The 81,986-nt window shown below is 63.9% G+C and carries 66 protein-coding genes (1 of these 66 only partly in view); 33 read left to right on the plus strand and 33 right to left on the minus strand.

Annotation, left to right across the window (positions count from 1 at the left end):
* The first annotated feature begins 71 nt into the window (after nucleotides 1–71).
* The 13 genes from WFR25_RS05845 (at nucleotide 72) to WFR25_RS05905 (ending at nucleotide 13,146) form a co-directional block, all read left to right on the plus strand.
* On the plus strand, nucleotides 72–332 hold the full coding sequence (locus WFR25_RS05845; protein ID WP_336969449.1) for a hypothetical protein: 261 nt from the start codon (nucleotides 72–74) through the stop codon (nucleotides 330–332).
* Entirely contained in the window at nucleotides 329–769 is a 441-nt protein-coding gene (locus tag WFR25_RS05850) for a periplasmic heavy metal sensor (RefSeq protein WP_336969452.1), read from the plus strand. Before WFR25_RS05845 ends, WFR25_RS05850 begins: the two co-directional genes overlap by 4 nt.
* Nucleotides 766–1,347: an RNA polymerase sigma factor gene (locus tag WFR25_RS05855; RefSeq protein ID WP_336969454.1), complete on the plus strand. Its 582-nt coding sequence runs from the start codon at nucleotides 766–768 to the stop codon at nucleotides 1,345–1,347. Before WFR25_RS05850 ends, WFR25_RS05855 begins: the two co-directional genes overlap by 4 nt.
* A gap of 36 nt (nucleotides 1,348–1,383) precedes the next feature.
* Nucleotides 1,384–3,141, plus strand: a complete 1,758-nt coding sequence (locus WFR25_RS05860) for a copper resistance system multicopper oxidase (protein ID WP_336969457.1) — start codon at nucleotides 1,384–1,386, stop codon at nucleotides 3,139–3,141.
* On the plus strand, nucleotides 3,138–4,091 hold the full coding sequence (locus tag WFR25_RS05865; RefSeq protein WP_336969460.1) for a copper resistance protein B: 954 nt from the start codon (nucleotides 3,138–3,140) through the stop codon (nucleotides 4,089–4,091). The genes WFR25_RS05860 and WFR25_RS05865 overlap by 4 nt, the downstream gene beginning before the upstream one ends.
* 201 nt (nucleotides 4,092–4,292) lie before the next feature.
* A complete protein-coding gene (paoA, locus tag WFR25_RS05870; protein WP_336969462.1) occupies nucleotides 4,293–4,943 on the plus strand; it encodes an aldehyde dehydrogenase iron-sulfur subunit PaoA in 651 nt (216 codons plus the stop codon).
* Entirely contained in the window at nucleotides 4,940–5,896 is a 957-nt protein-coding gene (locus WFR25_RS05875) for an FAD binding domain-containing protein (protein WP_336969464.1), read from the plus strand. The genes paoA and WFR25_RS05875 overlap by 4 nt, the downstream gene beginning before the upstream one ends.
* Nucleotides 5,893–8,100, plus strand: coding sequence for an aldehyde oxidoreductase molybdenum-binding subunit PaoC (paoC, locus tag WFR25_RS05880; protein WP_336969466.1), 2,208 nt, complete (start codon nucleotides 5,893–5,895; stop codon nucleotides 8,098–8,100). Before WFR25_RS05875 ends, paoC begins: the two co-directional genes overlap by 4 nt.
* Before the next feature lie 73 nt (nucleotides 8,101–8,173).
* Complete coding sequence (locus WFR25_RS05885) at nucleotides 8,174–8,386, plus strand: DUF4169 family protein (protein WP_336969469.1); 213 nt, start codon at nucleotides 8,174–8,176, stop codon at nucleotides 8,384–8,386.
* Between the two features lie 391 nt (nucleotides 8,387–8,777).
* Entirely contained in the window at nucleotides 8,778–9,626 is an 849-nt protein-coding gene (locus WFR25_RS05890; protein WP_336974731.1) for a hypothetical protein, read from the plus strand.
* A 144-nt stretch (nucleotides 9,627–9,770) separates the two neighbouring features.
* Entirely contained in the window at nucleotides 9,771–10,988 is a 1,218-nt protein-coding gene (locus WFR25_RS05895; protein WP_336969472.1) for an argininosuccinate synthase, read from the plus strand.
* Between the two features lie 194 nt (nucleotides 10,989–11,182).
* Entirely contained in the window at nucleotides 11,183–11,806 is a 624-nt protein-coding gene (locus tag WFR25_RS05900) for a DUF1345 domain-containing protein (RefSeq protein WP_336969475.1), read from the plus strand.
* Nucleotides 11,807–11,850: 44 nt separating this feature from the next.
* Entirely contained in the window at nucleotides 11,851–13,146 is a 1,296-nt protein-coding gene (locus tag WFR25_RS05905) for a methyltransferase family protein (protein WP_336969478.1), read from the plus strand.
* 8 nt (nucleotides 13,147–13,154) lie between these two features.
* On the opposite strand, the gene WFR25_RS05910 is transcribed toward WFR25_RS05905, so the two are convergent.
* Both WFR25_RS05910 and WFR25_RS05915 read right to left on the minus strand, forming a co-directional pair.
* Nucleotides 13,155–14,528, minus strand: a complete 1,374-nt coding sequence (locus WFR25_RS05910) for a glutamate--cysteine ligase (RefSeq protein WP_336969481.1) — start codon at nucleotides 14,526–14,528, stop codon at nucleotides 13,155–13,157.
* 99 nt (nucleotides 14,529–14,627) lie between these two features.
* Nucleotides 14,628–15,386 (minus strand): 16S rRNA (uracil(1498)-N(3))-methyltransferase, encoded by a 759-nt coding sequence (locus WFR25_RS05915; RefSeq protein WP_336969483.1) that lies wholly within the window; start codon nucleotides 15,384–15,386, stop codon nucleotides 14,628–14,630.
* 100 nt (nucleotides 15,387–15,486) lie between these two features.
* Between WFR25_RS05915 and ubiA the strand changes: the two genes are divergently transcribed.
* Both ubiA and WFR25_RS05925 read left to right on the plus strand, forming a co-directional pair.
* The gene (ubiA, locus tag WFR25_RS05920) at nucleotides 15,487–16,389 is read left to right on the plus strand and encodes a 4-hydroxybenzoate octaprenyltransferase (protein WP_336969485.1); all 903 of its coding nucleotides are present in this window, start codon (nucleotides 15,487–15,489) and stop codon (nucleotides 16,387–16,389) included.
* The gene (locus WFR25_RS05925; RefSeq protein ID WP_336969488.1) at nucleotides 16,386–17,867 is read left to right on the plus strand and encodes a phospholipase D-like domain-containing protein; all 1,482 of its coding nucleotides are present in this window, start codon (nucleotides 16,386–16,388) and stop codon (nucleotides 17,865–17,867) included. Before ubiA ends, WFR25_RS05925 begins: the two co-directional genes overlap by 4 nt.
* A 9-nt stretch (nucleotides 17,868–17,876) precedes the next feature.
* Here WFR25_RS05925 and smc read toward each other — a convergent pair whose 3' ends face one another.
* The 4 genes from smc to WFR25_RS05945 all read right to left on the minus strand — a co-directional run bounded on the left by smc (nucleotide 17,877) and on the right by WFR25_RS05945 (nucleotide 23,496).
* Nucleotides 17,877–21,320: a chromosome segregation protein SMC gene (gene smc, locus WFR25_RS05930; protein ID WP_336969490.1), complete on the minus strand. Its 3,444-nt coding sequence runs from the start codon at nucleotides 21,318–21,320 to the stop codon at nucleotides 17,877–17,879.
* Between the two features lie 92 nt (nucleotides 21,321–21,412).
* Nucleotides 21,413–22,165, minus strand: a complete 753-nt coding sequence (locus tag WFR25_RS05935; RefSeq protein ID WP_336969493.1) for a DsbA family protein — start codon at nucleotides 22,163–22,165, stop codon at nucleotides 21,413–21,415.
* Between the two features lie 73 nt (nucleotides 22,166–22,238).
* On the minus strand, nucleotides 22,239–22,907 hold the full coding sequence (locus WFR25_RS05940) for a thioredoxin domain-containing protein (protein ID WP_336969496.1): 669 nt from the start codon (nucleotides 22,905–22,907) through the stop codon (nucleotides 22,239–22,241).
* 46 nt (nucleotides 22,908–22,953) lie between these two features.
* The gene (locus WFR25_RS05945; protein ID WP_336969498.1) at nucleotides 22,954–23,496 is read right to left on the minus strand and encodes a DUF721 domain-containing protein; all 543 of its coding nucleotides are present in this window, start codon (nucleotides 23,494–23,496) and stop codon (nucleotides 22,954–22,956) included.
* A gap of 26 nt (nucleotides 23,497–23,522) precedes the next feature.
* Here WFR25_RS05945 and WFR25_RS05950 point away from each other — a divergent pair, with 26 nt between their 5' ends.
* From WFR25_RS05950 to WFR25_RS05965, 4 genes are all read left to right on the plus strand, one after another.
* A complete protein-coding gene (locus WFR25_RS05950) occupies nucleotides 23,523–24,593 on the plus strand; it encodes an A/G-specific adenine glycosylase (protein WP_336969502.1) in 1,071 nt (356 codons plus the stop codon).
* 2 nt (nucleotides 24,594–24,595) lie between these two features.
* A complete protein-coding gene (gene nudC, locus WFR25_RS05955) occupies nucleotides 24,596–25,486 on the plus strand; it encodes an NAD(+) diphosphatase (RefSeq protein WP_336969503.1) in 891 nt (296 codons plus the stop codon).
* A 75-nt stretch (nucleotides 25,487–25,561) separates the two neighbouring features.
* Nucleotides 25,562–26,914 (plus strand): TldD/PmbA family protein, encoded by a 1,353-nt coding sequence (locus WFR25_RS05960; protein ID WP_336969505.1) that lies wholly within the window; start codon nucleotides 25,562–25,564, stop codon nucleotides 26,912–26,914.
* Between the two features lie 16 nt (nucleotides 26,915–26,930).
* Nucleotides 26,931–27,698 carry a 3'(2'),5'-bisphosphate nucleotidase CysQ gene (locus WFR25_RS05965; RefSeq protein ID WP_336974733.1) on the plus strand — a complete coding sequence of 256 codons (768 nt, stop codon included), beginning with the start codon at nucleotides 26,931–26,933 and terminating at the stop codon, nucleotides 27,696–27,698.
* 5 nt (nucleotides 27,699–27,703) lie between these two features.
* Here WFR25_RS05965 and WFR25_RS05970 read toward each other — a convergent pair whose 3' ends face one another.
* Entirely contained in the window at nucleotides 27,704–28,261 is a 558-nt protein-coding gene (locus WFR25_RS05970; protein WP_336969508.1) for a hypothetical protein, read from the minus strand.
* A 62-nt stretch (nucleotides 28,262–28,323) separates the two neighbouring features.
* Nucleotides 28,324–29,601 carry a phosphoribosylamine--glycine ligase gene (gene purD / locus WFR25_RS05975; protein WP_336969510.1) on the minus strand — a complete coding sequence of 426 codons (1,278 nt, stop codon included), beginning with the start codon at nucleotides 29,599–29,601 and terminating at the stop codon, nucleotides 28,324–28,326.
* Nucleotides 29,602–29,608: 7 nt separating this feature from the next.
* On the opposite strand from purD, the gene xseA reads away from it, so the two are divergent.
* The 3 genes from xseA to WFR25_RS05990 are packed head-to-tail and all read left to right on the plus strand — an operon-like array spanning nucleotide 29,609 to nucleotide 32,222.
* Entirely contained in the window at nucleotides 29,609–31,099 is a 1,491-nt protein-coding gene (gene xseA / locus WFR25_RS05980; protein WP_336969513.1) for an exodeoxyribonuclease VII large subunit, read from the plus strand.
* A gap of 41 nt (nucleotides 31,100–31,140) precedes the next feature.
* Nucleotides 31,141–31,359: a DUF2093 domain-containing protein gene (locus WFR25_RS05985; RefSeq protein ID WP_336969516.1), complete on the plus strand. Its 219-nt coding sequence runs from the start codon at nucleotides 31,141–31,143 to the stop codon at nucleotides 31,357–31,359.
* Nucleotides 31,356–32,222, plus strand: coding sequence for a M23 family metallopeptidase (locus tag WFR25_RS05990; protein WP_336969518.1), 867 nt, complete (start codon nucleotides 31,356–31,358; stop codon nucleotides 32,220–32,222). The genes WFR25_RS05985 and WFR25_RS05990 overlap by 4 nt, the downstream gene beginning before the upstream one ends.
* A 10-nt stretch (nucleotides 32,223–32,232) precedes the next feature.
* On the opposite strand, the gene WFR25_RS05995 is transcribed toward WFR25_RS05990, so the two are convergent.
* Nucleotides 32,233–32,781, minus strand: a complete 549-nt coding sequence (locus WFR25_RS05995) for a hypothetical protein (protein WP_336969521.1) — start codon at nucleotides 32,779–32,781, stop codon at nucleotides 32,233–32,235.
* Nucleotides 32,782–33,239: 458 nt separating this feature from the next.
* On the opposite strand from WFR25_RS05995, the gene WFR25_RS06000 reads away from it, so the two are divergent.
* The gene (locus WFR25_RS06000; protein ID WP_336969524.1) at nucleotides 33,240–36,140 is read left to right on the plus strand and encodes a TonB-dependent receptor domain-containing protein; all 2,901 of its coding nucleotides are present in this window, start codon (nucleotides 33,240–33,242) and stop codon (nucleotides 36,138–36,140) included.
* A gap of 75 nt (nucleotides 36,141–36,215) precedes the next feature.
* Here WFR25_RS06000 and clpB read toward each other — a convergent pair whose 3' ends face one another.
* Together clpB and WFR25_RS06010 are read right to left on the minus strand one after the other, a co-directional pair.
* Nucleotides 36,216–38,795 carry an ATP-dependent chaperone ClpB gene (gene clpB, locus WFR25_RS06005; protein WP_336969526.1) on the minus strand — a complete coding sequence of 860 codons (2,580 nt, stop codon included), beginning with the start codon at nucleotides 38,793–38,795 and terminating at the stop codon, nucleotides 36,216–36,218.
* A gap of 93 nt (nucleotides 38,796–38,888) precedes the next feature.
* Nucleotides 38,889–40,535, minus strand: coding sequence for a M28 family metallopeptidase (locus WFR25_RS06010; protein WP_336969529.1), 1,647 nt, complete (start codon nucleotides 40,533–40,535; stop codon nucleotides 38,889–38,891).
* A gap of 184 nt (nucleotides 40,536–40,719) precedes the next feature.
* Between WFR25_RS06010 and WFR25_RS06015 the strand changes: the two genes are divergently transcribed.
* Complete coding sequence (locus WFR25_RS06015; RefSeq protein WP_336969532.1) at nucleotides 40,720–43,569, plus strand: M16 family metallopeptidase; 2,850 nt, start codon at nucleotides 40,720–40,722, stop codon at nucleotides 43,567–43,569.
* Between the two features lie 69 nt (nucleotides 43,570–43,638).
* Nucleotides 43,639–43,941, plus strand: coding sequence for a hypothetical protein (locus tag WFR25_RS06020; RefSeq protein ID WP_336974735.1), 303 nt, complete (start codon nucleotides 43,639–43,641; stop codon nucleotides 43,939–43,941).
* Nucleotides 43,942–44,037: 96 nt separating this feature from the next.
* Here the strand turns inward: WFR25_RS06020 and pal are convergent, their stop codons facing one another.
* From pal to WFR25_RS06050, 6 genes are all read right to left on the minus strand, one after another.
* Nucleotides 44,038–44,547, minus strand: a complete 510-nt coding sequence (gene pal, locus WFR25_RS06025) for a peptidoglycan-associated lipoprotein Pal (protein ID WP_336969535.1) — start codon at nucleotides 44,545–44,547, stop codon at nucleotides 44,038–44,040.
* Between the two features lie 100 nt (nucleotides 44,548–44,647).
* Entirely contained in the window at nucleotides 44,648–45,982 is a 1,335-nt protein-coding gene (gene tolB, locus WFR25_RS06030; protein WP_336969538.1) for a Tol-Pal system beta propeller repeat protein TolB, read from the minus strand.
* Nucleotides 45,979–46,896, minus strand: a complete 918-nt coding sequence (locus WFR25_RS06035) for a cell envelope biogenesis protein TolA (RefSeq protein ID WP_336969540.1) — start codon at nucleotides 46,894–46,896, stop codon at nucleotides 45,979–45,981. The genes tolB and WFR25_RS06035 overlap by 4 nt, the downstream gene beginning before the upstream one ends.
* A 22-nt stretch (nucleotides 46,897–46,918) precedes the next feature.
* Entirely contained in the window at nucleotides 46,919–47,416 is a 498-nt protein-coding gene (gene tolR, locus WFR25_RS06040) for a protein TolR (protein WP_336969542.1), read from the minus strand.
* Nucleotides 47,417–47,483: 67 nt separating this feature from the next.
* The gene (gene tolQ, locus WFR25_RS06045) at nucleotides 47,484–48,185 is read right to left on the minus strand and encodes a protein TolQ (RefSeq protein ID WP_336969544.1); all 702 of its coding nucleotides are present in this window, start codon (nucleotides 48,183–48,185) and stop codon (nucleotides 47,484–47,486) included.
* Complete coding sequence (locus WFR25_RS06050) at nucleotides 48,182–48,679, minus strand: YbgC/FadM family acyl-CoA thioesterase (RefSeq protein ID WP_336969546.1); 498 nt, start codon at nucleotides 48,677–48,679, stop codon at nucleotides 48,182–48,184. Before WFR25_RS06050 ends, tolQ begins: the two co-directional genes overlap by 4 nt.
* A 252-nt stretch (nucleotides 48,680–48,931) precedes the next feature.
* On the opposite strand from WFR25_RS06050, the gene WFR25_RS06055 reads away from it, so the two are divergent.
* Nucleotides 48,932–49,810, plus strand: a complete 879-nt coding sequence (locus tag WFR25_RS06055; RefSeq protein WP_336974737.1) for a 3-hydroxybutyryl-CoA dehydrogenase — start codon at nucleotides 48,932–48,934, stop codon at nucleotides 49,808–49,810.
* A gap of 116 nt (nucleotides 49,811–49,926) precedes the next feature.
* Here the strand turns inward: WFR25_RS06055 and WFR25_RS06060 are convergent, their stop codons facing one another.
* Genes WFR25_RS06060 through WFR25_RS06070 form a run of 3 tightly spaced genes read right to left on the minus strand, consistent with a single transcriptional unit; the run spans nucleotide 49,927 to nucleotide 55,743 of the window.
* Nucleotides 49,927–53,415, minus strand: coding sequence for an error-prone DNA polymerase (locus tag WFR25_RS06060; RefSeq protein ID WP_336969548.1), 3,489 nt, complete (start codon nucleotides 53,413–53,415; stop codon nucleotides 49,927–49,929).
* Nucleotides 53,412–55,001, minus strand: coding sequence for a Y-family DNA polymerase (locus tag WFR25_RS06065; RefSeq protein WP_336969550.1), 1,590 nt, complete (start codon nucleotides 54,999–55,001; stop codon nucleotides 53,412–53,414). Before WFR25_RS06065 ends, WFR25_RS06060 begins: the two co-directional genes overlap by 4 nt.
* On the minus strand, nucleotides 54,907–55,743 hold the full coding sequence (locus tag WFR25_RS06070) for an ImuA family protein (RefSeq protein ID WP_336969552.1): 837 nt from the start codon (nucleotides 55,741–55,743) through the stop codon (nucleotides 54,907–54,909). Before WFR25_RS06070 ends, WFR25_RS06065 begins: the two co-directional genes overlap by 95 nt.
* A 267-nt stretch (nucleotides 55,744–56,010) precedes the next feature.
* Here WFR25_RS06070 and WFR25_RS06075 point away from each other — a divergent pair, with 267 nt between their 5' ends.
* Nucleotides 56,011–56,694 (plus strand): hypothetical protein, encoded by a 684-nt coding sequence (locus tag WFR25_RS06075; RefSeq protein ID WP_336969556.1) that lies wholly within the window; start codon nucleotides 56,011–56,013, stop codon nucleotides 56,692–56,694.
* A 110-nt stretch (nucleotides 56,695–56,804) separates the two neighbouring features.
* A complete protein-coding gene (locus WFR25_RS06080; protein ID WP_336969559.1) occupies nucleotides 56,805–57,242 on the plus strand; it encodes an acyl-CoA thioesterase in 438 nt (145 codons plus the stop codon).
* 47 nt (nucleotides 57,243–57,289) lie between these two features.
* Here the strand turns inward: WFR25_RS06080 and WFR25_RS06085 are convergent, their stop codons facing one another.
* Genes WFR25_RS06085 through WFR25_RS06100 form a run of 4 tightly spaced genes read right to left on the minus strand, consistent with a single transcriptional unit; the run spans nucleotide 57,290 to nucleotide 62,530 of the window.
* Nucleotides 57,290–58,777 (minus strand): AcvB/VirJ family lysyl-phosphatidylglycerol hydrolase, encoded by a 1,488-nt coding sequence (locus WFR25_RS06085; RefSeq protein ID WP_336969562.1) that lies wholly within the window; start codon nucleotides 58,775–58,777, stop codon nucleotides 57,290–57,292.
* A gap of 25 nt (nucleotides 58,778–58,802) precedes the next feature.
* Nucleotides 58,803–61,376, minus strand: a complete 2,574-nt coding sequence (mprF, locus tag WFR25_RS06090; RefSeq protein ID WP_336974740.1) for a bifunctional lysylphosphatidylglycerol flippase/synthetase MprF — start codon at nucleotides 61,374–61,376, stop codon at nucleotides 58,803–58,805.
* Nucleotides 61,377–61,390: 14 nt separating this feature from the next.
* On the minus strand, nucleotides 61,391–61,789 hold the full coding sequence (locus WFR25_RS06095) for a DUF2147 domain-containing protein (protein ID WP_336969564.1): 399 nt from the start codon (nucleotides 61,787–61,789) through the stop codon (nucleotides 61,391–61,393).
* A 3-nt stretch (nucleotides 61,790–61,792) separates the two neighbouring features.
* The gene (locus WFR25_RS06100; protein WP_336969567.1) at nucleotides 61,793–62,530 is read right to left on the minus strand and encodes an AcvB/VirJ family lysyl-phosphatidylglycerol hydrolase; all 738 of its coding nucleotides are present in this window, start codon (nucleotides 62,528–62,530) and stop codon (nucleotides 61,793–61,795) included.
* A gap of 287 nt (nucleotides 62,531–62,817) precedes the next feature.
* Here WFR25_RS06100 and WFR25_RS06105 point away from each other — a divergent pair, with 287 nt between their 5' ends.
* From WFR25_RS06105 to WFR25_RS06115, 3 genes are all read left to right on the plus strand, one after another.
* Complete coding sequence (locus tag WFR25_RS06105; protein WP_336969569.1) at nucleotides 62,818–65,892, plus strand: glycoside hydrolase family 2 protein; 3,075 nt, start codon at nucleotides 62,818–62,820, stop codon at nucleotides 65,890–65,892.
* Nucleotides 65,893–65,965: 73 nt separating this feature from the next.
* The gene (locus WFR25_RS06110; RefSeq protein WP_336969572.1) at nucleotides 65,966–66,823 is read left to right on the plus strand and encodes a class I SAM-dependent methyltransferase; all 858 of its coding nucleotides are present in this window, start codon (nucleotides 65,966–65,968) and stop codon (nucleotides 66,821–66,823) included.
* A gap of 80 nt (nucleotides 66,824–66,903) precedes the next feature.
* Complete coding sequence (locus tag WFR25_RS06115; protein WP_336969575.1) at nucleotides 66,904–67,179, plus strand: HU family DNA-binding protein; 276 nt, start codon at nucleotides 66,904–66,906, stop codon at nucleotides 67,177–67,179.
* Between the two features lie 51 nt (nucleotides 67,180–67,230).
* On the opposite strand, the gene tenA is transcribed toward WFR25_RS06115, so the two are convergent.
* Together tenA and WFR25_RS06125 are read right to left on the minus strand one after the other, a co-directional pair.
* Nucleotides 67,231–67,893 (minus strand): thiaminase II, encoded by a 663-nt coding sequence (tenA, locus tag WFR25_RS06120; protein ID WP_336969577.1) that lies wholly within the window; start codon nucleotides 67,891–67,893, stop codon nucleotides 67,231–67,233.
* Nucleotides 67,894–67,915: 22 nt separating this feature from the next.
* On the minus strand, nucleotides 67,916–70,108 hold the full coding sequence (locus WFR25_RS06125; protein WP_336969579.1) for a TonB-dependent receptor: 2,193 nt from the start codon (nucleotides 70,106–70,108) through the stop codon (nucleotides 67,916–67,918).
* A gap of 335 nt (nucleotides 70,109–70,443) precedes the next feature.
* Here WFR25_RS06125 and WFR25_RS06130 point away from each other — a divergent pair, with 335 nt between their 5' ends.
* Together WFR25_RS06130 and mobA are read left to right on the plus strand one after the other, a co-directional pair.
* Nucleotides 70,444–71,229, plus strand: a complete 786-nt coding sequence (locus tag WFR25_RS06130) for a DUF2189 domain-containing protein (RefSeq protein WP_336969582.1) — start codon at nucleotides 70,444–70,446, stop codon at nucleotides 71,227–71,229.
* 45 nt (nucleotides 71,230–71,274) lie between these two features.
* Nucleotides 71,275–71,829, plus strand: coding sequence for a molybdenum cofactor guanylyltransferase (mobA, locus tag WFR25_RS06135; RefSeq protein ID WP_336969584.1), 555 nt, complete (start codon nucleotides 71,275–71,277; stop codon nucleotides 71,827–71,829).
* A gap of 15 nt (nucleotides 71,830–71,844) precedes the next feature.
* Here mobA and cobA read toward each other — a convergent pair whose 3' ends face one another.
* The 7 genes from cobA to WFR25_RS06170 all read right to left on the minus strand — a co-directional run.
* Nucleotides 71,845–72,633 carry a uroporphyrinogen-III C-methyltransferase gene (cobA, locus tag WFR25_RS06140; protein WP_336969586.1) on the minus strand — a complete coding sequence of 263 codons (789 nt, stop codon included), beginning with the start codon at nucleotides 72,631–72,633 and terminating at the stop codon, nucleotides 71,845–71,847.
* Nucleotides 72,620–75,232 carry a molybdopterin-dependent oxidoreductase gene (locus WFR25_RS06145; protein WP_336969588.1) on the minus strand — a complete coding sequence of 871 codons (2,613 nt, stop codon included), beginning with the start codon at nucleotides 75,230–75,232 and terminating at the stop codon, nucleotides 72,620–72,622. Before WFR25_RS06145 ends, cobA begins: the two co-directional genes overlap by 14 nt.
* A complete protein-coding gene (gene nirD, locus WFR25_RS06150) occupies nucleotides 75,229–75,570 on the minus strand; it encodes a nitrite reductase small subunit NirD (RefSeq protein ID WP_336969590.1) in 342 nt (113 codons plus the stop codon). Before nirD ends, WFR25_RS06145 begins: the two co-directional genes overlap by 4 nt.
* The gene (gene nirB / locus WFR25_RS06155; protein WP_336969593.1) at nucleotides 75,570–78,098 is read right to left on the minus strand and encodes a nitrite reductase large subunit NirB; all 2,529 of its coding nucleotides are present in this window, start codon (nucleotides 78,096–78,098) and stop codon (nucleotides 75,570–75,572) included. The genes nirD and nirB overlap by 1 nt, the downstream gene beginning before the upstream one ends.
* A gap of 202 nt (nucleotides 78,099–78,300) precedes the next feature.
* A complete protein-coding gene (locus WFR25_RS06160; protein WP_336969595.1) occupies nucleotides 78,301–79,506 on the minus strand; it encodes an alginate export family protein in 1,206 nt (401 codons plus the stop codon).
* A gap of 83 nt (nucleotides 79,507–79,589) precedes the next feature.
* The gene (locus WFR25_RS06165; RefSeq protein WP_336969598.1) at nucleotides 79,590–80,834 is read right to left on the minus strand and encodes a nitrate/nitrite transporter; all 1,245 of its coding nucleotides are present in this window, start codon (nucleotides 80,832–80,834) and stop codon (nucleotides 79,590–79,592) included.
* 218 nt (nucleotides 80,835–81,052) lie between these two features.
* On the minus strand, nucleotides 81,053–81,986 hold the 3' portion of the coding sequence (locus WFR25_RS06170; protein WP_336969601.1) for an ABC transporter substrate-binding protein. The gene runs 281 nt beyond the window's last position; only the last 934 of its 1,215 coding nucleotides appear in the window; its start codon lies beyond the right edge, outside the window; the stop codon is at nucleotides 81,053–81,055.

Consider the following 81,986-nt stretch of genomic DNA (forward strand, 5'->3'; position numbering starts at 1 on the left):
GCGCGATGCCTTCTATGGTGAGGGGTTAGCCTATGCGACGCGTATCCCGTTCGGGTGATGGAGTGTGTGAAATGACCGATCTGGACCAGTGGCTCGACAGCGTGCGCGCGATGCCGACCGATCCGCGCCTTGCGGACATGGAGGATGGGGTGATGCGCGGGCTGGCCGCCCGGCGGGAACGGACGCTCGCGCGGCGCAGCCTGATGCTTGCCGGGGTGATGGCGATTGGCATTGGTTGGATCGGCAGCGTCATGCCTGCCAATCCGGCACAGGCCGCGCCGACGCTGATCGGCATGTCGGATTATGCCCCCTCTCGGTTGCTGGGTCAATGAAAGGCGTGCGGCGTTACGCCCTGGTTGCGCTGGTCGCCTTTGCGGCGGCGTTCGTGGCGGTGATGGTCGCGCGCACATGGTTTGCGCCTGCGCCACGGGTGGAGAGCGAGGTTCATGCGCTGCTGCATGAGCGGCTGACGCTCGACGCCGATCAGGAACGGCGCATTCATGCGCTGGAGATCGGGTTCGCGCAGCGCCGCGCGGCCATGGAGGAGGAGATGCGCGCCGACAATGCCCGGCTGGCGCAGGCTATTGCTGCCGAACATGGCTATGGGCCAAAGGTGAGTGAGGCCGTCGATCAGTCCCACACGGTCATGGGCCAGTTGCAGAAGGAGACGCTGAAGCACATTTTCGCGATGCGTGCTGTGCTGCGACCCGATCAGGCGAAGCAATTCGACGCGGCTGTCGTCAAGGCACTGACCGACCCCGGCCAGTGATCCAGCCGATCGCCGACCGCAGCGACCCGGAACTGGCCACGCTGGCGCTGGCCGGGCGGCAGGACGCCTATGCCGCGTTGATGCAGCGGCATCGCGACGGGGTCTATCGCCTCGCGCGCAGTCATATCGGCGACGCGACCGAGGCATTGGACATCACGCAGGAGGCGTTCATCGCCGCCTTTGCCGCGCTGGCCCGCTATGACGGCGCGCGGCCCTTTCGCCTGTGGATCGCCCGGATCGCGATCAACAAATGCCATGACTGGGCGCGGCGGCGCGCGGTGCGGCGTTTCTTTGCCTTTGCCCGGCCGATCGACGAGGCGGTGGCGGTGGCCGACCCGGGACCAACACCCGAAGATTCTGCCCGGTCGCAGGGCGAACTGGCCGGGATCAACGAAGCCATCGCCATGCTGCCTACTCCGCTCAAGGACGTTCTGTTGCTGCGCGCGATCGAGGGGTTGTGTCAGGCTGAGGCCGCGCAGGTGCTGGGTGTCAGTGAGAAGGCGGTCGAAACCCGCCTCTATCGCGCGCGGATAAAATTGGCCGATCTTTTGAGGGGGACGGATGAGGCGCGCGTATAGGAGGGAGCAACGTCTTCAACCCGAGTCTTCCTCTCCATGCCGTTTCCCTTTTCGTCCCGCCTTGACCGTCGCAGCCTGATCAAAGGAGCGGGGGGGCTTTTCGGCGGCCTTGCCCTGTCGCGCGCTTTCCCGGCCTGGGCGATGAGCGGAACGCCGGGGCTGGCGCCCGCGCCGGGCGTGCTGTCGGGCGGAGAGATCGCGCTCACCATCAGCGACTCTCACTTTAAGACCGGAGGACGATCCAGCCATGCGGTCATGGTCAACGGCACTTTGCCCGCGCCGCTGATCCGTTTGCGGGAAGGGCAGGATGTCCGTCTGTCCGTCACCAACAGGCTGAAGGAAGATACGTCGATCCACTGGCATGGCCTGATCGTCCCGTTCCAGATGGACGGTGTGCCCGGCGTCAGCTTTCCCGGTATCCGGCCCGGCGAAACCTTCACCTATGCCTTCCCCATCCGTCAGTCGGGCACCTATTGGTATCACAGCCATTCGGGGATGCAGGAGGCGGTGGGCCATTATGGCCCGATCGTGATCGACCCCGCCGGGCCCGATCCGATACAGAGCGACCGCGAGCATGTGATCGTGCTGTCGGACTGGAGTTCGGTGCATCCACATCTGTTGCTCAAGCGGCTCAAGCAGATGGGCGGCTATTATAATATGCAAAAGCAGACGCTGGGCGGGCTGCTTGCTGGACGTGATCAGAGCCTTAAGGACCGGATGGATTGGGGCGCGATGCGGATGGACCCCACCGATATTTCGGACGTCACCGGCTCCACTTACAGTTTTCTGGTCAATGGCCATGGCACGGCGGAGAACTGGACCGGACTGTTCGTGCCGGAGGAGAAGGTGCGGCTGCGGATCATCAACGCGTCGGCCATGACCAATTTCAACGTCTGCCTGCCCGGCCTGCCGATGACAGTGGTGCAGTGCGATGGGCAGGCTGTGCAGCCGGTCGAAACCGACGAGTTCCAGATCGGTATTGCCGAAACCTATGATGTGATCGTCCAGCCGACGCAGGCGAGCGCCTATGGCCTGATTGCTGAAGCGATCGACCGGTCCGGGCTGGTGCGCGCGACGCTGGCGCCGCGGATCGGGATGGCGGCGGCAATCTCCCCGCTGCGGGAACGCCCGTTGCTGGGCATGAAGGATATGGGGATGGACATGTCGGGCATGGACATGGGCCAGAACGGCGTGATCGACCTCAGCCAGCCCGCCAATGAATCCATGGCGGGCCATTCGATGAAGATGCGCGATGCCTCGGTTGCGCCGCAGGTGAAGATGGGACCGGGTGTCGCCACCCTGTCCCCCATGCCGGTCGACCGCACCGCCGACCGGCCCACGGGGCTGGAAAATGTCGATCATCGGGTGCTGACCTATGCCGACCTGCGATCGCGCGAGCCCAACAGCGACACAAGGACGCCGACCCGCACGATCGACATCCACCTGACCGCGAATATGGAACGCTATATGTGGTCCTTCGACGGGGTGAAGCTGTCCGATGGCGCCGAACCGATCGCCCTGCGCCATATGGAGCGGGTGCGGGTGAACCTGATCAATGATACGATGATGCCGCACCCCATCCACCTGCACGGCCATTTCTTTGAACTGGTGACGGGGGCGGGGGTGCATAACCCGCGCAAACATACGGTCAACGTGCTGCCGGGGGGGAAGGCCAGTTTCGACCTGACCGCCGATGCGCTGGGGGACTGGGCGTTCCATTGCCATATGCTGATGCACATGCATTCGGGGATGATGCGCGTCGTGACGGTGCGGCACATGGAGGATGAGGCATGAGGAGCCTTGTTTCCGCCGTCGCGCTGTTGATTTCCAGCGGCTCTGCGCCGGCCATGGCCCAGATGGACCATAGCCAGATGGATCATGGCGCGATGAACCATGACGCCACGCCGCAGGAAGCGGTGGATCATTCCGCCCATCAAAGGCAGGCCAATGTGCCCGCGATCAATCCCCACGCCGGTCATGGCCCATCCATGGCGGATGACGGACTTCCAAAAGGCGTAGCGCCTGCCGTGCCGACCGATCATGCCGCCGATGCCGTTTATAACCCTTCGGAAATGGCGCGCGCGCGGGCGGCCATGTTGAAGGAAAGTGGCGGCATGTCTTTCTCTCAACTGATGCTCGACCGGCTGGAATATCGCATCGGCAAGGGGAGCGATTCCTATCATTGGGAGGGAGAGGGCTGGATCGGCGGCGACATCAATCGCTTCGCCTTCAAGACCGAGGGCGAGGGGAATGTCGGCGGACGGTTGGAGAGTGCGGAAGTGCAGGCGCTCTATAGCCGGGCGATCGACCCCTGGTTCAACCTGGAGGCGGGCGTGCGGCAGGATTTCCGGCCCGGCCCGCAGCGCAGCTATGCTGTGGTCGGGATCGAGGGGCTGGCGCCCTATTGGTTCGAGGTGGGCGCGCAGGCCTTTCTGTCGGACAAGGGTGATGCCCATCTGCGGCTGGAGGGCAGCTATGACCAGCGCATCACCCAGCGCCTGATCCTTCAACCCGCCGCCGAAGTGAACATCGCCGCGCAGCATGTGCCGGAACACGGCATTGGTGCCGGTATTAGCGACATCGAACTGGGGCTAAGGTTGCGGTACGAGTTCGCCCGCGAGTTCGCGCCCTATGTCGGCGTCAACTGGGAGCGGAAGTTGGGCGGCACAGCCGACTATGCGCGCGCGGCTGGTGAACGGGCGTCCGCGACCAGCCTGGTCATGGGTGCGCGATTCTGGTTCTGATGAGGCGTAATCGGTAACTGCCTGGCGAGGGGACTTCCCTTCGCCGGTCCATTGCGAACAATATGTGAAACAGTCTTTCGCACTTGGGGAATGCGGTATCGCCTGCTAAACTCGGTTCTTCATCACATAGTGCGGATTTGCGGGATCGTTTCGCTGACTACTTCGTCTGGCATAGCGATGACTGGGAAAGGTCGAGGGCGCATGACATCGGACATAGTTTCGCGGCGAAGCCTGTTGCAAGGCGGGGCTGCGCTCGCGGCGGCGACGCCGCTGGTCCCGGCACTGGCGCAGGGCAATGAGGGCATGGCAAAAAAGGAGACTGGCGGCATGATGCCTGTGTCGATGACGGTCAACGGCAAGGATCTGCACCTCGATCTCGATCCGCGCACCACCTTGCTGGATGCGCTGCGTGAGCATCTGCGCCTGACCGGCACGAAAAAGGGCTGCGATCATGGCCAGTGCGGCGCCTGCACGGTCATCGTCGATGGGCGGCGGATCAACAGTTGCCTGACCCTCGCGGTGATGCATGATGGCGACAAGGTGACGACGATCGAGGGGCTGGGCAGTCCTGAGAAGCTGCATCCGATGCAGAAGGCTTTTGTCGTCCATGACGGCTATCAGTGCGGCTATTGCACGCCGGGGCAGATTTGCTCGGCGGTGGCGGTGCTGGACGAGATTGAGGCGGGCATCCCCAGTCATGTGACGCAGGATCTGGATAAGGTACGCTTTTCTGACGCGGAAGTGCGGGAACGGATGAGCGGCAATATCTGCCGTTGCGCCGCCTATCCCAATATCATCGCCGCCATTCGGGATGTAGCAGGGGAGGATGTTTCCGGGGAGAATCGGGCATGAAACCCTTTACCTACACACGCGCCACCAGCGTCGAGGAGGCAGCGAGTGCTGCCGCCAGCACGCAGGGCGCGCGCTTCATCGCGGGCGGCACCAACCTGCTCGACCTGATGAAGTTGCAAATCGAGACGCCGACGCATTTGATTGACGTCAACCATCTGGGCCTCGACACGATAGAGAAGACGGACGATGGCGGCCTGCGGATCGGCGCGCTGGTCCGCAATACCGATCTTGCCGCGCACAAGACGGTCCGCAGGGACTATGCGGTGCTGACCCGCGCGCTCCTGTCTGGGGCTTCGGGGCAGTTGCGCAACAAGGCGACGACCGCGGGCAACCTGCTTCAGCGCACCCGCTGCCCCTATTTCTACGACGTGCGCATGCCCTGCAACAAGCGCAAGGCGGGGAGCGGATGTGCGGCGATGAAGGGCTTCAACCGCAACATGGCGGTCATGGGCGTTAGCAACGCCTGCATCGCCACCCACCCCAGCGACATGGCGGTGGCGATGCGCCTGCTTGACGCCAATGTCGAAACGGTGAGCGCCAACGGCGCGCGGCGGGCCATCCCGATTGCCGACTTTCATCGCCTGCCGGGTGACACGCCGGAGATTGAAAGTGCGCTGGCGCCCGGTGAGCTGATCACCGCTGTCACCCTGCCCAAACCACTGGGCGGCACCCATGTCTATCGCAAGGTGCGCGATCGCGCCTCCTATGCCTTCGCGGTGGTTTCGGTCGCGGCGGTGTTGGGTAAGGATGGCGTGTCGCGCTTCGCCTTTGGCGGCCTCGCGCCCAAGCCCTGGCGCGTGGCGGCAGCGGACGGCGCAGCGGCGAGCGGGGCGAAGGCAGTGGCCGACGCGGCGCTCGCCGGAGCACGCACGACCGAGCATAATGCGTTCAAGATCGACCTGACGGCGCGCACGCTCGCCTCGATCTTTCGCCAGCAGGAGAAGGGCGCATGAAGTTCGATCAGCCCGCGACCGCCCTGAACCCGATCGATCGTGGTCGGGTCATCGGCATTCCCCACGACCGGATCGACGGCCCGGCCAAGGTGACGGGCAGCGCGCCCTACGCCTATGAGCGGCATGATGTCGCGCCCAATGCAGCCTACGGCTGTATCATCGGATCGGCGATCGCCAAGGGCCGGATCGCATCGATCGACACCCGCGCCGCGGAAGGCGCGCCGGGCGTGCTGGCGGTTGTCACTCATGCCAATGCGGGCAAGCTGGGCAAGGGCCAGATGAATACTGCGCACCTGTTGGGCGGTCCGGCGATCGAGCATTTCGACCAGGCGCTGGCGCTGGTGGTCGCCGATACGTTCGAGCGCGCCCGCGATGCGGCGTCGCTGGTGCGGATCGACTATGCGCCGGAAAAGGGGCGCTTCGATCTGGCGGTGGAAAAGGACAAGGCCGGGGTGTCCAAGGGCACGCCGGATACAAAGGCGGGCGATTTCGAAGGCGCCTTCGCCAAGGCAGCGGTGAAGATCGACCAGCGCTATACCACCCCCGATCAGAGCCACGCGATGCTGGAGCCACATGCGACGACCGCCGCGTGGCAGGGCGACAAACTGACGCTTTGGACCGCCAACCAGATGATCGCCTGGGGCGTGGGCGAAGTGGCGACGACGCTGGGTATCCCCAAGGAGAATGTCCGCCTCATTTCCCCCTATATCGGCGGTGGTTTCGGCGCGAAGCTGTTTCTGCGCGCAGACGCGCTGATGGCGGCGCTGGGTGCGAAGGCAGCGGGGCGGCCCGTCAAGGTCGCGCTGGCCCGGCACCAGATTCCCAATAATACGACGCATCGCCCCGCGACGATCCAGCGTATCCGCCTGGGTGCAGATCGCAATGGCGTGATCGACGCGATCGGGCATGAGGTGTGGTCGGGCGACCTGCCCGGCGGGGGCGCGGAAACGGCGGCGCAGCAGACACGTCTCCTCTATGGCGGCGCCAATCGGATGACCCGGCATCGGCTGGCGGTGCTGGATTTGCCCGAAGGCAATGCGATGCGCGCGCCGGGCGAGGCGGTGGGCCTGCTGGCGCTGGAAGTCGCGATGGATGAACTGGCGGAGGCTTGCAACGTCGATCCGGTCGAACTGCGTATTCGCAACGATGTGCAATATGATCCGGAGGCGGGGCCGCAGCGGCCCTTTTCCAGCCGCAAGTTCGTCGAATGTCTGCGGACTGGCGCGGAAAATTTCGGCTGGAGCAAGCGCAATCCGCGCCCCGGCCAGGTCCGCGACGGGCACTGGCTGGTCGGCATGGGCGTGGCGTCGGCCTTCCGCAACAATCTGACCATGGCATCAGGCGCGCGCGTCGGGATCGATAGTCGGGGCCATGTGACGGTGGAAACCGACATGACCGATATCGGGACTGGCAGCTACACGGTCATTGCGCAGACCGCGGCGGAGATGATGGGCGTCGCGCTGGACGCCGTGACCGTGCGGCTGGGCGATAGCAGCTTTCCGGCCTCGGCCGGGTCGGGTGGTCAGTGGGGCGCGAACAGCGCTACCGCGGGCGTCTACGCCGCTTGCATGACGTTGCGCGCGAAGATTGCCGAAGTCGCTGGGTTCCCCGCCGATCAGGCGGTGTTCGAAGATGGCTTTGTCCGGTTGGGCAACCAGTCCCGGCAACTGGGCCAGGTGGCGGGCCGCGCAGGTCTGTGGGTTGAGGACAAGATTGAGTTTGGCGATCTCGACGAACGCTATGCCCAGGCAACCTTTGGCGCGCATTTTGCCGAGGTTGGGGTGGATATCGACACGGGCGAAGTACGCGTGCGGCGGATGGGCGGCGCCTTTGCGGCGGGGCGCATTCTCAATCCCAAATCGGCGCGCAGTCAGGTGATCGGCGCGATGACGATGGGCGTTGGCGCGGCGCTGATGGAGGAACTGACCGTTGACGCGCGCTTTGGCTATTTCGTCAACCACGACATGGCCGAATATCATGTGCCGGTGCATGCCGACATTCCCGAACAATCAGTGATCTTCATCGACGAACTGGACGAAAAATCCTCACCGATGAAGGCCAAGGGCGTGGGCGAGTTGGGTATTTGCGGCGCGGGCGCTGCAGTAGCGAACGCCATCTATAATGCCTGTGGCATCCGCCTGCGCGACTATCCGCTGACGATCGACAAGCTGTTGCGCGCGGCGCCGGGGTCGGCAATCGCCTGACGGAAGGTGCGGGCGGGCCGCTTGGCCTGCCCGCGCGTCTGGCGCATAAGCCCATCTCCATCGGGAGAAGAACATGGGCGACGTCATCAATCTGCGACAAGCGCGCAAGCAGCGCGACAGGGCGTCGGCATCGCGCCTTGCAGAGACGAATCGCGCGAAGTTCGGACGAACGAAAGCGGAGCGGCTGGCGCTGCAGGCGGAAGCCGCGCGACAGGAAAAGCAGATTGAAGGTGCGCGACGAGACAATTCGGGTGGGAGGGAAGAAACGCCGACTGAAGATCGGTAGATTCCAGCTATTTGTATGAATATCCGTTCAGAATATGTGGCGTTTGTCGAGATATATGATGAACATATGTTCATATTTCATTCTATGAAGTCAATCTGACCGTCATTCCAAACAACTCATCGCTTCATCTGCAATCAGCATGGGCTTTATTGCCACTTGGGTGAGTTGTTTCCATACTATGACTAGAGATATTCGTTCAACTCGCCCCGCTAGGGCCGCGATTGCCGCTGTTCTGGCCTTCAGTGCAACCCCTTTGCTCGCCCAGGAGATAGCGCCTTCGCCGGTTGCGCCTGCGCCCATTGCTCCTGTGGCTGAACCCGCCGCTCCGCAAGTTGCTCCGGTAGTCGAAGCGGCGCCTCCCGCATCCGCTCCTGCGGCGAGTGCCCCGGTGATGGCGCCTGCCCAACCGGTCGTGCAGCCCACTGCGTCGGTTGAAGAGCGCAAGGCGGAAGCGATCGCGCAAGCCGAAACCGCCCGTGCCGAAGCAGCACCCGCGCCAGCGCAGCGGGTTCAAAAACGCCCCGCCGCCCGCGCGGCAGCACCGACGCCCACCCCGGCTGAAGCCGTTGCGGCAGCCCCTGCGCGCGCCGTTGCTCCTGCTCCGGTCGAAACCGCCCCGGCCGAGCCAACCCCGGTTGTGCCGGATATGGCAGTATCGACGCCTGCAGAGCCAGCTATCGTGACGCCACCCGCCACCAATGATCTTGCACAGGTGGATAGCAACAGCGATGCCCTGACCTGGGGCTTGGCCGGTGGCGCGCTGTTGCTGGTTGGCGCGGCTGGCACGCTGGCGATGCGCCGTCGTCGCAACCGGGCCGGGGAGTCTGCCTATCGCGTGGATGAGGGCGTCACCCTGCATACGTCAGAGGGTATCGTCACCGTGCCCGAAACCGCGCTGGTGCGGGAACCGGTAGAACCTGCCTTCCAGCCGATTGCCCCCGTCGCTACCCCAACGATGGCTGCCGCGACACGCACGCCGTTGGCCGTCGATGCACCGCACGACTCGCTGGACGCCATGGTCGATGCGCCGCCCAGTGCGGCCAATCCGTTCGTGACGCGCAGTAAACGCCTGCGTCGCGCCCAGTTTCTTCTGGCTCAGCAGGCGGATGGCACGGAACGCAAGGACAGGCAGGGTGCATCGGTCGCCCCGCAGGCAGCGCCGGTCGATCGGTCGCAGACCGTCTATCGTTTCGGCAAGGATGATGCCCGCCGCAGCGGTCTGATACCCCGGACTCGTTAAACGCAGGGCCAAAACAGTGATTGGAAGAGGGGCGGGATGTCTTATCCCGCCCCTCTTTTACGCGGCTTCCGGTTGCGCTTGAGGCCCGTGCCTGATACCGGCGCGCCGGTAATTGCGCGCACTTCAGGAAGGTCCCGTTTCGCCATGTCAGACACTGTCAATCGCATCGTTCTCGCCTTCTCCGGCGGTCTCGATACCAGCGTGATCCTGAAATGGCTTCAGCAGACATACCAGTGCGAAGTCGTGACCTTCACGGCCGATCTGGGACAAGGCGAGGAACTGGAACCCGCACGGGCCAAGGCGCGGCTGATGGGCGTCAAGGAAGAGCATATCTTCATCGACGACCTGCGCGAAGAATTCGTGAAGGACTATGTCTTCCCGATGATGCGCTCCAACGCGCTATATGAGGGGCTGTATCTCCTTGGCACCTCGATCGCGCGTCCGCTGATCGCCAAGCGCCAGATCGAGATTGCGAAAATGGTCGGTGCCGATGCCGTCAGCCATGGCGCGACCGGCAAGGGTAACGATCAGGTCCGGTTCGAGCTGGGCTATTATGCCCTCTCGCCCGACATCAAGGTGATTGCGCCGTGGCGCGAATGGGATCTGACCAGCCGTACCAAGCTAATCGAGTTCGCCGAACAGAATCAGATCCCGATCGCCAAGGACAAGCGCGGCGAAAGTCCCTTCTCGACCGATGCCAACATGCTCCACACTTCGTCCGAGGGTAAGGTGCTGGAGGATCCGTGGGAAGAAGTCCCCGATTATGTCTATTCGCGCACGGTCAACCCGGAGGACGCGCCCGACGCGCCCGAATTCATCACTGTGGATTTCGAGCGTGGCGACGGCGTTGCCATCAACGGCGTCGGCATGTCGCCCGCAACCCTGCTCGAAACCCTGAACGATTATGGCCGCAAGCATGGCATTGGTCGCCTCGATCTGGTCGAGAACCGCTTCGTCGGCATGAAGTCGCGCGGCATGTATGAGACGCCGGGCGGCACCATCTATCACCTCGCCCATCGTGGGATCGAGCAAGTGACGCTCGACCGGGGCGCGGCGCATCTGAAGGACGAGCTGGCCCCGCGCTATGCCGAACTGATCTATAACGGTTTCTGGTTCTCGCCCGAGCGCGAGATGTTGCAGGCTGCGATCGACCATAGCCAGGAGAAGGTGACGGGTACCGTTCGCCTGAAGCTGTACAAGGGCGGCGTCTATATCGTCGGCCGCAAGTCGCCTTACTCGCTCTACAGCGAGAAGGTCGTGACGTTCGAGGATGATGCCGGCGCCTATGACCAGCGGGATGCTGCGGGCTTCATCAAGCTCAATGCCCTGCGGCTTCGTTTGCTGGGACGGCGTGATCGTTGATCGGCTAAGTTTGCCGCAGGGTTAATGCGATTTTAGCCCTGCGGCGTCGATAGGTTCCCTATCGAAGTGGCGCGTGCAGGCGATACCAGATGCGGCTTTTCGGTGTGCGGCGGAGGTAGGGAAGTCGCGCACGGCGGCTCGTCGCCCGTTGATCGGGGCTTGTACTAACGGACGGATGCGCGCCTATTCGCGCCATGCCGTCCACTCCCATTTTTCCCTGGCGCTATGGCATGTTCCTGGTGTTGCTCGCGCTTGCCGCGCCGCTCGCGCTGTGGCTGCCCTGGCATGAGGCGATGATGGCGGGGTTCGACTTTGCCGCGGTCGCCTTCCTCATCGCCTGTGCGCCGCTGTTGCGGATCGATGTGGCCGCCATGCGCCGCAACGCGCAGCGCAACGATGCCAATCGTCATATGATGCTGTTGCTCACCGCCATCGTGTCATTGGTCATTCTGGTGGCGGTGGGCGTCGCCACCAGCCAGCGGCAGGCGCCAAGCCCGCTGGTTGTGGCGCTGGTCCTGATAACATTGGCGATCGCCTGGATTTTTTCCAACAGCGTCTATGCGATGCACTATGCCCATATTTTCTACCGGGCCGGGGCGGGGGGCGGCGATCGTCGGGGGCTGAATTTCCCGGACACGGCCGAGCCCGACTATTGGGATTTTGTCTATTTCGCCTTCACTCTGGGCATGACCTTCCAGACGTCGGACGTCGACGTCACCAGCAGGCAGGTGCGTAAAGTGGTGATTTTCCATTGCCTGGCGGGGTTCGTCTTCAACCTTGGCATATTGGCGTTCACCATCAACGTGCTGGGCTATTAACGGCTTCACGCCTTGCTTACCATTTTCAGGATAAGGTGCGGGCCATGACCCGTAACAGCGATCCCTGCCCGAAATCGGCCGTCAGCCATGGCGTCGGCTTTGCCGGCATAGCGGGCCTTGGCCTCTGGACGATGGTCGCGCGCCACTATGGCATGGATGGCGTCCATGCCGGGTTCGCCGCCGTGGTCGCCTGCGGCGTGCCGATGGTCCTCTGGTCGCTGTTGGTGGACAAGGTGCATCGCAATCCCTCGACCGGGATCGACTGGAGCGCGCCTGCGCGGCCTGTGCGCGCGATTCTCGACATCAGCCTCGTCAAGATTGCCGGGCTTTGGGCGACCTGGCTCGCCATCGCCATCTTCTATTGCCTCGCCCGCTGGTATTGGCAGGGCAATTATCGCCATTCCATGGACCTGTTCGCATGGGCCGCGCCGGGGCTGTTGCTGCTGTCCATACCCTATGTGATCTGGCTGGACCGGCGGCTGATCGACCCGAAGGACGCGAGCTATGCGTTCGGCCAGTGGGTGATCGGCGGCGCAGCGGGGCAGGCGGATCGGGTGCAGGTCGCCCACCATGCCCGCGCCTGGGCGGTGAAGGGCTTTTTCCTCGCTTTCATGGTGTCGATCGTGCCGGGCAATTTCGCCAGCGTCATCGATTGGTCCCTCAATCGCGCGATCGACAATCCGGTCGCGCTGGCCGGTTTTCTGATCGCGATCATGTTCATGATCGACGTGTGCATGGCGACGGTCGGCTATATGCTGACCTTCAAGCCACTGGATTCCCATATCCGCACCGCCAACCCCTTTCTGTCAGGATGGCTGGCAGCGCTGATCTGCTACCCGCCCTTCGTGCTGATGGGCGGCGGCGGACCGCTGGACTATCATGCGGGTGGGGCGGAATGGGATGTCTGGACCCAGGGGTCGACGGCGCTGCAATGGGTGCTGGGGGTGGTGCTGGTCGTACTAACAGCACTCTATGCCTGGGCGACGGTGGCTTTTGGACTGCGCTTTTCCAACCTCACCCATCGCGGTATCCTGACCCACGGTCCCTATCGCTGGACGCGGCACCCTGCCTATTTGTCGAAAAATCTCTTCTGGTGGTTTTCCGCGCTGCCATTCCTGACCGTCAGTCACAGCGTCACCGACATGGTCCGCAACTGCGCGATGCTGGCCGCGACCAACGCCGTCTATTATTGGCGCGCCCGGACCGAGGAGAAGCATCTGTCCACTGACCCGGATTATCGCGCCTATAGCGACTGGATGGAACGCAACGGCCCCATCCCGCGGCTGCTCGCGTGGATCATTGGCCGCCGACGCGAGGATGCGCCGCAACCGGCGGAATAGGGTCGCCCCTAGAAGCTTTCCTCGTCATAGACGCGCGACACATCGCTGTTCCACTCGCCATGATAGCGGTCCAGTAGCCGCTCGGCATGGGTCTTGCCTGACGCCACAACCTCGTCCAGATCCGCGAGATAGCCGGTTTCATTATCCCCGGCATCGTTGAGCCGCGCCCGTGCTGACAAGCCACTACGGGCGATGTCCAGCACTGGCCCGGCAATATCGCGCAAGGTCCGGCCATCGCCGATCGGCGCGTCGAGGCCCAGTTTCGGCACCGAATCGCGCAGTGTCTGGCGCGCATCCATCGACCAGTCCTTGACCAGATCCCACGCCGCATCGAGCGCGCCCTGATCGTAGAGCAGGCCGACCCACAAGGCAGGCAGCGCGCAAATGCGTCCCCACGGCCCACCATCGGCCCCGCGCATTTCCAGAAAGCTTTTTAGCCGCACTTCGGGGAAGGCGGTGGAGAGATGATCCTCCCAATCCTTTTCGGTCGGCTTTTCACCCGGCAGGACAGAGAGTTTGCCGTTCAGAAAGTCGCGGAAGGACAGGCCGGAGGCGTCGATATATTTGCCCTCTCGGAACACGAAATACATCGGCACGTCCAGCGCATAGTCGGCATAGCGTTCATAGCCAAAGCCATCCTCGAACACGAAGGGCAACATCCCCGTGCGCTGCGGGTCGGTGTCCGACCAGATATGGCTGCGATAGGAAAGGAAGCCGTTGGGCTTCCCTTCGGTAAAGGGCGAATTGGCGAACAGCGCCGTCGCCAGCGGTTGCAGCGCGAGGGAGGTGCGGAACTTCTGCACCATGTCCGCCTCGCTGCCATAGTCGAGGTTGGTCTGGATCGTGCAGGTCCGCAACATCATGTCGAGGCCCAGCGACCCCACACGCGGCATATGCCGCAACATGATGTCATAACGGCCCTTGGGCATGATCGGCAGGTCGGTGCGGGTCTTGTCGGGCCACATGCCCAGGCCCAGGAAACCCAGACCCAGCATGTCGCCGACATATTTGACCTGTTCCAGATGCCGTCCGGTTTCCGCGCAGGTCTGGTGCAGATTGTCGAGCGGTGCGCCCGACAGTTCCAGTTGACCGGCGGGTTCCAGGCTGATGGTGCCGTCGCTGCCGGACAGGGCGATGATATTCTCGCCCTCGAACACTGGCGTCCAGCCATAACGGGTCAGGCCGATCAGCAGCGTGTGGATGCCGCCCTTTTCCTCATAGGAAGGGGCGTGATGATCCTTGCGCGAATAGACGAATTTCTCGTGCTCGGTGCCGATGCGCCAACGCTCCTTGGGCTTTTCACCCTTGGCAAAGGCGGCGATCAACTGGTCGCGGCTCTCGATGACCGGATCGTTTCCGGCTGATTCGGTCCTAGTGCTCATGCCCCGGCCTTAGCGTGTCCCCTCTGCGCGTCCAACACCCGTGCGCGCGCTGCACATAAGGTCTCTCTATGACCGGTGCAATCGCATGGCGAAATGAAACTAAAGCTCGTCCTCATTCCAGTCACCGTTCAACCCCATCCAGATGGCCGTAGCAGCCAGCGCAGCCGTCTCCGCGCGCAGGATGCGCGGTCCCAGCGAAACGGGCACCGCGCAGGGATGAGCGCGGATCGCCTCGCGCTCGATCGGATCGAAACCACCCTCTGGCCCGATGACGAAAGCGGCTGGCCCGCGATGGCTCCCAAGCGCCTGTCCAATTGGCACGCCCCCTGTCTCGTCGGCGAAGAACAGGTGGCGGTCGGCGGGCCAGTTTCGCAGCAGGACGTCCAGCTTCACCATCTCCCCCAATTCGGGCAGCGCGGTGCGTCCGCATTGCTCGGCCGCTTCGACCAGATGCGTGTGCAGTCGATCGAGGTTCAGCTTGTCCACCACTGCGCGTCGGGTCAGCACGGGTTGCAGCTTGGCGACACCCAGTTCGCACGCTTTCTCCGCGATCAGGTCGATGCGTCCCTTGCGGATCGGGGCGCAGCACAGCCAGAAATCGGGCACCGTTTCGGGTGGCTTGGTCTGGCTCACGCAATCCAGCATAAGGTCGCGCTTGCGAATGTCGCGGGCGCGGGCGGCCCATTCGCCCGACCGTCCATCGAACAGCAGCACGATGTCGTCAGCCTTTACCCGCATCACGCTGATCAGATAATGGGCAGCATTGCCGTCTACCTGCACGGAGACACCTTCGCCCAGCGCTGTAGCGACATAGAGGCGCGGGGCGCTTTGTGGCGGCCAGGCGGGGATTGCGGTCATTTGCGTCTTTCGATTTTGTGGACGGCCCTCTAATGCCGGTCATGCCGGGAGAAGTCGAGATAACAGCGCCCCGATCAAGCACGGGACAAATGGAGACCGAGTGACAGACACCATCGTTCCCGACAGCGAAGCGCGCGGTCTGGTTGCGCGTCTGCCGCAGGGCGCGCGTAATCTGGCGCTGCTCGCGCGGTTTGACCGGCCGATCGGCTGGTGGCTGCTCTTCTGGCCCGGCGCATGGAGCGTCGCGCTTGCCGGGGGCGGAGTCGCGCGCTGGCCGCTGATCGCGTGGTTGTTGCTGGGCAGCATCGCGATGCGCGGCGCGGGCTGTGTCTTCAACGATATCGTTGATCGCGACCTGGACCGGCAAGTCGCGCGCACCGCCGTCCGCCCGCTCGCCAGCGGCGCGACATCGCTCAAGGTGGCGTGGGTCTGGTTGCTGGGGCTGTGCCTGTTGGGGCTTGTCGTCCTGTTCCAATTGCGGCCCTATGCGCAGGTGGTCGCGCTCTGTTCGCTGGGACTGGTCGCGGCCTATCCCTTCATGAAGCGGATCACCTGGTGGCCACAAATCTGGCTGGGCCTCGTCTTTTCCTGGGCGGCGCTGGTGGGTTGGAGCGAGGTTGCGGGCGCCTTGTCGCTGCCGGGCCTGCTCCTTTATGCCGGGTCGATCGTCTGGGTCGTGGGCTATGACACCATCTATGCGTTGCAGGATAGGGAGGATGACGCGCTGGTCGGGATCAAGTCCAGCGCGCTGGCCATGGGGCAGCATGTGCGCGGTGGCGTGACCTTTTGCTATGGGCTGGCGCTTGTCTTGTGGGCCGTCGCCATCTGGCAGGTCCGGCCTCAGCCTCTGGCTTTGCTCGCGCTCGCGCCGATGGGGGTGCATCTGTTGTGGCAGGTCGCGACGTTGAAGGAGGATGGCGCCGACCCCCTCATCAAGTTCCGGTCCAACCGCTTTGCTGGTTTGCTGATGTTCCTCGCCTGCCTCGTCGTCGGCAGCGCATGAGCAAAGCGCCGCAGCCCGGAAAAGACTGCTGGCGGATCGAGCATGCCAATGCCGCCAGCGTCATAGTCGATGCCGAGGACTATTTCCGTCACGCCCGCGCTGCGATGCTGAAGGCGCAAAAGCGGATCATGCTGATCGGCTGGGACTTTGACGCGCGCATCACCCTGCTGCGGCAGGATGAGGCCGATGATGGCGCGCCTATCATCATCGGTGATTTCATCAGTTGGCTGGTCGAACAGCGGCCCGACCTGCATATCTATCTGCTCCGCTGGGACATGGGTGCGATCAAATCGCTCTTTCGCGGAAGCACCATCGTCACCCTGCTCAAATGGATGCGGCATCCGCGCATCACCGTGAAGCTGGACGCGCATCATCCGCCCGCCGCCTCGCATCATCAGAAGATCGTGGTGATCGACGATTGTTTCGCTTTTTGTGGCGGCATCGACATGACCGGCGACCGGTGGGATACGCGCCACCACCGCGATGACGATCCCGCCCGCCGTCATCCCGACGGCTCCTACTATGGCCCATGGCATGATGCGACGACGGCGCTGAAAGGGCCGTTCGCTGCGGCGCTGGGCGACCACGCCCGTGCCCGCTGGAAGGGCGCTGGCGGCGGCGATCTGACGCCGATCAAGGGCATACAGGATTGTTGGCCGGACGATCTGGCCGTCCAGTTCCATGATGTCGATGTCGCCATCGCCCGCACCGCGCCGAAGATGGATGATCAGGCCGAAGTGACGGAGATCGAGCAGCTTTACTGCAACCAGATCGCCGCTGCGAAGCACAGCATCTATGCCGAAAGCCAGTATTTCGCCTCCCGCCGGATCGCAGAGGCCATGGCCCGGCGGCTGGACGAGCCGGATGGTCCGCAGATCGTCATCGTCAACCCGGAGCAGGCGGACGGCTGGCTGGAGCAGCAGGCGATGGATACCGCCCGCGCGCGGCTGGTGGAGGCGTTGCGCGCGCGCGATGTCCATGGGCGGCTGGCCCTTTATCACCCCTTCACGGCGCGCGGCGTGCCCATCTATGTCCACGCCAAAATCCTGATCGTGGACGATCGGATCGTGCGGGTCGGCTCCTCCAACATGAATAATCGCTCGATGCGGCTCGACACCGAATGCGATATGACGATCGACACGGCGTTGGCGGCCAATGCCGGTCAGGGGGACACGATCCGCGCAATCCGCGACGACCTGATCGCCGAACATCTCGACTTGCCGGTAGAGCGGGTGGCGAAGATACTGGCGGAGCGCGGGCTGGTCGCGGGGATAGAGGAACTGCGTGACAAGCCCGGCCGCACCCTGCGCGCCTATGTCACGCCCAATCTCAATGATGTGCAGGCATGGCTGGCCGATAATGAGATATTGGATCCCGAAGGGCCGGAGGAGATGTTCGAAGCGATCGAGAAGCGCGGTCTGTTTCGCCGCATGGGGCATTGGGTACGCCATCCACATCTGCACCGCCGCAAGCGCTGAGACGGCCCGCTACTCCGCCGCCAGCAGCGCTTCCGCTCCGCCCAGATCGACCGATACCAGCCGACTGACGCCACGCTCCACCATCGTCACGCCGAACAACCGGTGCATTCGCGCCATCGTCACGGCATTGTGGGTGACGATCAGGTAGCGGGTCGCGGTTTGCGCCACCATCGCGTCGAGCAGGTCGCAGAAGCGTTCGACATTGGCGTCGTCCAGCGGGGCATCCACCTCGTCCAGCACGCAGATCGGCGCAGGATTGGTAAGGAACAGGCCGAATATAAGCGCCACGGCGGTCAGCGCCTGCTCACCACCGGATAACAGGGTCAGCGCGGACAGCTTTTTGCCCGGTGGCTGGGCCATGATCTCCAGCCCCGCCTCCAGCGGATCGTCGCTGTCGATCAGTTCCAGATGCGCCTGTCCGCCATTGAAAAGGGTAGTGAAAAGACGGCGGAAATGCCCGTCCACCGCCCCGAACGCGGCGAGCAATCGCTGCCGCCCTTCGCGATTGAGGCTGCCGATGGAGCCGCGCAGCCGATGGATGGCCTGCGTCAATTCCTCGCTTTCGGCCCGGCTGGTCGCCTGCGTCTCCTCCAGATCGGCCAGCTCTTTTGCTGCGACCAGATTGACCGGCCCGATCCGCTCGCGGTCGGCGGACAGGCGATCATGCTCGCCCTGCTCGGTCTGGGCGAGGCGGATGTCGGCGCTGGCAAAGTCCAGCCGCTCGGGCAATAGCGGTGGGGGACATTCAAACCGCTCGCCCGACAGGCGGTTCATCTCCATCCGCCGCTCGTCGGCGGCCTCCGCCCGCGCCGCGGCCCCGGCCCGTGCCTCGCGCGCTTGCGCCAATGTTTCGGCTGCGGTCGCAGCGGTCTGCTCGGCTGTCCGCAGCATATTCTCGGCGTCGTTCTCCGCCTGCCGCGCGGCGTTGGCGGTTTGCGCCAGCGTGCTGCTTTGCGTCGTCAGGTCGGCGATGGCGCTCGCCAGCTTTTCGGGCTGCTCCCCGATGGCGGCGCGTTCTTTTGCGATGTCTTCGCCCCGGCTGGCCATACCAGCAATGCGCTTTGCCGCCTCGCCCGCGCGCCCGCGCCAGCCCTTCGCCTCGCTGTCGGTCGCCGCCAGCCGCTCGCGGTCGCCCGCCAGCGCACGCTCCGCCATTGCGCGTTCGGCCTGCAACTGCCCGACCCGCGCGCGGGCCTGATCGCTTTGCTGGGACAAGGCTGCCACCAGCGCGCGCGTTTCGCTACCATCGGGCATAGCGGTGCGGGTTGCCTGCGCCTTGTCATGGTCGGTCGATGCGGCCGTTTGATCGCGGCGTGCCTCCGCCAACCGTTCCTCGACCGCTTCGCGTCGCCCCGCCAACCGTTCCAGCGCGGTGGCAGATTCGTCCCCAGCGCGAATCGCGGCGCGAAGTTGCTGTTCGGCCTGCGCCAAGGCGGAGCGCCCGGCGGCCAGAGCCGTGGTAGCCGTGGCCTCGTCCCGTCCGGCGTCCTCCTGCACCGCCTGCGCAGCATCGACGGCCGTCGCCGCCGCCGGGCGAGCCGCTGCAATCGCCTCCAGGCGGTTGAGCCGGATCAGCCGTTCCGCGGCCGCGGCTCCGCCCTCCGTCGCGACATAACCATCCCAGCGCCGCAGGATACCATCCAGCGTCACAAGTCGCTGCCCGACTGCCAGTGGCGGACCCGCATCGACTTGCGCCACGGCGACCTGCGCCAACCGTCGCGCCAGTTCCGGCGGCGCGGTTACATGATCGGCCAGCGGCGTGCAGCCCTCCGGCACTTGCGGATCACCGGGCAGGGCCGCTGCGCCGCTCCAGCGCTGCTTGCCCTCCGTACCGATCGGCGCTTCCAGATCATCGCCGAGCGCAGCGGCCAAGGCCCGCTCATAGCCGGGCGCAGCCTTCAACTGGTCGAGTGCGCGGAGTTTACCCGTCCCGCCACTCTCGACCGCGCGGGTCAGTGCAGCCGCCTCGCTGTCCAGCGCCGCCAGCGTCGCCCGCGCCGATGCGAGTGTAGCCTGCGCCTCGCCGCGTATGCAGGCAGCATCGGCGCGCGTCGCTTCGGCTGTGCCAATCGCCAGTTCCGCCTCGGCACTCTGTTGGGTTGCTTGCCGTCGCGCCTGCGCCGCAGCATCGCGCCGGGTTTCCAGCGGAGCGGCATTGGGCAGGGTGGCCGCTTCGCCCTCCAGCCGCTTCACCGCCTGCTCTGCGCGTTCCAGCCGGGTGCGGGAGGCGGTCAGAGCCGCTTCCGCCACGCGCAGTTCGGCCTGCTCACCCGCCTGCTTCGCCATCGCCCTGGCCAAGTCTAGTTCGGCATCGCGCGCTTCGTTTTCTGCCATGGATAGCCGTTCGGCAAAGGCGGGCCGGGTCGCCTCGGTTTCGGCGATCCGGGTCTTCAGGCTGGCCGCCTCGCTCGTCAGCCGGGCGATCGCTTCGGCGGCGTCATGCGCCAGTGATCCTTCACGCGCGCGGTCTTCCTCCAGTCTGGCGGCCTGCGCGGTCAGGTCAACCAAGCGGCGCACTGCTGCGTCGCGCTCGGTACCCAGCGCGCTCAGTCGGTGATTGGCTTCGCTTGCGGCATCGCGCGTCGCCTGCGCCTGCGTCCGGCGCTCCGCCAGAGTCTGCACGGCGGCTTGCGCGTAAGCGGCGGCGGCCATTTGCGCTTCCTGTGCGGCTGCGACTGCGGTTTCCGCTGCCTTCGCTTCGGCCCGCGCGGCATCGGCACTCGCCGCAGCCTCGCGCCAGCGGGCAAAGATCACGCGCGCTTCGGCGACCCGTATCTCCTGCGACAGGCGGATATAGCGCTCCGCCGCCTTGGCCTGCCGCCGCAGCGCATTGGCGCGCACGTCCATGTCGGCCAGTATCTCGTCCAGCCGGGAAAGGTTCGTCTCGGCCGCGCGCAGCTTCTGTTCGGCATCCCGGCGCCGCACATGCAGGCCCGCGATGCCGGCGGCTTCCTCCAGCATCGCGCGCCGTTCCTGCGGGCGGGCGGCGATGACGGCGGCGATCTTCCCCTGACTGACCAGTGCCGGACTGTGCGCACCGGTCGCGGCGTCGGCGAAGACCAGCGCAATGTCCTTGGCGCGCACGTCGCGGCCATTGGCGCGATAGGCACTACCCGCGCCGCGCTCGATCCGGCGCATCACCTCCACTTCGCCATCGGCGCCGACATCGACGGCGGAGAAAAGTTCGCCCTGTTCCTGCATCGTCAGCAGCGACACTTCGGCAAAGTCGCGTTGCGGCCGGGTGGCGGTGCCGGCGAAGATCACATCCTCCATGCCGCCGCCGCGCATCGATTTGGCGCTGGCTTCGCCCATCACCCAGCGGATGGCTTCCAGCAGGTTGGACTTGCCGCAGCCATTGGGGCCGACGATGCCGGTCAGGCCCGGCTCGATCCGCAATTCGGTCGCGTCGACGAAGCTTTTGAAGCCGGAAAGCTTGAGGCGCTTTATCTGCATGGGATCGTGCGCGCCCGGAAGAGGCCCGCAAAACGCAGGATCGCCGCGTCAGCAGCGCAAGGAATCAGGCAGGAGTGGCCCCCCCGAGCCAATCAGATCCCCGCTTCCTTCAGCTTCGCCTTCACGATCGGCCAGGTCGTGGCATTGTCGACCAGCACGCCATTGATAAGGAAGCTGGGCGTACCGGTGATCTGATAATCGGCATTGGCCTTTTCCACGCCCTTGGCCAGTGTCTCGGCCGCCTTGGTGTCGCCCAGGCACTGTTTCGCCTGATCCTCCGCGATGCCGCGCTGCTTGGCATAATCGATCAGGCCAACTGCGGTCGCCAGACGGGTGAAGCGTTCGGCAGGCGGTGCGGCCATCGTCGCCTGATAGGCCTGATCGCCCATCGCCTGCGCCTTTTCAAACAGGCTGTTCTGATAGCCGAAAAACTGCTCGGACAACGGATAGAAAATATCCTTGCCGCCGCAGCGGGCCAGCAGCGCCGTCGCCATGTCCATCGGATCGCGGACATAGTTGCGGAACTCAAAGCTCATCTTGCCGCTGTTGACGATGTCGCGGATCTCGGGACTCGCGCTTTCGGAAAAATCGCGGCAGTGGCTGCATGTGTAGGAGCCATATTCGACGAGCCGTATTTTCGCCTGTGGATTGCCCATGACGAAATGACCATCGGGGGTCTGGTTGATCGTTTCGGCCCAGTTGGTACCCGCCGGGGCCGCGACCGCGGCGACCGGCTCGCCGGTGGGAGCGGCGGGCTTGTCACCCTCCTTGCCGCAGGCGGCGAGCGCGAGGGGAAGGGCGATAAGGGCCAGGGTGGTAAAGGCTGGAACAGGCTTCAGTTTCATGAGAATGATCTTGGCTCCGATGGATGTCAGGGCTTTTAGTTTACTTACGAGCGCCCGGCAATGCGGCGCAAGTCTACTTGGGGCCGCCCGGCAATGCGGCGCGGAGCGCGTCCCAGGTCGCACCATCGACCAGCTTGCCGTTGACGGTGAAGCCCGGTGTGCCCGTGATCTTCACCTGCTTCCAGGCTTCGTTGGTCATGGCGAGGATATGTTTCATCGCCGCCGGGTCACCGATGCACTGGTCCAGTTGCTGTGGAGTAAAACCGCGTTTGCCCATCAGCGTGTAGAGGCCGGTCTTCTGGCCGATGTCGCGCAGGGCCGGGATCTGTTCGGCAGGCTTGGTTCCCTGCGCGTCATACGCCTCGACCTGGGGCATCCAGCCATCCTGATTGGCGAACAGCGCTTCATGATTGCCAAAGAAGCGGGCCGTGCCGCCACAGCGCGCCAGCAGCGCGGCGGTCAGATCATATTTGTCGCGCACGGCGTTGCGCGCTTCCACGCTGACCTTGCCGCCCTTCACATAGTCGGCCTTCAACGGCGCGCTCGCCTCGCCCACGAAATGGGCGCAATGGCTGCACGTATAGCTCACATATTCGACTATTTTGGTCGGTGCGGCCGGATTGCCCATCCTGTGGCCGCCGATCGGGGAGAGGGCGACACGTGATGCCCAATCGATTGCGGGGGCCGCGACCAGCGCGACTGGTAGGGCAAGAAGAGCAAGGGGCAGAAGCAGCTTTTTCATGGGAGGTCGTCCGCTAGAGGCTTGGGCATGAACGGGGGCCGAATGATCAGCCGATCTTGGGCAGTCCGCTGGAATTGGCAAGCCCCTGCGCCAGCGATTCGAGCACCGCGCGCAATTCCGGGTCGCCAATGTCGCGCAGCGAATCGCCCAGTTCCACCGGCAGGGGTTTGAGGTTGCGGGGCGGGGGCCGCCGTTCGGGGCTGGTGGGTGTGATTTCGCCCTGTCGCATCGCCACTTTGGCGACCGCGGCATAGCCGAAGAAACGGTTCACCCGCTCGATAATGTCGGGCAGCATATGCTGGACCATCGGCGCATGGCCACTCATCACCGTCAGTTGCAGCGTGCCGCCCGCCTTTTTCCCGACAGGGAAGCGGATCGATTCGGGGCAGCTTATGTCGGAATAATTTTTCCCGACAATATCGGCCCAGCGTGTCACGATGCTTGACTGGACGAAGCCGAATTTGCGGAAGGCCGCCCGGCCAATTTCCGGCATAAGGTCGGCGATGGCGCGCGGTGCGCCGATACGCGGACGCTCTGCGGCGGCCCCCTTGCGGGTCGGCTTTTTCTTTGGGTCGGGGCGTTCCGTCATGCGTTGCTTAATGGCATAGCGCGGCCATGCCCGTCGAGACGCCCCGATCGAAAATAGCTGATCCGAACATAGCAGTAGATCTGCTCGCGCATTATGACGTCCATGCCCGAACGCTGCCTTGGCGCGCGCAACCGGGCGCGAATGCCACCGATCCCTATCGGGTCTGGCTGTCGGAGGTGATGCTGCAGCAAACGACGGTGGCCGCCGTCCGCCCCTATTTTGAGGCCTTCACGCAGCGCTGGCCATCGGTCGAGTCGCTCGCCGCCGCACCCGACGCCGATGTCATGGCCGCATGGGCAGGCCTTGGCTATTATGCGCGGGCGCGTAATCTGCTGGCCTGCGCTCGCGCAGTAGCGGGCGAGCATGGCGGTGTCTTTCCCGATACGGAGGAAGGATTGCGCGCCTTGCCGGGGGTCGGCGTCTATACCGCCGCCGCCGTTGCGGCGATCGCCTTTGGTCGTCGTGCGGTCGTGGTCGATGCTAATGTGGAACGGGTGGTCGCCCGGCTATTCGCGATTACGACGCCGATGCCAGCCGCGCGCACCGAAATTCGCGCCGCCACGGAGACGATCACGCCGGACGCGCGGGCAGGGGATTTCGCGCAGGCGATGATGGATCTGGGCGCGACCATCTGCACCGTGCGGGCGCCCGCCTGCGGCATATGTCCGCTGCGGCTCGATTGCGCGGCGGTCCGCACCGCCGATCCCGCCGCTTTTCCGGTGAAGGCGCCGAAAAAGGTCCGGCCCCATCGGCTGGGTCATGGCTGGTGGATGGAGCGCGACGGGAAATTGTGGCTGATCCGCCGCCCGGACAAGGGGCTGCTGGGCGGAATGCGCGCCTTGCCCTCGTCGGACTGGAGCGCCACGCCCGATGCCGCGCCGCCCCTGTCTGCCGACTGGAGAACCGTGGATCAGCCCATTTCCCACATCTTCACGCATTTCGCGCTGGCATTGACGGTCCATCATGCCCATCTGGATGGATCAGCCGATCCTGCGGGGGAAGGCGAATGGTGGCCGATCGACAGGCTGGGCGACGCGGGGCTTCCCACCCTGTTCCGCCGTGCAGCCGATGCCGTGATCGCCGACAGGAAAGGATGAGGATGCCGCATAGTCTGCCGGGCTTCGTGGGTGGGACGCTTGATCGTGCCGACCATGTCCGTACTAATCCGAACCTGCTGACCCAGGCCTTCGGCTATAGCAAGGCATGCCGATTGGTGCTGGAAGGACTGGAGCCGGTCGAGGCGAACGGCCTGCTTGCCACGCAGGCGCTGCCGCCCGGCGCGATGCTGGATGACCATGTGCTGCTGGGGGTCGATGGCGACCGGCCGATCTTCGTGACCCTCGCCACCGACGTGCCCCACGCCGGGGCGCATTCGCCTGCCGTCTGGGCGCTTGCGGGGCATTTGCCGCCCGACCAGCTCGCCCTCTACGGCACGGCGCGCAGCCTGATCGACTGGCATGCGCGTCATGGCTTTTGTTCGACTTGCGGATCGCCGACAACGCCCGCCAAGGGCGGCTGGCAGCGTAGTTGCGGCACTTGCAACGCAGAGCATTTTCCGCGTGTCGATCCCGTCACCATCATGCTGGCCGAGCATCAAGGGCGTATCCTGCTTGGCCGTCAGCCGCGTTTCCCGGCCGGTCGCTATTCCGCGTTGGCGGGCTTCGTCGAGCCGGGCGAGACGATCGAGGAAGCCGTCGCCCGCGAATTGTGGGAAGAGGCCGGGATTACCGTTCACTCGGTCCGCTATGTCATGAGCCAGCCCTGGCCCTTCCCTTCCTCGCTAATGATCGCTTGCATCGCGCAGACAGATGACGACGCGCTGACGCTGGACCAGACCGAGATTGAGGACGCCTTCTGGTGCGATGCGGCAGGGGTGCGCGCGGCGCTGGCCGGTGCGCCGGACGCGCCTTTCATTGCGCCGCCACCGATGGCGGTCGCCTATCATCTGCTGACCCACTGGCTGGAACGGATCGACGGAGTCAGCGAATGATGTGTGCATTGCACCCCCGATCTCCAGCGCGTAAGGCGCTGGGCCTTCCCACGCCCAAGGATATAATGACCCGCCATGCTCAGCCTTGAAGACGCACAGCAACGCGCCGAAGATTTGGTCGGCGCAGCGCGCAAGGCAGGCGCGGATGCGGCCGACGCCCTCTATGTCTGCAACGCCTCCACCAATGTGTCGGTGCGCCTTGGCCAGTTGGAGGATGTCGAACGGTCGGAAGGCGAGGAAATCGGCCTGCGCGTCTTCGTCGGCCAGCGCTCTGCGACTATTTCGGCGTCCGACATGAACCCGGTCACGCTGGCGACGCTGGTCGACCGCTGCGTGGCGATGGCGCGGGAGGCGCCCGAAGATCCCTATGCGGGCCTTGCGCCCGAAGACCGGCTGATGCGCAAACGCGCCAGCGGCCTGGGACTGGATCTGGCCGACGAAGAAGAGCCGGAGCCTGCGACCCTGCGCGAGCGGGCGATGATCGCGGAGGATGCGGCGCGCGGCGTGCCCGGCATCACCAACAGCGAAGGCGGCGGCGCGTCGAATGGGCGCAGTCAGATCGCGCTTGTCACCAGCCATGGTTTTGCGGGCAGCTATGCCGCGACCTCGCATTCTACCTATGCGAGCGTGCTCGCGGGCACCGGCTCGGACATGCAGCGTGACTATGCCAGCCATTCGGTGCGGCATCTGGAAGATCTGGACGACCCCGAGGCGATCGGCGTGCGTGCGGGCCAGCGCGCTGTCTCTCGGCTCAACCCGGTCAAGGTGCCCAGCGGGGTCATGCCGGTCGTGTTCGATCCGCGCGTAGGATCGGGGCTGGTCGGTCATCTCATCAGCGGTATCGTCGGCCCGGCCATCGCCCGCCGGTCGAGCTTCCTGCTCGACAGTCTGGGCGAGGCGTTGTTCGACGCCAGCGTCACCATCATCGACAATCCATTGCTGGTCCGTGGTCTGCGCTCCCGCCCATTCGATGGCGAAGGCCTGCCGACCGAGCGTCGCGCGCTTATCGAGATGGGTGTGCTGACGGGCTGGCTGATGGACAGCGCCTCGGCCCGCCAACTGGGTCTGGAGCCCACGGGCCATGCCAGTCGCGGGACCAGCGGTGCGCCCGGTGCGGGGATCACCAACGTCCATATGGAACCGGGCACGATCAGTCCGGGCGAGTTGATGGCCGATGTCAAGCACGGCCTCTACGTTACCGAACTGATCGGCATGGGCGTTAATACCGTTACCGGCGATTATAGTCGGGGGGCGTCCGGCTTCCTCATTGAAAATGGCGCGGTGGTGCAGGCGGTGTCGGAAATCACCATCGCCGGCTCACTCAAGGAGATGTTCCGCAATCTGGTGCCCGCAAGCGACCTTTCCTTCCGCTATGCGATGAATGTACCGACGCTGCGGATCGACGGGATGACCATTGCCGGGGCCTGATGCCCAACTGCGCGCGATGGTTGCCGCTGTCTCGGAGGCTGCGGACCATGCCCTGACGCTGTGGGCGGGGGGCGAGACGACCGTGCGGCGCTGGGAAAAGACCCCCGGCGAAATGGTGTGCGAGGCGGATCTGGAGGTGAATACGCTGCTGCGCGAGCGGTTGTCCGCCATCGATCCGGAGGCGGGCTGGCTGTCGGAAGAGACCGCTGACACCGTGCATCGCCTGGACCTGCCACGCGTCTGGGTGGTCGATCCGATCGACGGCACGCGCGATTATCTGCGCGGGCGGGCGGGTTGGGCGGTGTCGGTCGCGCTGGTTGAGGAGGGACGCGTGCGCCTGGCTGTGCTTGCCGCGCCTGCGCGTAACGAATTGTGGATCGCGCAGGCGGGGCAGGGTGCGACACGCAACGGTCGACCGCTCATCGCCAGCAGTCGCATGGCGCTGCCCGGCGCGCGCGTTCCGGCCGACCAGTTGCCTCGCGTCGACAGCGATCTGGTCGCTGTGGAAAAGCCCAACAGCATTGCGCTGCGCATGGCGATGGTTGCGGCGGATGACGCCGACCTGGTTGCCACCATCCGCTGGGGCAATGAGTGGGACATTGCGGCGGCGGCTCTGATCGCATGGGAGGCCGGTGCCCGCGTTACCGATGCGCTGGGCGCACCGCTGGCGTTCAACCGGCCAAAGCCCACCGCCTTTGGCATATTATGCTGCGCGCCCGGCATTCATGCCGCCGCCGTCGAACGGCTGGAAGGCCGCACGCGGGATTTGCTGAAGCGCGAATAGCCGGTTTACAGCTTGCCGTATTTGGCCTCGAACCCAGCGACATCGCCTGCGGCCAGATATTTGGCCTGATCTACCCACTGGTCGCGGACCGGGCGGCCCTTGAAAGAGCCAAGCTGCGCGTCGATCGTGGCGATATCCGTGTCGGTCCAGGCGGCGATCTGGGCGAAGCGAGTCACGCCCAGCGTGATGAGCTGGGTCTTCAGCTTTGGACCTACGCCCTTCAATCGGGCCAGGTCATCTTCGCTCGTCTCTGCCACGATGGCTGCGGGCGATGGCGCGACCGGCGCAGCTTCGACCGGAGCGACGGGCGGCGGCGGGGCAACCGCAACCGGGATCTGCTCCACCACTACAGGCTTTGGCGCCACAGGCTCTGGCGTAACCGGCTCAACGGCTATCGGCTCGGGCGCGATTGCTGCGGCGGGTAAGGGGCTGGTTTCGATCGTCTTTTCGACCTTGGCAGGTGCATTGTCCTTCGAACGTCCCGACAACAGGAAAATAAGTCCGATGAGGATCAGCAGCGCGATCAGCAGCCACAGCCCATAGTCCGCGAAAAATTCCTGCATCCGTCCCTCCATTGACTTGTTGCCGGTCAATCTAGGCGTGAATATCCGTCGATACTACCCCTTCAGCCGCGTTCGCGCGCGACTTCGCGCCAGCCAATGTCGCGACGGCAGAAGCCGGTGGGGAAATCGATCGTATCGACAGCCGTATAGGCAGCCGCCTGCGCTTCGCCGACGCTGGCCCCGGTCGCCGTGACATTAAGCACGCGTCCGCCGTTCGCCACGATCGCGCCGCCCGTATCGCTGGTCCCGGCATGAAAGACCTTGGCCCCCATCGCATCGGCGGCGGCAATGCCGTTGATCGCGCCGCCCTTTTCCGGCGTGCCGGGATAGCCGTTTGCCGCCATCACCACGGTCAGGGCGGTGCGATCCGCCAACGTGACCGGCCCTTCGTCCGCCAGCCGTCCCTCGGCCACGCTGAGCAGCAGTGCGGCGAGATCACCGTCGAAGCGCATCATCAGCACCTGGCATTCGGGATCGCCGAAACGGGCATTATATTCGATCAGCTTGGGGCCTTCATCAGTCAGCATCAGGCCCGCGTACAGCACCCCCGAATAGGGCATGCCCTCGGCCCGCATCGTGTCCACGGTCGGCTTGATGATCCGTTCGATCACATCGGCTTCCAGCGCCGCCGTCAGCACCCGTGCGGGACTATAGGCACCCATGCCGCCGGTATTGGGACCGGTATCGCCGTCGCCCACCCGCTTGTGATCCTGGGCCGAGCCGAACGGCAGAATGGCGGTGCCGTCGGTCAGGGCGAAGAAGCTCGCTTCCTCGCCGGTCATAAACTCCTCGATCACCACTTCCTCGCCCGCGGCGCCGAAGCTGCCGGAGAACATGGTGTCGAGCGCCGTTTCCGCTTCCTCGCGCGTTTCGGCGATAATGACGCCCTTGCCCGCCGCCAGCCCGTCGGCCTTGATAACCACGGGCAGCGCGAAATCATTCAGCGCGGCAACGGCGCCGTCCTTGCTTGTTACCCGTTCATAGGCGGCGGTGGGGATGTTCGCGCGCTTGCATAGATCCTTGGTGAAGCCCTTTGAGCCTTCCAGTTGCGCAGCCTTCTTGTTGGGGCCGAATACCGGCACGCCCATGGTGCGTAGATTGTCGGCAAGGCCATCGACCAGCGGCGCTTCCGGCCCAATGACGACCAGCCCGATCGAATGGCGGATGCAAAAGTCCAGTACGGTGCGGTGATCGGTCGGATCGAGGTCGACCAGTTCGGCATGCTGCGCTATGCCCGGATTGCCCGGCGCGGCATAAAGGGTGGAAAGCATCGGCGATTGCGCCAGTTTCCATGCCAACGCATGTTCACGGCCACCGCCGCCAAGCAGAAGGATATTCATTTCGGCCATGTCCCCGGAGTTTGACGCTGGTTACGACGTTTCGGGCCGCCTGTTAGCGGAGGATCGCGCGGGCGACAACGCGCCGCCGCTCAGTGTGAGCGAATTGTCTGGATTATTGAAGCGCACGGTCGAGGATCGGTTCGGCCATGTACGCCTGCGCGGCGAGATTTCGGGGTTCAAGCGCGCGGCCTCGGGCCACCTTTATCTCGCGCTGAAGGATGACAATGCCGTCATCGACGGGGTGATGTGGAAGGGCGGGGCCGGTCGGCTGGCCTTTTCGCCGCAGGATGGGGTGGAGGTGATCGCCACCGGCAAGCTCACCACCTATCCGGGCCGTTCCAAATATCAGATCGTGATCGAGCGGATGGAACTGGCGGGCGAGGGCGCGCTGATGGCACTCCTCGAAAAGCTCAAGGCGAAGCTGGCGGCCGAAGGGCTGTTTGCGCCGGATCGCAAGCGCCGCCTGCCTTTTTTGCCGCGTACCATCGGCGTCGTTACCTCGCCCACGGGCGCAGTGATTCGCGATATCCTTCATCGGCTGGCGGATCGCTGTCCAACCAATGTCCTGCTCTGGCCGGTGCTGGTGCAGGGCGAGGGGGCGGCGGCCCAGGTGGCGCGTGCGGTGCGGGGTTTTTCCGCGATGCCCGCCGAAGGCCCATTACCGCGCCCCGATCTTGTGATTGTTGCACGCGGTGGTGGCTCGATCGAGGATCTGTGGTCTTTCAACGAGGAGATCGTGGTCCGCGCCGTGGCGGAATGCAGCATTCCGACCATCTCCGCCGTAGGGCATGAAACCGATACGACGCTGTGCGACTATGCGGCGGACGTGCGCGCGCCTACCCCGACTGCCGCTGCGGAAATGGCGGTGCCGGTGCGCGCCGACCTGCTGGCGATGCTGGCCGAGCAGCGGCTGCGGATGGACCGCGCGGTCAGGCGCGGCGCGGGGCAAGCGCGCGAGCGGCTGGACATGCAGGCGCGGTTGATGCCGACCCCGGACATGCTGCTGGCGCCCCAGCGGCAAAAGGCGGACGATTTGTCCGACCGGTTGGGCCGGGGGCTGACTCATCGTGTGGCGGTGGCGCGGGCCGCTCTGGCCGACAAGGCTGGTGCATTGCGTCCGGCATTGCTGCGTCAGCATCTACAGCGCGCGGGCGAGCGGCTGGACCGGTTGCGGCCACGGCCAGATTATCTGACGCGGCGGCTGGATGAATCGAGTGTAGCGCTCGACCGGCTTTCGCGGTTGCTGGCCTCGCTCAATCCTGATCTGCCGTTAAAGCGTGGCTATGCGCTGGTCATGGCGGGCGATCGGGTCGTGCGTGACACAGGGGCCGCACGGGCGGCGGGCATAGTGACGTTGCGCTTTGCCGACGGCATGGTTGCGGCGCAGGTTGGTGAAAATCTTGAGAAAGCCGCCCCGGACAATATATCCGGTAAGGAGAAGCCAGCGCGCAAGCTACGCCCGTCGCCGGAAGGGCGGCAGGAAGACCTGTTTTCCTGACGCGCCACTTCGCCAGACCTATTTACCCGAAAGTTGTTCCGATGCTGATGTCCAACCGCGATCGCCCCGCCCGGCTCCACTATATGGCCTATAGTTTTCGCGTTCTCGCGCCCGGCGACCATGTTCTGTGCGCTGTCACTGGTCGGAAAATCCCGTTGGAAGATCTGCGCTACTGGAGCATTGCCCGGCAGGAACCCTATGCCAGCGCCGAAATCTCGACCGAGGCGCAGCTAAAGGCAGAGGGCGCACGGGCGCGATGAGGATTGGTCGCTGCCTGTTTGCCAGCCTGCCTTTTTTGGCGATGGGGCTGGTGCAGGTGGCTGCCCAGCCATCACTGGCTCTGCCTGCGGCCACGCCAACGACAGTATTTCGCTTCGATCGTCCGATCACACAAGGGGCGGCGGTGCTGGGCAAGGCGCCTGCGGGCACAATCGAGCTGCGGTTTGATGGTGCGCCCGTCGCGGTCGATGCCGACGGCCGTTTCCTGATCGCGTTCGACCGTGATGCGCCGCCCTCTGCAATACTGACCGCTCGCACTGCTGATGGCCGAGCTTTTGCCCAATCCCTCAGTGTTGCGCCCCGCGCCTGGCGGATCGAGCGCGTGAATGCCCCGTTACGCCCTACCAAGAATAGCGAGACGTTCATGGCGCTGCGCGCGCCGGAACGGGCGCAGATTGCCGCCGCGCGCACTGTCGCGTCCAATGCACAGGGGTGGCGGCAGACTTTCATCTGGCCCCGAACTGGCCGCATTTCCGGCCTGTTCGGGTCGCAGCGCATTTATCAGGGCGCCCCCGGTGCCTATCATGGCGGGGTGGATATAGCGGGCGCTACAGGCGAACCGGTGATCGCACCGGCTGATGGCGTGGTGATACTGGCGGCCGATCACCCCTTCACGCTGGAGGGGAATCTGCTGATGATCGACCATGGTCATGGCCTCAACAGCGCCTTCCTTCATTTGTCGCGCATTGACGTCAAGGCGGGCGATGTGGTGCGGCAGGGGCAGCGCATTGGTGCGATAGGCGCAACCGGCCGCGCAACGGGACCGCATCTACACTGGGGCATGAAATGGAACGATGCCCGCATCGACCCGCTGTTGCTGGCAGGGGTGATGCCGGGCGGTTGATCCCTGGATTTCAGCTGACCCGTTTCATGCGAACCGACGGCCAGCCGTTCACGCTGCCCATGAAGCTGCCCATGGCTGCGCGCTTGATCTTGATCGCCATGCCGGTTTTGGGTGAACGGGTGGGGATTGCTTCCGTCGTCTGCCACTCGGCGCCGTCATCCAACCGGAAAGACCATTTGCCATAGCCCAGGTTGCGCACGGCGCTCAGCTTTGCCTCGATCGTCGTGAATTCGGTCTGTGCACCCTCTGCCTGATCGCCATCATTGTCGCCAAGAAATGGGAGTTTTGGGAGGCTGAAGCCGAATAGCGAGCGACGGGTCTTCTTCAGTTCTTCCTTGTCCAGAACGACGACCTCGTCATTCTGCGAAGCGGTTTCCATGGCGCCGACCTGGCGATCGTAACAGGCGAGACGCGCGGCGGAATCAGTGATTGTCCGGCAGTCGAGCAGGCGAACGAAGATTTCCGGGCGTGGTTGGCTTGGGGGGGCGGCCAATGCATCATTCGCCAGTCCCAGCGTCATGATTAGGCCGATTATTGCGGTGAGTCCCGAATTGCGCATGGTTCCGCTCATTCCCTTTTCGTGCCGTGCCATCGTGCAGTGGCGCGTCCTGATTGTGACGCCAGCATCATGGCAGAATGAAGCAGCAGCATGCAACCAACCGTTCATGTGCCCCCAATTCTCACATCGCATGGCTGCAGGCCGACCAAAAGGAACACTGATGCATAAATGTCGGGAATATAATTATTTAACTGGCGGCGTTTGCGCAGTTTTGATGGCCATGTTGTAAAATTGCTACATCGCCGCCCAAAAGCAGCGCGCGGACTGAAGGCCTGCTTTACAGCCTGCGCGCACCCGCGCAACATGACCGCAGCCCGCGTGAGGAAATATGCTGTCGGGCACCTTGATCGTTCGTTCCTGAATTCAGGGAGGTAGCGGACGTAAAAGGGCTTCTTCACGCGCAAGCAATAGTCATGGCGGGCAATGCCCGTCGTTACTCCAGAGCAAGGGACTGGATAGTGAAGAATATTTCGAAGATCGCGCTTCTGCGCGCCGGCGTCGCACCGGTAATACTGGGCGCGGCGCTCATCTCTGCGTCGGCATTCGCGCAGGAAGCGCAGGGAGCTGCTGACGACGCCCAGAACGATGTCATCATCGTGACGGGGTCGCGTATCGCACGGCCCGATCTGGAACAGGCAAGCCCGGTTTCCGTCGTGGCGGCACAGGAATTTGCGCTTCGCGGCGCAACCAACGTCGAGAATGTGCTTAATAGCATGCCGCAGGTTACGGGTTCGACCAGCGGCGCGGACAACAATCCCGGTGGTGGCATCGCCACGGTCAACCTTCGTAACCTAGGTACGCAGCGTACGCTCGTCTTGGTCGATGGTCGTCGTTACGTTTCGTTTGATACGACTCAGGTCGTCGATCTCAACACCATTCCTTCGGCGCTGATTGAGCGAGTTGATGTGGTCACGGGTGGCCGTTCGGCAGTATATGGTTCGGATGCGATCGCCGGCGTGGTCAATTTCGTCCTGAAGCAGGATTTTGAGGGTATTGAGCTTAATTCGACTTATGGCCTGACCGACAAGGGCGATGGCCAATATTGGGACGTCAATGGCACGATCGGTGCGAACTTTGCTGACGGTCGCGGTAATATCGTCACCCATATCGGTTATTATGACCGCAAGTCGGTTTATGCTCAGGCACGTGGTTTTTCGCGTAACGCGTTGCAGGAAGATGTCGATGACGATGGCAATCCCTTCGTGTTCTTCGGCGGCTCTGGCTCGGTTCCGCAGGGGCGTGTTACGCTGCCGAACGGCAACGGAGTAGATTTCGCGCCTGACGGTACAATATCTCCTTATGATTCGACGACCGACGCCTATAATTATGCACCGGTCAATTTCTTGCAGGTCCCGCAGAAGCGCTTCATCATTTCGACTATGGCGCGTTACGAAATTTCGGATGCGTTTCAGCCCTATCTGCAGGGTCAGTTCATCAACAACCGCGTAACCGGGGAACTGGCGGCGACGCCGATTGGCAACTCCACGCCGCTGGGTACGGGTGCGGACGCGGGTTCGCTTGGCCCGCTGCGCCTGCACGTCAATTCGCCGTTTTTCGCACCGTCTACCCAGGCAACATTCCGCGCTCTGGATACGGATGGTGACGGTTACATTACGACCAACAATTATGGATTCCGTACGACCGGCATCGGTCCGCGTACCCAGCAGGATGAGCGTAACGCTTTCCGTGTCCTGCTCGGCATGAAGGGCGATATCGGTTCGGGCTGGAGCTATGACGGCTCCTACATGTATGCTCGTACGAAGAATACGCAGCGCCAGACCGGTAACGTCAATCTCGCCAATTTCCTGGGTTCGGTAACGACCGCCTTCCAGGATCCCACCACCGGTGCGTTGAGTGGCAATCCCATCCCCGGGGTAGCTGGTGGCGGTAATCTGGTTTGTGCCAATGGTGTTGCCTCATGCGTTCCCGCCAACTTGTTCGGTATTGGCAATCTCAGCCCAGAGGCTGTCAATTATCTGGGGCTGGGTGCGACCAACATAGAAGAATATACCACGCAGGTTGCCACTTTCGCTCTCACCAACTCCGAACTTTTCGACTTGGGCGCAGGTGGTGTCGGCGTGGCTCTGGGTGCGGAATGGCGTAAGGAAAGCGGCCGGACCGATCCCGACCAGAATCTGGCATCGGGCAACGTCGCGGGCTTCAACCCTGGCGCGCCGACGCAGGGCGAATATAGCGTCACCGAGTTTTTCGGCGAAGTGAACATTCCACTGCTGGCCGATCAGGCCTTCGCCAACCGTCTGGAATTGAACGGCGCGGCGCGTTATTCCAACTATTCCAATGCGGTCGGCAATGTCTTTACCTGGGCAGCAGGCGGCCTGTATGAGCCGATCAAGGGCGTTGGTTTCCGTGGCCAGTATCAGAAGGCCATTCGCGGTCCCAGCGTCAACGAACTCTTCCTTGGTCAGACAGTCAGCTTCGACGGCGCGGAGGATCCTTGCGCAACGGCGGCAGCAACAACAGGTGCTCTGGCACAGGCATGTCTTGCCGGTGGCGTGCCTCAGACAGCGTTGGGCAGCACCTCCCTTTCGGATCCTGCCCTCGTCAACCCCCCAACGACGGTCCTGGGTAATCCCGACCTGCGTGAGGAAAAGTCGACGACCTGGACCGTTGGCGGCGTGCTTACGCCGACCTTCCTGCCGGGCTTCTCGGCAACCGTCGATTATTATAATATCAAAATCGATGGTTACATCTCGCGTCTCGGACAGAGCAACCTGTTCCAGGCCTGCTATGTTCAGGGCCTTGATCAATATTGCGATTCCATCAGCCGCAATGCCGATGGACAGGTCGATAGGATCGTTGATACGAACCTGAATTCGGGCGGTCTCAAGACGAACGGCATTGATGTCGGCGTGAACTATTCGTTTCCGATCGGCGGCGATAATCGGATCGCTCTCGCCTTCAACGGTTCGCGTTTGCTCAAGTTCGACTTCACGCCGATCGTGGGTATTCCTATCGTGAACGAATGCGCGGGCCGCTTCGGTAACAGCTGTGGCCAGCCTACTCCGAAATGGAAGCACACCGCTCGTGCAACGTTCATCACGGGACCGGCCACTTTCTCCGCAGCCTGGCGCTACCTGGGTCCGGTCCGTGACGATAATGATGACCAGACGTTCTTCTTTGAACGGTCAAAGGCTCAGAGCTATGTTGATTTCGCATTCAGCTTCGATGCCAGCGAGAACTTCACGCTTACTGGCGGTATGAACAACGCATTCAACAAGAAGCCCCCGTTGTCGGCGTCCGCTCAGAACGGTGGTAACGGCGAACAGTCGAATACTTATCCGAATGTCTATGACGTTCTTGGTCGTGCTTTCTTCATGAGCGGCAAGTTGCGCTTCTGATTTAATTGCGATTGGAAACAAAAATGGGGGTGCTTCCATCAGGAAGCACCCCCATTTTTATACTGAATCGAGGGGTTAGCTCACACCCAGCACCAGCGCCCCGTCGCCATCCTCGACCTTCACCGTTGAACCATCGGGCACCTCTCCTCGCAGGATCAGGTCGGCCAGCGGGTCCTGCAAATAGCGTTGCACCGCGCGCTTCAACGGTCGTGCGCCATAGATCGGGTCATAGCCGACCCGCCCCAGCCAGGCCCGCGCGCCGTCCGTCAGGTCGAGTGTCACCTTGCGGTCCTTGAGCAGTTTTTGCACCCGGCCCACCTGAATATCCACGATCGGTCCCATATGTTCGGCAGCGAGGCGGTGGAACAGGATGATCTCGTCCAGGCGATTGAGGAATTCCGGACGGAAATGCGCCCGGACCATATCCATCACTTGCGGCTCCACATCCTCGACAGTCTGCCCGTCAGCCATGCCGGACAGATACTGGCTGCCCAGATTGGACGTCAGCACGATGATCGTGTTGGTGAAATCGACCGTGCGACCCTGCCCATCGGTCAGGCGGCCGTCGTCCAGCACCTGTAGCAGCACGTTGAACACATCGCTGTGCGCCTTTTCGACCTCATCGAACAGGATCACCTGATAGGGGCGGCGGCGGACGGCCTCGGTCAGCACGCCGCCTTCCTCATAACCGACATAGCCCGGAGGCGCGCCGATCAGCCGGGCGACCGAATGCTTCTCCATGAACTCGCTCATGTCGATCCGCACCATCGCGCTCTCATCGTCGAACAGAAAGCCCGCAAGCGCCTTGGTCAACTCGGTCTTGCCGACGCCGGTGGGGCCAAGAAACAGGAAGCTGCCCAGCGGCCGGTTCGGGTCCTGCAGTCCCGCCCGGCTGCGGCGCACGGCTTTGGACACGGCCCGGACCGCGTCGGTCTGGCCGATGACGCGCTTGCCCAGTTCCGCCTCCATGTTGAGCAGCTTTTCGCGCTCGCCCTCCAGCATCTTGTCGACGGGAATGCCGGTCCAGCGGCTGACGATGGCGGCGATATCCTCGCTCGTCACTTCTTCGCGCAGCATCGCGCCGGCGGTCGCGGTTTCGACCTCGGCCAGTTGCTTTTCCAGTTGCGGGATGGTGCCATAGGATAGTTCGCCCGCGCGGCCCAGGTCGCCCGCGCGCTGCGCTTGCTCAAGCTCCAGCCGGGCAGCGTCCAGCCGCTCCTTGATCTTCGCCTCGCCCGCGATCTTGTCCTTTTCCGCCTGCCAGCGGCCGGTCAGTTCAGCCGATTGCTGCTCGAAATTGGCAAGGTCGGCTTCCAGCGTGGCCAATCGATCGGCCGACGCCTTGTCGGTTTCCTTCTTCAGTGCCTCACGCTCGATCTTGAGCTGGATGATCCGCCGGTCGAGCGTTTCGATCTCTTCGGGCTTGCTCTCCACCTCCATGCGGAGGCGAGATGCAGCCTCGTCCATCAGGTCGATCGCCTTGTCCGGCAGGAAGCGGTCGGTGATGTAGCGGTGGGACAGCGTCGCGGAGGACACGATCGCGGTATCGGTGATCCGCACGCCATGGTGCAACTCATATTTTTCCTTGAGGCCGCGCAGGATGGAGATGGTATCCTCGACCGTCGGTTCGCCCACGAAGACGGGCTGGAACCGCCGCTGGAGTGCCGGGTCTTTCTCCACATATTTGCGATATTCGTCCAGCGTCGTCGCGCCGATGCAATGGAGTTCACCACGCGCCAAAGCGGGCTTCAGCAGATTGCCCGCATCCATCGCGCCTTCTGATTTGCCCGCGCCGATCAGCGTGTGCATCTCGTCGATGAACAGGACGATCTGGCCCTCGGCGCCCTTCACCTCGTCCAGTACGCCTTTCAGTCGTTCTTCAAATTCACCGCGATATTTGGCGCCCGCGATCAGGCTGCCCATGTCGAGCGCCATCAGCGTGCGGTCCTTGAGCGTATCGGGCACGTCGCCATTCGCGATCCGCAGCGCCAGTCCTTCGGCGATGGCGGTCTTGCCGACGCCGGGTTCACCGATCAGCACGGGATTATTCTTGGTCCGGCGCGCCAGAATCTGAATCGTGCGGCGTATTTCCTCATCGCGGCCGATGACCGGATCGAGTTTGCCCGCCTTGGCCGCTTCGGTGAGGTCGCGAGCGAATTTCTTGAGCGCGTCATAGCGGTCTTCCGCCCCGGCCGTGTCGGCGGTGCGCCCGCCGCGCAAGGCGGTGATGGCGGCATTCAGCCCCTCCGGTTTTACGCCCGCGCGCTCCAGCGCCTTGCCCGCTGCCGTGGTGGGGGAAAGGGCGAGCGCCAGCAACAGCCGCTCGACGGTGACGAAACTGTCGCCCACCTTCTGCGCTACCTGCTCGGCAGTATCGAGGACGCGCACTATGTCATTGTCCAGCCCCGGCGTTTGCTGCGCGCCGCTGCCGGAGACAGACGGAATCTTCGCCAGCGTCGCATCCACCTCACGCAGCGCGATGGTCGCATCGCCGCCTGCCGCCTTGATGAGACCCGACGCCATGCCCTGCTCGTCTTCCAGCAATGCTTTCAGCAGATGCTCCGGACTGATCCGCTGATGGCTCATCCGTATGGCAACGGTTTGCGCCGACTGGAGAAAGCCCTTGGCGCGGTCGGTGAATTTCTCGAGGTTCATACTATCCTCATGGGGTTTGACAGACCAGCAATGTGGTGTTGCTAAAAAGCAACACAAGAGGGCGACGCATTTTTATGCGTCACGCTTGAAGGATCAAGGCTGGGGCGCCTTGGACGCATTAGGTGCGAAGGAGTCTCCGAAAAAGTCTTTCGCGTACCAGAGGGGGGCGGTGGGGGCATCGGCGATTTCCCGCGCGATCAGATAATTGACCTGCGCGAATTTCGCGGCGGCCTTCCAGTGGAAAGGCAGGTCGATCTGATCCGAGGGCTGATGATAGTCCGTCTTTAGAAACTGCTCGAACGCGGCTTTCCCCGGTCCGGCAAAGCCCGTCATCAGGAATACGGAGGGCACGCCTTCCTGCACGAAGCGATAATGGTCGGAGCGGGTGAACAGTCCTTCGGCGGGCAGCGGGTCGGGCGACAGGGCGATCCCGGCGGACTTGGCGGCGCGTTCGACGATGGGGCCAAGTGTCGAATGTTCCGCGCCAAAAGCGACGAGATCCTGAAAGTCGTAGGTCAGGATCGGCATGTCGAGATTGACGACGCCCACCACCTTGCCACCAGCGGGGACGATCGGATGCCGCGCCAGATATTGCGCGCCCAGCAACCCTTTCTCTTCCGCCGTCACCGCAGCGAACAGGATCGAGCGTTTTGGCGCGGTCCCATTGTCCGCAAAGGCCTTGGCCACCGCCAGCATGGTCGCGATGCCCGACGCGTTGTCCATCGCGCCATTGTAGATCTTGTCCGCACCCTTTGCGTCCGGCTTGACGCCGATATGGTCGAGATGAGCCATCAGCAGCACATATTCATTGGCCAGCGCCGGGTCGGAACCGGGCAGGATGGCAACGACATTCTGGCTCTTTTGCGTAGTCACCGTGCTGGTGCGGGCAATCTTCACCAGCGGCTTGAGCGCAAAGCCCTTGATCCGTGCCCCCTTCTTTGCGGCGGCGGCACGGAGGGCGGCGACGCTCTTGCCCGATCCTGCGAACAGCGCATCGGCGGCGGCGCCGTTGACCATCGCCGATCCCCTTATGCCGGGCGCGCGGACGTAGGGCTGGCCGTCCGTATCGATCCAGGTGACACTGGGCGAGTCCGACATCTCCTTCGTCCGGTCCCAGGAGCGACGTTGCAACTGGGCAATCGTGGGTAGGGTGATGAGGCCGATCGCGCCATGCCTTTCTGCCACGATGGATTTTTCGGCGGCCAGATGTGCGCCGATCTCACTGGGCATTCCAACCGGCGATCCACTCAGCGCGACGACATATTTGCCCTTCACGTCCAGTCCGGCATAATCGTCAACGCCTTCCCTGGCGGACTCCAGGCCAAAGCCGACGAACACCGCCTGCGCCTCCAGCGCCTGATTGGGTTCGCGTCCGAACGGACCGATGATAGTGTCGCCGCCATTGGGAAAGGTCGCGCCACCGATCGTCAGGACCGGGGTCTTGCTCTTGTCGAGCGTGGAGAAGGACAGGGTCACAGGCTGAAACCAGCTATCCTGCACCGCCTGTTTGAGGCTCAGCGCTTCAAAGCGTGCCGCCACGAAGCGCGACGCGATGTCATACCCCCGGCTGCCCGCATCGCGGCCCTCCAGCAGATCGTCGGCCAGGAAGGTGATGTCAGCCTTCACCGCTTCGGGAGAAAAGGTCGGCGTGGTGCTTGGCTGTGAAGTTTTTGGCTGGGAGTGGGCGGTGCTGACGAACGCCAGCGTAGCCAGCGCTGCGCCGAGGAAACGGACGGACATGATCGGATAACTCCCTGCGATATCAGCCGCTCGGAAGGCAGCTTGTGATGCGCAAATCCTATCGCCGCATGATGGGCTGTCCAGTCCAAAGCGTATTGCGCCGCTAAAACGCCCCGCTATGCTGCGCCCTCTCGAACGGTATCCCCATGCCGTCTCTGTGACAGGCCCAGCTCAAGAGGTTTTCATGCGTTCTTCTCCTTCCGCGCACCGGCTGCTGTTGTCGCTCGCCGCCTCTTCGCTGGCGCTGGCCGCGCCCGTTGCTCACGCCGCGACCAAACCCGCGCCGATCTCTAGCCTCGTGTCCGCCGTCGATATTCCCTATCAGGAGTTCACGCTGAAAAACGGGCTGCGGGTTATCGTTCACACCGACCGCAAGGCGCCGGTGGTGGCGGTGTCGATCTGGTATCATGTGGGGTCGCGTTTCGAGCCTGCGGGCAAGACCGGCTTTGCCCATCTGTTCGAGCATCTGATGTTCTACGGTTCGGAAAATGCCGATGGTCCTTTCTTCGGGCGGCTGGAGGATATTGGCGCGACGGACTGGAACGGGACGACCTGGTTTGACCGCACCAATTATTTTGAGACGGTGCCGACCGGCGCGCTCGACCGGGCGCTGTTCCTGGAATCCGACCGCATGGGCCATCTGCTGGGCGCGGTGACGCAGACCAAGCTGGATGCCCAGCGCGGCGTCGTCCAGAATGAAAAGCGTATGGGCGAAAATGAGCCTTATGGTCTGGTCGAATATGCCCAGCTCGATGCGCTGATGCCGCAGGGGCATCCCTATCGCCACTCGACCATCGGTTCGATGGCCGACCTCAACGCCGCCAGCCTTGCTGACGTGCAGATGTGGTTCAAGACCCATTATGGCCCCAACAATGCCGTGCTGGTGCTGGCGGGCGACATCGATGTGCCGACAGCCAAGGCGAAGGTGGAGCGCTGGTTTGGGGCAATCCCGGCCGGTCCAGCCCCGGTCGATGTCGATGCCAGCGTCCCCAGCCTCGACAAGGATGTGGTCAAGGTGATGAAGGACAATGTCGCCACCGTCCGCCTCTATCGCAACTGGGTGGTGCCCGGCGTCAACGGCGCGGACCTGCCTGCGCTGGACCTGGCCATGTCGATCTTTGGCGGCCTGTCCTCCTCCCGTCTCGACACCGCGCTGGTGCGCAATGAGAAGGTGGCGGTGGGCGTCAAGGCCAGCATTCAGCCGTTCGAGAAACTGAGCCTCGCAGAGATCACCGTGGATGTGAAGCCCGGTGTCGATCCGGCGAGTGTCAGCCAGAGGCTCGACCAGTTGCTCGCCGATTATCTGGCCAAGGGGCCGACCGCCGACGAGGTGAAACGCGCGGCGACGCGGCAGGTGTCGGGCACGATTTCCGGGCTGGAGCAGGTGGGCGGCTTTTCCGGCAAGGCGGTGACGCTGGCCGAGGGCGCGGTCTATTCCAATGATCCGGGCAAATATAAGAAGGATCTGGCCACTTACGCCGCCGCCACGCCAAAGGCAGTGGGTGAGGCCGCGCGCAAATGGCTGGGCCGTCCCGTCTTCCGCCTGACGGTGGAACCGGGCGAGCGGTCGGCGGCGGATAATGCGCTGGCCGGGAACGCGACCCATCGCCCCGCCTTCTTCCGTGATCCCGCCGGGCCTGCGCCAGTTGCGGCAACCCCGCCCGCCCCAACGAAAATTGCGGAGCCGCCGATCGAGCCGGTGGCCGACTTGCAATTTCCCAAGGTCGAACATGCGACGTTGAAGAATGGCATCCCGGTTCTCTTCGCGCATCGCGATGCGGTGCCGACCGTTCGTGTTTCCGTGTCCTTCGACGCGGGCAATGCGGCGGATGACAAGGCGAAGCTGGGTACCGGCGCAATGATGACCGCGCTGCTGGACGAAGGGACCAAGACTCGCAACTCGCTCCAGATCGCCGAGGCGCAGGAGCGGCTGGGCGCGTCGATCGCGGCGGGCAGCAGCATGGACCGCACCACGGTGGGGCTGTTCGCGTTGAAACCCAATCTGGGCGCGTCGCTCGACCTGCTGGCCGACATCGTCCAGAACCCCGCCTTCGCGCCGACGGAGGTCGAACGGCTGCGCGGGCAGTTGCTTAGCCGCATCGCGTCGGAAAAGACCCAGCCGATGGCGACGGCGCAGCGTCTCCTGCCGCCGCTGCTCTATGGGCAGGCGCATCCCTATGGTGTGCCCTTCACCGGCTCCGGCGATGAAAAGGGCGTGAAGGCCGTTACCCGCGACGACCTTGTGGCGTTCCATGGTGCATGGGTCCGGCCCGACAATGCCACCATCTTCGCGGCGGGCGACACGACGTTGGCGCAGTTGCTGCCCGCGCTGGAAAAGCGCTTTGGTACGTGGCGTGCTCCCGCGACAGCCAAGGGCCAGAAGCTGTTCCGCATGGATCGCATGGCGCGGCCTGCGCGCATCGTGCTGGTGGACAAGCCGCAAAGTCCGCAGTCGATGATCCTGGCGGGCCTGTTGACCAGCAAGAGCGGCACGGACAATCCCGTCGACCTGATTACGGCCAACGAGGTGCTGGGCGGCAGTTCCACCTCGCGCCTCACCATGGACCTGCGGGAGACGAAGGGCTGGGCCTATTCGGCGGGGACCGCTCTGCCAGGGGTCAAGGAAACGGTGCCGCTGTTCGTCTATGCTCCGGTCCAGACCGACAAGACGGGTGAATCGATCATCGCCGCGCGCAAGGACATCAAGGAGTTTCTGACGACCAAGGGCGTGACCGCCGCCGAGCGGAACCAGACGATCAACAGCCAGATCCTCTCGCTGCCAGGCAGCTTTGAAACCTCATCCGATCTTCTGGCCGCGATGATGCGGAACACCATGCTTGGGCGACCCGATGATTATTATGCAAAATTGCCGGACATCTATCGGGCGATGACCCCGGCACAGCTTGACGCTGCGGCACGCGGGGCAATTAACCCCGACCGGCTGATCTGGGTGGTCATCGGCGACGCCAAACTGGTGAAACCCCAGCTTGACGCGATCGGCTTGCCGGTTGAGATGGGCTCCCTGGGCGAATGATGGCCCGCCAGATGGCGGGTATCCGGCTGGGAATGGATTTGCCGGAAATGGATTTGAAGGAGACGAATGATGGCAGCAGTTGACGGCGTCTATGATTGCACGACGAAGACGCCGATGGGCGACCAGGCAGGCGTGTTCACCGTTGTAAGCAATGGCGGCAGCTTCCACGGCAATATCGCGGGCGCCCTTGGCTCGATGGACGTCAAGGACGGCAAGGTCGACGGCAACAGCCTGACCTGGAAGATGGACATGACCATGCCGATGCCGATGACGCTGGAATGCGAGGCGGTGGTCGAGGGCGACGCGTTGACGGGCACGATCCAGTTGGGCGCGTTTGGCGCGTCCGCGATCACGGGCAAACGTCGCGCCTGACCGGCAGTTTCAAACAGCAAAAAAGCCCGCCAGTCATAGACTGGCGGGCCTTCTTTCTTGAGTAGCGACCCTCAAGGCTAGGGCTGTATTTAGCCCTTAATATTGCACCGTCACTGTAACCGCACGGCGGTTCTGTGCCCAGGCGGACTCGTCGGAGCCAAGCGCGGCGGGGCGTTCCTTGCCATAGCTGACGGTCGTGATGCGGCTGGAATCGATACCCAGCGACGCCAGATAATTTTTGGCCGAATTGGCCCGGCGTTCGCCCAGCGCAATATTATAATCGCGGGTGCCGCGTTCGTCGGCATGGCCCTCAATGGTCACGCGAACCTGCGGATTGGCCTGAAGCCAGGTTGCCTGGCTCTGCAGGATCGGCTGGTCCTGTGCGTCGACATCATATTTGTCGGTGGCAAAAAGGATGCGATCCGACATGACGGAGGCAACGAAATCTTCCTGACTGCCCTTGACCGGGCCGCTGGGTGTGGCCGGGCCGGTCGATCCGCTTTCGGTGCCGCCGGGTGCAGGCGGCAGTTCCTGCGGCGGCTTCTTCGAACAGGCGGCGAGTGCGATGACCGCAACGGCCATCAACAGGGGGCGGGATAATTTCATGGTTCTCTCCTTAATCATAAATTCTGCGCCCCCGCATAATGCGTTCAAGCTTCGCTAAGATCGTTACGCTGTCAAGACGGTTCGACCGGATCTCGCTGGTTTAAGGAAGCAATGGACCCCAGGCCGGGTCCGATCCGCTCAGCGGGGTCGGGATGCGGCGCTCGTTGACCCCCGTCAGGTCGACCTGCCACACTTGGCTCGCGCCATCGCGGCCGGGCGACGTGCGGAAAAATTGCAGCACGCGGCCATTGGGCGACCAGGTTGGCTGTTCGTCCTGCCAGCCATTGGTAAGGATGCGCTCATTGCCGCCGCCGGGCGTCATCACCGCGACCTTGAAATCACCGGAAATTTTGGTGAAGGCGATGAGGTCACCGCGAGGACTCCATTCGGGCGTCGCATAGCGACCGCCGCCGTGGCTGATCCGCTGCTGGTTCGATCCGTCGGCATTCATGACATAGAGTTGCTGCCCGCCCGACCGATCGCTTTCAAAGACGATCCGGCTCCCGTCCGGCGAATAGCTGCCGCCGACGTCGATACCCGGTGTGGTGGTGAGGCGCACGGGTGATCCGCCCTGCGCCGACACACGGTAAATGTCGGTATTGCCCGCCACCGCCATCGAAAACAGGATATTGCGCCCATCGGGCGACCAGCGCGGCGCGAAGGTCGGGTTGTTGCTTTCCGTCACCAGCCGTTGTTTTCCGCTGCCGATATTATAGACATAGATCCGCACGCGGTTGTTGAGGTAGCTCACATAGACGATTGAGCCATAGTCTGGCGAGAAGCGCGGGGTCAGCGCGATCGACTGACCGTTGGTGATGAAGCGGTGGTTGGCGCCATCCGAATCCATGATCGCAAGGCGCTTGGTCCGGTTCCCTTTCGGCCCGCTCTCAGCGATATAGGCGATGCGGCTGTCGAAGAAGGGGCTTTCGCCCGACAGGCGGGCATAGATGGCGTCGGCGCATTTATGCGCGGCCCGACGCCAGTCACGCGGCGCGACGACATAGCCCTGCCGCGTCAGTTCCTGCTTGAGCGCTACGTCATAGAGGTAACAGCCCACGGTAATGTCTGCCTCGCCGCCGGTGGTGCGGACGAAACCCTGCACCAGTGCCTGATAGGCACCCCATTTGTCATAGGAAGGGAAGGTGACTTCCGGGGTGGTCACGCCGGGCATTCCGCCGGGACCGGAGGGCGCGAACAGGCCGGAGCCTTTGAGGTCCGACGCGATCACCTCGGCGATTTTGCGGCCAAGGTCGCTCGCCGAACCGGCGGGGGTCGTCACCTCCTGCTGCGCTGGCATGGCCGGGACGGCGATCTTGAGACTGCTATCGATGTCGCCGGTGACGTCCACTGACAACTGCGCCAGCGCGGGCGTCGATAGGGCGAGCAGGGCGGCAACGGCCGTTGCCAGCGTTCCAAACATCCTCTTGAACGTCATCGTGTCAGCCTCGCGTCAAAGCGGAGTGGCCGGAGCCATTTCCATTGTTCATAATATTCGGGCGGCATGTTCTGGAACGGCGAAGCCAGCTTTACCGCCTGGATCGCACGTTCGGCGTGGATTTGCGCCTGTGGCCGGTTACTGGCGGTGACGCCGAGCTGGTCGATCACCTCGGGCGTGCCGATGACCCGGCCATTCTTGTCGAGGCGCACCTCCAGCAGCGTCACCAGCTTGTCGGCGTCAGCCCCCGAAGGTGGTCGCCAGTGCGGTTTCAACTGGCGGCGCAGTTCAGCATCCAGCGCCGATTTTTGCGCTGGTCCCAAAGTGGCAGCCGGGGTCGCTGCGGGGCGCGTGGCGGGGGCTTCTGACTCTATGCCCTTGAGGAAATCCTTGCCCAGCAGCGATCCGCGCGGACGATCGGTCTTGCCCGCGCCGGATGCCTTGGCGGGGGCGTCGGCCTTCGGCTTGGCCTTTGCGGGTTGCGCGGCAGGCTTGGGCTTGGCCGGTGCAGGCGCTGCCTTTGCCGGCTTGGGCCTGGGCTTTTCCGCTGCCTTTGGCGGTGTGGGCGGCTTTGGCCTGGCCTTGGGCACGTCCTTTTTGGGCGGCGCGGGCTTGGGCGGCGGCGGGGCGGGAACCGGTTCGGGTTCCGGCGCCGGGGCTGGTTCAGGCGCTGGAGCGGGTGCCGCGTCTTCCGTCGGGCCTTGTTCGGGCGCTTCGCTGGGCGGGGGCGGTGTCGTCGAAATTTCGGGCGCGGCGGACTTCAGGTCGACTTCATTGACCAGGCTGACGTCCATGGGCGGGCTGTTCAGTTTCAGCGGATTGGGCGTGGCCAGAAAACCGGCGGACAGCAGGCCGAACAGCAGGACATGTCCTGCCGTTGCGATACCAAGGCCGATTTTTTCAGTGTTTTCCATGCGGCGGTGGACCCTATGGCCCCTATTCTGAACCGGCGCTGACAGCCGCGCTGTCACTGCCCCGGCCGTCATTTGCCCCGCCATCTTCGCCACCGGTGCTGACCAGCGCGACCTTGTTCAGTCCCGCGCGATTCAGTTCGCCCATGACCCGCATCACCCGGCCATAATCCAGCCCCTTGTCGGCGCGCAGGAATATCTGCGGTGGTTCTTCCTTGCCTGCATTGGCGGACAGGATTTCGGCCAGCCGCGCGGGCAGGTCAGTGTCGCTGATCTCCGTCTCGTCGATGAAGATTCCGCCGTCGCGGTCGATCGACACCACGGTCGGCTTGGCGTCCTGATCCAGCCCCTTGGCGCGGGTTTCGGGCAGGTTGACCGGCACGCCCGTCACCAGCAGCGGCGCCGTCACCATGAAGATGATCAGCAACACCAGCATGACGTCGACCAGCGGCGTCACGTTGATGTCTGCCATCGGCGCGCGCCCGCGCCCCCGGCGGGAAGAGGGAGGACCGGACATCGACATTATCGCGCTCCTGTCTTTTCAACGATGTCCAAGGTCATCGCGCCTTTGAAGTCAGCGATGCCCAAGGTCATCGCTGAGCCTCAAGCTCGCGGCTCAACGTCGCGTAGAAGCCGTCGGCGAAGCGGGCCATCCGGGCTTCCATGCGGTTGATGCCGTGGCTGAAGCGGTTGTAGGCGATGACCGCCGGGATCGCCGCGAACAGGCCGATGGCGGTGGCGAACAGCGCCTCCGCAATGCCCGGCGCGACGACCGCCAGGCTGCTATTCTGCTCCGCCGCGATCGAGGTAAAGGCGCGCATGATGCCCCAGACGGTACCGAACAGGCCGACGAAGGGCGCGACCGAGCCGATGGTCGCCAAGATGTTCAACCGGTCGGACAGCCGATCCACCTCGCTCGCGATGGCGCTGGACATGGCGGTGGACAGGCGATCGCGCGTCCCTTCGCGGTCGACGACGCGACTGGCCGTGGAGCGACGCCATTCGGTGACACCTGCGGCCATCACCTTGGCGCTGGGCAGTTCCGCCTTGCCGCGGCTTTCGTAAAAGCGGTCGATATCCTCCGCCTTCCAGAAATCCTGCTCGAACGCATGGCTTTGCTTGCTGGCTTTCCGCAGGGAGACGCTGAAGGCGATGATGATCGCCCAGGTCCAGATGCTGGCGAGCAGCAGGCCGAGCATCACGCCCTTCACGACGATATCCGCCTGAAGGAACAGGGCCAGCGGGGAAAGGGTGGCGGCGTCGGTCATGGCGCCGGGAATGGAGAGGTTCATGAGTGGGTGTCTTCCCCTTGGACAAGACGGGTGAAAAGGTCGATCCAGGGCCGGGGTTGCCGTTTGGGGCGGCCCTGCGGCGTCAGATAGGCGGCGGTCACATCGGCTTCGGTCAATATCTCGTCCCCGCGCATGACTGTCTGATGAATGGAGCAGGTGGCAGCGCCCACGGCGGTCACGGTGCTCATGACCATCAACTCGTCATCCAGCCGGGCGGGACGGCGATAGGCGATGTGGAGGTCCGCTACCGCATAGACGCCCTCGCCCGCCTCCAGATTACCGCGCTGGTCGATGCCCGCAACCCGCAGCATGTCGGATCGGGCGCGTTCCATATAACGCAGATAATTGGCGTGATAGACGAGGCCCGACAGGTCGGTATCCTCGAAATACACGCGCAGCGGGAAGTAATGGATGGCCGCAATAAACTGCCCGGTCGCTGCCGTGGGTCGGTCCGCAGCGGACGATAGAGGCAGGGGCGGATCACTGGCGAGCATGGGGGCCGTCTTTAACCATGTAGAACCGGCGGCGCAAAGCCGGAAAATCATGGACAGGAACCATCTGCCGTCGATCGGGGGTCGGTTCGTCGGCGGCATGGGGTCTGGCGTCCGTCGAACGGGGCGGTTAGGGGCAGATCTTCGGAGCGTGTTTCGTTTAGACGAAATCGTTCTCGATTTTTGGATGCCGCGATTTCCGAGCCGTTGGGTGATCCGCCCAATGCGAAATCGCTCTTGGAAGGAGAGTGAATGATGGTCGAGATCAGGACGGTGGGCGTAATCGGTGCGGGGCAAATGGGTGCGGGGATCGCACAGGTGTCGGCGCAGGCGGGCTTTGACGTGATCCTGTCCGATATCGACTTGCCGCGCGCGGAAAAGGGACGCAGCGGCATCGCTCGCCAGTTGGTTAAGGCCGTGGAAAAGGGCAAGCTGGCGCAAGAAGACGCCGACGCAGCGATGGCGCGCATCCGGGCGGTGGGTGAGGTCGCCCCACTCGGAGAGGCGCAACTGGTGATCGAAGCAGCGACCGAGCGCGAGGAAATCAAGCGCGCGATCTTTGGCAATGTGGGACCATTGCTGGCCGCGGACGCGATCCTGGCGACCAATACCTCGTCCATCCCGATTACCCGGCTGGCGCAGGCGGCGCCCGATGCCGCGCGCTTCGTGGGGGTGCATTTCTTCAACCCTGTGCCGGTGATGGAGCTTATCGAGCTGATCCGGGGTCTGGGCACCGCGCCAGAGACGGTTGCGGCGGTCGAGGGCTATGCCACGGCGCTGGGCAAGCAGGTGGTCCATGCCTTCGATGCGCCGGGTTTTGTCGTCAACCGTATCCTCGTGCCGATGCTGAACGAGGCCTGTTTCGTGCTGGGGGAAGGGATTGCCACTGTCGAGGATATCGACAAGGGCGTGAAACTTGGCCTCAATCACCCGATGGGTCCGCTGACGCTCGCCGATTTCGTCGGTCTCGATACGTTGCTGGAGATTTGCAAGGTGCTGCAGGACACGACCGGCGATCCCAAATATCGCCCCGCGCCGCTGCTGACCAAATATGTGGAGGCCGGCTGGTATGGACGTAAATCGGGGCGGGGCTTTTACGACTATTCCGGGCCGGAGCCGGTGCCGAGCCGGTGATTTGATCGCTGGTCAGGAACTTGGAAGGGGCGTTGGCATCCAGCAGCGTCCCTTTAGAGTCTTTTGATTGCCGCATTCTGCGAGCCGCCGGCTGTTCCAGCCGACTTCAGAATGCTCTAATGAAAATCCCGCGATTTCGGTAGGATACGAACATTACGCGGATGACTGCTGCCAGCCGAGTGGGCGATTTGCGGCGTATCGGCTTGCGAAAGCCGCTGTAATTCCGCCGTCCGGTCGTGGACGCGGGTCGCCATCAGGTGGACGACGCCTTCCTTGCTGCGCTGGACCTCCCCCTCCACCACCATCAGGCGGGAGGCCATGACCGGGCGGCGTTGCATCTCGAACAATCGCGCCCAGAGCAGGATGTTGGTAATGCCGGTTTCATCCTCGATCGTGATGAAGATAGCATTGCCCTTGCCCGGCCGCTGGCGGACCAGCACGATCCCCGCCGTGCGGACCCGCGCGCCATTCTTGGCCGCCGCCGTATCGGCGCAACTCAGCACCCCTTCGGCTGCAAAGACCGCGCGCAGATAGTGCATGGGATGCCCTTTGAGCGAGAGGCGCGTCATCTGATAGTCGGCGGCGACATGTTCGCTTGTCGTCATGGCCGGGAGGGCCGCATCCGGTTCCTCACCCAGTTCGCGCGCGCGGCTGTCGCGTTGCCGGGCGGCGGCGAACAGCGGGAGTTCGTTCGATGGGGTGCGTCGCGCTTCCCATAGCGCCTGCCGCCGGTCCTGCCCCAGCGAGCGACAGGCATCGGCATCGGCGAGCAGGCGCAGCGCGCGGGCGGGCAGCGCGGCGCGGCGGGCCATATCCTCGATCGAGGCGAAGAGGCCGCTCCCGGCGCGGGCGGCGAGGATCTGATCGGCCCAGATTTCGCGAAAACCATCGATCTGGCGAAAGCCCAGCCGCAGGGCGAGCGCGCGACCCGCGCCTTCACCCTTCCGGGCGTCGCGGGTCCGCAGCAGCGGTTCGAGGGCGTTGTCCCAGCCGCTGGCGTTCACATCGACATCATGCACATGTACGCCATGCTCGCGCGCGTCGCGGACAAGCTGGGCGGGGGCATAGAAGCCCATCGGCTGGGAATTAAGCAGCGCGCAGGCGAAGATTGCGGGCTGATGACATTTGATCCAGGCGGATACATAGACGAGCCGCGCGAAGGACAAAGCGTGGCTTTCGGGAAAGCCATAGCTGCCAAATCCTTCAATCTGCTTGTAGCAGCGTTCGGCAAAGTCGCGCTCATAGCCGCGCCCGACCATGCCGTTCACCATCTTGTCGCGGAAATGATGGATGGTGCCGACATTGCGAAAGGTCGCCATCGCGCGGCGCAACTGGTTGGCTTCGATATTGCTGAATTCGGCGGCGGTGATCGCCAGCTTCATGGCCTGTTCCTGAAACAGGGGGACGCCATAGGTCTTGCCCAGCAATTGCTTCAGTTCGTCGGCACGGCCATGTTCGGGCGAGGGAGCGGGATACTGTGGCTTTTCCTCGCCACAGCGCCGCCGCAGATAGGGATGAACCATGTCGCCCTCGATCGGACCGGGCCGCACGATCGCCACCTGCACGGTCAGGTCGTAAAGGTTACGCGGTCGTAGCCGGGGCAGCATGTTGATCTGCGCGCGGCTTTCGACCTGGAAGACGCCGATACTGTCGCCCTTTTGCAGCATGGCATAGACGGCCGGATCTTCGGAATCCAGGTCGATGGTCAGGTCGTGATCGCCCAACCCCTGCGCCCGCATCAGGTCATAGGCCTTGCGGATGCAGGTCAACATGCCAAGCGCCAATATATCGACCTTCATCAGGCCGAGCGCGTCGATGTCATCCTTGTCCCACTCGATGAAATTGCGGTCGGCCATCGCCGCATTGTGGATCGGCACGGTTTCGTCGAGCCGGTTCTGCGTGAGGACGAAACCGCCGACATGCTGTGACAGGTGCCGGGGAAAAGGGGCAAGCAACAGTCGATCGACGATGCCCCGCAGGCGCGCGATTTCAGGATTGTCGAGGGCAAAGCCCGCATCGACGATTCGGGCATCGCCGACATCGCCCGAATAGCTGCCCCAGACCGTGCTGGACAGGCGGGTGGACACATCTTCGCTCAGGCCCATGGCCCGCGCCACTTCGCGCAGGGCGCTGCGCGAGCGGTAATGGATGACGGTGGCGGCGATCCCCGCGCGGTGGCGACCATAGCGGTCATAGACATATTGCATGACCTCCTCTCGCCGTTCATGTTCGAAATCCACGTCGATGTCGGGCGGTTCGTCACGTTCCTCCGACACGAAGCGGGAGAAGAGCAGGTTGTGCTGTGCCGGGTCGACCGAGGTGACGCCCAACAGGAAGCAGACCATCGAATTGGCGGCCGATCCGCGCCCCTGGCACAATATCCCCTTGCTGCGGGCAAAGGCGACGATGTCGTGCACGGTCAGGAAATAATAGGCATAGTTGCGACTGCGGATCAGGTCGAATTCTTCCCGCAGCAGCGCGCGGACGGCGGGGGGGATGCGCGGGCCATAGCGGGAATGGGCGGCGGTCCGGGTCAGTTCTTCCAACCAGTCCTGCGCGCTCCAGCCTTCGGGTACGGGTTCGTGCGGATATTCGTAGCGCAACTGGTCCAGCGTGAAGTGGACAAGGCCGAGTAACCGGCTGGTTTGCGCCAGCGCTTGTGGATAGCGGCGGAACAGGCGCGCCATCTCCTGCGGAGGCTTCAGATGCCGTTCGGCATTGGCCTCCAGCCGCCGTCCGGCCTCCTTGATCGTCGTGCCTTCGCGAATGCAACTGAGGATATCGTGGAGGGGGCGTTCTTCGGGCATGGCGTACAGCGCGTCGGTCGTGGCCAGCAACGGAACGCCCACATCCTGCGCCAGCCGATCGAGGCGCGCCAGTTCGCGTGCGTCCCGTCCATTGCGGGTGAGCGGCGCGCCCAGCCAGAGACGATCGGGCGCAAGGCGTTTCAGCCGCGCGAGCAGTTCGGGCAGGTCGGTCGGCGGTGCGGGGGGCACGAGGCTGAGATGCGCCTGCTGCACGGCTTCTTTCGAGGGGCGTTCGGCATAGTCATAATCGACGGGCTTGCGATGGGCGGTCTGTTCCGTCGCGGAGGAGGTGGGCATCACGATGAGCAGCAAATCGTCGAGATAGGCGGTCAGGTCTGCATAATGGAGGATGCAGTCGCCCTTGATGGATCGCAGATTGCCGACCGTCAGCAATTTGGTGAGTTCGCCCCAGCCTTTGCGCGTCGCGGGATAGGCGATGATGTCGGGCGTGCCATCCGCGAAGACGAGGCGCGCGCCGACGATAAGGCGCAGCGCGGGTTCGCAGGCGGCCTCTTCCTCTGGCGTCAACTCGGGCGATTTCCCGCAAGCCGTCTTGGCTTCGACCAGCAACGCGCGTTTGGCGTCGCCCGCACGCTTGCGAGCGACATGCGCCCGCACCACGCCCGCCACCGTGTTGCGGTCGGCGATGCCCAGACCCGTGAGGCCGAGGGTTATGGCGCGCGCAACCATATCCGAAGCGTGTGATGCGCCACGCAGGAAAGAAAAATTGGTGGCAGCGACCAGTTCGGCGAAGGGCGGTTCAGCGGAGGCCAGTTCGGTGGAGAGTTGGGCATTCATGCGAACAGGCCGTGGACGAACCAGCCGGGATGCGCGGCCTCCAGCCCATAGAGGCCGTGACGGAAGATCCAGAAGCGGCGGCCACGGGCATCCTCCACCCGATAATAGTCGCGGGTGCGATCATGGCCTTCAAGCGCGCCATTGGGCGCTTTCCACCATTCGGGTGCGATCCGTTCCGGCCCTTCGAAACGGGTGACTTCGTGCAGGGCGCGCCGCCAGCGGAAGCGGTGGGGCGGGCCATCGGGCACTTCGGCGACAACCTCGATCGGCTGGGGCGGGTCGAATAGATGGAGCGGGCGCATCGGCGGGTTTTCCGGGGCGGGGGCGGCTGGCTCCCAGGCGGCGGGCGCACGGCATTCAACGGCGGGGAGGGCAAGCTGGGCCTGTTCGGGGATATGGGTGTCGCGCGGGACGAGCCGCTGGATGCGGCGGCGACCGACGCGGACGCTGAGGCGGTCGATGAGCGCGGCCATATCCTCCCGAGCGCGCGCCTCGCCGCCTTCCAGCGCGAGCTGGCTGGGGGCGAGCGGTTCGACCCGTGGCACGGTCAGGCGCACCATGTCGAAGCCGAAGCCGGGGTCGATGGGGTCATTGAGGCTGTCGATACGCTCGCGGAAGAGGCGCATGAGCGCGGGCGCATCGCGCATCGGCTGGCCGGTTTCGACCCGTAGCGGGAAGGCGAGGCCGTCGCTGCGGAAGAACAGGGCTTCGAACCGGCGACCGCCCTGCGCGCGTTCGGTGAGTTGCTGCGCGGCTTCTTCCGTCAGGCTTTCCAATACGGCCAGCGCATAATCGGTGCTGCCGACCGGCTCGGCGAAGCGCCGTTCCAGACGGATGGCGGCGCGGGGGCGGCGCGGGGCCATCGGCCGGGTGGCAAGGCCCAGCAGGCGGTGGAGCGCATCGATCGCCTCCTCACCGAAGCGGGCGGCGAGCGTGGCGGCGGGGCGGGCGGCGATGTCGCCGACGGTCCGCAGGCCCGCGCGGCGCAGGGCAGTGGCGCTTTCGGGATCAAGGCGCAGCGCTTCGACGGGCAGGCGGCGGACGGCGCTGTCCTCGTCCGGCGCGGGGGCGGGATAGCGGGCGAGGGCGTGCGCGGCCTCCGCCGTGCTGCCGAAGGCCAGGCGAACACGCATCCCCCGCCGTTCCAGCCGGTCGGTCAGATCGTTGGCAAGAGCGCCCTCGCCATCCCAAAGATGGGTGCAGCCGGTGACGTCCAGCATCAGCCCCTGGGGAGAATCGAGGCTGGCGAGCGGGGTGTAGCGGGCGCAGCCATCGCATAATCGCTCCAGCCAGTCCTGATCGGCATGGTCGTCGGCGTCGAAGGCGCGCAGGGTCGGCTCGCGGGCGCGGGCGTCGGCCAGCGTCATGGCGGGGGTCAGGCCGATGGCGAGGGCGTCTTCGTCCAGGCAGGCAAGGCGCATCGCCCCGCGCACGCTCTCGACGATGACGGCGGGGCCATCGCCCATGCCTTCACCCGCCCCTTGCCAAAGGTCAGGCCGCGCGATCCGCAGCCGGTCGAGCGGCAGGAACGGGAACCACAGCGCCAGATAGCGCCGCCCCGTCCCCTCCAGTCTCTCTTCCATCATGCTCGCTTCCACGGTCATAGTCTCCAAAACTGCCGCGCCGGGCCTGCCATTCCACGCGCCAGTGCAGGCCGTCCGGTCCCGCCCGCCGTCGTAATAAAGTAAGGTCGAAGGCGCTGTGCCCCGGGGCGTCGCCGGGCAGCGGCGCGGAGGGGGCAGCGGCCACCTGCCAGCGGGTTTCCGCCGCACTGGGGACCGGATCGCCGCCGATCCGCGCCATCAGGGCGGTGACGCCCGATCCCTCCGCCGCCAGCACCAGTCGTCGCGTGGCGGTCAGGTCGATGAGCGGCTGGCGACCGCGCACTTCCACTATCACCGCTCCCAGCGCCGGACAGCGCAGGCCGTCGAGCGCGGCCTGAAGCAACGAGGCCGTGTCGGTCAGGACACCCAGTAACAGCCGCTCGGGGGCAATGCCGATCGCCGCGAGGCCGGGACCATAGGGCGCGCCGTCCATCCGCGCCGATCCCTCGCCACGCAGCCAGAGTAGCGGCCTGCCCCCTCTTTCCCCGCAATCTTCTCCCGCCGCTAGTTGCGCCAGCAGCAGCGCCATGCCCGTGCCCGCCCCGGCCTCCTGCCCGTCCGCAAACAGCTCGTGCAGCCGCCCGCGCGCCAGCCCGCCGCCCAGCGCCGCGTCCAGCCCCGGATGGCCGGTCGCGAATCGATCGGCCACTTGTTCTGGCGCTTTGCGGTCCAGTGCGGCTATGGTCCGTCGCAATGCGGCAAGGCTGTTTGACGACTCGCTCATCCATATGTTCCCTATATGTTCTATTTTGGCGCAAAGGACGGGTCTGTCAATGTCCGACGTTGCGGAGAGGCGGATCGCGCTCTAGGTCATGTTCCGCGATCTGGCTTTACTGGCCTGCCGGATTGGAGTCGTCATAGCTTCAAGTCGTCACAGGGGGGCGGCTTGCCACCTTTTTCCACCCACGAGTTGTCCTGCCCCTTGTTAGTCTCTGCCCTTTCCCGCTTTCACGATATGCGCCGCAGCCCACTTGGCCGGCGGGCTTTGTCGTTGCTGCTGGCGTTGGCCATCCATGTCCTGCTGATCCTGATGCTGCTGACGCTGGCACCCGAAATCATCCAGCCAAAGAAGGAACAGCGTAATCCGGTGAGCTTCACGCTGGCGCCCTCGCCGTCACCAAAACCGGCGGCGGCAGCGAAAAAAAACGTGAAAAAGCCGCAGGCCAGCGGCGGCGCGCCCAAGGTCGTCACGCGCGAAGCGCCGCAGAAGAAGGCGGAAGATCAGCCTACGCCCGACCTGCCCTTCATCCAGTTAAGCCGAGACGATCTGGCCTCCGGCGACATCGGCAAGATGGCCAAGCGCGGCGATGGCGGCAGCGGCGCGGGGCAGGGCAAGGACAGTGGCCTTGCCTATGGACCGGGTGAAGGGCCGGGTGGCGAACAATTGTTCAACGCCGACTGGTATCGGCGACCGACCAATGCGGAACTGGCTACCTATATGCCCGCCAATGCGCCGCGCTCCGGCTATGGTCTGGTTGCGTGCCAGACGGTCGAGCGCTTTCATGTCGAAAATTGCCGTGTGCTGGGTGAGCAGCCGCTGGGATCTGGCTTTGGCCGCGCGGTGCGGCTGGCCGCCTGGCAGTTTCTGGTCAGGCCACCCAGCGTAGGCGGACGTCCGCAGGTGGGGGCATGGGTCAGGATCAAGATCGATTATACGGAAGGCGTCGCCCAATGAAGGGTCCTGCATGTGTCAAAAAGGTCGCAGACCGGTCATTTTCGCCACGGCGATTTGCATAAGCTGTCCGCAGCGGTAAGAGGCGGTCAAACCGAAGGGAATTCGCGATAATGGCCAGACCGGACGCATGGCGCCTCAGCCCCGAAGCTTATGCCTTTGTCACTACTCTCGACACCCGCTTTGCGGACCTGGACACGATGGGGCATGTCAACAATGTCGCCATCTCCGCGATGTTCGAAACGGCGCGTATCCGCTTTCACCATCATATGGGGCGACACCCGCAGGAACAGGGTGTGCGCTGGATGGTTGCGGCGGTGTCGCTCAACTATGTGGCGGAATCGCACTTTCCCTACCCCTTCGATATTCACTGCGCGATCGGCCATATCGGCACGACCAGTTGGACCATCTCGTCCGCCGCCTTTCAAAAGGGCGAGTGCGTGGCGACCTGCGACACGACGGTCGTGACTCATGGTGCGGAGGGACGTCGCCAGATTGCGGAGACGCTGCGCGAGGCGATGCAGGCGAATTTCCTCAAACAGCCGGGTTGAGGGCAGGCGTCGCGCGAGCGATGCCGAATAGCCGCTCCCCGTGCGCCTCAGGTCGAAACGATGCTGGCCAAAAGGGCGGCGTTGCGATTGAAATGATGGCCACCGGGCACTACGACATGCCGGGCGATCCCATGAGGGATAAGCGGGCAGGCGCTGTCCTTTTCCTGGGCACCCTGCACGCACCGTATGGTCATGCCCCTCAACTGGACGACCGCCGGAATGGTGGGCAGTTGTTGGTCGGAGGACAGGCCGAGCCATGAGGACAGGTGGAACTGAAAGTCCGCCGTGTCGCTAAGTCCCATGAGCGAGAGGCTGGCGATCCGCGCACGGGTTGCACTGTCCAGGGTCCCCACCATCGCAGGCAAGGTGTCGGCGCCAAAGCTGTAGCCGATCAGCAGCACGCGGGGTCGATGCCAGCGCGCGCCATAGCTGTCGATGATGTGCCGCAGGTCTGCGCCCGCGCCTTGTGGCGTCCGTGCGCTCCAGAAATAGGACAGGCTGTCGACGCCGACGACGGGAATGCCTTTTGCCGACAAGTGCGCGGCGACATCCCGGTCTATGCCGACCCAGCCGCCGTCGCCCGAATAGAGGACGGCCATGGTGTCACTCCGCCCGCCATGGCCTGTCGCGGGGACAAGGGTGATGGGAATGTCGCTCAGGTCGTCATTACTTGCGTCCCTTATGGGATCGAGCATGGGTGTCAGAGCGGCCGCCATTTGCGGCATCCAAAGGCGACGATCGGCAAAGTCATGGTTCACCGTTGGCAGCCCGATCAGGCGGGCATGGGGCACGGACGCGGCGAAGCGCTGGGCAGCCGCAAAGGGAACGACTTTGTCCTGCCCGCCCTGAAATATGACCCAGGGTATCGTGATCTGCCGGTTGGGCGCGAGCAGCCAGCCACGCGTCGGCTGGCGGAGGGGCTTTGCGGCAAAGCCGGGCGCACGGCACCACGCGCGCGCGCCAGCGATGTCGGCGCTGAAGCCCAGCGAAAACACCCCGCGATAACCGCCGTTGGGCCATTGGGCGAGTGCGCCATAGGCCAGCGTCGCGCCCGACGAATAGCCGATCAGCAGCGGCTTTGAATAGGCGTGGACGACCATCCGGTGCTGGACGTCGCGGGCAAGATCCACGAGCGCATAATTGGGATTGATGCAGCGGGCATGGCCCCGTTCCAGCGCGCGCATCAGGGCAGGCGTCGAAATTCCGGTGACCAGCACGCCGCGTTGAGACAGGTCGCGGGCGATGGCAGCCGTGCCGGCATTCCAGCCAGAGTCGCCCGACAGGAACAGCGCCGTTGCGCGCGGTTCACCAACCGGGCGATAGACGTTGACGGTGCCGATCGGGGCCAGCCGATACTGGCTTTCACGCGGGGCGCTGGCAGCGGCTGAGGTCGGGACCTGCGCCCCGGTCGCCAGCAGCAGCAGGCCGGTCAGAACAGTCGTGGCGATACGGGCGAACGGACGCATGTCGAGGAGTCCCTGTTGAAGGACTATGGTCTTGCGCTCCCGCGCCTGTCGGCGGCTTTGCGTGGACATGACAATATGGTCATGTGGTGCATTGTCATGTGCTGGCCCCACCCCCACTGGCGATCAGCGCCTGAAGGTCGATGAGCGCGCGGCCAAAGGACAGCCCCTGCGGCCCGGCGACGAAGCGCGGTTCCCATTGCGGCGAGAATTTCTCCTTATAGGCGCGCAGCCCCTCGAACCCGTAAAAGGCGTTGCCATGGTGATAGAGGAGCGCGCCGAGTTTCGACCAGAGCGGCGCCAGCCGCCGCGCCTCCAGCCCCGACAAAGGCGCTACGCCCAGGTTGAACCATGCATAGCCCTGCGCCTTGCCCCATTGCACCAGGTTGACGAACAGGAAATCCATCGTGCCATAGGGCATCACCTCTTCGTGCCGCATCAGATCGACGGACAGTTCGGATTTGTCCTGCGTCTTCCAGATATTGGCAAAGGCGATGATCGCCCCCTGCTGTCGCACCAGCGCGCAGTCGAACCGGCCAATATAGGCCGGGTCGAAGCAACCGACGCTGAATCCCTTTTCGCGTTGCCCCTTGGCCTTTAGCCAGCGCGTGGAGATGCCCCTCAGTTCGTCCATGATGGCCGGGACGTTGGCCGCCACGACAATCTCGAACGTCGCGCCATCGCGCAACGCTCGCCGTTCCGCATAGCGCAGGGGTTTGGCGTCCGGCCCTTCCAGCGTGAAGGTGGAAAGGTTGATATGCGCTTCCTCGCCATATTTGGTGATTTGCAGGCCCAGTTCTATGGCCAGCGGCAGCATGTCCGGACTGATCTGATAGAGCAGCAGGCGCCCCTGCGCGGCATCGGCCCGCTCGCGCAGGCGCCAGAGCAGGTCGCCCCATTCCTCCTGTGCGCCGACCGGATCGCCCATGACGATCCAGCTATGCCCCTTTATCTGGTACATCAGGAAGGAGCGGCGGCTGTCGGACAGCAGGAAGCGCTTGTCGCCCGTCCAGGCCAGATTGACGTCGGTGCGCGGAGCGAGGGCCATGGCCTCGACTGGGGCCGTATCGACTGTGTCGGCTTCATGCCGTATCGGCGCAGCGGGGCGGAACAGACGCAGAAATGCAAGGCCGACCAGCAGGATCGCCACGGCAAAGCTGGCCCGCAAGAAACGCGACGCGTCGCCATGCTGGGCAACGTGCCACCACAGGTCGCTTTGATAATCGACATGCTTGTAAGCGAAAAGACCGATCCAGACCGATAGGCCCAGCACCACCGCGACGGTTGCCAGCCAGCCGGGAGTGAAGGCCTCCGCCAGCAACTGGGTGCGGCGGTAAAAGGCTGGTCGGGTCCATTGCAGCATCCCGGCGATGACGAGCATCACCGTAGCTTCCTCATAGTCGAGGCCTTTGAGCAGCGAGAAAGTGGCACCCGCCAGCAGCAGAATGCGCGTCAGCCAGAAGGCGCCGTCCAGCCGACGATAAAGTCCCGCCGACAGGATCAACAGCGCCGCCCCGACAAGGCTGGCGGCCATGTGCGATGCTTCCAGAAAGGGCAGCGGCAGGACAGCATGCAGTAGCGCGATGCGTCCCGGAACGGCGGGCAGCGACCCCGATACCAGCAGCACCGCGCCGCCCAGAAATACCAGCGCCGCGATCATCACGGGGGCCAGGCCGGACGCCACGACATGCACGCCGCGCAGGGTGCGGGCGATCGGGCGGTGCCAGCGTTGCCCTTCCTGCGCGGCGATGATCGCCACCGCCAGCAGCAGCGGCGCGAGATAGTAGATCAGCCGGTAAACCAGCAGCGCGGCCACCAGTTCGGGGCGGCTGGTGTGGGGCAGGGCGACCAGCATCACCGCCTCGAACACGCCCACGCCGCCGGGGACATGGGTGATCAGCACGGCGATGATCGCCAGCGTGTAGCCGATGAAGAAGGCGGGCCATGCCTCTATCCCCAGACCCGGAACCAGCACGAACAGCGCCGCGCTGGCGGCGGCAAGGTCCAGCGCGCCGATGCCGATTTGCGCCAGCAGCGCCGGTATGGCGGGCACGGGCGCGCTCCATCCGTGCAGGCGCAGCGTTCGCCCACGGGGGCCAGCCCAGACGAGCAGCGCGGCGAGGATCAGCAGCAAAGCGATCCCCAAGGCCCGCACCATGTCGTTGGACAGCGTCATGCCGTCGATCGCCAATGCCCCGGGCCGCCATGTCAGCATCACCCCGGCCAGCGCCAGCACGCCACCCCAGAAGGTGGCACTGGCGATCCCGACGACGCGGGCGACATCGCCGACGCCCAGACCCGCCATACTATAGATGCGATAACGCGCTGATCCGCCGGTCAGCAGCGCAAAGCCCAGATTATGGCTGAGTGTGTAGCTGGTGAAGGAGGCAAGCGCGGCTGTGCGATAGGGCAGGGGCCGACCGATCGCCCGCAGCGCGAGCACGTCGTAGAGCGTCAGCACCAGATAGCTGATCGCGGCAAGCAGCGCGGCCAGCAAAAGGTCGTTTGCGCCCAGCGCATGGATGGCCACGCGGACATCGTGCAGCTTCACCTCGTGCAACAGATGATCGAGCGCAACAAAGCCCACCGCCGCGAGCAGTATCACGACCGCAACCGACAAGGCGGTGCGGGTTCGGCTGGTCAGAAGGCCTGTTTGTGCCTTCGTTCTCATGCCCGCCACGATCCTTATTGGCGTCGCCATATCTGGCTCCTGCAAATCCATCCCCCCAAAATACAGCCCGAAATCTTCAGCCGGTCGGCATCAAGCTGCTCTATGGTCGAATAATAGGTCTTGCCCATGTCCGGTACATAGACACGGCCGGACCAGTGGTTCGTCTTTGTCTCTCGATAATCCTGCAACAATTCGGTGCCCAGAAGCTTCGGCACGCCGCCCTCGCGTGCATCGGCGAGCGCCTTGCTGCTTGCCCAACTGACCCATCCGCACAGCTTATCGCTGCAGGCCCCGGTGGTCACGACCACGCTTCCACGCGGATTGATCCATTGTCCGATCGTCGGGTCCGTCGCGACGGTCGGAACCGCCGAAAACAGCATGGCGAGGGCGAAGGCAGCGGAGAGAAGGCGCATGGTTCAGCGTCCGACGCCAAGGCCGGCTTGCGCCATTGCAGATCGGATCGCGTGATAGACCGCATTGGCATCGCCATGGAGCGGATGGCCGCCGGGCAGACCGACTGTCTGCGCATTGGGCTGGTGCAGCAGGGGACAGAGGCTGCCCGTTTCCTCAACCCCGTAAACGCACAGCAACGGCACCCAATCAAGGCGGCGGGCGGTGGGCAAGGCCTCGGCCATGGCGAAGGTCAGGATTTCTGACGGCGACGCCCGATTTTCGACCGTTGCGCCGGGGACGACCAACGCCACCAGCGCGATACGCTGGCGCAGGGACGCGGGCAGCCCGGCCAGGCCGACATGCAGCATGTCCGCGCCATAGGATTGGCCGACCAACATCAGGCGCGATTGCGGATCAATCGTCAGCGCACGATGGATAGCCTCGACCAACAGCGCGGTCGCCTGTTGCGAGGTGCGGTTGACGCGGAAATAGGTCAGCGAATTGACCCCAACGACAGGTACGCCGTCATGCACAAGCCGCTGCGCCACACGCGGCCCCATTCCGACCTTGAAGCCCATGTCGCCGGACAGAAGGATGGCGACGGGGGCGTTAACGTGCGGCTGGTATTGCGCTGGGCGCAGCGTCGAAAAGGGGTCGCCGCCCAGATAGCCCAACCAGGCAAAGGTCGCCAGAATCGCCAGGAAGATGCCCGCGAACGCAATGGCTATACGTCTTGTGCTCCTTTTCCCCTTTATGGTCACGACGCTCTCCCGAATGGACGCGGCTCCTTTGGCATCCCGCGCTGGCCCTGCCGGTGTCGCCAGCATGAACTTTATGTCATGTGTCCTGGTAAGGCCAATAGGCAGGCTAGATACATGTAAGGGTGTGACGAACTTCCGAAGATCCGCATTATGATGTCATAATATGGCATTTTATCCCTTAAAATGGAACAAACTTGACAATATACTGTCATGCCGAGATATTGGCCTTACCAAAATCCTGGGCGCATGACGAAGGCGCGCCATATATTTGAGAGGATAACGACGGAATGCGCGTAATCGGACTTTCCGCCATTGCCCTTTCCATGGCGCTGGTGGCGCAGGCGCCCGTTGCCGCGCATGATGCCTCTTCCGTCGTGCCCTCCGCGCGGCGCACCTATAATTTGAATCCCGGTTGGCGGATGATGACGGGTGATCCATCTGGTGCCGAGCGTGGGGACTTCAACGATCGCCGCTGGGAAACGGTCACTCTGCCCAATGCCTTTAACGAGAAGGAGGCGTTCGCCCGCGACATCAAGGATTTGTCGACGGGCATCGTCTGGTATCGCAAGCGCTTCACACTGCCGAAGGATGCCAGCCAGCGCAAAGCGCTGCTGGAGTTTGAAGGCGTGCGTCAGGCGGCGGAAATCTGGGTGAACGGGCGCTCCGTGGCCTTGTCGGAAAATGGCGCCATGGCCTTTGGTGCCGACATCACGGCAGCGCTCGTGCCGGGTGAGAATCTGATCGCCGTCCGCGTCGACAATGACTGGAAATATAAGGAGCGGTCTTCCGGCAGCGGCTTCCAGTGGAACAACGACAATTTCAACGTAAACTATGGCGGCATCACCAAAAATGTCCGCCTGCACCTTACCGATATGGTCTATCAGACGCTGCCGCTTCAGGCCGGATTGGGGACGACGGGCCAATATATCTGGGCCGATGATTTCGACATCGCCGCCCGGACGGCGACCGTCCATGCGGAAACGCAGGTGCGCAACGACGACCGGGTCGCGCATCGCCTTGCCGTCAGGGTCGAGGTGCGCGACGTGACCGGACGCCGGGTGGCCCGCTTCGATGGGGAGGCGGCAGACATCCAGCCCGGCGAGACGCGCCTGCTGGCGACGGCCCAGCGCCTTTCCGGCCTGAATTTCTGGAGTTGGGGCTATGGCTATCTCTACACCGTCACGACCAGCCTGATCGAAAAAGGCAAGGTGCTGGACAGCGTGGATACGCGGACCGGCTTTCGGCAGACCCGCTTTGCCGATGGCATGGTGGCGTTGAATGGCCGGACGATCCAGATGCACGGCTATGCCCAGCGCACATCGAATGAATGGCCCGCAGTCGGCGTCTCGATTCCACCATGGATCAGCGATTTTTCCAACGCGCTGATGGTCGAAAGCGGTGGCAATCTGGTCCGCTGGATGCACATCACCCCGTCGAAGCAGGATGTGGAATCCGCCGATCGTGTCGGACTTCTTCAGGCGATGCCCGCCGGGGACGCGGAAAGCGATACGAGCGGGCGGCGATGGGAGCAGCGCACTGAATTGATGCGTGCGGCGATCATCTATAACCGCAATAACCCCTCGATCCTGTTCTACGAGGGCGGGAATGAGAATATCAGCGAGGCGCATATGGCCGAGTTGAAGGCCATTCGCGATCAGTTTGACCCGCATGGCGGCCGCGCCATTGGCTCGCGTGAGATGCTGGACAGCAAACTGGCCGAATATGGCGGCGAGATGCTGTATATTAACAAGAGCGCGGGCAAGCCCCTGTGGTCGATGGAATATTCGCGGGACGAGGCGGCGCGGCTCTATCAGGACGCGTTGACCCTGCCCTTTCACAAGGATGCGCCCGACTATAACCGCAATCAGGACAGTCATGCGGCGGAGGACGTTCGCCGCTGGTATGATTATTACCGCGTGCGGCCCGGCACCGGGCGACGGGTGAGTTCGGGGGGCGTTAACATCATCTTCTCCGATTCCAATACCCATTTCCGGGGCGATAATAATTACCGCCGATCCGGCGAGGTCGATGCGATGCGGCTGCCCAAGGAAGGCTTTTGGGCGCATAAGGTGATGTGGAGCGACTGGGTCGACAGCGTGACGCCCGCGACCCACATCATCGGCCACTGGACCTATGCACCGGGCACGCGAAAGGCCGTACAGGTCGTTTCCAATGGGCAAAGCGTCGAGCTGTTCCTGAATGGGAAGTCGCTTGGCAAGGGGGAGAAGAGCAGCGGCTTCCTGTTCAACTGGAAGAATGTCGCATGGGCGCCCGGTACACTGAGCGCAGTCGCCACCCATGAAGGGGGCAAGCGTTCCGACCATCGGATCGAGACGGCCGGTCCCCCGGCTGCGCTGCGCCTGATACCCCATACATCGCCGCGCGGCTTTGTCATGGACGGCGCCGATCTGGCGCTGGTGGATGTGGAAGTGGTGGACGCGGCGGGGCGGCGTGTGCCGACCGCTAACGCCATGGTTCACTTCACCCTGGAAGGACCGGCGCAGTGGCGCGGCGGGATCGCACAGGGGGACAGTTCAGGTCGGTCGCGACGCGATGCGTCCGTTGCCGCGCCAGCGTCTATCGCAGGCAAAGCACCGCCGGTTGATGGGGTAACGGCCTATGCCGGCACGGCGCGGGATGAGGATAATTATATCCTTTCGCCCAATCTGCCGGTCGAGGGCGGGATCAATCGCGTCCTGCTGCGCGCTGGCACGGCCAAGGGGAATGTTCGGCTGACCGCGAGGAGCGACGGCCTGAAAGCGGCGACGCTGACGATACCGACGCGGCTTCCCCAATCTGCATCCGGGGGCCTGTCCCCGGATTTCCCCGAGGATCATCAGCAGGGGCAACTGGTACGCGGGCCGACTCCGTCCGAACCGTCTTTCACGGTCAGCCGGACAACCATGATCCCGCGCCAGATCGTGGCCGGCTCCAACGGGACGGATGCAACGCGTTCGACCGACGACAATGAACTGTCGCGCTGGGTCAGCGACGGCAATCCGGCCAGCGCGTGGATCGAATATCGGTTCGATCGGCCCGTGACCCTGAGCGAGATCGAACTGAAGCTGGTTGGCTGGCGCTCGCGATCCTATCCGCTCCGCCTGACGCTGGATGGCCGAACGGTATGGGAGGGCGAGACGGAACGACAGCTTGGCTATACGATGCTGGGCTTTGCGCCCGCCAAGGGCCAGGTGCTGCGTATCACGCAGACGGGGACGGTCGAGGACCGCGATGCCTTTGGCAAGATCGTGGAATTGAACAATGCCCGCGCCGCCGGAGACACCGGGGCCGATGCAGTGGCACCCGGCTGGCGGCTGGGCATCGTGGAAGCCGATTTTCACGGTCCAGCGGGTTCTGACTGACGATTCACCTGCGCGCTTGATCCGTCCGATTATAAAGTCCATGTTTGAGAATGAATCGCAAATATGGACCGACATGACTGGCAACACTGCGCAGGCTTTCGACTGGAACGGCAATAGCGGCGAGCGGTGGCTCGCCAATCAGGAGCGGCTGGACCGGATGCTGGCGGCCTATGGGGACGCTGCCGTCGCGGCTGCCGCTCCCCGGCCGGGCGAGCAAGTGCTGGACATTGGTTGCGGCGCGGGGGCGACCACGCTGGATATCGCGCGTCTCGTCCGCCCTGATGGCTTTGTATTGGGCGTCGACATTTCCGGGCAGTTGATCGGCCGCGCCTGTGAATGTGCCGGGGAAGGCGCAGGCGTAGCGTTCCTGTTGGCGGACGCCAGTCGCGAGGCTTTTGCCCCGTCCCGGTTCGACCTGCTGTTCTCGCGGTTCGGGGTGATGTTCTTCGACGATCCCGTGGCGGCCTTTGCTCATCTGCGCCGCGCGCTCAAGCCGACGGGGCGGCTCGCCTTCATCTGCTGGCGCGGGGCGGCGGAGAATGATTGGACGCGGCTGCCCATGGCGGCGATCCGGGGCGTCGTGCCGCCTGCGCCTCCGACCGACCCGGAAGCGCCCGGTCCTTTCTCCTTTGGCGACAGGGACCGGGTTACGCATATCCTGACGGATGCGGGCTATGGCGACATCGCCTTTGAAGCGGTCGATCATCCGATCCTGTTCGGCCTTGGTTCCACGCGTGAGGCGGCGATCGATGATGCTGTCGATCATGCGCTTCAGGTCGGCCCGCTCGGCCGTGCGCTGACCGACCAGCCTGACGATGTGCAGGTGCGGGCCATCGCGGCGGTACGCGCCGCCTTTGCCCAAAAGGTGGAATCGGATGGTGTAAGGATCGAAGGGGCGGCATGGGTCGTTACTGCGCAGCGGGCAGAATGAAGACCATTCATCCCCCCGTGACGGGAGCGAAACTTGCCGCTAGATCGGCATAGCCTATTCAACAAGAAGGAAGACGACCCATGAACAATAGTGAACTGGCCGAAAAGATCGCAGCCGATCATGGCGTGACCAAGGCCGATGCGCGCAAGCTGGTCGATGCCGTTTTCGCCACGATCGCCGATGCCGCAGCCGCCGGGGATGAGATTTCGCTCAACGGCTTCGGCAAGTTCAAGGTGAAGGCCAGCCCCGAGCGCGAGGGCCGCAACCCGGCCACCGGCGAGGCAATGACCATCAAAGCGTCCAAGAAGCTGGGCTTTACGGCTGGTAAGGCCGTGAAGGACAAGCTGAACGGCTGATCCTGACCATGATGCCCCGTCGATCCTGACGGGGCATCAGCAGGTTGGCCCTCAGATCGGCCAACCGGCCCGCTTGTAGGCGGAATCCCAGAACATCCATTCGTAGCGCGTCGCCATGCGGAATGCCTGCGCCATTGCCGTGCGCGTCGTCGCGCTGGCATCAGCGGCGGCTTCGTCCACCAATGCGCGGACCCGGTCCGTCGCCTCGCCAAAGGCGGGCGCGGCATAGGTGTCGATCCAGCTTGCATAGGGATTGGGCGACGCGGCGCGCGGCTTGATGTCGCAGCCCACCTCCCAATAGACCCAGAAACAGGGCAGGATGCCCGCGATCAGCTCTTCATAGCTGCGCGTCGCGGCCAGACTGGCTAGATAGCTGGTATAGCCAAGGCAGACGGGCGTCGCCTCGCTGGCGTCGGCCATGCCGATCGTCACCCCGAACTGCGCGAAATAGGATTGGTGCAGGCTTTCCTCGACCTGCACCGCGACCTTGGCGCCATCGGAAAATTCCAGCCGTCCGGCCCCGCTCGGCGCCCGCGCGGCGGCGATCGCCAGCACACGCGCATATTCGGCCAGATAGAGGCTGTCCTGCATAATATAATGCTGGAAACTTTCCGAAGGCAGCGTGCCATCGGCCAGTTCGGCGAGGAAGGGATGATCGAGGATCGCCCGGCGCAGGGGCGTGACCTCTTCCCAAATGGCGTCGCAAAAGCTCATGGTTAGCTCCCTCTGTCCTGTTTCAGAAACGCCAGGCGGCGCTGGCGCCGAACTGGCGGCCGGTGTTGATGGTGAAGCTGTCGAACGGCCCATTAGGACCAAGGCCCAGCAACAGCGGCAATTGCTGCTGGCCAAAGGCGGAGATCGCCCAGCGACGGTCGAACAGATTTTGCGTCCAGATGTCGAATGTCCACGCCCCAACCGTCACCCCGATACGGGCGTCTGCCGAAACATAGCCGGGCGAATGGAGGATATTGTCGATTTCAAAGTCCACGCGCGACACATAGGCGGCGCTGATGCGCGCGTTGATCGCCGCAGGCCCGGCCTCCCCCTGCCAGCCAAGGCCGCCATTGACCGTCCAGTCGGGCGCGTTGGGCGTCCGCTTGCCGGCGAGGTCGAGGATCGCCGGTTCGCCCGGTTCGGGCGTCGGATTGGGCGTGGTGTAGCGGCCCACGCGGCTGTGCGTCCACGCCATGCCAGCATCGGCGCGGAATCCCGCACCCAGATCGGCCTCCGCCGAGGCCTCGATGCCGTGGACGTCGACCTGCGGCGCCGATAGGACGACCGAATTGCCCAGGAACACGGTGTTCTGGAAATTTTCATAATCGGTGACGAAGCCCGCCAGCGACAGGCGCACACGGCCATCGGCGAGACGCGCCTTCATGCCGGCTTCGAGCGAGCGGGTGGTTTCGGCCGGGAACACAGCTTGGAATATATCCGCCGGGCCGGGCAGCGGGTTGAAGCCGCCCGCCTTGAAGCCGACCGCGCCGGTCAGATAGGCGGTGAAATCATTCGTGGGCCGCCAGGCAAGCGAGACTTTGGGCTGCCATTTTTCAAAAGTGCGGGCGCGCTGCGCCACCACGCCGCCGCTGGTGGTGCCTACCGTATCTTCCTTGCGCCGGTCGCGGTCATAGCGCAGCGCCAGTGTCGCTTCGACTGTAGGTGCGATATCATAGCTGGCCTGCGCGAAAGCGCCGATCTGGTTCGATCGGGTTTCGGCCAGTAACGCTTCGGCCCCAAACAGCAGTGGTCCGAAATCGTCCGTGCGATCGCGCTCCAGCCGCTGGAAAAACAGGCCTGCATGCCAGCGCAGCGGGCCGTCGTCGCGCGAGGTCAGTCGCACTTCGCTGGTCCAGGCACGAATGTCGATTGGCTGGGAGATGGGCTGGATGCCGTTGGGGAAGGCAGGCACGCCAAAGAAGGTCAGCGGCTTATCGTTGCGGAAGTCGAGTTCCTCGACGAAATCCTTGTGATAATCGTCATAGCCGCCGGTCCAGGTCAGGCGCAGATCATCGCCCAATTCCTGTTCCAGCGTGGCCTGTGCCCCCCACCATTCGCGCGAGGCCCGCCCCTCGAAATCGCCGAAGGGGTTGGTGAGCGCCTTGCCCGACAGCCGTCCGCCATACAGGCTGGTGATGTTGCCCGAGGAGATATAGGCTGCGCCGCCTTCTTCATTGGCCCAGCCCAGCCGCAATTTGAGCGTGCTGGTTTCGGACAAGACCACCCGCGCCTTCAGCCGCAGGTTCCGGCTGATGCTGCCGTCGACTTTCTTGTCGAGGAAGCTGTTGCGGATGAATCCATCGCTGTTCCGATAGGAGCCTGCCAGCCGCAACTGCACCTGATCGGACACCGGCGCGTTGATGACGCCATCAGCGGTCCAGGTCATGCCGTTGCCAATGCCCATCGCGGCTTCGCCACCCCATTCCCCGGTCGGGTCATTGGTGGTCATGTTAACCGCGCCGCCAGAGGCGGAGCGTCCGAATAAGGCGCCCTGCGGTCCCTTCAATATCTCCACCCGCGCCAGATCATAAGGCCGCAGCGTGAAAAGTTCGGAATCGGGCAGCGCCAGCCCATCAACGATATAGGCGATGGAGGGGGACTGGCTGCGGTTGGTGGACACGCCGCGCACCGAAATCAGGTTGGTGCCCGGATCCTGATCGTGGATCATGAAAATGCCGGGTGTCGCCGCGATGAAATCGTCGATCGTTTTCAGCCTGCGCGTGACGATGTCCGCCTGCGTGAAGACCGCAATGGTGTCGGGCACCGCAATCTCCGCTTCCGCGCGGCCCCGCGCGGTGACGATGATCTCACCGCTCGCACCCCTCTTGCCGGGCACTTCGCCCGCATGGGCCATGGTCGAACCAAGGCAAGCAAGGCCGATGGTAAGGCCAAGGCGAACTGCTGTCGAACGGGTAAGCAGGATGGTGGCGTGCATATATCCCTATTCCTCCACCGGTATGAGCCGGATCAGGTTCGCGGGTTTGCGGGCTTGAGCGCCGGATGCGCCCTGACCTGCCTCTCAGCCCCGGCAACGCCGGGACACCCCGTGGGTTGAAGATGCCCGCCGCCTAGACAGCGTATCGTCTTGCGTCAAACGGCACGTTGCGACGGTCTTGCCCTGGCCCGGGACGGTCTGTCGCAACGGTACTGGTCTAGGCCATCAGAAAGGGGTAACATCAGGGCATCGGATACGGCGCGCATGGTGACGCCGGCCTTTGTTTCGCAGTCTGACTGATCGCAGCCCGAGACTGCCTGGATGGGAGAGTCGTAATGATTTCCGCCTCGTCGCATGTTTCTCAGAACCTGTCCGTCAAACTTCGCACGATCGGGGTTTCCGATCTTCACTGGGCGTTGCGAGAAGGGTGGCGGGATTTCCTCGATCTGCGCGGCGACATCATTTTCGCTGGCATCATCTATCCCGTCGTTGCGCTTGTTGCCGCCTACTATGCGCTCAATCAAAATCTGGTGCCTCTGGTCTTCCCGCTGGCGGCCGGATTTTCGTTGATGGGTCCATTGCTCGCGATCGGCTTTTACGAACTCGCGCGCAGGCGCGAAAAAGGGCTGGATGTGGGCTGGAGTCACTTCCTAGATCCTTTGCGTGGCCCTTCACGATGGCAGATTTTGGGGCTGGCTGCGGGGATCACGCTTCTGGCCGTCGGCTGGATGGCGGTCGCGGGGGCCATTTACGATCATACGCTGGGCCTTCTGAGGCCGGTTGGCACTGCTGAATTCGTGACGCAGATGTTCACGACGCCGGAAGGGTGGCGTATGATCATTTTCGGCAATCTGGCGGGCCTTGGCTTTGCCATCGTTACCCTCATGGTTGCGGTGGTGTCCTTCCCGATGCTGGTCGACCGGCAGGTCCATGCCAGTGACGCAGTCGAGACTTCGTTTCGAGCAACGCTGAAAAACCCGCTCGTGATCGCGCGCTGGGGCGTGTATGTCGCGGTCATATTGGCGATTGCCTGCATTCCTGCCTTTTTGGGCCTTGCCATCGCGTTGCCTGTGCTTGGCTATGCTAGCTGGCATCTCTATACGCGGATCGTCGAGCGCTAAGGACACCCGCCCTGTGCGCTGCATTTCGCGCACAGGGACATATAGATGAGCAGATTCCTCGGTGCGGTTCTGGCGGGTGGGCGATCCACCCGTTTCGGCAGTGACAAGGCGGAAGCTGTGCTGGAGGGGCGTCGGCTTCTTGACCACGCCATTCACGCACTTGGCCAGCATGTCGATGAAGTGGTCCTATGCGGTCGGACGGTCGAAGGCATGGTCTGCCTGCCCGACCGGCCCGCGCCGGATCTTGGACCATTGGGTGGCATCAATGCGTCGCTTCGCCATGCACGCGAGCATGGTTTCAGCGCGGTCATCACGACCGGATGTGACATGCCCAACTTCCCCAAAGAACTGTTCGATGCGCTGGTTGGACAGGGGCCTGCTGTGCTGGAAGGGCAACATCTTGCGGGTTTCTGGCCCAGCCTGTTGGCGGACAGGCTGGATCAGCATCTGACACAAGCCAGTAACCGATCGCTGTTTGCCTGGTTCGAGCAGATTTCTCCCCGCTTCGTGACGGTGCCCGATCTGGTCATGCCCAACATCAATCGCGTCGGCGACCTTGAAGTGCTGGCCAAGGAGCGGCGGGGTCATGCCCAGGAATGAAGGACGGTATGACGCTCAAAGGAGCGCCACATGATCGTCCGCCACCGCGCGACCCATGGCAGGCGTCATGGCGGCTACGGCCTCGCCGATCAGCAGCAGGGTCGGGTCATCGTCGCTGATCGTCGCGACCAGAAAGCCCAGCGTTGAAAGCCTGCCGCGAAGGAGCCGTTCGGTCGGCAGCGATACATTGACCGCAACCATGACCGGCGTATCGGGATGACGCCCGGCGGCGATCAGCGAGCGGGCAATTTCCCCCGCCGCCGCTCGGCCCATGTAAATGCCCAGCGTACCCTGAGGGCGCGCCAGCGCTTCCCAGTCGAGCTTGAGCGGTTCGCCAGCGCGCAGATGAGCGGTAACGAGCGTCAGGCCGCGCGCCACGCCGCGCAGGGTGAGCGAGGCAAGGCCGCTGGCCGCCGCCGCGCTGGCGGTGGTGATGCCGGGGCAGATGCGAATGGCGATGCCCGCCTCGGCCAGATGCTCCATTTCCTCGGCGGAGCGGCCGAAAATCGATGGATCGCCGCCCTTCAGCCGGACGACGCGCTTGCCCGCGCGCGCTGCCGCCAGCAGCAGATCGTTTATGCTGCCCTGCTGCTTGGAATGACGGCCCGAACGCTTGCCGACGCCCACCCGCTCGATGCCCTCAGGGATCAGGTCGAGCACGCCGGGGCCAACCAGTGCGTCGTAGAAGACGATCTCCGCCGCCGCGATCAGCTTTTCGGCCTTGCGGGTCAGCAGGTCCGGGTCGCCCGGTCCCGCGCCGACCAGCCAGACCTGTCCGGGGGCGATGAGATCATTCGGCTGCATGGAGCGTCTCCTGCGTGGCTTGGGCGAGGATATTGGCGAGGGCGGGGCGGCATGACCCGCAATTGGTGCCGGCGCCGAGCGCCTGGCCGATGGCGGGCACGTCGACCAGTTGCTGCTCGCGGATGGCCGCAACGATGGTGTTGAGGCCGATGTCGAAGCACACGCAGATGATCGCGCCGCGATCCACCTGCTTGCCCGGCCCGCGGGCGGCCAGCACCGATGCGCCGACCTCTGGCGCTGCCAACTGCTCGATGAGCCAGTCGCGGGAGGGCAGGAGGCCGCTGCGCGTCACGATCAACACTGCCGCCAGTCTGCCATCGGCGATGATCGCAATACGGCGGGTGCCGCGGGTGGCATCGATCGCCTCGACCTGTTCTCCCTTGGGCAAACAGGCTTCCAGCCGCGCGGGGTCGCCATTGCCGGCAATCTCGTAAAGCGCGCCGCCCGGCACGGTGATCCGCGTGGTCCACAGGCAGGGCACCCGGATCGGGTCCAGTCCCCGCATGATCAGGAAGCCTTTCCACTCGGTCGCGACTTTCTCAAGCCCGGCGGGGGTCGCCTTGAAACCGGGCTGGCCCGAGTGCGGATCGACCAGCGGGCGCGGCAACAGGCCGGTGCGTCCACCGCTCGATTGCTGGTCGGTCCAGTGGATCGGCGTGAAGATTTCGCCGGGGCGCTGCCCGTCGCTGATGCGCGCGCGGAACAGGCTGTTGCCCTGCGGCGTCGAGACGCGGGCCAGATCACCATCGGCAATGCCGAGTCTCCGTGCGTCGTCCGCATGAACCTCGACCAGCGGTTCCTCGCGGTGGCGGGCGAGTTTGGCGGACAGGCCGGTGCGGGTCATCGTGTGCCACTGATCGCGATAACGGCCCGTGTTAAGCGTCATCGGCCAGTCGCGCAGCGGCGCCTGCACGTCCGACTGCTTGACTGGCACCAACCGCGCCTTGCCCTCGGTGGTCGGGAAACGGCCGTCGGCGAAGGGCATGTCGCCCCAGCGAAACGGCTCCATCGCCTCATAGGCGTCGTTGCCGATCGTCGCATGATCGCGCAGGTTCAACAGGCGCGCGCCGTCATTCTGATAGGCGGTCAGGCGCGCATGTTCGCGCCATATGTCGGCGGGGCGATCATAGGCGAAGGCGTTGCGCCAGCCCATGCGGCGCGCGACCTCGGTAATGATCCACCAGTCGGGCTTCACCTCGCCCGGCAGCGGAAGCAGCGCGCGCTGGCGGCTGACGGTGCGATCGCTGTTGGTGACGGTGCCGTCCTTTTCACCCCAGCCGGCGGCGGGCAGCAGGACATCGGCATGCACGCTGGTATCGGTCTGCGCCATCATGTCCGACACCACGACGAAGGGGCAGGCTTCCAGCGCTTCGCGCACGCGGCCTGCATCGGGGAGCGAGACGGCGGGATTGGTCGCCATCACCCACAGCGCCTTGATCCGGCCTTCGCCGATGGCGCGGAACAGGTCGACGGCTTTGAGGCCCGGCTTGGTCGCCATCGACGGCGCGGCCCAGAAGCGCCCGACGCGCGCCACATTGTCCGGGGCAAAATCCATATGCGCAGCGAGGGTGGAGGCAAGGCCGCCGACCTCTCGCCCGCCCATGGCATTGGGCTGGCCGGTGATGGAAAAGGGCGCGGCGCCCGGCTTGCCGATGCGGCCGGTGGCGAGGTGGACGTTGATGATCGCGTTCACCTGATCGGTGCCGCGCAGCGACTGGTTGATGCCCTGGCTGAACATGGTGACGGTGCGGGGGGTGGCGGTGAACAATTCGAAAAACTGCTGGAGCAGGGCAGGGGAGACATCGCATGTTTTGGCCGTCGACCAGAGGTCATGGCCGGTCTGGATCGCGTCCCAAAAGCCATCTGGCACGGAGACGCTGTTGTTCAGATAGTCGGCATCGAGCGCCCCGGCCTGCGCGACCCATGCCAGCAGGCCGTTCATCAGCGCAACGTCGGTGCCCGGCTTCAGCGGCAGATGCAGGTCCGCGCCTTCGCAGGTTTCGGTCCGGCGCGGGTCGATGACGACCAGCTTCGTGCCGCGCGCGGCGCGGGCAGCCTGAATACGTTGATAGACGATCGGGTGGCACCAGGCGGTGTTGGAGCCGACCAGAACGATGAGGTCCGCTTCATCCAGATCCTCATAGCGGGCGGGCACCACATCCTCGCCAAAGGCACGGATATGGCCCGCGACCGCGCTCGACATGCAAAGACGTGAATTGGTGTCGATATTGCCCGAACCGATGAAGCCCTTCATCAGCTTGTTGGCGACATAATAATCTTCGGTCAGCAACTGGCCGGAGACATAGAAGGCGACGCTGTCAGGACCATGACGTTCGATCGTTTCACGGAAGCGTTTCGCCACAAGGTCCAGCGCCTTGTCCCAGCTCGCCTGCCGCTTGCCGATCATGGGGTGGAGCAATCGCCCCTCCAGCCCGACCGTCTCGCCCAGATGCGTGCCCTTGGAACAAAGCCGCCCGCCATTGGCCGGATGCGCTTCGTCCCCCTTGATCGTCACTGCACGATCACTTGTCGGGATCGCCGCGATGCCGCAGCCGACACCGCAATAGGCGCAGGTGGTGCGGATTGCCGCTCCGTTCACGCTGCCAGTTGTCCCATGACGGCAGAGCGCAGCAGGAAGATACGCCCGGCGTCGATCTTGAGCGGGATCACGGGCACGCACCCCTTGTCCTCACCCAGCGCCTCGCCGGTTTTCAGCGAGATGTTCCAGTTATGCAGCGGGCAGGTGACGACGCCACCATGGACGATGCCCTGCGACAAAGGGCCATGTTTATGCGGGCAGCGATTGACCAGCGCATGGAATTCGCCCCCCAGCGTGCGAAAGATTGCGATCTCCTCTCCCCCGCGCACGGGCAGGGTACGGGCGTTGCCGGGGGTGATCTGATTCACCGAACCGATGTCGAGCCAGTCTCCGATCATTATACGGTCTCCATCGGGCGCACTTCAGCGATATGTTGATGCAGTTCGGCATGTTCGCCGGCGGCGCGTTCGGCCCAGGGATCATCCTGGCTGAAGCTCTGCGAATAAAGGAAGCGCGCGCGCAGTGCCTCGCGGCCAACATCGTCCTCGACGATCCGCGCCTTCACATAGTCGACGCCGACCCGCTCGATCCACGGCGCTGTGCGTTCCAGATAGCGCGCTTCCTCGCGATAAAGCTGGGTGAAGGCGGCGCAATAATCGAGCGCTTCCTGCTCGGTCGCCACCTTGCACAGCAGATCGGTGACGCGGACATGGATGCCGCCATTGCCGCCGACATGCAGTTCATAGCCGGAGTCCACGCAGACGACGCCGAAATCCTTGATCGTCGCTTCCGCGCAATTGCGTGGGCAGCCCGACACCGCGATCTTGAACTTGTGCGGCATCCACGACCCCCAGGTCATCCGCTCCGTCTTGACGCCAAGGCCAGTCGAATCCTGGGTGCCAAAGCGGCACCATTCCGACCCCACACAGGTCTTCACCGTGCGCAGCGACTTGCCATAAGCGTGGCCGGACACCATGCCCGCAGCGTTCAGGTCAGCCCAGACGGCGGGCAGGTCTTCCTTCTTGATGCCGAAAATGTCGAGCCGCTGGCCACCCGTCACCTTCACCATCGGCGCGTCATATTTCTCGACCACATCGGCGATGGCACGCAACTCGCGCGGGTTGGTGAGACCCCCCCACATGCGCGGCACGACCGAATAGGTGCCGTCCTTCTGGATATTGGCGTGCATCCGTTCATTGACGAAGCGGCTCTGCTGATCGTCGACATATTCGCCGGGCAGCGCGCAGAGGAGGTAATAGTTGAGCGCGGGGCGGCAGGAGGAACAGCCATCGGGCGTCGCCCAGTGCAGCTTCTGCATGACTTCGGGAATCGAGGTCATGCCCTGCGCGACGATTTCGCGCCGCACATCGTCATGGCCGAAGCTGGTGCATTTGCACATCGTCTTTGGCCCGGACTGCACATCCTCGCCCAGCGTCAGTGCGAGGATCGTCTCAACGAGGCCAGTGCACGAACCGCAACTCGCCGATGCCTTGCAGGTTCCACGCACTGCGTCGAGGCTGCATGCACCCTTTTCGATGCAGGCGACGACCTGGCCCTTGCTGACGCCGTTGCAGCCGCAAATCTCGGCATCGTCCGAGAGCGCCGCAACGGCCGCCTTAGGGTCCAGTGCGCCCCCTCCAGAGGCGAAGGACTGGCCGAAGATCAGGAAGTCGCGAATGTCGGCGACATTTTCCTGCCGTTTCAGCAGGTCGAAATACCAGCCCCCGTCCGCCGTGTCGCCATAGAGGACCGCGCCGATGACCCGGTCGTCCTTGACCACCACGCGCTTATATACGCCGCGCGAAGCGTCGCGCAGGACGATGTCCTCGCAGCCTTCGCCGCCCGAAAAGTCGCCTGCGGAAAAAACATCCAGCCCCGCGACCTTGAGCTTGGTCGACGTGACCGAGCCTTTATAGCCGCTATGCTGATCCGTCAGACCATCGGCCAAGCTGCGACACATGTCCCACAAAGGCGCGACCAGCCCATAGACATTGCCCTCATGCTCGACACATTCGCCGACCGCCAGCACCGCCGGGTCGCTGGTGACCATATGGTCATCGACCTTGATGCCGCGTCCGATGTCCAGCCCCGCCTCACGCGCCAGCGCGACCGAGGGGCGGATGCCGACGGCCATCACGACCAGAGTGGCGGGGATGAGCGTCCCATCCTTCAGGCGAACACCCTCGACCTTGCCTTGCCCAAAGATTTCCGCCGTGTCGGCGCCGGTCAATATGGTCTGGCCCCGGTCTTCCAGCGCGGTCTTGAGCAGCCAGCCTGCCGCTTCGTCCAGTTGCCGTTCCATCAGGGTCGGCATGATGTGCAGGATCGTGACCTTCATGCCGCGCAGGGTCAGGCCATGCGCGGCCTCCAGCCCCAGCAGGCCGCCGCCGATCACCACGGCCCGTCCCTGTTCTCCGTCCGGGGCGCCCGCGTCGGCCGCCGCCAGCATGGTGTCGACATCCCTCATGTCGCGGAAGCTGATGACGCCGGGCAGATCCTTGCCCGGTACCGGGATGATGAACGGGTCGGAGCCGGTGGCGATCAGCAGCCGGTCGTAGGAAACAGTGCGGCCTGATTCGCTGCGCACCGTCTTTGCCGTCCGGTCGATTGCCGTTATCGGGTCGGCGACGATCAGTTCGATGCCATTATCATCATACCATTGCTGGTTGTTGATGATGATGTCCTCGAACGTCTTTTCACCCGCAAGGACGGGGGAGAGCATGATCCGATTATAGTTCACATGCGGCTCTGCGCCGAAGATGGTGACGCGATAGCGCGCTCCGTCCCGTGCCAGCAATTCCTCGACTGCGCGGCAACCGGCCATGCCGTTGCCGACGACCACCAGATGTTCCCGCACATCGTCCGACGGCACGAAGAGATCCTCTTCATTCCCTGTCGAGACATCGTCTCTTGTCTGAAATTCCATCCCCGTCACTCCAGAAAACAAAAAAGCCGCCATCCTGACCCCGGGTTTTGAAACCGGAGTCAGGATGGCGGCTTTGCCATCATTTGCGCCTCATCGACCCGTCAGTGGATCTATTCGGCTATGAATAGGGGCAACTTTGCCCGTTGCATTGCAGCATATCGGGAATCGCCTGACGCCTCAAGCGATTCCTTGCGCCTTCCGCTCAATAGGCCCAGTCGAGTTGAAGCCATAGTTTTTCCGTATCCGTCGCAAGGGCCTTGGCGTCATAATGGGCGTAGCGGATGGATAGGGCCGTCTTCTTCACCTTCGCGGATGCGAGAAGATTGATCTCATTGCCATAATGCTGGTCCAGCCGGTCGCTGTCGAACCGGTGCCAGGTCGCTTGCAGAGCCACGCCAGACAGCGGCCCAAGCTGTTTCCAGCCATAGCCGCCACCAAAATAAAGGTCGCGCACGCCGTTGGCGGGCGTCGTCAGAAACTTGTCGGCCCAGCCCTGAAATTTGAAATTGGTGCCGAGCGGTGTCTGGAAGCTGGTGAGGGGCAGGCCATTGCTGGCGCCCAGCACCTCATAACCCGCATTGAGCTTCCAGCCCTTCACGTCCAGCGTCGCGTCGGCCAGCCAATAATGTGCCGCATAGTCGTTCGGATTGGCGTGATAGTCCGACTGCCGCGCATAGCTGAGTTGGTAGCTGACCTTTGCCACTTTCGACAAAGCCCGACTTCCAGCCAGTCGGGCGCCATAGGTCTGGCTGGACAGGCGAAAGCCTTGCACCGCTGCTTCATCCTGATCGACCAGATAGGTAAAGCCGGTGAGCGTGCCGATCGGCGTGGCATAGGACAGATTGGCAAGGATATTATTGCCACTCACCGCCTGCTGCCGCGCACCCGTGCCGTCGATGCCCCAGATGGAGCGGGCTTCCCAAGCATAGGCGACGTCCAGCTTCAGCCCCTTGGCCGGGGTCAATTCCATCCGCACCGCGTCGAAGGTCTGGGCATTGTCGCGAAAGGCCACATTACCGATGAACCGCTCGTCATCCAGCGCGATCTTCTGCCGCCCGGCGGTCAGCGCGAGGGCTTTGCTCTTATATTGAAGCTGCGCGATATAGAGCGCGACATTTTGCGGATCGGCGACGATCGGTCGGGTCGCGGTTCCATTCAGGCCGTCATAATAGCGATCGATGACCGCCAGCGTGCCCTGTCCCACGACCGTAGCGCTCAAAGCGCCACTCGTCGCCTGAACCCCGGCGCGGGCGCGGATGGTGAGCGCATCCGCCTCTTTCGTCAGGCCATCCTGATCGACATGCTCGTAGCGTAGTCGCCCCTCGGCGACGGGTTTGAGGGTCAGGTTCTGGGCGCAAGCGGGCCCTGCGACGGCCAGTGCGACCGCCGATGCAAAAAGATATTTCATGGGAAATCGTCCCCCCTCGGACGAAAAGGCGTGATGCCGAACATGGGGCGGCAGCCTGATCGTGGGCCGCCGCCTCTCCAATATTAGATGCGAGCAGCCGTGCTCCAGGTCGTGCGCCACCGCGTCTTGACGACCACCATGCCCAGCAGGGCCAGTACCGAGAGGCCCGCGAAGATCAGGAAGCCCGCCGAGAAGCTGCCGGTCAACTGCTTGGCGATGCCCAGCGACGAGGCGAGATAGAAGCCGCCAATGCCGCCCGCCATCCCGACCAAGCCGGTCATGACGCCGATTTCCGCCTGAAACCGCTGCGGCACGAGCTGGAACACCGACCCGTTGCCAGTACCCAGCGCCAGCATGGCGAGGACGAAGAGACCCAGCGCACCGGTCAGCGTCGTTGCAAAGGCAACCCCCGCCAGCGCCAGCGCCGCCACGATATAGACCATCATCAGCGCCTTGATCCCGCCAATCTTGTCAGCCAGCGCGCCACCCATCGGCCGAACCAGCGATCCGGCAAAAACGCAACCCGCGGTGCAGTAGCCAGCGATGATCGGCGTCAGTCCGAACTGGTCGGTGAAGTAGATGGGCAAGCTGGCGGCAAGGCCAACGAAACCGCCGAATGTGACCGCATAGAAGGCCATCAGCCACCATGCATCGGCCTGCTTGAGCGGCTGGAAATAGTCGATCAGCTTCTTGGGTGCGGGCGCGTTGGGCGCGTCCTTGGCCATCAGCATATAGGCGACGAACACGATCGAGAGCGGGATGCAGGCAAGACCCAGCACCGCGTTCCAGCCGAAAGCCTTGGCCAGCATCGGCGCGAAGAGGGAGGCAAGGACGGTGCCCGAATTGCCCATGCCCGCAAGGCCCATCGCCTTGCCCTGATGTTCTGGCGGATACCAGCGGCTGGCGAGCGGCAGCGCGATCGCGAAGCTGGCGCCCGCAAAGCCCAGGATGACGCCCAGCGCCAGCGTACCGCCAAAGCTGTTGACGCCCATCAGCCAGGCCGTGAACAGCCCCAGTATGACGATGATCTGGCTGATCGCGCCCGACCGCTTCGGCCCGATGCGATCGACCAACAAACCGTTGACGACGCGGAGCAGCGCTCCCGCCAAAGTCGGCGTGGCGACCATCAGTCCCTTTTCGGCGGGCGTCAGCGCCAGCGTCACGGCAATGGACGGCGCCAGCGGCCCGAGCAGCACCCACACCATGAAGGCGAGGTCGAAATAGAGGAAAGCGGCGATCAAGGTCGGCGTGTGGCCGGCCTTCCAGAAGCTGGTCGCGGGGGCCGCCTGTGCGGCCTCTCCTTCACGATCCCAATATGCAGTAGCCATGTGACGTCCCCCAATAAACGGAAATGGACACGAAAAAAAAGCCGCAGGCCGGACGTTACCCAAATGGTAAATCCGGTCAGCGGCTTTGCTGCGTAACTATGTGAGAGGGCGCGATCCCGGCGTTGGGAGAGCCCATCCTGTAAGCGCGCACCATCGTGCGACGCCTATATCATCTCGCGATTCGCTTTATGTTGCAAGGCACAAAATTAGGCCGCTTTTCAACGCGGCGGATTGAAACCTGTCAGATAATCCTCGATTCGTTCGGGATCGAATATGCGACCGTCGAAGAAGCGATCCGGTCCCAGCGTCAGCTCACCGCGTCGCGATCCCACCGCCAAGGGCAGGTTTACCGCCCCTTCCAGCTTCATGCTGGCGCCCGGCATCGGCACATTGCTATCGGCCAGCGCGCGACGGAAGATGTCGGGCCGGAACACGGCGGCCGCCTTCGCAGCCTGCTCAGGGCTGTGCTCGACCATGCCCCAGCGGACCATCTGCGAATAGATCCACAGCGCCTGGCTGCGCCACGGGAAGGGTGTTGCCTCCCGCGCGAATAGCATGAAATCGGGCGTCGCCAGCGGTGCCTCCCCCATGCGCGCGACGATCGTTCCCGACAAGGCGCGCAATATGAGGTCGGCGGGCTGATCGACATAGAGTGGGCCAGAAAGGAGGTGGGCGAGTTCCTGCCCATGCGCGGGATCGTCGCACCAGGCCGCCGCCCGGACCAGCGCGCGCAGCAGCCGGTCGACGCTATCGGGATTTTCCTCCAGCCAGCTCTCGCGGAAGGCCAGAACCTTCTCGACCCCACGCCGCCAGATGCGCTCGCCGATCGCCACCGTTTCGGCCAGCCCCGCTTCGACAGCGGCACTGCCCCAGGGTTCGCCCGCGATAAACCCGTCAATCTCACCCGCCTGCATCGCCTCGACCGTCAGCGAGGGAGGCACGACCCGCAGCACCACGTCGCGGTCCGGGTCGACGCCCGCACTTGCCAGCCAATAACGTAGCATGATGGCATGGCTGGAAAAGCGATGGACCACGCCGATCATGGGTTTGCGCCGCCACAGGCCGATGGCGGCGGCGAAATCATGCGCGGTGCCGAGTGGATCGGCGAGGCGGCTCGCCACATTGGGTTCCAGCGCCTTGGCGAAGTCGGTC

It is taken from the genome of Sphingobium aromaticiconvertens, assembly GCF_037154075.1.
GTDB lineage: Bacteria > Pseudomonadota > Alphaproteobacteria > Sphingomonadales > Sphingomonadaceae > Sphingobium > Sphingobium aromaticiconvertens.

Coding starts and splice junctions, on each gene's coding strand:
- WFR25_RS05845 (WP_336969449.1), top strand. CDS start 72: ATGACCGATCTGGACCAGTGGCTCGACAGCGTGCGCGCGATGCCGACC.
- WFR25_RS05850 (WP_336969452.1), top strand. CDS start 329: ATGAAAGGCGTGCGGCGTTACGCCCTGGTTGCGCTGGTCGCCTTTGCG.
- WFR25_RS05860 (WP_336969457.1), top strand. CDS start 1,384: ATGCCGTTTCCCTTTTCGTCCCGCCTTGACCGTCGCAGCCTGATCAAA.
- WFR25_RS05865 (WP_336969460.1), top strand. CDS start 3,138: ATGAGGAGCCTTGTTTCCGCCGTCGCGCTGTTGATTTCCAGCGGCTCT.
- paoA (WP_336969462.1), top strand. CDS start 4,293: ATGACATCGGACATAGTTTCGCGGCGAAGCCTGTTGCAAGGCGGGGCT.
- WFR25_RS05875 (WP_336969464.1), top strand. CDS start 4,940: ATGAAACCCTTTACCTACACACGCGCCACCAGCGTCGAGGAGGCAGCG.
- paoC (WP_336969466.1), top strand. CDS start 5,893: ATGAAGTTCGATCAGCCCGCGACCGCCCTGAACCCGATCGATCGTGGT.
- WFR25_RS05885 (WP_336969469.1), top strand. CDS start 8,174: ATGGGCGACGTCATCAATCTGCGACAAGCGCGCAAGCAGCGCGACAGG.
- WFR25_RS05890 (WP_336974731.1), top strand. CDS start 8,778: ATGGCGCCTGCCCAACCGGTCGTGCAGCCCACTGCGTCGGTTGAAGAG.
- WFR25_RS05895 (WP_336969472.1), top strand. CDS start 9,771: ATGTCAGACACTGTCAATCGCATCGTTCTCGCCTTCTCCGGCGGTCTC.
- WFR25_RS05900 (WP_336969475.1), top strand. CDS start 11,183: ATGCCGTCCACTCCCATTTTTCCCTGGCGCTATGGCATGTTCCTGGTG.
- WFR25_RS05905 (WP_336969478.1), top strand. CDS start 11,851: ATGACCCGTAACAGCGATCCCTGCCCGAAATCGGCCGTCAGCCATGGC.
- WFR25_RS05910 (WP_336969481.1), bottom strand. CDS start 14,528: ATGAGCACTAGGACCGAATCAGCCGGAAACGATCCGGTCATCGAGAGC.
- WFR25_RS05915 (WP_336969483.1), bottom strand. CDS start 15,386: ATGACCGCAATCCCCGCCTGGCCGCCACAAAGCGCCCCGCGCCTCTAT.
- WFR25_RS05925 (WP_336969488.1), top strand. CDS start 16,386: ATGAGCAAAGCGCCGCAGCCCGGAAAAGACTGCTGGCGGATCGAGCAT.
- smc (WP_336969490.1), bottom strand. CDS start 21,320: ATGCAGATAAAGCGCCTCAAGCTTTCCGGCTTCAAAAGCTTCGTCGAC.
- WFR25_RS05935 (WP_336969493.1), bottom strand. CDS start 22,165: ATGAAACTGAAGCCTGTTCCAGCCTTTACCACCCTGGCCCTTATCGCC.
- WFR25_RS05940 (WP_336969496.1), bottom strand. CDS start 22,907: ATGAAAAAGCTGCTTCTGCCCCTTGCTCTTCTTGCCCTACCAGTCGCG.
- WFR25_RS05945 (WP_336969498.1), bottom strand. CDS start 23,496: ATGACGGAACGCCCCGACCCAAAGAAAAAGCCGACCCGCAAGGGGGCC.
- WFR25_RS05950 (WP_336969502.1), top strand. CDS start 23,523: ATGCCCGTCGAGACGCCCCGATCGAAAATAGCTGATCCGAACATAGCA.
- nudC (WP_336969503.1), top strand. CDS start 24,596: ATGCCGCATAGTCTGCCGGGCTTCGTGGGTGGGACGCTTGATCGTGCC.
- WFR25_RS05960 (WP_336969505.1), top strand. CDS start 25,562: ATGCTCAGCCTTGAAGACGCACAGCAACGCGCCGAAGATTTGGTCGGC.
- WFR25_RS05965 (WP_336974733.1), top strand. CDS start 26,931: ATGGTTGCCGCTGTCTCGGAGGCTGCGGACCATGCCCTGACGCTGTGG.
- WFR25_RS05970 (WP_336969508.1), bottom strand. CDS start 28,261: ATGCAGGAATTTTTCGCGGACTATGGGCTGTGGCTGCTGATCGCGCTG.
- purD (WP_336969510.1), bottom strand. CDS start 29,601: ATGAATATCCTTCTGCTTGGCGGCGGTGGCCGTGAACATGCGTTGGCA.
- xseA (WP_336969513.1), top strand. CDS start 29,609: ATGTCCCCGGAGTTTGACGCTGGTTACGACGTTTCGGGCCGCCTGTTA.
- WFR25_RS05985 (WP_336969516.1), top strand. CDS start 31,141: ATGCTGATGTCCAACCGCGATCGCCCCGCCCGGCTCCACTATATGGCC.
- WFR25_RS05990 (WP_336969518.1), top strand. CDS start 31,356: ATGAGGATTGGTCGCTGCCTGTTTGCCAGCCTGCCTTTTTTGGCGATG.
- WFR25_RS05995 (WP_336969521.1), bottom strand. CDS start 32,781: ATGCGCAATTCGGGACTCACCGCAATAATCGGCCTAATCATGACGCTG.
- clpB (WP_336969526.1), bottom strand. CDS start 38,795: ATGAACCTCGAGAAATTCACCGACCGCGCCAAGGGCTTTCTCCAGTCG.
- WFR25_RS06010 (WP_336969529.1), bottom strand. CDS start 40,535: ATGTCCGTCCGTTTCCTCGGCGCAGCGCTGGCTACGCTGGCGTTCGTC.
- WFR25_RS06015 (WP_336969532.1), top strand. CDS start 40,720: ATGCGTTCTTCTCCTTCCGCGCACCGGCTGCTGTTGTCGCTCGCCGCC.
- WFR25_RS06020 (WP_336974735.1), top strand. CDS start 43,639: ATGGCAGCAGTTGACGGCGTCTATGATTGCACGACGAAGACGCCGATG.
- pal (WP_336969535.1), bottom strand. CDS start 44,547: ATGAAATTATCCCGCCCCCTGTTGATGGCCGTTGCGGTCATCGCACTC.
- tolB (WP_336969538.1), bottom strand. CDS start 45,982: ATGACGTTCAAGAGGATGTTTGGAACGCTGGCAACGGCCGTTGCCGCC.
- WFR25_RS06035 (WP_336969540.1), bottom strand. CDS start 46,896: ATGGAAAACACTGAAAAAATCGGCCTTGGTATCGCAACGGCAGGACAT.
- tolR (WP_336969542.1), bottom strand. CDS start 47,416: ATGTCGATGTCCGGTCCTCCCTCTTCCCGCCGGGGGCGCGGGCGCGCG.
- tolQ (WP_336969544.1), bottom strand. CDS start 48,185: ATGAACCTCTCCATTCCCGGCGCCATGACCGACGCCGCCACCCTTTCC.
- WFR25_RS06050 (WP_336969546.1), bottom strand. CDS start 48,679: ATGCTCGCCAGTGATCCGCCCCTGCCTCTATCGTCCGCTGCGGACCGA.
- WFR25_RS06055 (WP_336974737.1), top strand. CDS start 48,932: ATGGTCGAGATCAGGACGGTGGGCGTAATCGGTGCGGGGCAAATGGGT.
- WFR25_RS06060 (WP_336969548.1), bottom strand. CDS start 53,415: ATGAATGCCCAACTCTCCACCGAACTGGCCTCCGCTGAACCGCCCTTC.
- WFR25_RS06065 (WP_336969550.1), bottom strand. CDS start 55,001: ATGATGGAAGAGAGACTGGAGGGGACGGGGCGGCGCTATCTGGCGCTG.
- WFR25_RS06070 (WP_336969552.1), bottom strand. CDS start 55,743: ATGAGCGAGTCGTCAAACAGCCTTGCCGCATTGCGACGGACCATAGCC.
- WFR25_RS06080 (WP_336969559.1), top strand. CDS start 56,805: ATGGCCAGACCGGACGCATGGCGCCTCAGCCCCGAAGCTTATGCCTTT.
- WFR25_RS06085 (WP_336969562.1), bottom strand. CDS start 58,777: ATGTCCACGCAAAGCCGCCGACAGGCGCGGGAGCGCAAGACCATAGTC.
- mprF (WP_336974740.1), bottom strand. CDS start 61,376: ATGAGAACGAAGGCACAAACAGGCCTTCTGACCAGCCGAACCCGCACC.
- WFR25_RS06095 (WP_336969564.1), bottom strand. CDS start 61,789: ATGCGCCTTCTCTCCGCTGCCTTCGCCCTCGCCATGCTGTTTTCGGCG.
- WFR25_RS06105 (WP_336969569.1), top strand. CDS start 62,818: ATGCGCGTAATCGGACTTTCCGCCATTGCCCTTTCCATGGCGCTGGTG.
- WFR25_RS06110 (WP_336969572.1), top strand. CDS start 65,966: ATGACTGGCAACACTGCGCAGGCTTTCGACTGGAACGGCAATAGCGGC.
- WFR25_RS06115 (WP_336969575.1), top strand. CDS start 66,904: ATGAACAATAGTGAACTGGCCGAAAAGATCGCAGCCGATCATGGCGTG.
- tenA (WP_336969577.1), bottom strand. CDS start 67,893: ATGAGCTTTTGCGACGCCATTTGGGAAGAGGTCACGCCCCTGCGCCGG.
- WFR25_RS06125 (WP_336969579.1), bottom strand. CDS start 70,108: ATGCACGCCACCATCCTGCTTACCCGTTCGACAGCAGTTCGCCTTGGC.
- WFR25_RS06130 (WP_336969582.1), top strand. CDS start 70,444: ATGATTTCCGCCTCGTCGCATGTTTCTCAGAACCTGTCCGTCAAACTT.
- mobA (WP_336969584.1), top strand. CDS start 71,275: ATGAGCAGATTCCTCGGTGCGGTTCTGGCGGGTGGGCGATCCACCCGT.
- cobA (WP_336969586.1), bottom strand. CDS start 72,633: ATGCAGCCGAATGATCTCATCGCCCCCGGACAGGTCTGGCTGGTCGGC.
- nirD (WP_336969590.1), bottom strand. CDS start 75,570: ATGATCGGAGACTGGCTCGACATCGGTTCGGTGAATCAGATCACCCCC.
- nirB (WP_336969593.1), bottom strand. CDS start 78,098: ATGGAATTTCAGACAAGAGACGATGTCTCGACAGGGAATGAAGAGGAT.
- WFR25_RS06160 (WP_336969595.1), bottom strand. CDS start 79,506: ATGAAATATCTTTTTGCATCGGCGGTCGCACTGGCCGTCGCAGGGCCC.
- WFR25_RS06165 (WP_336969598.1), bottom strand. CDS start 80,834: ATGGCTACTGCATATTGGGATCGTGAAGGAGAGGCCGCACAGGCGGCC.